At 43.9% G+C, this 115,343-nt stretch carries 91 protein-coding genes, 2 pseudogenes and 1 other annotated feature (2 of these 94 running past the window's edge); of the genes and pseudogenes, 86 read left to right on the forward strand and 7 right to left on the reverse strand.

Annotation, left to right across the window (positions count from 1 at the left end):
- From H9647_RS05495 to H9647_RS05570, 16 genes are all read left to right on the forward strand, one after another.
- Positions 1 to 1,822, forward strand: partial view of an ABC transporter permease gene (locus H9647_RS05495; RefSeq protein WP_191798768.1) — the 3' portion only. 593 nt of this gene lie to the left of the window's left edge; the window shows 1,822 of its 2,415 coding nt (coding positions 594-2,415); the start codon falls outside the window, past its left edge; its stop codon occupies positions 1,820 to 1,822.
- A 53-nt stretch (positions 1,823 to 1,875) separates the two neighbouring features.
- Positions 1,876 to 5,316: a glycoside hydrolase family 2 TIM barrel-domain containing protein gene (locus H9647_RS05500; RefSeq protein ID WP_191798769.1), complete on the forward strand. Its 3,441-nt coding sequence runs from the start codon at positions 1,876 to 1,878 to the stop codon at positions 5,314 to 5,316.
- A 135-nt stretch (positions 5,317 to 5,451) separates the two neighbouring features.
- Complete coding sequence (gene sigK, locus H9647_RS05505; RefSeq protein ID WP_191798770.1) at positions 5,452 to 6,153, forward strand: RNA polymerase sporulation sigma factor SigK; 702 nt, start codon at positions 5,452 to 5,454, stop codon at positions 6,151 to 6,153.
- Positions 6,154 to 6,467: 314 nt separating this feature from the next.
- Positions 6,468 to 9,281: a beta-galactosidase gene (locus tag H9647_RS05510; protein ID WP_191798771.1), complete on the forward strand. Its 2,814-nt coding sequence runs from the start codon at positions 6,468 to 6,470 to the stop codon at positions 9,279 to 9,281.
- Positions 9,282 to 9,341: 60 nt separating this feature from the next.
- Positions 9,342 to 10,367 carry a LacI family DNA-binding transcriptional regulator gene (locus tag H9647_RS05515; RefSeq protein ID WP_191798772.1) on the forward strand — a complete coding sequence of 342 codons (1,026 nt, stop codon included), beginning with the start codon at positions 9,342 to 9,344 and terminating at the stop codon, positions 10,365 to 10,367.
- Positions 10,368 to 10,725: 358 nt separating this feature from the next.
- The gene (locus tag H9647_RS05520) at positions 10,726 to 12,117 is read left to right on the forward strand and encodes an ABC transporter substrate-binding protein (protein ID WP_191798773.1); all 1,392 of its coding nucleotides are present in this window, start codon (positions 10,726 to 10,728) and stop codon (positions 12,115 to 12,117) included.
- Between the two features lie 109 nt (positions 12,118 to 12,226).
- Complete coding sequence (locus H9647_RS05525) at positions 12,227 to 15,151, forward strand: extracellular solute-binding protein (RefSeq protein ID WP_318245268.1); 2,925 nt, start codon at positions 12,227 to 12,229, stop codon at positions 15,149 to 15,151.
- A 39-nt stretch (positions 15,152 to 15,190) separates the two neighbouring features.
- On the forward strand, positions 15,191 to 16,129 hold the full coding sequence (locus H9647_RS05530; protein WP_191799427.1) for a carbohydrate ABC transporter permease: 939 nt from the start codon (positions 15,191 to 15,193) through the stop codon (positions 16,127 to 16,129).
- A 4-nt stretch (positions 16,130 to 16,133) separates the two neighbouring features.
- Positions 16,134 to 16,997, forward strand: coding sequence for a carbohydrate ABC transporter permease (locus tag H9647_RS05535; RefSeq protein WP_191798774.1), 864 nt, complete (start codon positions 16,134 to 16,136; stop codon positions 16,995 to 16,997).
- A 25-nt stretch (positions 16,998 to 17,022) separates the two neighbouring features.
- Positions 17,023 to 18,456 (forward strand): gluconolactonase, encoded by a 1,434-nt coding sequence (locus H9647_RS05540; RefSeq protein WP_191798775.1) that lies wholly within the window; start codon positions 17,023 to 17,025, stop codon positions 18,454 to 18,456.
- Entirely contained in the window at positions 18,443 to 19,066 is a 624-nt protein-coding gene (locus H9647_RS05545) for a Yip1 family protein (RefSeq protein WP_191798776.1), read from the forward strand. Before H9647_RS05540 ends, H9647_RS05545 begins: the two co-directional genes overlap by 14 nt.
- A 16-nt stretch (positions 19,067 to 19,082) precedes the next feature.
- On the forward strand, positions 19,083 to 21,665 hold the full coding sequence (locus H9647_RS05550; protein WP_191798777.1) for a DUF5696 domain-containing protein: 2,583 nt from the start codon (positions 19,083 to 19,085) through the stop codon (positions 21,663 to 21,665).
- Complete coding sequence (locus tag H9647_RS05555) at positions 21,662 to 22,561, forward strand: carbohydrate ABC transporter permease (protein WP_191798778.1); 900 nt, start codon at positions 21,662 to 21,664, stop codon at positions 22,559 to 22,561. Before H9647_RS05550 ends, H9647_RS05555 begins: the two co-directional genes overlap by 4 nt.
- A gap of 20 nt (positions 22,562 to 22,581) precedes the next feature.
- On the forward strand, positions 22,582 to 23,598 hold the full coding sequence (locus tag H9647_RS05560; RefSeq protein ID WP_191798779.1) for a carbohydrate ABC transporter permease: 1,017 nt from the start codon (positions 22,582 to 22,584) through the stop codon (positions 23,596 to 23,598).
- A gap of 9 nt (positions 23,599 to 23,607) precedes the next feature.
- Entirely contained in the window at positions 23,608 to 26,565 is a 2,958-nt protein-coding gene (locus H9647_RS25675) for a glycoside hydrolase (RefSeq protein WP_225229109.1), read from the forward strand.
- 275 nt (positions 26,566 to 26,840) lie between these two features.
- Positions 26,841 to 27,551, forward strand: a complete 711-nt coding sequence (locus H9647_RS05570) for a metal-dependent hydrolase (protein ID WP_191798780.1) — start codon at positions 26,841 to 26,843, stop codon at positions 27,549 to 27,551.
- A 104-nt stretch (positions 27,552 to 27,655) separates the two neighbouring features.
- Here the strand turns inward: H9647_RS05570 and H9647_RS05575 are convergent, their stop codons facing one another.
- On the reverse strand, positions 27,656 to 28,729 hold the full coding sequence (locus H9647_RS05575; protein WP_191798781.1) for a M42 family metallopeptidase: 1,074 nt from the start codon (positions 28,727 to 28,729) through the stop codon (positions 27,656 to 27,658).
- A 483-nt stretch (positions 28,730 to 29,212) separates the two neighbouring features.
- Between H9647_RS05575 and spoVAC the strand changes: the two genes are divergently transcribed.
- From spoVAC to leuS, 19 genes are all read left to right on the forward strand, one after another.
- Entirely contained in the window at positions 29,213 to 29,728 is a 516-nt protein-coding gene (spoVAC, locus tag H9647_RS05580) for a stage V sporulation protein AC (protein WP_374705830.1), read from the forward strand.
- Positions 29,725 to 30,747, forward strand: coding sequence for a stage V sporulation protein AD (spoVAD, locus tag H9647_RS05585; protein WP_191798783.1), 1,023 nt, complete (start codon positions 29,725 to 29,727; stop codon positions 30,745 to 30,747). The genes spoVAC and spoVAD overlap by 4 nt, the downstream gene beginning before the upstream one ends.
- Before the next feature lies 1 nt (position 30,748).
- Positions 30,749 to 31,099: a stage V sporulation protein AE gene (spoVAE, locus tag H9647_RS05590; protein ID WP_191798784.1), complete on the forward strand. Its 351-nt coding sequence runs from the start codon at positions 30,749 to 30,751 to the stop codon at positions 31,097 to 31,099.
- A gap of 293 nt (positions 31,100 to 31,392) precedes the next feature.
- Complete coding sequence (locus tag H9647_RS05595) at positions 31,393 to 32,349, forward strand: AAA family ATPase (RefSeq protein ID WP_191798785.1); 957 nt, start codon at positions 31,393 to 31,395, stop codon at positions 32,347 to 32,349.
- A 6-nt stretch (positions 32,350 to 32,355) separates the two neighbouring features.
- A complete protein-coding gene (locus tag H9647_RS05600; RefSeq protein ID WP_225229110.1) occupies positions 32,356 to 33,603 on the forward strand; it encodes a DUF58 domain-containing protein in 1,248 nt (415 codons plus the stop codon).
- Positions 33,600 to 35,819, forward strand: a complete 2,220-nt coding sequence (locus H9647_RS05605; RefSeq protein WP_191798786.1) for a DUF4129 domain-containing transglutaminase family protein — start codon at positions 33,600 to 33,602, stop codon at positions 35,817 to 35,819. Before H9647_RS05600 ends, H9647_RS05605 begins: the two co-directional genes overlap by 4 nt.
- Positions 35,820 to 35,900: 81 nt before the next feature.
- Positions 35,901 to 36,428, forward strand: a complete 528-nt coding sequence (locus H9647_RS05610; RefSeq protein WP_191799429.1) for a YqeG family HAD IIIA-type phosphatase — start codon at positions 35,901 to 35,903, stop codon at positions 36,426 to 36,428.
- Positions 36,425 to 37,549: a ribosome biogenesis GTPase YqeH gene (gene yqeH / locus H9647_RS05615; RefSeq protein ID WP_191798787.1), complete on the forward strand. Its 1,125-nt coding sequence runs from the start codon at positions 36,425 to 36,427 to the stop codon at positions 37,547 to 37,549. The genes H9647_RS05610 and yqeH overlap by 4 nt, the downstream gene beginning before the upstream one ends.
- Positions 37,550 to 37,595: 46 nt before the next feature.
- Entirely contained in the window at positions 37,596 to 38,456 is an 861-nt protein-coding gene (gene aroE, locus H9647_RS05620; protein WP_191798788.1) for a shikimate dehydrogenase, read from the forward strand.
- 100 nt (positions 38,457 to 38,556) lie between these two features.
- Positions 38,557 to 38,853: a ribosome assembly RNA-binding protein YhbY gene (gene yhbY / locus H9647_RS05625; RefSeq protein ID WP_191798789.1), complete on the forward strand. Its 297-nt coding sequence runs from the start codon at positions 38,557 to 38,559 to the stop codon at positions 38,851 to 38,853.
- Between the two features lie 39 nt (positions 38,854 to 38,892).
- The gene (locus H9647_RS05630; protein ID WP_191798790.1) at positions 38,893 to 39,486 is read left to right on the forward strand and encodes a nicotinate-nucleotide adenylyltransferase; all 594 of its coding nucleotides are present in this window, start codon (positions 38,893 to 38,895) and stop codon (positions 39,484 to 39,486) included.
- Positions 39,467 to 40,072 carry a bis(5'-nucleosyl)-tetraphosphatase (symmetrical) YqeK gene (gene yqeK, locus H9647_RS05635; RefSeq protein WP_191798791.1) on the forward strand — a complete coding sequence of 202 codons (606 nt, stop codon included), beginning with the start codon at positions 39,467 to 39,469 and terminating at the stop codon, positions 40,070 to 40,072. Before H9647_RS05630 ends, yqeK begins: the two co-directional genes overlap by 20 nt.
- A gap of 3 nt (positions 40,073 to 40,075) precedes the next feature.
- On the forward strand, positions 40,076 to 40,423 hold the full coding sequence (gene rsfS, locus H9647_RS05640) for a ribosome silencing factor (protein ID WP_191798792.1): 348 nt from the start codon (positions 40,076 to 40,078) through the stop codon (positions 40,421 to 40,423).
- Entirely contained in the window at positions 40,420 to 41,316 is an 897-nt protein-coding gene (locus H9647_RS05645; RefSeq protein ID WP_191798793.1) for a CvfB family protein, read from the forward strand. Before rsfS ends, H9647_RS05645 begins: the two co-directional genes overlap by 4 nt.
- A gap of 177 nt (positions 41,317 to 41,493) precedes the next feature.
- Entirely contained in the window at positions 41,494 to 41,628 is a 135-nt protein-coding gene (locus H9647_RS25950; protein ID WP_263621310.1) for a hypothetical protein, read from the forward strand.
- Positions 41,629 to 41,683: 55 nt separating this feature from the next.
- Positions 41,684 to 41,815, forward strand: a complete 132-nt coding sequence (locus H9647_RS25955; RefSeq protein ID WP_263621311.1) for a hypothetical protein — start codon at positions 41,684 to 41,686, stop codon at positions 41,813 to 41,815.
- A 94-nt stretch (positions 41,816 to 41,909) separates the two neighbouring features.
- On the forward strand, positions 41,910 to 42,683 hold the full coding sequence (locus H9647_RS05650) for a class I SAM-dependent DNA methyltransferase (RefSeq protein WP_191798794.1): 774 nt from the start codon (positions 41,910 to 41,912) through the stop codon (positions 42,681 to 42,683).
- Positions 42,684 to 42,827: 144 nt separating this feature from the next.
- Entirely contained in the window at positions 42,828 to 44,522 is a 1,695-nt protein-coding gene (locus H9647_RS05655) for a M3 family oligoendopeptidase (RefSeq protein ID WP_191798795.1), read from the forward strand.
- A 132-nt stretch (positions 44,523 to 44,654) separates the two neighbouring features.
- Positions 44,655 to 44,892, forward strand: a binding site (T-box leader).
- Between the two features lie 118 nt (positions 44,893 to 45,010).
- Positions 45,011 to 47,449, forward strand: coding sequence for a leucine--tRNA ligase (leuS, locus tag H9647_RS05660; protein WP_191798796.1), 2,439 nt, complete (start codon positions 45,011 to 45,013; stop codon positions 47,447 to 47,449).
- Here the strand turns inward: leuS and comER are convergent.
- Positions 47,430 to 48,293 (reverse strand): annotated as a pseudogene (gene comER, locus H9647_RS05665) (late competence protein ComER); the annotation flags it as partial. The gene leuS and the pseudogene comER overlap by 20 nt on opposite strands.
- A 117-nt stretch (positions 48,294 to 48,410) precedes the next feature.
- Between comER and H9647_RS05670 the strand changes: the two are divergent.
- From H9647_RS05670 to H9647_RS05680, 3 genes are all read left to right on the forward strand, one after another.
- The gene (locus H9647_RS05670; protein ID WP_318245269.1) at positions 48,411 to 48,956 is read left to right on the forward strand and encodes a ComEA family DNA-binding protein; all 546 of its coding nucleotides are present in this window, start codon (positions 48,411 to 48,413) and stop codon (positions 48,954 to 48,956) included.
- Positions 48,957 to 49,033: 77 nt separating this feature from the next.
- Positions 49,034 to 49,552: a deoxycytidylate deaminase gene (locus H9647_RS05675; RefSeq protein ID WP_191798798.1), complete on the forward strand. Its 519-nt coding sequence runs from the start codon at positions 49,034 to 49,036 to the stop codon at positions 49,550 to 49,552.
- A gap of 122 nt (positions 49,553 to 49,674) precedes the next feature.
- Positions 49,675 to 52,497, forward strand: a complete 2,823-nt coding sequence (locus H9647_RS05680; protein ID WP_191798799.1) for a ComEC/Rec2 family competence protein — start codon at positions 49,675 to 49,677, stop codon at positions 52,495 to 52,497.
- Between the two features lie 104 nt (positions 52,498 to 52,601).
- On the opposite strand, the gene H9647_RS05685 is transcribed toward H9647_RS05680, so the two are convergent.
- Together H9647_RS05685 and H9647_RS05690 are read right to left on the reverse strand one after the other, a co-directional pair.
- Complete coding sequence (locus H9647_RS05685) at positions 52,602 to 53,051, reverse strand: hypothetical protein (RefSeq protein ID WP_191798800.1); 450 nt, start codon at positions 53,049 to 53,051, stop codon at positions 52,602 to 52,604.
- A gap of 248 nt (positions 53,052 to 53,299) precedes the next feature.
- On the reverse strand, positions 53,300 to 54,211 hold the full coding sequence (locus H9647_RS05690; protein WP_191798801.1) for an SDR family oxidoreductase: 912 nt from the start codon (positions 54,209 to 54,211) through the stop codon (positions 53,300 to 53,302).
- 117 nt (positions 54,212 to 54,328) lie between these two features.
- Here H9647_RS05690 and H9647_RS05695 point away from each other — a divergent pair, with 117 nt between their 5' ends.
- Positions 54,329 to 55,330: a helix-turn-helix transcriptional regulator gene (locus H9647_RS05695; RefSeq protein WP_191798802.1), complete on the forward strand. Its 1,002-nt coding sequence runs from the start codon at positions 54,329 to 54,331 to the stop codon at positions 55,328 to 55,330.
- A gap of 62 nt (positions 55,331 to 55,392) precedes the next feature.
- On the opposite strand, the pseudogene H9647_RS26290 reads toward H9647_RS05695, so the two are convergent.
- A pseudogene (locus H9647_RS26290) lies at positions 55,393 to 55,490 on the reverse strand (IS3 family transposase); the annotation flags it as partial.
- Positions 55,491 to 56,001: 511 nt separating this feature from the next.
- On the opposite strand from H9647_RS26290, the gene H9647_RS05700 reads away from it, so the two are divergent.
- The 13 genes from H9647_RS05700 to holA all read left to right on the forward strand — a co-directional run bounded on the left by H9647_RS05700 (position 56,002) and on the right by holA (position 73,597).
- Positions 56,002 to 56,346, forward strand: a complete 345-nt coding sequence (locus H9647_RS05700) for a DoxX family protein (RefSeq protein WP_191798803.1) — start codon at positions 56,002 to 56,004, stop codon at positions 56,344 to 56,346.
- Between the two features lie 414 nt (positions 56,347 to 56,760).
- The gene (locus H9647_RS05705; RefSeq protein ID WP_191798804.1) at positions 56,761 to 58,119 is read left to right on the forward strand and encodes an amidohydrolase family protein; all 1,359 of its coding nucleotides are present in this window, start codon (positions 56,761 to 56,763) and stop codon (positions 58,117 to 58,119) included.
- A gap of 460 nt (positions 58,120 to 58,579) precedes the next feature.
- On the forward strand, positions 58,580 to 59,176 hold the full coding sequence (locus H9647_RS05710; RefSeq protein ID WP_191798805.1) for a TetR/AcrR family transcriptional regulator: 597 nt from the start codon (positions 58,580 to 58,582) through the stop codon (positions 59,174 to 59,176).
- Between the two features lie 726 nt (positions 59,177 to 59,902).
- Entirely contained in the window at positions 59,903 to 60,814 is a 912-nt protein-coding gene (locus H9647_RS05715) for an AraC family transcriptional regulator (RefSeq protein WP_191798806.1), read from the forward strand.
- Positions 60,815 to 60,915: 101 nt separating this feature from the next.
- Positions 60,916 to 62,859: a polysaccharide lyase family protein gene (locus H9647_RS05720; RefSeq protein ID WP_191798807.1), complete on the forward strand. Its 1,944-nt coding sequence runs from the start codon at positions 60,916 to 60,918 to the stop codon at positions 62,857 to 62,859.
- 36 nt (positions 62,860 to 62,895) lie between these two features.
- Positions 62,896 to 64,503, forward strand: a complete 1,608-nt coding sequence (locus tag H9647_RS05725) for an extracellular solute-binding protein (protein ID WP_191798808.1) — start codon at positions 62,896 to 62,898, stop codon at positions 64,501 to 64,503.
- Between the two features lie 128 nt (positions 64,504 to 64,631).
- Entirely contained in the window at positions 64,632 to 65,543 is a 912-nt protein-coding gene (locus H9647_RS05730) for an ABC transporter permease (RefSeq protein WP_225229157.1), read from the forward strand.
- A gap of 15 nt (positions 65,544 to 65,558) precedes the next feature.
- On the forward strand, positions 65,559 to 66,416 hold the full coding sequence (locus H9647_RS05735) for a carbohydrate ABC transporter permease (RefSeq protein WP_191798810.1): 858 nt from the start codon (positions 65,559 to 65,561) through the stop codon (positions 66,414 to 66,416).
- A 49-nt stretch (positions 66,417 to 66,465) separates the two neighbouring features.
- Positions 66,466 to 69,057, forward strand: coding sequence for an exo-rhamnogalacturonan lyase family protein (locus H9647_RS05740; protein ID WP_225229111.1), 2,592 nt, complete (start codon positions 66,466 to 66,468; stop codon positions 69,055 to 69,057).
- Between the two features lie 40 nt (positions 69,058 to 69,097).
- Positions 69,098 to 69,802: a DUF1961 family protein gene (locus H9647_RS05745; protein WP_191798811.1), complete on the forward strand. Its 705-nt coding sequence runs from the start codon at positions 69,098 to 69,100 to the stop codon at positions 69,800 to 69,802.
- A 562-nt stretch (positions 69,803 to 70,364) separates the two neighbouring features.
- Complete coding sequence (locus tag H9647_RS05750) at positions 70,365 to 70,910, forward strand: RNA polymerase sigma factor (protein ID WP_191798812.1); 546 nt, start codon at positions 70,365 to 70,367, stop codon at positions 70,908 to 70,910.
- Positions 70,911 to 72,269, forward strand: a complete 1,359-nt coding sequence (locus H9647_RS05755) for a zf-HC2 domain-containing protein (protein WP_191798813.1) — start codon at positions 70,911 to 70,913, stop codon at positions 72,267 to 72,269. It abuts the gene before it with no gap.
- Between the two features lie 305 nt (positions 72,270 to 72,574).
- On the forward strand, positions 72,575 to 73,597 hold the full coding sequence (gene holA, locus H9647_RS05760) for a DNA polymerase III subunit delta (protein ID WP_191798814.1): 1,023 nt from the start codon (positions 72,575 to 72,577) through the stop codon (positions 73,595 to 73,597).
- 240 nt (positions 73,598 to 73,837) lie between these two features.
- Here holA and rpsT read toward each other — a convergent pair whose 3' ends face one another.
- Positions 73,838 to 74,107, reverse strand: a complete 270-nt coding sequence (rpsT, locus tag H9647_RS05765) for a 30S ribosomal protein S20 (RefSeq protein WP_160034046.1) — start codon at positions 74,105 to 74,107, stop codon at positions 73,838 to 73,840.
- A gap of 198 nt (positions 74,108 to 74,305) precedes the next feature.
- Between rpsT and gpr the strand changes: the two genes are divergently transcribed.
- From gpr to H9647_RS05855, 18 genes are all read left to right on the forward strand, one after another.
- Positions 74,306 to 75,307, forward strand: coding sequence for a GPR endopeptidase (gpr, locus tag H9647_RS05770; RefSeq protein ID WP_191798815.1), 1,002 nt, complete (start codon positions 74,306 to 74,308; stop codon positions 75,305 to 75,307).
- A 209-nt stretch (positions 75,308 to 75,516) separates the two neighbouring features.
- Positions 75,517 to 76,803 (forward strand): stage II sporulation protein P, encoded by a 1,287-nt coding sequence (spoIIP, locus tag H9647_RS05775; protein ID WP_191798816.1) that lies wholly within the window; start codon positions 75,517 to 75,519, stop codon positions 76,801 to 76,803.
- Between the two features lie 29 nt (positions 76,804 to 76,832).
- A complete protein-coding gene (locus H9647_RS05780) occupies positions 76,833 to 77,192 on the forward strand; it encodes a hypothetical protein (protein WP_191798817.1) in 360 nt (119 codons plus the stop codon).
- Positions 77,193 to 77,316: 124 nt separating this feature from the next.
- Positions 77,317 to 79,131, forward strand: coding sequence for a translation elongation factor 4 (gene lepA / locus H9647_RS05785; RefSeq protein WP_191798818.1), 1,815 nt, complete (start codon positions 77,317 to 77,319; stop codon positions 79,129 to 79,131).
- A gap of 266 nt (positions 79,132 to 79,397) precedes the next feature.
- Positions 79,398 to 80,579, forward strand: coding sequence for a radical SAM family heme chaperone HemW (gene hemW, locus H9647_RS05790; protein WP_191798819.1), 1,182 nt, complete (start codon positions 79,398 to 79,400; stop codon positions 80,577 to 80,579).
- Positions 80,580 to 80,655: 76 nt separating this feature from the next.
- Positions 80,656 to 81,120: an N-acetyltransferase gene (locus H9647_RS05795; RefSeq protein WP_191798820.1), complete on the forward strand. Its 465-nt coding sequence runs from the start codon at positions 80,656 to 80,658 to the stop codon at positions 81,118 to 81,120.
- Positions 81,121 to 81,308: 188 nt separating this feature from the next.
- Positions 81,309 to 81,470 (forward strand): hypothetical protein, encoded by a 162-nt coding sequence (locus H9647_RS05800; protein WP_191798821.1) that lies wholly within the window; start codon positions 81,309 to 81,311, stop codon positions 81,468 to 81,470.
- A 133-nt stretch (positions 81,471 to 81,603) separates the two neighbouring features.
- Positions 81,604 to 82,635, forward strand: a complete 1,032-nt coding sequence (gene hrcA, locus H9647_RS05805) for a heat-inducible transcriptional repressor HrcA (RefSeq protein ID WP_191798822.1) — start codon at positions 81,604 to 81,606, stop codon at positions 82,633 to 82,635.
- 196 nt (positions 82,636 to 82,831) lie between these two features.
- Entirely contained in the window at positions 82,832 to 83,428 is a 597-nt protein-coding gene (gene grpE, locus H9647_RS05810) for a nucleotide exchange factor GrpE (protein ID WP_191798823.1), read from the forward strand.
- Positions 83,429 to 83,784: 356 nt separating this feature from the next.
- Complete coding sequence (gene dnaK / locus H9647_RS05815; protein ID WP_191798824.1) at positions 83,785 to 85,632, forward strand: molecular chaperone DnaK; 1,848 nt, start codon at positions 83,785 to 83,787, stop codon at positions 85,630 to 85,632.
- A 149-nt stretch (positions 85,633 to 85,781) separates the two neighbouring features.
- Positions 85,782 to 86,906, forward strand: a complete 1,125-nt coding sequence (gene dnaJ / locus H9647_RS05820; RefSeq protein ID WP_191798825.1) for a molecular chaperone DnaJ — start codon at positions 85,782 to 85,784, stop codon at positions 86,904 to 86,906.
- A 138-nt stretch (positions 86,907 to 87,044) separates the two neighbouring features.
- Positions 87,045 to 87,407: a hypothetical protein gene (locus tag H9647_RS05825; RefSeq protein WP_191798826.1), complete on the forward strand. Its 363-nt coding sequence runs from the start codon at positions 87,045 to 87,047 to the stop codon at positions 87,405 to 87,407.
- Between the two features lie 31 nt (positions 87,408 to 87,438).
- On the forward strand, positions 87,439 to 87,636 hold the full coding sequence (locus tag H9647_RS05830; RefSeq protein WP_191798827.1) for a YfhD family protein: 198 nt from the start codon (positions 87,439 to 87,441) through the stop codon (positions 87,634 to 87,636).
- A 165-nt stretch (positions 87,637 to 87,801) separates the two neighbouring features.
- On the forward strand, positions 87,802 to 88,764 hold the full coding sequence (gene prmA / locus H9647_RS05835) for a 50S ribosomal protein L11 methyltransferase (RefSeq protein ID WP_191798828.1): 963 nt from the start codon (positions 87,802 to 87,804) through the stop codon (positions 88,762 to 88,764).
- Positions 88,765 to 88,767: 3 nt separating this feature from the next.
- Positions 88,768 to 89,445: a site-2 protease family protein gene (locus H9647_RS05840; RefSeq protein WP_191798829.1), complete on the forward strand. Its 678-nt coding sequence runs from the start codon at positions 88,768 to 88,770 to the stop codon at positions 89,443 to 89,445.
- A gap of 178 nt (positions 89,446 to 89,623) precedes the next feature.
- On the forward strand, positions 89,624 to 90,394 hold the full coding sequence (locus tag H9647_RS05845) for a 16S rRNA (uracil(1498)-N(3))-methyltransferase (RefSeq protein ID WP_191798830.1): 771 nt from the start codon (positions 89,624 to 89,626) through the stop codon (positions 90,392 to 90,394).
- A gap of 2 nt (positions 90,395 to 90,396) precedes the next feature.
- Positions 90,397 to 91,740: a tRNA (N(6)-L-threonylcarbamoyladenosine(37)-C(2))-methylthiotransferase MtaB gene (gene mtaB, locus H9647_RS05850; RefSeq protein ID WP_191798831.1), complete on the forward strand. Its 1,344-nt coding sequence runs from the start codon at positions 90,397 to 90,399 to the stop codon at positions 91,738 to 91,740.
- A gap of 94 nt (positions 91,741 to 91,834) precedes the next feature.
- The gene (locus H9647_RS05855) at positions 91,835 to 92,272 is read left to right on the forward strand and encodes an NUDIX hydrolase (protein ID WP_191799432.1); all 438 of its coding nucleotides are present in this window, start codon (positions 91,835 to 91,837) and stop codon (positions 92,270 to 92,272) included.
- A 53-nt stretch (positions 92,273 to 92,325) separates the two neighbouring features.
- On the opposite strand, the gene H9647_RS05860 is transcribed toward H9647_RS05855, so the two are convergent.
- On the reverse strand, positions 92,326 to 93,291 hold the full coding sequence (locus H9647_RS05860) for a Na/Pi cotransporter family protein (RefSeq protein ID WP_191798832.1): 966 nt from the start codon (positions 93,289 to 93,291) through the stop codon (positions 92,326 to 92,328).
- A 130-nt stretch (positions 93,292 to 93,421) separates the two neighbouring features.
- Between H9647_RS05860 and H9647_RS05865 the strand changes: the two genes are divergently transcribed.
- The 16 genes from H9647_RS05865 to H9647_RS05940 all read left to right on the forward strand — a co-directional run.
- Positions 93,422 to 94,786, forward strand: coding sequence for a class I SAM-dependent rRNA methyltransferase (locus tag H9647_RS05865; protein WP_191798833.1), 1,365 nt, complete (start codon positions 93,422 to 93,424; stop codon positions 94,784 to 94,786).
- A 289-nt stretch (positions 94,787 to 95,075) separates the two neighbouring features.
- Entirely contained in the window at positions 95,076 to 98,588 is a 3,513-nt protein-coding gene (gene addB / locus H9647_RS05870; protein WP_191798834.1) for a helicase-exonuclease AddAB subunit AddB, read from the forward strand.
- Entirely contained in the window at positions 98,585 to 102,697 is a 4,113-nt protein-coding gene (gene addA / locus H9647_RS05875) for a helicase-exonuclease AddAB subunit AddA (protein ID WP_191798835.1), read from the forward strand. The genes addB and addA overlap by 4 nt, the downstream gene beginning before the upstream one ends.
- A gap of 31 nt (positions 102,698 to 102,728) precedes the next feature.
- A complete protein-coding gene (locus H9647_RS05880; protein WP_191798836.1) occupies positions 102,729 to 103,913 on the forward strand; it encodes an exonuclease SbcCD subunit D in 1,185 nt (394 codons plus the stop codon).
- Entirely contained in the window at positions 103,910 to 107,341 is a 3,432-nt protein-coding gene (locus H9647_RS05885; protein ID WP_191798837.1) for an AAA family ATPase, read from the forward strand. The genes H9647_RS05880 and H9647_RS05885 overlap by 4 nt, the downstream gene beginning before the upstream one ends.
- 148 nt (positions 107,342 to 107,489) lie before the next feature.
- Positions 107,490 to 107,894, forward strand: coding sequence for a hypothetical protein (locus H9647_RS05890; protein WP_191798838.1), 405 nt, complete (start codon positions 107,490 to 107,492; stop codon positions 107,892 to 107,894).
- A 137-nt stretch (positions 107,895 to 108,031) separates the two neighbouring features.
- Entirely contained in the window at positions 108,032 to 108,391 is a 360-nt protein-coding gene (locus H9647_RS05895) for a histidine triad nucleotide-binding protein (RefSeq protein ID WP_191798839.1), read from the forward strand.
- Positions 108,392 to 108,535: 144 nt separating this feature from the next.
- Positions 108,536 to 108,709, forward strand: a complete 174-nt coding sequence (gene rpsU / locus H9647_RS05900; RefSeq protein WP_005547957.1) for a 30S ribosomal protein S21 — start codon at positions 108,536 to 108,538, stop codon at positions 108,707 to 108,709.
- 15 nt (positions 108,710 to 108,724) lie between these two features.
- On the forward strand, positions 108,725 to 109,168 hold the full coding sequence (locus tag H9647_RS05905) for a GatB/YqeY domain-containing protein (RefSeq protein ID WP_160034110.1): 444 nt from the start codon (positions 108,725 to 108,727) through the stop codon (positions 109,166 to 109,168).
- A 126-nt stretch (positions 109,169 to 109,294) separates the two neighbouring features.
- A complete protein-coding gene (locus H9647_RS05910) occupies positions 109,295 to 110,671 on the forward strand; it encodes an NfeD family protein (protein ID WP_191798840.1) in 1,377 nt (458 codons plus the stop codon).
- A gap of 57 nt (positions 110,672 to 110,728) precedes the next feature.
- Positions 110,729 to 111,739, forward strand: coding sequence for a flotillin-like protein FloA (gene floA, locus H9647_RS05915; protein ID WP_160034114.1), 1,011 nt, complete (start codon positions 110,729 to 110,731; stop codon positions 111,737 to 111,739).
- Positions 111,740 to 111,752: 13 nt separating this feature from the next.
- Positions 111,753 to 112,274, forward strand: coding sequence for a hypothetical protein (locus H9647_RS05920; RefSeq protein ID WP_191798841.1), 522 nt, complete (start codon positions 111,753 to 111,755; stop codon positions 112,272 to 112,274).
- Between the two features lie 127 nt (positions 112,275 to 112,401).
- Positions 112,402 to 112,695 (forward strand): sporulation protein YqfC, encoded by a 294-nt coding sequence (gene yqfC / locus H9647_RS05925; protein ID WP_191798842.1) that lies wholly within the window; start codon positions 112,402 to 112,404, stop codon positions 112,693 to 112,695.
- Positions 112,692 to 113,897 carry a sporulation protein YqfD gene (gene yqfD, locus H9647_RS05930; RefSeq protein WP_191798843.1) on the forward strand — a complete coding sequence of 402 codons (1,206 nt, stop codon included), beginning with the start codon at positions 112,692 to 112,694 and terminating at the stop codon, positions 113,895 to 113,897. The genes yqfC and yqfD overlap by 4 nt, the downstream gene beginning before the upstream one ends.
- 6 nt (positions 113,898 to 113,903) lie before the next feature.
- On the forward strand, positions 113,904 to 114,875 hold the full coding sequence (locus tag H9647_RS05935) for a PhoH family protein (RefSeq protein WP_191798844.1): 972 nt from the start codon (positions 113,904 to 113,906) through the stop codon (positions 114,873 to 114,875).
- Positions 114,876 to 114,890: 15 nt separating this feature from the next.
- Positions 114,891 to 115,343: the beginning of an HD family phosphohydrolase gene (locus tag H9647_RS05940; RefSeq protein WP_191798845.1), read on the forward strand. It continues 1,776 nt past the right edge of the window; the window shows 453 of its 2,229 coding nt (coding positions 1-453); the start codon lies at positions 114,891 to 114,893; its stop codon lies off the right edge, out of view.

Genomic DNA, 115,343 nt, shown 5'->3' on the forward strand with positions numbered 1-115,343 from the left:
TGAGGATTATGTACAGCAGACTCAAGGTATGCAGGGCACAGAACAATATATGATGGGACTTCGATATGATGATTATGATCAGAGTTCGGGGTACTGGGAGCGGTTTGAACAGGAGTTGGGTACTCCCTATTTGGAGACTAAGATCAGTTATGAGCAGATGTCTTCTTTTTATTTAATCATGAATAAAGCAATTGGATTTATTATGATTTTTCTAGGCGTTGTAATGACAATGGTCGCATTATTTACGATAGGTTACACCATTTCAGATGATGTGTTATCGAATTATAGAACGATTGGTGTGATAAAAGCATTAGGTTTATCTTCAGGTAAAATGGTTGGTATTTATCTAATGCAATATGCTTTTATTTCGGTAATGTCGATTATTCCAGGCTTATTAGCCAGCCAGTGGGTATCGAGGGTGATCATAGAAAGCTCATTATCATCGTTAAAACTAGCGGATTCACAAGAGAAGATCGGAGCCTATTTAATTCCTGTCGTTGCAGGTAGCTTCGTATGTGTGTTAATCATGCTCTTCGTTTTTCTATATGCTAGTAAAGCACGTCATATTCAGCCGATGCAGGCGATTCGGTACGGAATGTCAGAGATAGACTATAGCAAGAAGATGAAGCCATTTATGGGGAAAGAAACAGGACTCTTCTCATTTGGTAAGGCACCGCTTTTGGTTGTACTGGGATTAAAAAACATACGAAAAAACAAGAAGGCTTCTATGCTCATGACGCTTCTAGCTACGATTATGACGGCTGTTCTTGTTCTGGGATTTGTTCTCCTATACAGCATTAGTAACATTAAGCAGACATCGGCATCTTGGGGGTATGATTCCTCAGATATTTCTTTACGAGTTGTAAATTCTTCTACCTTCTCCCTTGAGTCATTTAATCAAATGTGGTCTTCTGACCCAAGGATCAAAAATATAACATGGCAAGGGTACGTGAATGGTGTCGTATCTTCAGAAAAGCATGGGGGTTCTCATGATGAAGATCGGAAGTCTATGAACTTTAGTATTTCGGCACTGGGTGGAAATTATGATGAAGTAGGATATACCACGCTTAAAGGAAGAAATCCGCAAGTGAAGAATGAGATTGCTATCGGTATCCGCGTTGCAGAGGAGTTAGGCAAAGATGTAGGGGATGTCATCGAGGTTTATATCGAAGGAACCAAACAATCCTTCCTCGTCAGCGGTATTTTTCAATCGATTGCAAACCAGTCCGTATCCGCAAGAATTATGGCAGATGCCCTGCACGATCAATTTGGCGATTATATTGTTGCATTTGTAAATATCAACCAGGAACAAGATGCGGATGAAATTGTTAGTGAAATAAATGGAAGGTATGAAAATTCGTTGTTAGCAGCGACGATGCAGTCGTTATTAGATGCCACATTCAAACAAGCGGTAGCCTCTTTGCTCCTTCCAATGAGCATGATGGGGTTGTTGTTCACCGGAGTAACGATTATCATCATATACAGTATCAGTCGAATGACCATTCGAAAAGAAAGCAAAACCTACGGCATTTATAAATCGATCGGATTATCTTCACAGGATCTTCGATTATCGATTTCGATAGGGCTGATTGTTCTTTCTGCTGTGGGAGTCATCATCGGTATTCTACTGGGGGTTTATTTACTTCCGAGCTTGCTTGGAACGATTCTATCAGATTATGGGATTGCGGAGCTTCCTTTGATTTTGCACTGGGGAGGGATTCTTTCTTTTGCGGCTGTTACATTCATTGCTGTAGGAATAGGTTCGTGGGCTTCCTCAAGAGTGATCGCTGCCACATCTCCACGAATTCTTGTGATTGATTAGTTCGGCGTTAATCGAGAACACATTATAGGGTGGAAGAAAGGGAGATATGCACAGTGAATCATAAAAAATTGTTTAACGATGGCTGGGAGTTTTGTAAGAGTGATTTAGAAACAACGGCTAGAACAGAACTTGATTTTGGGCCGGTAGATATCCCTCATGACTGGCTGATTTATAACACATTAGATTTATATGAAAATAGTATTGGTTGGTATCGTAAGCGCTTTACCATCTCGAAGAAAGAGAAACACACGTTAATCTGCTTTGATGGTGTTTATATGGACTCTACTATTTATGTGAATGATACGTATGTTGGAGAATGGAAATATGGCTACTCCTCCTTTGAATTTGAGATTACAGACGCGCTCATTGAAGGGGAGAATGAGATTCTCGTGAAAGTCGTACATCAAAGTCCTAACAGCCGTTGGTATTCGGGAGCGGGCATTTATCGCAATGTATGGCTTAAGACAAGAGAAAGCAGTTATATCGAGACAAATGGAGTGTATATACACACAAATCAAGAAGGGCATAAATGGAGTATTGAAATTGACACTGATCTACATAGCGCTGGGGAAACTCAGCTATTACATACATTGCTGTACAAAGACCAAATGATTACGAATGGTGTAGAGATAATTTCCGGAAAAGATCAAGCGGTTTCAAAGGTAAGTCAAGTTCTCTATACCGAGAATCCTTTGCTATGGAGCACAGATGAGCCACATTTGTATCAGCTGAGAACAGAACTATTATGTCTCTTGCCTGACGATATAGCGGAAAAGGAATGGAAGGTCGTTGAAAGCATCACTCAGAACATCGGATTTCGAACTCTAGTCATGGACCCTCAGCAAGGGTTGAAGTTAAATGGCAAGAAGATGAAGCTGAATGGGGTATGCGAGCACCATGACTTGGGCGCATTAGGGGCAGCATTTAATGTAACGGCCCTACGAAGACGGTTTGAAATTTTGAAGGATATGGGCGTTAATGCCATTCGGACAGCGCACAATATGCCTGCAGTAGAGTTTATGGATTTAGCCGATGAGATGGGGATGCTGATTGTCTCGGAAGGTTTTGATATGTGGGAAAGACCGAAGACAAGCTATGATTATGCACGTTTTTTCAAGGAATGGGCTCCAATTGATGTGAAAAGCTGGGTAACGCGGGACCGCAATCGTCCGAGTCTGCTCATGTGGAGTATCGGAAATGAAATTTATGATACGCATGCAGATGAGCGAGGGCAAGAAGTAACAAAGATGCTCATGGAAGAAGTCCAACTACATGATTACAAAGGAAATGCCAAAGTGACGATTGGCTCGAACTATATGCCATGGGAAAATGCACAGAAATGCGCAGATATCGTGAAGCTAGCCGGCTATAATTATGCGGAAAAATATTATCACAAGCATCACGAAGAGCATCCTGACTGGATCATTTACGGTAGTGAGACCGCATCGGTTGTTCAAAGCCGTGGGATTTATCACTTCCCGTTCGAACAATCCATTCTTGATGATGATGATGAACAGTGCTCGGCACTCGGGAACAGCACGACGAGCTGGGGAGCAAAGTCAGCAGAAGCATGCATTATCGCAGAAAGAGATGCGCCGTTCTCGCTGGGGCAGTTTATTTGGACAGGGTTTGATTATATCGGTGAGCCGACACCGTATCATACAAAAAACTCATATTTCGGACAGATCGATACGGCTAATTTCAAGAAAGACGCTTATTATATCTATCAAGCTGCATGGACGGATTATAAGAAGAAGCCGATGGTTCATATTTTCCCCTATTGGGATTTTAACCCGGGTCAAATCATTGATGTTCGTGTCTGCTCAAATGCACCGAAGATTGAACTTCAGCTCAACGGGGAAACGGTAGGAACTTATGAAATCGATCATGAGCACGGAGATCAGCTGGTAGGCTGGTGGAAAATCCCTTATGAAGTAGGAGAACTCAAAGCAATTGCATATGATGAGTTAGATCAAGTGATTGCTGTTGATGTGAGAAAATCCTTTGGTAATGCAAGCAAAATCGGTTTGAAGTCGGATCAGAATGCGGTTATAGCCAGTGGAACGGATGTGGCCTTTGTCGAGATTTCGATGGAAGATGAGCATGGTAATCCGGTAGAAAATGCGAGCAACCGCGTACAAGTGCAGGTTACAGGAGCCGGACGTCTGTTAGGCTTAGACAATGGTGACAGTACAGATTACGATCCATACAAGGGCACAAGCCGAAGATTGTTCAGCGGTAAACTTATGGCGATCATTGGGACAACTTTAGAGCCAGGTGCGATCCAAGTTGAGGTTTCTTCAAGAGGGTTAGAAAGTCAGAAGCTGGAGATTACATCTCTACCTATAGATGAAAGCGTATTAGAAGGGATTTCGGCAAGTATGCAAAACAAAGAGCTGCAGCCTAATCTAGGAAATATGGATGAAATCCCTCTTCGCAAAATCGAACTGCTGAGTCCTTCCGGACAACAGTTTGATGAATCCATAAAAGAGATGACGGTAAAAGCTAATCTATTCCCTGCGGACACTTCGTATCCAGATGTGATATGGAGTGTGGTAAATGATGCAGGAATTGAGTCCAACCTAGCCCAAATCGAATCCTTTGGCCAAGAAGCGAAGATTAGGGCACTCGGGGATGGAAGCTTTCGAGTACGCTGCATGAGTAAGAATGGCTCGGAGAAGACCAGAATGATATCCCAGTTGGAATTCACTGCAACAGGTTTGGGTACGGCTTTTAAAGATCCGTACAGCTTTATCTTTGGAGGTTTATACGATGAAGTAAAAGGGGAAGTTGGCAATGGAAATGAACGAGGGGTAGCGACAAGCCGTGATGGGGAAACACAAGTCTGCTATCGCAATATCGATTTCGGTGCCTATGGATCGGATCTGATTACGATTCCTATCTTCGCTCTAGATGATGAACCTTATGAACTGCAGATTTGGGAAGGTATGCCGGAGGAAGAAGGCAGTGAACTGCTGGCCGATGTAGTGTATCAGAAAAAGTCCCAGTGGAATGTCTATCAAGCGGAAACGTATCAATTATCCAAAAGACTCCGCGAGGTCACGTCCCTTTGCTTTGTTTTGCAGAAGAAGGTGCATATCAAAGGCTTCTCGTTTGAGAAGAAGAATCGGGCCTTTGAGATGAATATGGCGACGGATTGTGATCGTATTTACGGGGATACATTTACCTTGTCTGAACAAGGAGTGGAAGGGATCGGAAACAATGTCTCCCTTACGTTCGAACAGATGGATTTCGCAGCAGAAGGAGCTTCAAAGCTTGTCATTTATGGAAGATCGCAGATAGATAAGAATACCATTCATGTTCGCTTTGAGAATGGTGAAGATTCAAACAATCAACTTATCGAATTTACCGAGTCCGAAGGATATGTGGAACGTGTATTTGAGCTAGAGAGAGTCACTGGGCTGCAGAAAGTTACCTTTATCTTCTTGCCTGGAAGCAATTTTGATTTTGGCTGGTTCCGATTCGTACAATAAGGGTTGTTGGGATGAAATTTAGATTTTTCGGTAGCTAGCTATTTCCGCCGTACAGGCACGAATAGGTGTATGCCTACATACAATGATTAGACGACAAACCAAGAACTGTCCCGAAAATTGTAGGAGGTGTCACCCGTGCCTGGATTATTTACGGCGATTGCACTATTTATTAAAGAACTTTCTTTACTGGTGTCTTATGTTAAAAATAATGCATTTCCTCAGCCTTTGTCTGAGAAAGACGAAGCGAAGCATTTAAAGCAAATGGCGGAAGGCGATGCCCGCTCGCGTAATTTGCTTATTGAACATAATTTACGGCTGGTTGCACATATTGTGAAGAAATTTGATAATACCGGTGAAGATCAAGAAGACCTGATTTCCATTGGAACGATCGGTCTGATCAAAGCAATTGAGAGTTTCCAGCAAGGAAAAGGGACGAAACTGGCGACATTTGCTGCACGTTGTATAGAGAATGAGATACTGATGCATCTCCGCTCCTTGAAGAAGACAAGAAAAGACGTTTCTCTTCATGATCCGATAGGAACTGACAAGGAAGGCAACGAAATTACTCTTATAGATATCCTCGGTACCGAAGCGGATGAGGTTATGGAGAAGGTTCAGCTTAAGATAGAGAAGAGCAAAATCTATCAAAACCTTGATATACTCGATGATCGGGAGAAAGAAGTGGTAGTGGGCAGGTTTGGTCTTGTAACCGGCGGAGAAGAGCGGACACAGCGAGAGATTGCGAAGGAATTGGGCATTTCGCGTTCCTATGTTTCTCGTATCGAGAAAAGGGCACTGATGAAACTGTATCATGAGTTTTATAAGGCGAAGCAATAATAGTGAAATAACTTTAGTAAAGTGGAATATAGCTTAGACGTCCTATATAGGGCGTCTATTTTATTTTTATTATCAATCAGTTGATGAATAAGGCAACAAAGAAAAGTGACGAGGACGTAGTAAATCTAAGGAGAGAGGATAGATGTTGACAACATTTACCAAATTCTTCTATAATTTAATCACTATAATGAAACCCCTTTCATAAATGATTGTTTTAAAATGATTACGTTTATCGCTGCGTACGATCCTTAGAAAATTCCATGCATTCGATCAGCGATTCGACTATTGCGTTCAGAGAGGAAGGTAAGGAATTTATGACTAATAGGTTAGAGGACTCTGGATTACAAACATTATCAAGCAATCAACCGCAGCAACAAATACAGCTTCATTACGATGCTAAGAGTTTTATCATTGGGGGCAAGAGAGTATTCCTGAACATTGCTTCAATTCATTATTTTCGGATGCCGAGGCAAGAATGGCGGGAAGTGCTGGTTAAGGCGAAGCTTGCAGGAATGAATTGCGTCGATACTTATTTTGCATGGAATGTACACGAACAGGAAGAAGGGAAGTGGGACTTTAGCGGCGATAACGATTGTGGGGCTTTTCTTGATTTATGCTCTGAGCTTGGATTGTGGGTTATTGCGCGTCCGGGTCCGTTTATATGTGCGGAATGGGATTTCGGTGGTTTTCCATACTGGCTGAAGACAAAAGAAAACATTCAGTTCAGAACAGACAATGAAGCGTATCTCCGTTACGTTTATCTTTACTTGGATCAGATTGTTCCTGTTATTCGTTCTCGTCAATTGACGAAAGGCGGTTCCGTTATTCTCGTACAGGTAGAGAATGAATATGGATATCTGGCTGAAGACGCGCCCGGCATAACTTACATGAACGGTCTTCGTGATGCTTTGCTGGAGCGGGGAATTGAAGTACCTTTGATCACCTGTGAGGGAGGCGCGGAAGGAACGATTGAAGGGGCGAACTTTTGGTCAGGTGCGGACGGACATTATGAGAAGTTAACACGTAAGCAGCCAGATGTTCCGAAGCTGGTAACTGAATTTTGGACGGGGTGGTTTGAGCATTGGGGAGCGCCAGCGGCTACGCAGAAAACGCCCGATTTATACGAAAAGCGAATCATGGAGGCGATTCGTGCAGGTTTTGACGGAATCAGTCATTATATGTTTTTCGGCGGCACCAATTTCGGGGGATACGGAGGGCGTACGGTAGGAAGCAGCGATATTTTTATGGTGACCTCCTATGATTATGATGCTCCTTTATCAGAATACGGACGCATTACAGACAAATATAGAACGGCCAAAAAGATGTCTTTGTTCACGCAGGCACTGGGTGAAATCTTACTAGAATCGGAGCCATTAGATAACGGCGAGGCACGTTGTGAGGAAGGCATCAAACTCCAAGGTAGGCAATGGAATGGGCAAAAGCTTTGGTTTGCCGAGAGTATCAAGCAGGAGAAGGGAATGTTTTCGGTAACGCTAGAAAACAACCGAACACTTCAGGTGTCGATCAAACCGGGACAAATCGTTCCGATACTTGACCGGATTGAAATTTGTCCAGGTCTAAAGCTCACAAGCAGCGGGTTCGTGATCGGAAACGACCGGATTGGTGAAATCCAAACTGTGATCTTAGCGGGAGAAGACGGAGGACGTACACATATCGTATTCGAAGCAGATCAGGACCTTCATTACGATAACGTAGGAAATATCCCATATGAAAGTAGTAAGGATGGCCGAACACTACATTTGGACGTATTTCATTTCCAGACACCTCAGCGAATTCGGCTGATGGCGGGCGGGCAGCTAGTTGAAGTCTTCATGTTAAATCGTTTTATGTCCGATAGAGCCTGGAGGATCCAAGGGGACGAAATTCGCTGGGCAATCGGCTGGACGGACATCGACTTTGAGGCTGGTGGCAACATTATCGGAGTAATCGGCGGATCCGATTGCGAACCGTTCCTTTTAGGGGATTGGGGGCGTGAAAAAGAGGATGTACAGGATCGTGCGGACAGAATAACAAGCAACTCCGGTAATGCGATCAAACCACTAGTACCGCCAAGCTTGTCGGAATGGAAACAGAAAACCGTAAATCTTCTTTCGCTTACATCAGGGGAGCTTACGGAACGTCCTCGTGGATTTGCAGAGCTGGATCTTGAATTTGGTTATCTCATATATAGCAATGATGTGGAGTGTGATCAGGATCAAGAAAGCACTCTTATTTTCTCAGCCATACAGGACTCTGCACGTTTGTTTGTTAACGGACAAGAACAAGCGATGATTCGCCAGGTCGGCGCGGCATCGGCTGCTGTCCGACTGTCCAAAGGCCACAACAAGCTGCAACTGCTTGTACAGCATATGGGTAGTCTCAATTTTTCCCCATTCTTGGGGGAAGAGAAGGGGATATTCGGTCCCGTTTATATGGACGGCTCGGCCGTTGAACTTCGAAGAGATTGGTATAGTGGCGAAGAGGTTGTCCATCTGGATGAGGTACATACCCGAACATTTACTTCTGCGTTAACACGAACGTTCGAGCTGATGGCGAATGACCAAGCGATACTGGTAGGTGCGTTAAACAGCGGACTTCGAATTAACGGCAAGGATGTTCTTATGGAAGATTATCAAAACTGGTTTGCCTATCACGCTGTCGACATTTCTGCCTATCTCATCAGCGGCACTAATACGATTGAAATGCCAGTATCCAAAACACCTGTGAATCGGTTGGAGTTGCTAACGTATAACAGGTCACGGGAGTTAACAAATTGGTCGTCAGTCTTAATGGAAGACGCAGTGGAGTTTGAGGAAGATTCAGGCACCAGTAAAATGGGTCCTACCTGGAATCGCAGCACATTCGATCTTCCAGCAATTCCAGAGGATTTGAATCCTAAGCTGAAGCTTCGTATGACCGGAATGAGCAAAGGTTATATACTTCTGAACGGCAAAAACCTTGGACGCTATTGGCAAATCGGGCCTCAGGAGGATTACAAAGTTCCAATGGCGTGGCTGAAACAGACGGGCAATGAGTTAATCTTGTTTGATGAAGAGGGCAGACGGCCAGATTCAGTACGTTTCTTATATGATGTGCAATCGAATCAAAGCTGGAAAACATTAATTTAATTGTAATTTAGAGAGGATTTATAATAGGCTAATCGTGAAATCAGGAAGGAAGCGTTAGGCTTGAGACAGGTCACCATATATGATATTGCAAAAGAAGCAAATGTATCGGTTTCAACTGTATCCCGGGTATTAAACGATACCGCGCCAGTAAAGAGATCTACTCGTGCCAAGATTGAAGAAGTCATTCAAAAACACAATTTTCAGCCTAATGCGATGGCTAGAAGCCTGCTTACAAATGAAACGGGAATTATCGGTGTAATCGTTCCGGATCTTACCAATCCCTTTTTCCCTGAAGTATTCGCCGGAGCGGAAGAAGAGGCGCAGCAGTCGGGACATACATTCTTGCTTAGTAATACAATCGGCGATTATGCTAAGGAATCGCAATATCTTAGTATTCTGCGAGAGAAGCGTGTGGACGGTATTATATTTTTGGGAGGAAGGATCAATTTAAAACACTGCGAAGAGCATCTAGTACAGGAGCTCGTGCAGTGTGCAAGCGTCATTCCGACTGTATTAGTCAATGGAGCTTTACGCAAAACCGACTTGGTTAGGGTAGTCACGGACGAGTCAGCAGGGACTGCTCTTGCAGTCCGGCACTTGACCCTACTTGGACATAGAGAAATCGGCTTTATCGGAGGAGAAAGTCATATGACGACAACTTCCATCAAGTTACGGGCATTCCGAAAGACGATGAAAGATGAGGGACTCGATGTTCGGGAGGAATGGTTACTACCCGACAGTTTTTCGATTGATTCGGGTAAGCGACAAATGCTGAAGCTCTTGGCGATGGAGGAGAGACCGACTGCCGTATTCTGTGTCAACGATTATACGGCGATTGGAGCAATTAAGGCAGCAACAGAGGCGGGTTTGTCGATTCCAGATGACATGTCTATTGTTGGGTTTGATGATATTCCGTTGGCGCATCATTTTATTCCGGAGCTAACTACTGTTTCCCAGCAGGCACATGAGCTGGGCAGAACGGCAGTTAAAGTGCTAAAAGCGATGATGAACAATGAAAAAGTGAAGAAGCTTACCTCGCTCGAGCCGCAGCTTATTATTCGGCAAAGCTCGGGACTTCGGAGTTGATAAGTCTTCTACAGCACTCTCATAAAAGTGAAATTCTTTTTATAAGAGCAGCATCCGAAATGTTGGGTTGCTGCTTTTTAGCGTGCTGAAATATTCCCATACTTGAATAATTATTATTCTGGTGAACGGACTAAAATGTTGAAATGTAATTTGAGGAGTGTTAGAAAAAAAGAAACAAATTGTAATATTGACCAAATAATGGAATAAGGATATAATGAAATGGGTTTCATGAAAACCCTTACATAATCTAATTTACGCGAAAGATGCACTGTTTTTGGGGGGAGGATAGAAGCAATTTTTTAACCGAACCGTCTTGTTTGCATTCGTTTAATCATCCATTAAGGGGAGTGGGTTTAACGTGAAACAGTTGAAACCGATGTTGATTGTTTTTTTATTAGCTGTGTTGATGATTATGACTGCATGCAGCGGCAACAACGGGGGAGATACACCGGAAGTTCAGACTCCGGAACCCGAGGCTCCAGTCGTAACGCAGGCTCCAACCGAAGAGCCTGAACCGGCTGCCCCAGATTTGGGAGGCAGAGAGATTCGCATTTCGCATTGGTGGGATGCAACACCAGCAGGAGATTCGGAAGCGGATGAACTGGCCCGGGAAAGAATTAAAAAGGTAGAAGAGAAATACAACGTCAAAATTAAATACCTAAACACGGAATATTGGTCGACTTCTGAGAAGCTGTCGTCTTCTGTTATGGCTAACGATCCATTTGCAGAAATCGTTCGTCTGCCTGACGGATTCATCTGGGGACTGATGAACGGCGGATTCTTAATGCCATTGGAAGATTACCTGAAAGATACGCGCGTTGCTCAAGACGTAATTGATTCAATGCGTTTTGGCGGCGAGCATGTATACGGACTTGAAAGCTGGTATAACCCGAATGACTCGGGCATGTTCTACAATAAACGCATCTTCAAGGAAGCTGGTTTAGAAGATCCTCAACAATTGATGGATAAGGATAACTGGAACTGGACGACAATGCTGGATGCTGCGAAGAAACTGACTGTAGACAATAATGGTGATGGTAAAGTGGACCAACATGGTCTGGCTGGAGCACATTATGTTATCTCAGAATTGTTGATCGCAAGTAACGGCGGACGTATCTTCGATGAAGCCACCAAGAAAGTAGTATTTGACTCTCCGCAAGCCATAGAAGCTCTTAACTTCGAATACGATCTGTACAACACTCACAAAGTTATTAAAGAAAATGAAGGAAATGACTGGGAAGATCCAGCAAAATATTTCGCGGAAGGCAAGATTGCGATGTATCCAGGCGGAATATGGGAAATCGAAGGACGTCTGACAGATAAAATGCAAGATGAATGGGGTTATGTCTACTTCCCTAAATCACCTAGCTCATCATCCTATTCAGATCCGATCGGACAAACCGCTTCTTATGTCATTCCTAAAGGCGTTAAGGATGCAGAAGTTATCGTGAAAATTTGGGAGGAACTGCAGGATTTTGATAATTGGGAATCCAACCGCCAACTTTCGCTTGAAAATGTGCTCCCGGACGAAACCTCGATCGCTAATGCGATGAATGAAGATGGCAAGGTACAGCGAGTATTTGGCGGACGCTTCGGCGGCCTAGGTGTTAAAGATCAACTCGACTCCGTGACAGGCAAGTTTGTTAAAGGTGAAATTACGCCATCAACGGGTGTCGCTCAAGTGATTGGACCCGCACAAGCGGCTGCTGACAAAGTGCTGAGCGGCGAGATTGAAGATAAGAAAGAGTAGATTCAAAAAGACTTATATGTAAAAAAGCAGCCTGTCCGGTTTTCTGGCTATGAAGATCGGCGGGCTGACAAAATAAAGATTCCGCTAGTTTGCAAAAGGGGGATATTAGGTGAAAATCGCCTTTTCCAGAATGACCGTCTCATGGCTGATTCTCATCACTATGCTGATCTCGATATTGGTTTTCCCTATACCTCAGTCTAGCGCGTCTAGTACTGGAACCGCAGCAAATACAGAAGCCGATTCACTCATCGACCAGAACTCTTTGACAGCTACTTTGGATAACAGCTACGACCAATATTTGGAGCAGTACAAAAATGAAGACCGGCCGAGTGGCGAGATTGTGATCCAAGGAGCGGACTATACAAACGCTAATGAAATGAAACCTGAAATCGTAAACGAATTAGGTGGACTAGCGGGTGATTTCGTCAAGACGGGGGAAAGTGGCTCCATTAGCTGGGAACTTGATGTACCGAAATCGGGCTTATATCATATCGCCGTTCGTTATTTTCCGATAGAAGGAAAAAGCTCGGCAATCGAAAGGGAATTGTTGATTGACGGAGTACTTCCATTCTCCAGTGCTAAAAACCTTACTTTTCACCGGGTATGGAAAAACGAGAGCGAGCAAATCGCACAAGATAACAGGAACAATGAGCTGCGCCCTCGGCAAGTCGAATCACCGATATGGCAAGAATCGCTGCTTAGAGATACAGAAGGATATTACGAAGAACCATATATGTTCCATTTCTCGGCAGGTAAACATACGTTGACATTCGTCTCTTCCAGAGAACCGGTGGCACTCGATTACATCAAATTGTTCCAATATGATATGCCTGCTGCTTACGAAGAGGTGAAGGCGGGCTATGACTCTAAAGGTTATAAAGAGACAAGCGGTCATTTGATTAAAGTTCAGGGTGAGAGTGCTTCTTACAAATCTTCTCCGACTTTATATCCCATTCCCGATCGTTCCAGTCCGTCTACAGAACCTTACGACGTGTCGAAGATCAGAATGAATACGATCGGAGGAAATAATTGGAGATTACCAGGCCAATGGATATCCTGGGAAATTGAAGCACCGGAGGATGGATTATACCGAATTGCTCTTAAGAGCAGACAAGAATTGCTTCGGGGAATTTACTCTACACGCTCACTATGGATTGATGGAGAAATCCCGTTTAAGGAAATGATGCAAATTCCGTTTCATTACGACTCGGATTGGCAGATGAATGTACTCGGCAACGAGGAAGAGCCCTATTTATTCTATTTGACTAAGGGGAAGCATGAGCTGAAATTTGAGGTCAGTTTAGGTGCAGTTGCACCTTTGATTCGCCAAGTAGAAGCAAGTGTCCTCGAAATTAATGCGATGTATCGAAAAATCTTGATGATTACCGGTAATGTTCCAGATCCTCACCGAGATTATCAATTAAATAAGCAAATTCCCGACATGGTTGAAGTGTTTAAGAAACAAAGCGACATTTTATATGGTGTGTCGGAAGAGTTAGTACGTCTAACGGGTGAAAAGAGCGATAAAACCGCTGTCCTGAACAAAACAGCTTATCAGCTTGCAGATTTGGCGGCAAAACCAGAATCCGTTCAGAAGAGGCTTAATCAATTCAAAATCAATGTAGGCAGCGTCGGTGCTTGGCTTCTCGAGGTTAGAGAACAGCCGCTTGAAATCGATTACTTAATTCTTGCATCATCTGACGAAAAGCTGCCTAAAGCAAATTCTTCTTTTGGTAAAAAGATGGTACACGAGGTATCGTCCTTTTTCACTTCCTTTTTTGAAGATTACAATACGATCGGAAACACGGCCGAAGATGAAGAGTCCATAACGGTATGGATCGGAACCGGGCGTGATCAGGCACAAGTGCTGAAAGCAATGATTGATGATACGTTTACACCGCTTAGCGGAATTAGTGTGAATCTGAAGTTGGTCAATCAGGATGTACTTCTTCGTGCATCGCTCGCGGGGGAAGGCCCCGACGTGGGTATGCAGGTCGGAAACGATGTGCCGGTCAATTTTGGTATGCGGAATGCAGCGGAGGATTTAACGAAATTCCCAGACTACGAGACGGTTATAAAACAGTTCAGAGAAAGTGCAACAGTTCCTTATCAATTTGAGGGTGAAGTATTTGGTTTGCCTGAGCAGCAAATCTTTAATATGCTCTTTTACCGAAAAGATATTTTGGAGGAGCTGAATTTGGACCCACCGCAAACGTGGGAGGATGTATACGCGCTGATCCCAGTTCTGCAGAAAAACCATATGGATTTTGCTCTTCCACTTGCTCAATCGACAGGTGTACCCGTGCTTGAGGCAAACCGTGCTTTTGCAATGATGCTGTATCAGATGGACGGATCCTTTTACCTCAACAACGGTGCCAAAAGCGGTCTAGATACGGAGATTGGACTCAGCGCCTTCAAGAAATGGACCGACTTCTATACGAGTTACAAGCTACCCTTGATTTTTGATTTTCCAATGCGGTTTCGTACTGGTGAAATGCCGATTGGGATTCAGGATTACACCTTTTACAACTATTTGACCGTGTCCGCGCCTGAAATTAAAGGGCTATGGGAATTCATTCCGGTTCCGGGTTTAAAGCAGGCCGATGGAACAATTCGGCGTGATGTCGCTAGCAGTGGAACATCTACCATTATGCTCAAGGGAGCGAAGAACAAGGAAGCGGCATGGGAGTTCATGAAATGGTGGGTAAGCAAGGACGCTCAGGTACGATACGGTAGAGAAATGGAAGGACTGATGGGCGCCGCAGCACGTTATCCAACAGCCAATATTGAAGCACTTAAGGAACTGCCATGGCCGGCTCGTGATTATAAGAATCTGGAAGAGCAATGGCAATGGGTAAAGGGTGTACCAGAAGTGCCGGGCGGTTACTTCACAGGAAGGCATCTGGACAATGCGCTTCGTGAAGTGATTAACAATGGTACAAACACGGCCGATGCCCTTTATGACTATGTACAGGAAATCGACTATGAAATCATGGAAAAACGTAACGAGTTCAAGTTGGATGGTCAGGACTAGGGAGGGTCTCTTTTGCCAAAAACGAAAATAGCTGCCGAGATGATGATGCAGCCGAATGGTCGCCCTGTCCGGTTGCAAGGGAAGTGGAAGTTATTCGTCAAGGACATAAAACGGGATCGGCATGCGTACGTCCTGCTAGCTCCTTATGTTTTGTTGTTCATGTTGTTTACCGTGCTTCCGGTCGTTATATCTATCTTTTTCAGTTTTACGAGTTTTAATATGCTGGAGTCTCCGAGCTGGGTGGGCTGGGAGAACTATTCCAAGCTGTTATGGAACGATGATGTATTCCTGATTGGGCTTAAAAATACGATGATCTTTGCCGTTATTACGGGACCGGTCAGCTATATTGCCTGTTTCGTCTTTGCCTGGCTTATTAATGAACTTAAACCGAAGGTTAGGGCATTTATGACGCTCGTTTTTTTCGCACCGTCGATATCAGGAAACGTATTTTTTATATGGCAAATTATTTTTTCAGGTGATTCGTACGGCATTATGAATGGATTGCTGATGAAGATTGGGGTGATCTACGAGCCGATTTTATGGCTTCAAGATACGAAATACATGCTCGCGATCATTATTATCGTTCAATTATGGCTGAGTCTCGGAACCAGCTTTCTGGCATTTATTGCTGGTTTGCAGACGGTTGATCGGACGCTGTACGAGGCGGGGGCGGTAGATGGAATCAAAAACCGCTGGCAAGAGGTTTGGTTTATTACACTACCTTCGATGCGGCCTCAATTGATGTTTGGTGCCGTAATCCAGATTACAGCTTCCCTTGCCGTAGCAGACGTCGCAATGGCTTTAGCAGGTTTTCCAAGCGTGCAGTATGGAGCTCATACGGTCGTTACCCACTTGGTCGATTATGGCACGATTCGTTTTGAAATGGGTTATGCGTCCGCCATTGCTACCGTACTGTTTGTACTGATGCTAGGCTCGAATCTGATTATTCAAAAGTTGCTGAAGAGGGTGGGGGAATAGCTAGATGAAACTCTCTCTACGTCTTGAAAAAAAGTTGAACCGCTCCTGGCAAGTAGATCTCTTGCTATTCCTTTTACTTGGTTTGTTTGGTGCTTTTATGGCGTTACCGTTGATCTATGTCATTAATAATGCATTTAAACCGCTAGATGAGTTGTTCGTATTCCCGCCTACGCTGTTTGTGAGAAATGCGACACTCGATAACTTTCTGGATTTGTTTCAAGTGATGAAAAGCTCTTGGGTCCCATTTTCAAGATATATTTTCAATACGTTCTTTATAACGGCGGTAGGGACTGCAGGACATATTCTGCTCGCTTCGGCGGCAGCTTACCCGCTGGCTAAGATCAAATTCCGTGGTCATAAAGTATTGTTTACGCTTATTGTTCTTTCGTTGATGTTTTCTCCGCATGTAACGGCTATTCCAAACTATATGATCATGTCTGTCTTGGGATGGATTGATTCATATCAGGCTGTTATTGTTCCGGCGTTCGCATATCCACTTGGCTTGTATTTGATGAAGCAGTTTATGGAGCAAATACCTGATGCACTGCTCGAAGCTGCCAAGATTGACGGAGCTAGTGAATACCGTATTTTCTGGCGGATTGTCATGCCGCTCGTTAAGCCAGCTTGGTTGACACTACTCATTCTGATGATGCAAATACTGTGGGGAACAGATGGAGGCAGTTTTATTTACAGCGAGCAGCTTAAGACGATGCACTATGCGATGGGGCAAATCGTTCAAGGCGGTATTGCCCGCGCAGGGGTGGGAGCCGCAGTTGCAGTAATTATAATGACGGTGCCGATCGTAACGTTTATTTTGTCACAAAGCAATGTGATTCACACGATGGCTTCGTCCGGAATGAAGGACTAAAGCGATGGGGGCGTATAGCTTGATAATGAAGCGATCGATTTTGATCCTAGCGGCAGCGATGATTATATTCGGACTAAGTCCGAAGCCGGCTCAAGCATCGCCGTACGAGGGATATACTTATTCGTATTGGGAAGATGACGTTAAGTCGCCGATTGCTTATCTTCCTTCCAGGATGATAACGGGCCAGGAGTTAGGGATTGGACCATTCACGACGCCGAGTGATATGTTTGCGGCGCCTGACGGTAAACTGTACGTTCTGGATTCCGGTAACGGGCGAATTGTAGTGCTTAACAGGGAGTGGAAGGTGATCGACCAAATCCAAGGTTTCGATAATAATGGCAAACAGGACAGCTTTAATAAACCGGAAGGCATTTTCGTTACCGCAGCAGGCCGTGTTTTTGTAGCGGATACCGAAAATAGGCGCGTAGTCGTATTAGACGAAAATGGAAAGTTTATCAGAGAAATTGGTGCTCCGAAGTCGGAGGTGCTCAGTGACAATTTCGAATACTTCCCACGCAAAGTTATTGTCGATAAAGCCGGCCGTATCTACGTCGTTGCGAGAGGCGTCTTTGACGGCATTATTGAGTTTGATAACGAAGGCGGCTTTACCGGTTTTATAGGTACCAATAAAGTGCAATTCGATCCTGTCGATTTGTTCTGGAAAACAGTATCCACCAAAGAACAACGAGAAAAGATGATCCGCTTTGTCCCGATTGAATTTAATAATACGGATTTAGATGCAGACGGATTTATTTATACGACTACGGCGGATAAGCAAACTGCAGTTCCTGTCAAAAGGCTGAACCCGTCGGGCATCGATGTGCTTCGTATAAACGGGGAACTAGGCCCGATAGGTGATCTTAGTAGAGAAAGATCGGCTTTCATCGACATTGATGTTAGCGGTAATGGTGTGTACCGGACGCTTGATTCAACTCGGGGACGCGTTTTTACTTACAACGAGGACGGTAATTTGTTGTACGTAGTCGGTCAACTTGGAAATCAACTCGGCACATTCAAAACACCGATTGCAATTGAAAGTTTCGATAATCGTATCTTCGTTTTGGATCAAGATCTAGGAATGATTACGGAATTTACCGTGACCAAATTCGGAAGCCTGGTTAATGAAGCGAATGGATTATACAGCATAGGGAAGCACGATGATGCCGCGAAGCTATGGGAACAGGTGCTCAAGCTTGACGCAAATTTTGAAATGGCTTATGTCGGAATCGGCAAGTCGATGCTGCGTCAAGGAGAATACAAGGAAGCTATGAAATATCTGAAGCTGGGAAATGACAGGGAATATTATTCTAAAGCATTAACGAAGTTTCGCAGGGAATATATGCGGGAATATTTTGGGATCTACATGACGATGGTGATCATACTCATAGGGGCCGCAATAGCCGTGCGCCGAGTTCTGAAGGTAAGAAAAGGGGGCATGAAACAGAATGCAGTTTCTTAAGGACGCTAAATACACGCTGCACGTTGCTTTTCATCCCTTTGATGGGTTTTGGGATCTGAAATACGAGAATAAAGGGAAGCTCAGAATCGCGCTTACGATCTTGTTATGCGTGACGGTTATGATGATACTGAAACGTCAATATGCCGGCTATGTAGTCAACTTTAATTACCCGCTTGATCTGAACAGCATAGACGAGTTGAAATACATTGTCCTTCCATTCTTGCTCTGGTGCGTCGCGAATTGGTCGCTCACGACACTGATGGACGGGGAAGGAAAGTTTAAAGAAATTGTCATCGCCACAGGCTACGCGATGATCCCTTTAATTCTTATCTATCTGCCTAATTTATTGCTTAGCAATGTCATTTCACTGCGGGAGTCTCCGTTCTATTATTTACTGGAATCAGTGGCTATGCTTTGGTTTATGTGGTTATTGTTTATCGGAACAATGACGGTTCATCAATATACGGTTATCAAAACGATCATGACGATGTTCTTAACGGTCGTGGTTATGGGTGTCATCATCTTTTTAGGGCTTCTTTTCTTCAGTCTCATTCAACAATTTGTTGGGTTTGTTTATACGATCTATCAGGAACTTTCATTGCGATCATGAGAAAGGGGGCCAGGCGGTGAAGCGAAGACTTGCGATTATCTTGACTACAGTCATTATCGGCTGTTTGCTAATATCCCAAGGCACCAATTTCGCGAAACCTATATCGGGGACGGAATCTGAATTAAAGACAGAGACAGTGTCCGAATCTGCGCAGGCCGATGAACAGACTGTCGTGGGTACGGCTACGAGTGTCGACTCCGGTAAAGCGGCGAGTATAGCTAGCGGTATGGAAATGGCGGCAGAGAATGAATTTTTGATTTTGTACGTCAACACGTTAACGACGGAAATCGCTGTTCAAGATAAGCGCAGCGGAGCAATTTGGTATTCCAATCCTCAAGATCGCGAGGACGATTCAATCGCAACTGGATATAACAAGGCAAAGCTGAACGTACAGATCGAAATATCTTATTTGGACAATGCAGGAAACTCATTAAAGTATGACAACTATACACATAGTGTTCAGAATGAACAATTTGTCTTAGAGAAGGTAAAAGGCGGCTTGAACATCGATTATACGCTGGGAGAAGCTAAAAGCGATATCGACGCGATCCCTAAATATATTAGCGAGGAAAGATTTCAAACTCTCATTATAGATAAACTTGAAGATGCGGGAGAAAAGAGAGAAGTTGAAAAACGTTTTAAACATAATGAGGAAGAGAAGAGATACGAAAGAAGGGACTCCTCACTCAAGGGCGTCGGATTAAAAAAGGTGACGGATGCTTTCGAAAAGGCCGGATATAACGAGGAACAGAAAGCGATCGATAACGCTGCGTTTGGCGTGACGGCTGCTGACAACCTCACTGTTAAGATTCCCCTCCATTATCGGCTTGATGGAGAGGACTTGAAGGTCACAATCGAGTCGGGCGGTATCGAATATCCGGAATCGCTGAAAATTCAAACCCTATCCCTTTTACCATTCTTTGGTGCGAGTGGACTGGAGGATGAAGGTTATACACTCGTTCCGGATGGTTCTGGTTCACTGATCCGCTTCAACAATGAAAAAACGTATGCTGCCCCGTTCCGTAAAGAGTTATATGGAACCGATTCAGCGATTAGTCAGCAGATCCGTATACAGAATGATAAAGCTGCGCGATTGCCTGTATTCGGGATGAAATATGTAGACAGGGCAATCGTCGGTATCATTGAAGAGGGAGATGCAGTCGCTTCAGTCGAGGCTGACATAAGTGGAAGGCTGAACGTCTATAACACGGTGTCCCCTAGCTTTACGCTGCGCAAACTTGAGGAGGTCACACTGACGAATGGGTGGCGTTCTAGTACAGTGAAGAAGTTTCAAACAGAGCCTTTCCAAGGTGATATTAGCGTCCGCTACGGCTTTCTTGGCGCGGAGGAAGCCAGTTACTCTGGTATGGCCGCGCACTATCGGGATTATTTAATCAAGCAAGCAGGTTTAACTAGGCTGACAGGTGAAGAAAGTATTCCGTTTTATGCTGAGTTTATTGGTGGTATACCTAAAAAGAAATTTTTTATAGGCATTCCCTACAACGCCTATGAGCCGCTTACGACTTTTAATCAGGCCGAATCCGTATTAGGTCAAATGCTGGAATCGGGAATAGACAACATCAAGCTTCGTTATACAGGTTGGTTCAACGGCGGTATCAACCACGATCTTGCGAAATCTATTTCTGTCGACAAGAAGCTTGGAGGAAGCAAAGGGTTGAAAAAGCTGAAAACTTATGCAGATGCGAATGGTATCTCGCTGTTCCCCGACGCATCATTTCTTGAAGCGGCTCCGCAATCGGAAGGTTTCAAAAACTCGCAGGCTTCCCGGTTTATTACAGGCAAGCTGGCGAAAGTTTTTCCGTACAGTTATGCAGATTTCAAAGAAAAAGACGACCTCGAACCTGGTTATGTACTCAGTCCGAAGTCACTACCTGAATTGGTAAGCGGATTCATAGACGATTACGAGAAGCTTCAGCTCACCGGATTGTCGCTGAGTGATCTTGGTAATAAGCTGAATTCCGACTTTAACCGTTCCCACGTTATTGATCGTGAAGAATCAAAAAGCATAGTGGACGAACAGTTGAAGCGAATAAGCAGCTCCATCGAGGAAATATTGCTTGAGGGCGGGAATGCCTACGCGGCTCCTTATGCGGAGCATATCGTAGAAGCGCCGATGACAAGCAGCAACTTTATCATTACCGATGGAACCGTTCCTTTCTTTCAACTCGTGTTTCACGGATATGTAAATTATGCGGGAACCGCCTGGAATATGGCGGAGGATCAAGATTCTACGTACAACTTCTTGAAGGCGCTCGAAACGGGCTCAGCTATGAATTACACGTGGTTTGTTGCTGATTCGTCGGTGATAAAAATGACGGATTTTGATCATTTGTATTCAGCCGATTACCGCCTATGGATCGAGGAAGCAGCACAAAGGTATCGCGAACTTAACAATGTACTCCATGATGTACAATCCGAAACGATTACCGATCATCGAGAGCTTGCCCAAGGTGTGTTTCAAACTACGTTTGAAAAAGGAAAAACGATCATCGTCAATTATAACGATATGGAATCGAACGTGAACGGAATTATAGTGGGGGCAAAGGATTATTGGGTTGGAGGTGAAACGCAGCGATGAGGTTCAGGAAGCTTTCGCTTGAACAAAAAAACAGATATTACGGACTTTATTTCATACTTCCGTGGTTTGCAGGCTTCTTGTTCCTGTTTATGATTCCGCTGCTGTCCTCATTCCGGTACAGTTTAAGCAATCTGCAGGTTACGGATGAGGGATTTAGCCTGAAGTTTATCGGCTTGTCCAACTATCGAGAGGCTCTGCTTTCACATGAATCTTATGTCAGGGTATTGACGGAATCTGTGATGAATATTGCGATTAATACACCGCTTGTTATTATATTCAGTTTATTTTTTGCGGTTCTTCTCAATCAGAAGTTTAGAGGACGGGTGATTGCTCGGGCAATCTTCTTCCTTCCCGTTATACTCGCATCCGGAATTATTGCCAGCATCGAAAACGGTGATTTGATGCAGTCGGTCGTTCGAAGTGCGAACGATACGACCGGAGGCGGTTTATCTTTTATGAAAAATCTGGAGCTCACTATCATGCTCGTTGAATCAGGGATCAATGTTACTTTGGTAGAGTATTTGACAGGGGCTGTCAGCCGGATTTATGAGATTGTAAGTCAATCAGGTGTCCAAATTTTAATTTTTCTAGCTGGGCTTCAGTCAATCTCTCCCTCCTTATACGAGGCCGCCAAGATTGAAGGATCTACTGGTTACGAGGCTTTTTGGAAAATTACATTCCCCATGATCAGCCCATTGATTCTGACGAATCTGGTATACACGATAATCAATAGCTTTATCAGTGATGATACAAGCCGATTAGTAGTGGATACAGCATTCAAAAGCTTCGATTTTGGTCTCAGTGCTGCCATGGCATGGATGTATTTTGCCGTCATTGCACTTGTACTGTGGGTCACGACTTTGATCGTGTCGCGAAAGGTATTTTACCAAGATTAGCGGTTTGAAGGAGGGATTACATGAAGATGGAAAGCGTAGTGCAAAAGCGGCAGACGAAAGAAGAGCGAATACAACGTATAACATCCCCTGACTATTGGATTGAATTCACAAAGAGATGGTTATGGATCTTCGTCCGATTTGTACTCATTTTTGGTATCTCGTTTGTCATCATCTATCCGATTTTATTGAAGTTATCGATTTCGTTTAAGAGTATGGACGATTTATACGATCCCACCGTCATTTGGGTGCCTAAGCAGTTTACGCTTGAGAACTTCAAGCTGGTATTCGAAGCGATGAATTATCCGCGTGTTTTGCTCAATACGTTTTTTCTCTCTTCCGCAGTTATGTTGCTGCAGACGATATCTTGCGTGCTGGCTGGTTACGGTTTTGCGAGAGTGAAGTTCAAGGGAAGCGGTCTTTTATTTGGGGCTGTTATTTTCACAATTTTAGTGCCATCCCATACGATTATGATCCCGCTCTATCTAAACTTCAAAAATTTTGATCTGTTTGGAGTAATTGAGCTGATTAGCGGCAAACCCGCTAACTTAATCAACTCCTACTGGCCATTTATCATTTCTGCAGTTCTCGGCATGGGCGTGAAGACGGGCTTATACGTCTATATTTTCCGCCAGTTTTTCAAAGGGATTCCACGGGAGATTGAAGAAGCCGCATACGTCGACGGAGCGGGCTACTTTAAAACTTTTAGTAGAGTTATTTTACCCAATGCAGTCCCTGCGATGGTAACAGTCATGTTGTTCTCGTTCGTATGGCAATGGAACGATTCCTTCTTTACAAACATGTATTTGAATGAACCAAAGGTCATGTCGTCGATGATGTCATCTTCCGGATATGCAATTGCAACGTACCTTAGCGGAGGGGAACAGGCAGCAACGGCATCCTACGTTCAGGATCCGTTTTTCATGTCGATGATGATGAATACCAGCGTCTTGATGGCTATATTCCCCCTTATTATTTTATATCTGTTCGTGCAAAGGCACTTTGTAGAAAGTGTGGAACGTTCAGGATTAGTAGGTTAGGAGATGCGGATGAAAAAGAAAACGATAGTCATCACACTTGTCGCTGTTTCTTCAGTACTCGGTTTGTATTTCGGAATTACATCAGGTGGGTCCGGCAGTTCTCATAATTCAAATAAGGTGAAAGAGGCGGAGGAGCCCATACAGCAGCCGGTGCCTTTGGACGCCTATGTATCGATTGATGGATCGGAACGATATCAAACGATTGATAATTTCGGTGCTTCCGACGCGTGGTCCATGGATCCTATAGGGAAACATTGGACAGATGAAAATAAAAATCGCGTAGCGGATTTACTTTTTTCAAGAGAGAAAGGGATCGGGTTATCGGCCTGGCGTTTTAATATTGGCGCAGGGTCGGCAGAAACGGACCAGACGATTATTCCTGATCCGTGGCGGCGGGCTGAGGCATTCAAGATGTCAGAGGATGACGATTACGATTGGAGCAAACAGCAGGGGCAGCAGTGGTTTTTGCAGGCTGCCAAGGCGCGCGGGGTAGATACCCTGATCGCGTTCGTGAACAGTCCTCCGGTATGGATGACAAAGAATGGTCACGCCCAGCCTGATATGTCTGTTGGCTCCACGAATTTGAAAGAAGGCTACGAGGATAAGTTTGCAACATACTTAATTGATGTTTTAGCCCATTTTAGACAGGAAGGTCTCGACTTTACATATATAAGTCCCATTAACGAGCCGACCTGGGATTGGAATCAGGCACATCAGGAAGGGAATCGTTATAACAATGATGATCTAAAACGCGTTATTCTCGAATTGTATCGGCAGATAAAGGAAAGCGGATTAGATGTGCAAATCAGCGCACAAGACGGTGTGGAAATCACCTCGTTATTAGATGATGAATATTATCAAAGGTTTGCAGGTGGGGAGCAATATACGGGCGGGGCCAACAGTCTTGGAACAGGCAAATACCGCGAATACATTAAGGATTTACTCGGCGACCCTGATCTTAAGGAAGCGATTGGCAATAAGATTGCTTCGCATTCCTATTGGTCTGATTACAGTAAGCCAGGTGACGATCGGTTGGGTGAACTTAGAGAGTTACTGGTTGCTAATATGAAAAAGTATGATGCCGATGCAAAATATTGGGTCACGGAATATTGTATACTCGGGGATTACGGTCCCGGCCGTGACCTTGGCATGGCTCCCGCTTTGCATGTGGCCCGAACCATTCACTTTGATTTAACTGAGGCGAATGCAGCCGCATGGCAGTGGTGGACGGCGGTTTCCAAGGTGGATTACAAAGATGGGCTGATCTATACCGATTTTAAAGAGGCGGGCGACGAGCAAAATATTTTAACTTCTAAAATCATGTGGACTCTTGGTAATTACAGCAAATTTATACGCCCAGGGGCAGATCGTATCTCGCTTTCGGGCCTGGATGAGAATTCCCGTAGCGGTTTACTGGGTTCGGCATACGTTCATGCCGGTGAACAGACGGTTACTGCCGTGTTTGTTAATGATAGCGAAGAGGATAAGCGTATTCGCATTTCTCTGGAAGGCGTGGACAAGAACCACTCGATCGCGAAGATGGAATCCTACATTACGTCGGATAGCCATGATCTTGCTCGGGGAGAGGATGTTCCTATGCTAGAAGATCATTCTTTTGAAGCAACGATTCCTGCGAAGTCTGTTGTTACCCTGACGGGCGGAGGGGCAGAGGGTACAGTCGAAGCAATTGATGACATGGAAAGTGAAGTGACGACGAAAATGAATGCTGAGAATGGAAATAGCGGAAGTGATGAAGAAGCGGTTCAATGGGCTAAAGAAGCGCTCCAAGTATACAATATTGATAACGTAAAGGGTCACTTGAATTTGCCTGTCATAGGAGACAATGGAACGAAGATCATTTGGGAATCGGGTAATTCTAAAGTGATTACAGAGTCGGGAGAAGTGATGCGCCCTAGGAATGGGAACGGAGATGTATCCGTAGCACTCACAGCAACGATCTCCAAAAATGGAGTCACTGCAGTGAAAGTGTTTAACGCGGTAGTAATAGCGCAACCTGTCCAAGAAGATTACGCCGGTTATCTCTTCTCTTACTTTACGGGAGAAGGAACACCAGAAGGAGAGCAAGTTTATTTTGCACTTAGTGAAGGAAACGACCCGCTGCACTGGAAAGAGTTGAATGGCGGGAAGCCGGTACTTCTATCTACAATGGGTGAAAAAGGAGTAAGGGATCCTTTTATGATCCGCTCTCCTGAAGGTGACAGATTCTATATGATAGCTACCGATTTAAAAATAAACGGTGACTGGAACTGGGACCGAGCCCAAAGACAGGGGAGCCGCTCCATTGTGGTATGGGAATCAAGCGATCTTGTGAAGTGGTCGGAGCCAAGAATGGTAGAGATTTCACCCGAAGAAGCGGGTAACACCTGGGCACCTGAGGTTTTTTACGATGAGACTACAGGTGAATATATTGTATTTTGGGCTTCCAAATTGTTTGCCGATGAAACCCATACCGGGGATGCTCATCAAAAAATCATGTACAGCAAAACCCGAGATTTTCATGTCTTTACGGAAGCACAGGAATATATAGATTTCGGATATTCCATTATCGATACGACAATGATTTCTCATAGAGGGAAGATCTATAGATTTACAAAAGATGAAAGAGATAACCAGTCTTTATCCCCTTACGGTAAAATGATTTTTCAGGAGTCATTGGATTCCGTATTCGATCCTGATTATCAAATGATTAAAGAAGGTGTCGGCAGCATTAAAGGAGTCGAAGGACCAACTGTTTTCAAATCCAATACGGAAGAAAAATGGTACCTGTTCGTCGACGAATTTGGTGGCAGAGGGTATGTGCCGCTTGAAACGACGGATCTGGACTCTGGAGTATGGAACATTTCTCCGAAGTACGATTTACCCAATAGTCCTCGCCATGGGACGGTTATACCGATAACCAAAACCGAGTACGATGCTATTAACGCTAAATATTTGCTTAACCGTTAGAGTTTCAATAAATTAGAATGTAATATAAAATACTCTCTTGGATTTATTTTGGATGACATATCCAGAATAATTTCAATGGGAGTTTTTTGTCGAGGGAGGAAATCCAATAAATGGCATAGGAAAGAAAGTTTAAGGAGGAGCATATACGGTTAAATTTGGGTATACCTATACGAACGTACGTGCTATAATGGTCAAGATATTTCAGATGGAATGCAGCTTTCTAAGCGCCAGACACCTCAGAATTATACATCTTACAGAAGGGAAGTATTATTACCATGATGGGTAGAACCCATATTATTGTTGGAACAGGGATATCCTTATCCCTTTTAGAGCTGGGTGGCATACCAATCACGGTTCCTGCAGTGGCTATTGCTCTCGTAAGCTCCATATTGCCGGATATTGATGAACCAAACTCACTACTTGTGACACGTGTAATTCCCAATTGGCTGCTTAGAATTGTTCAGATTGCGCTGATTATTCTGGCCCTGGCTGTTGGTATATATGGGATGGCTCATTCACCGTGGAACTGGATCCTTGCTGCCCTCATTGCGACGGTTTCTTTTATGCCTTCCAGGTCGCTAAGGCAGTGGATTATGTTCTTTATTGGACTTGGGCTCATCGTATATGGTCACTCATTCCATCCATGGAATCTGCTTGTTGGCAGTCTTTTGATCTTGGCCACCCTTGTTCCTCATAGGGGACTGACCCATACCTTGTATGCAATTGCCGTGTGGACGTTCTTACTATACGGGACAACTAAGTCATATGGAGATGCAGTATGGATTGCTGGAGGATTGTCGTATTCCCTTCACCTCTTGGCTGACAGTTTAACAAGCCGGGGGATTCGCCCACTTCCACCGTTCAAGTGGAAGATTAAATTCAAACTGATGAGTACGGGTTCGAAGCAAGGCGCTTGGGTAGAAATTTTCTTTATCGGAGTTACGTTTATTATTGCCTGGCTATCCTTTTCACCCTTATTTCTATAAGTATCTTTCCTTGGGAAGGATTTTATCCATAAAAAAGGTGCCCCTTTAAGCATTGTGCTTAAAAGGACACCTTTTTTGTTTTATCTTAGGCCTATACAGACAGATTAGGAATTTTCAATAATCGTGTTCATCGTCGTACGATCAAGTCCACGAACGAGCTTGATGATCAGCTCTTTCGCTGCATCATAATCATCGGTGTGAATAATTGAAGAGGATGTATGAATATATCTTGCACAGATTCCAATCACCGTAGATGGAACGCCGATTCCGCTCAAATGAACTTGCCCTGCATCGGTGCCGCCTGGAGAAATAAAGTATTGGTATTTAATTTTATTCGTTTCCGCAGTATCCTGCACATACTCAACCATACCGCGATGGGTAAGCATACCCGGATCGAGAATCCGTAGAAGCGCACCTTTGCCGATGTGACCAAATTGACTCTTATCTCCCGTCATATCGTTTGCTGCACTGCAATCGAGCGCAAAGAAGATATCCGGCTGAATAAGATTGGCTGCTGTACGTGCTCCGCGTAGCCCCAGTTCTTCCTGAACCGTTGCACCAGAATACAAAATATTGGGAAGTTTTTCTTTATGCAAGGCTTCCAGCAGTTCTATGGAGAGGCCGACACCGTAACGATTATCCCACGCTTTTGCCATGATTTTTTTCTCGTTTTTAAGTGGCGTGAACTCACAGATCGGCACGATTTGCATACCCGGTTTAATTCCCCAGGATTCTGCTTCCGCGCGGTTATCTGCACCGATATCTAAATACATGGTACTCAGCTCAACAGGTTTGCTGCGCTGTGCTTCAGACAATAAATGAGTAGGAGTAGAGCCGACAACGCCTGTAATCGGTCCATTCGGTGTAATGATTTGCAGTCGCTGTGATAACACAGCCTGGCTCCACCATCCGCCGATGGGACGGAAAGTAACCATACCTGTCTCCGTAACACCCGAGGTCATAAATCCTACTTCATCAAAATGTCCAGCGACCATCACTTTCGGTCCTTCTTCATTGCCGCGTAATACACCAAATAAGCTGCCAAGACGGTCTTGAACGAACTCATTTGTATACTCCGACATTAAGCTTTTCGCATAGGCACGAAGTTCTCTTTCAAAACCAGGTGCTGAAGGGAACTCGGTTAGCGTTTTAAACAGTTCTTTTGTTTTCTGTTCCATCATCATCTCTCCTGTCATTTATTAATTATGTACCAATGTTCAATTCCTCTATTATGAACTTGGAAATCCTGATTGTCCATGTTGTAATCTCTCCCTGTCCTGGGTCCTTAGGACGATAATTCATAACTTAGATTGGGTGTTGCTCACAAGACAACTGCCTAGTGCATAGACTAATAATGAATGCAAAAGTTCCTCGAAAGACTGCCAAATTGATGAAGGGAGCGGACGAGATATGGATCCTCACGTTAGAAAAGGATTAATTATGCTCGGCGTTTTAATTATTTTAACTATTTTTGTTCTTTTCTATAAATGAAACATAAATTCACGGGAGAGCAGCGATATAACAATAGATGAATCCCCCCCCCTTTATTATCCATCCAGAAGGATGATTTACCAAACATAAGATTGGTGAGTGTAACCCATAATGAACATATCTCAGGCACGACGAAAGTGTGAGAGAAATTACTTAGGGTTATGAGGGGGGTGTCAGCTATTTCGGATCAAAAGAAATCTCCGGAAACAAGCGCGAAATCTTCTTCGCTATCAATCGATACGAAGGAATACAAAAAGATTGCATCAAAGCATGAGCCTTCAAGGCCTGTTTTAAAAAACTGTATTCGCGCATTTCTTGTTGGGGGGACCATTTGTCTGATTGGACAATGTATCCAGCAGGCTTTTATGACCGGATTTGATATGACGCAGAAGGATGCTGCTAGCCCTACGGTTGCAGTTCTTATTTTGACATCTGTCATTCTGACTTGTTTTGGAGTATACGATAAATTGGCGCAATTTGCAGGTGCAGGTTCTGCTGTACCGGTTACCGGTTTTGCCAATTCCATGTGTTCCGCTGCACTTGAACATCGGTCCGAGGGACTTGTTTTAGGTGTGGGTGCAAACATGTTTAAGCTGGCCGGATCGGTTATCGTCTTCGGTGTGGTCGCTGCCTTTATTATCGGAGTTATTTACGCTTGTCTCGGATTTGGGGGTTACCATCTATGAAACGAGTTGGAAAGCAGAGCTGGGAATTTGAGAACAAACCGAGAATTATTGGAGCCTCTAGTGTTGTAGGGCCAGAAGAAGGCGAAGGTCCTTTAAAAGACTACTTCGATTATGTTTACGATAATTTGGAGCTTGGTGAAAAGACATGGGAGAAAGCCGAAAGAAGGCTTTTTGAACATGCAGCGCAAATGGCTATTGCAAATGCCGGCATATCGAAAAATGATCTGCAGTTTTTTGTTGGCGGCGACTTAATGAACCAGATTATAAGCAGCTCCTTCTCGGCGAGGCAGTTAGGGGTTCCATATTTAGGATTATTCGGGGCATGTTCCACATCGATGGAGAGTTTAGCTCTTGCAGCGCTTATTGTAGATTCTGGCGGGGGGGACAAGGTCCTTGCTGGTACATCCAGTCATAACTGCACAGTGGAAAAACAGTTTCGTTATCCAACAGAGTATGGTGCTCAGAAACCGCCAACAGCGCAAAATACAGTGACTGGCTCTGGGTGTGCCGTTGTCAGTAGTACAGGCAAAGGCCCAATTGTCACGCGTGCGACAATCGGACGAGTTATGGACCTCGGAATCAAGGACCCTTTTAACATGGGAGCAGCTATGGCACCTGCAGCCGCAGATACAATTATTGCTCATTTTCGTGATACAGGACTTGAACCAGGCTACTATGATCTCGTGGTTACCGGTGACCTCGCATCGGTGGGACTACCCATTGCTAAGGATTTGCTCGAAAAAGAAGGAATTCCAATGGAGCAAACGGTCTTTAATGATTGCGGGTTAATGATTTATGACCTCAAGAAACAAACGTATGTCTTTGCCGGCGGTAGTGGATGCGGGTGTTCAGCAACGGTAACTTATGGACATCTTCTAAAGAGAATGGAGCAAGGGGAGCTAAACAAAATATTGGTCGTAGCAACAGGTGCTTTATTATCCCCTTTATCATATCAACAAGGCGAGACCATTCCTTGTATTGCACATGCGGTCGCGATTGAGAAAGAGGGGGCTAACTAAAATGCAGTTTCTATGGGCTTTTCTAGTCGGCGGAGCGATTTGTGTTATCGGACAATTGATGTTTGATGTACTTAAACTAACACCAGCACATACGATGAGTACACTCGTTGTTGCTGGTGCGGTCGCTGACGCTTTAGGTATATATGACCCGCTTGTAAAATTTGCAGGTGCAGGCGCATCCGTACCGATCACAAGTTTTGGGAACTCTCTTGTTCATGGCGCGCTGATCGAGCTTGAAAAAGATGGCTGGTTGGGCGTAATAACAGGAGTGTTCAGCGTAACAAGCGCCGGTATTTCGTCAGCGATTATCTTTTCTTTCCTCGCAGCCTTGTTTGTCAGACCGAAAGGGTAATATGTATCGAGCATTAATAAAAAAGAAATCTTATGAGAAATTATGAGGTTTCTTTTTTATTATGATTTTATAATAGGAAAGGTAACTCTATCTTTCTTTCATTTAATAGATTTGTAGCTTGATTGCACTACCCGATGTAAGTTACACTATCCACACTTCCCTATTTTTGTATGAAATGAACAATAAGGATTCATTCTTTCATCATAAAATCCTAGTTACAAATTGTACTTTCCGCACTTATTTCATGTACAATATAAGGAAAAACCACTGCCTATTAGGAGGTAATACAATAAATGCCTGTGACTAAGGAATCAGTACATACTATATCCAGAGTCAAATCGAATCTCGAATCTACTATATTAGGCAAATCATTTGAAATTAAGTTGCTTCTGACGGCTTTGCTGGCCGGAGGGCATGTGCTTATAGAAGACGTTCCTGGAACAGGAAAAACACAAATGATTAAGGCACTCGCTCGTTCGATGAAGGGAGAGTACCGCCGAATTCAGTGTAATCCAGATATCTTGCCTAGTGACATTACAGGAGTCTCCGTATTTCATCCTCGAGATGAACGCTTCTACTTTAGACCTGGTCCTGTGATGACGAATATTCTTCTTGCCGATGAAATTAACCGGGCGACAACTAAATCTCAGTCTGCTTTGCTTGAAGTAATGGAAGAGTGCAGTGTAACTGTAGATGGGGATACGTATGATCTTCCTAAACCGTTTATGCTTTGTGCCACGCAGAACCCGATTGATTTTGAAGGTACATATACGCTTCCAGAAGCACAGCTGGATCGTTTTATGCTGAAGTTTAGTCTCGGTTATCCGGACGCAGAGACGGAGAAGTATCTATTAAAACAACATCAGCAGGGACAACCGGCAGACAAACTTACTCCGGTTACTACAATGGAAGAAATCGCATCCATTCAAGATGAAATTCGCAGTGTGTACATGGAAGAAGCGGTTACCGATTATTTACTTGGTATCGTCCGCAGTACAAGGGAACATCCGGCAGCGCTGCTCGGTGCGAGTCCGCGTGCTGCGATCTCATTTATGAACGCTGTGAAAAGCTACGCTTTTTTGCATGAAAGAGATTACGTCATTCCTGATGATGTGAAGGTTCTAGCTCCTTATGTGATCTCGCACCGGATCGTACTGAAACCAGAAGCTAGACTTGATAATGTCAGTCAGGAAACAGTTCTTGCACAGGTGCTTCGAAACGAAAAAGTTCCTGTCTCGATGGAGCGCTGATATTAGATGCTGAAACTGGCGCGGTTTAGGCCGTGGCAATTTATGAGATCCAGACTATGGGTGGTGCTGCTAGTATGGATCACATGTCTGCTTTACGTTTTGTTTCAGGGCGGCAAAACATCGATTATGCTTTTTGGTATGGTCAGTTTACTTAGTATATATTTAGTGATTGGTAAGTTTAACGGGGTTGGTCGAACGAGGGGAGAACGAAAGTTAACTGCGGGAAATGAACATGCGGAGCTGCTTCACGCAGGCGATCAAGTTCAGGTACGGTTGGATTTACAGATTCCGGGCATACTTCCATTGCCATATGTTGTAATTAGAGAAGTATTAAAGCGGCATAATGGAGAATCCTGGTCATTTGAAGAAAGTCTGATTCCAAATATGCGAGGAAACGGTACGCTTGTTTTTCAAACTCCGCCGCTCGAACGCGGGAAATATCATTTCACAGATACAGAATGCGTGAGTGAAGATATTTTCGGCCTGATTGAGCATAAAGGGAAATTCCAAGCCCAAGGTTCATTCAGGGTACTTCCGAGAACGGTTTTTATCCCTTACTGGCAGCTGTATGATCGGAATTCCAAGTTATCTGGTCCGCAGACGGCAATGATGAAGTCTCGCCGAGAGACAACACAAATTAATGGCGTTCGTGATTATGTGTATGGTGACCGGTTATCACGGATTCACTGGAATGCTACAGCTAAAACAGGGCAATGGAAATCAAAGGAATTTGAACACGAGTCTGTGCCGAAAACGATGATTATTTTAGATTCTAGAGCACTTGGCTATAAAAATTCAGAGCAATATGAACTTGCTGTCTCTACTGCAGCCTCACTTCTGGAGTACGGAAGCCGGGAGCGAATGGGCATGGGACTATGTACCCTTAGCGAGAAAACAACTTGTTTTCAGCCGACCGATAGCTTGAATGATCGCTATAGAATGATGCATCATCTAGTTGATCTGGATTCGAGCGGAACCGGAAATTTACTCTCGGGCGTGCAGGAGTCCATTCGTTTCTTTCCGCAAGGTGCATTTTTTGTTCTGATTTCAGCAGAGCATAATTCAGAGGTCCTCGAAACATTGCGTTTTGCAGGTTCCCGAGGCATGACGGCTTGCCACATTCAAATTATCAGCGAATCCGAACCAAAGTTAAACAACGAATGGATCTCAATGCTTCGTACTCGAGGAATGAAAGGGTACAGGGTGTCTGATTTGCAAGAGCTGCCCTCAGTTCTAGGAGGAGGGAATGCATGAGAATCTTTTCAAGCAGGCAAAAACGTTCCTGGTATGACGCATTCGCATTATTATGGATTGTCATCATGGGATTGCAATGGGTCTCTTACACAGAGCCTGTCTGGTTTCAGCAAACGACTGCACTTGTCGCCGTAACATTAATCAGTGTAGCGATCTGTGAGATGGTTATCCCATTTCGTACAAGTATTCGAATGTTTTTTAAATTAATCCTTATCGGATTTATTTTATATTATGTATTATCTTATTACGGTATTTTTATACCAAATGGCACCTTATCTGAGAACCTTACCGCCTTTATTGCTAGCCTGAATCCTTATGTCTGGTTTGCAATTTGTACGTGGGTGATGATGGAGTGTATAATCCGGCTGATAACGGATGCTAGAAAAGTGCTGATGTTTCTTGGTTTGAACATTGTTGCCCTAGGGATTCTAGATTCTTTCACACCTGCTGTCCTATGGAAAGAGGTAGCTTGGACTGTATTTGCAGGTATGGCTTGGCTTGTGTGTCTGCATCTTCGGTCATTCCAGGTGAAATATCCTTTAGGTTGGAAGAGATTACGTCGTAATCCTTTTAAAATTGTTGCCAACGTTATTGTTATCTTCTCACTGATTATCGTTGCCGGTGTAAATATGCCGATTGTACCTCCTATCTTGACGGATCCTTACACGGCATGGGTTAAGTATAGAGGAGATATTATACCAACGAATTTTTCCTCAACTGGGGAGAATGGAAATTTTACTAATTCTGAATCTGGATATAGCAGGGAAGATAATCAGCTCGGCGGCGGGTTTAATTATGATTATTCCCCTGTTATGTCGATAAATACAACAGATCGGAGTTACTGGCGTGGTGAGACACGGGACGAGTATTCAGGTACAGGTTGGCAGGAACCTTCTTCTTCACGTCGGTCCTTTGATGATGCAGATCTGAGAAGTGAACTTAATAACGACGGCGCTGCGACTCGGGGAAATACGAAGGAAGTAACCCAATCGGTCACAATGCTTAATGATAAGGTGTATCCTGTTCTTTTCGGCGCGTATGCGATTAATGAAGTGGTCTCGGTTGATGGAGAGAGCGAAGCGAATACGCTATTATGGAAAAGTGAACAAGCTGAGCTTCACTGGGATGGAAGTCGGGACACACCTTTTCCTAAAACCTATACGATCCAGTCCGAAGTGCCGCTAATTCCAGTAGATACGATTAAAGCTAAAACATACGAAGAACTGTATGGAACAGATGAGGTTAATTCTGATTACTTACAGATTCCTAATCGTTTTCCTGAGCGAGTTACTGAGTTAGCAAAAGAAATTACAGCAACATCAGAATATCCGTATGAAAAAGTCAGTTTACTGCAAAACTATCTAACAACCAATTTCAGTTACACAAACAATCCCGATCTATCGTTAAAACAGAGCAATGACTTTGTAGATAGTTTTCTGTTTGAAATAAAAGAAGGATACTGTGATTATTTCTCGACTTCACTTGTCATGATGGCACGCTCATTAGATATTCCGGCAAGATGGGTAAAAGGCTATGCTCCTGGTCAGGCTGACTTTGCTGAGGATGCAGCGTTCTCACAGATCAACGGTGAGATGTCTTCCATGTCATACGTAGTTACAAACGCAGATGCTCACTCTTGGGCTGAAGTGTATTTTGGAGAGGAATATGGCTGGGTTCCGGTGGAAGCTACTCCGGGCTTTAATATGCCGCTCCTTACCAGTGCAGAAGATGCAGATCCAGAGGAAACACCTGAGGAAGAAGAAGAGGTTCAGCCAGAAGAAACACCAGAACCGATAACAGATGAAAAGGATGCTGCTTTTACCGTAAGTCCGATTATTGGATGGACAGCTGTATCTGTATTAATCCTATGGGCAGGATATATTATATGGCGCAATCGATATATGCTGCATTTCTATGTTCTCAGATTAAGATTAGGTAAGCCGCTAACACCGGATCAAAAAGTCGTCGTAGAAACAGAGCGGTGGATTCGTATGGTTCGGCGTAAAGGTTTGCGCCGAGAGCAGCACGAAACGCTTCGAGAATCAATTGCAAGATGGGAACAAGAAGTTCCTGTAGTCGCAGCTGAGCTCTCTGAACTGCTAAGACAATTTGAAATGGCAAGGTATAGCCCGGATCATGTGCAGGAGAATGCTTGGCAAGAGGTACAAGACATAGCAGGACAAATGAAGAAAAGGCTGAAATCGGCACGGGTGTAAGCTTTCCCCGTGTCCGTTTTGCCTTTTTACTAACTGTACAGATTATGTTATAGTTTGTCGTATGAAATTGAGGTGAACATGTTGTTTAAAAGGCTAATACCAAAACTCCAGGTGGAAACCGTGTTTGATATTGATTTGGAAGCACTATATGAACGTGGATATCGCGGAATTATTACAGATCTTGATAACACACTTGTGGGAGCCAAGGCACCTGAAGCAACCCCGGAACTCATCGCTTGGTTTGAGAAGGTGAGAGATGCTGGGTTTAAACTGGTCATTGTTTCCAACAACAAGTTGACTCGGGTGTCTACATTTGCTACTCCCTTAAAGATTGAGTATGTACATGAGGCACGTAAACCCTCGAACACCCCGTTTCGCAAAGCGATGAAAATGATGGAATTAACAGAAGAGCAAACGATTGTAGTCGGAGATCAGATGCTTACGGATGTGTTTGGAGGAAACAGACTAGGACTTTATACGGTTCTGGTGCTGCCTATTGCAATTGCAGACGAAGGGATTATGACGAAGTTTAACAGACGGATCGAACGTATTGCGTTATCCCGTCTACGCAGGAAAGGCCTATGGCTTGAGGAGGAAAAGAAAAAATGAATCATATGCATGACGGCACAAAAGGAAGATGTAGCGGATGCGGTATTCTACTGCAGACAGAACAACCTGAGCTGCCGGGATATACACCCACTAAAGCGCTGGATCGCGATCCTGTTATTTGCCAGCGTTGTTTTCGTATTAAAAATTATAGCGAGGCATCTTCCGTTACGGTGGATCAGGATGAATTCTTGGCTCTGCTCAGTAAAATCGGAGATAAAGATGCACTCGTTATTCATATTGTCGATTTGTTCGATTTCGAAGGCAGTATGATTTCTGCACTGCAGCGTTTTGTCGGAAACAATCCGGTATTGCTTGCGGTAAACAAAACGGACTTGCTTCCTAAAGTAACGAATTGGAATAAAGTTCGCAACTGGGTTCAGATGCAAGCAAAAGCACAAGGGCTCAGAACCGTAGATATTGTGTTGTGCAGTGCTAAACAAAACCAAGGTTTCGATAGACTCCTTGAATCCGTTAACGAACATCGTGGAGATCGTGATGTATATGTCGTTGGTGCGACGAATGTTGGAAAATCAACACTCATTAACCGATTGATTCGCGATTACAGTGATCTAGACCAGGAACTTACAACTTCAAGATATCCAGGGACTACGCTGGATATGGTCCATATTCCTCTTGATGATGGAGCATCTATCATTGATACGCCAGGTATCGTGTATCCATGGCGTTATAGCGAGATTGTATCGCGCAAAGACTTATCTGCAATTATGCCGGATAAGCCGCTTAAACCAGCTGTCTATCAGCTGAACAGCGGACAAACTCTGTTCTTTGGCGGACTGGCACGATTTGATTTTATCGAAGGAGAGCGTCAGTCTTTCACTTGTTATATCAACAACGCAATTAAGATCCACCGGACCAAACTGGAGCGTGCAGATGAACTTTATAAAGATCATGCAGGCGAGCTATTGTCCCCTCCATCTCGCGAGGATATGGAAGATATTCCAGAATGGACACGTCATGATTTCCGCATTAAAAAAGGAAGTCGAAATGATGTCTTCATATCCGGTCTTGGCTGGATTAAAGTGAATGGACAGGAAGGAGCTCTCGTTGCAGTACATGCACCGCGCGGAGTTCGTGTTATGGTTCGTCCTTCCTTAATTTAATTTGATTGGCTCTATCTGAACATGGGAGTTCATAGGGGGAGACAGGATGTCAAACAAAGTACAAGGACTTAAGCCTAGTGGGTATACACTCCTTGGGGTGATGGGTGACCCGATTGCACACAGTAAGTCTCCGGCTATGCATCAAGCAGCACTTTATGAAACAGGTTTGCATGGGGATTATGTCCCCTTGCATGTGAAACCGGAGGGCCTTGATGCAGCTGTTAAAGGAATAAAGTCAATGGGATTTCGCGGCGTAAACGTGACGATTCCCCATAAAGTAGAGATCATGTCTTATATGGATGAGCTGGATGACAGTGCGAAGCTTACAGGCGCGGTCAATACCGTGATTCATGAAGAGGGCAGGTTGATCGGATATAACACAGATGGAGCTGGTTATGTCAGATCACTCAAAGAAGAAGCCGTCTCTTCACTGGAGGGGAAACATATTGTCGTGATTGGTGCTGGCGGTGCTGCCCGGGGAATTGTGTATGCACTGCTTCTGGAAAACCCGGGTTCGATCATCATCCTTAATCGAACCATTGAACGTGCCGAGATGATGGCTACCGATTTCAAAGCGATGGGCCATGTCCAAGGACTACCTATATCGGAGGCACATCAAGCACTTTTACATGCAGATATTGTAATTAATACCACTTCGGTAGGGATGCATCCTAACCTGCATGAAACTCCTATCGATCCAGACGCTTTGCCAGAAGGGATTGTAGTAAGCGATCTTATATACAATCCGCTGGAGACAAAGCTGCTTTCCATAGCAAAAGAAAAGAAATGTATCATTCACGGTGGACTTGGTATGTTTGTATACCAAGGGGCAATTGCTTTTGAACATTGGTTTGGTATTCCTGCACCTGTTCACGCCATGAGAAAAGCAGTACTAGAAAGTTTTTAATTATGATAGTCTGTATTCCTCATATTCTGTCATACGAATGGACAAACATAAGAGGAATGCAGATTCCAACAGAAAATGCATATTATAAGGGGTTAATACAATGTTAACGGGTAAACAAAAAAGATTTTTACGTTCACAGGCACATCACTTGGATCCTGTCTTCCAAATTGGTAAAGGCGGTACAAATGAACACCTGTTCCGTCATATTGAAGAAGCAATTGAAAAACGCGAACTCATGAAAATTTCCATCTTGAGCAATAACCTGGATGATAAAAAAGAAGTAGCAGCTGAACTGGCAGAGCGTACAGGTAGCGAACTTGTTCAAATTCTTGGAAATACAATTACTCTATATAAAGAGTCTCGCGATAACAAGCAGATTGAATTGCCACGAAAATAAACAAAGTATTGATTATGTGATGTAAAAGGAGTAGGCCGTATGAAGGTAGGTATCATGGGCGGTACGTTCGACCCTATTCATATGGGGCATTTGCTTGCAGCAGAGACGGTAAAGGATGCTTATAAGCTTGATGAGGTGTGGTTTATGCCTTCTCATATTCCACCGCATAAACAAGCAGCAGGCGCATCAGGCGAGCAAAGGCTGGATATGACCAGACTTGCGACGGAGGGTTATCAAGATTATTCAACGCTTGATATTGAAGTCGTTCGCGGAGGTGTATCCTACACCATCGATACGATCCAGCTCCTGCATAAAGAATATCCGAATACTGATTTTTATTTTATTATTGGTGCGGATATGGTGAATTATTTGCCGAAATGGGAGCGGATTGAAGAACTTGTCCAGCAGATTACCTTTATCGGTGTAGGTCGACCTGGATTTGATCTGCATTTGGATGATCTTCCGGAATTTTTGCAAAGCCGTGTGCTTCTTGCAGAGATGCCACTGGTTGAAATTTCTTCAACTGCGATCAGAAGACGCCTAGCAGGCGGCAAATCGGTGCGGTTCATGGTACCTGACTCGGTCCTTACGTATATTACAAGGAGCGGATTATATGAGTCTGAATCGAGATGAATTAATAAAAGCCGTCTCCGAGCAGATGCCTCCTCAGCGCTGGAAACATACAGAAGGTGTCATGCAAACAGCGGTAGTGCTTGCTGAACGATTCGGAGCAGATCCGGTCAAAGCGGATCTTGCTGCTATTTTGCATGATGTAGCGAAGTACTGGCCTGTCAAAGAGATGGAAAAGATCATTCGGGAGAATAACTTGAATCAAGATCTTCTTCTTCATGATAAACAGTTGTGGCATTCAGAAGTAGGTGCATTTGTAGCGGAACATGACTATAAAGTGACAGATCCTGAAGTTCTGAGCGCAATTAAATGGCATACTTCCGGACGTGTAGGAATGAGTCTTCTAGATAAAGTAGTGTGTCTTGCGGATTATATGGAGCCGGGACGAGATTTTCCTGGAGTGGACCGGATACGGGAACTTGCAGAGCATAGCCTCGAAGAGGCTCTTTTGGCCGGATTCGATGGTACAATTACACATCTTGTTTCTCAGAGAAAAGTCATCTATCCTTTAACCATTTTTACTCGTAATGATTTAATCGAGCAAATCAAGCTAATGGGTAAATCCAATACATTCAAAATCGGAGGTTGATTCATGAGTATTTCATCCAAAGAATTACTTCAGATTGCAGTAGAGGCAGCAGATGATAAAAAAGCGATGAACATTGTAGCCCTTGATCTTCAAGGGGTTTCTCTTGTTGCTGATTATTTTGTTATTTGTCACGGGAATTCAGATACACAGGTACAAGCCATCGCTACAGAAATCCGTAAACGGGTGCAAGAATCGGGAGTCCAGATAAAAGGACTTGAAGGAATGAATTCTGCACGCTGGGTATTGATGGATCTTGGCGATGTGGTGGTACACGTGTTCCACCGCGATGAGCGGGAATATTATAATATTGAAAGACTTTGGTCAGATGCCAAAGTGGTGAATAAAGTATGAGTTTAGTAGCAGGAACGGTAGTTACACTCCCGGTATCCCGGGAAGTATCCCCGTATGGATATTTTTTATCAACAGGCAGTGAAGATGTATTGCTGCACTATTCAGAGCTGACGCGAGATATTAAAGTCGGAGAAGAAGTGGAAGTTTTTCTATTTTTCGATACCGATGATCGTCCAGCAGCAACAATGAAAAAACCTTACCTCACCTTGGGAGAAATGGCGAAGCTGGTAGTAGCTGACGTACATCCAAGACTGGGTTGTTTTCTTGAAATGGGACTTGGACGCCAGCTGTTGTTGCCGATTCGCGAGCTTCCCGAAATGAGGGAACTTCATCCGCAAGTTGGAGATGAGGTCTTTGTCATTATGGAGCATGACCGGCAAGGACGCCTGCGCGCAAAACTTGCAGGGGAAAGAGAACTTGATCCTTTGACGTTCCATGCACCGACGACCTGGATGAATGAATGGGTAGAAGCAACGGTGTATAAACCGCTACAGATGGGTACTTTTGTGCTTGTAGACGGCGGGGTATTAGGTTTTGGTGCAATTGGGATGATTCACTCTTCCGAGCGAACTCGTATGCTGAGACTTGGAGAGAAAGTAAGCGTTCGTGTAACCCTTGTTCGTGAGGATGGAAGAGTTAACCTTTCTATGACTCAACGTAAGGAAATCGGACGTAATGAAGACGCTGACCGTATCCTTGAATTTATTAAGGAACGACCAAACGGGGCAATGCCTTATTCTGACCAAACACCGCCGGATATTATAAAAAGCAAATTCGGAATCAGTAAGTCTGCTTTCAAGCGTGCCATGGGCAAGCTTATGAAAGATGGCCTCGTGACTCAGGATGAAAACTGGACGTATCTTGTTAAAAAAGAAGAAGCGTCTGAAGAATAACAAAGCAACCTTATGTTGTAATGGAGTGAACGAGCCCTTTAAGGGCTCTTTGCTTTTCATGAAAGGATGTTTAATCTTTCATGATTCGAGAGAAGCGAAGCGTAGTGTCCAATCATGATAGGTTTTGTCTTTAAAGAAGTTCATGATTGGAGAGAAGCGAAGCGTAGCGTCTAAATCATGATAGGTTTTGTCTTTAAAGAAGTACATGATTGGAGAGAAGCGAAGCATAGTGTCCAAATCATGCTGTTTATTTCTTTGACTCACAAGTTCCTGCCAGTAAAGCTGCAGGAACTCACCCAGTTGCCCCTCTAAACTTAGGGGCAACCATATTTTTGAAAGCAAAGTGGAAGTAAAGTAGGAGGCGGAAGTGGATGGAATGGTTCTATCGAAGCGAAGCGGGCGCCTTTGTTATCGGATTTCTACCTTGGCTGGTTTTATACAATCTGGAAATCCGAAAACAACAGCGCTCGTAAGAACCATCCATCCACTGGAGCCATAAAGCAGGAATCGCGCGAACAGCAGAATCCTGCCCACACTTTCACTTTATTTTCAACCTTATTGTTAACATCAAGTTTTCTCAGGAGGTGTTCCCTATGTCCTATCGCAAATTTGCTTACGTATATGATGAACTGATGGAAGACATGCCTTACCCCGAATGGATTCGATTTGCTAGAATTGCTTGGGAGAAGCATGGAATACCTGTAAGTGTTGTTGAACTCGGCTGTGGTACCGGTTCTCTGACGATTCCTTTAGTTAAATCAGGATTTGAAGTAACGGGAATTGATCTTTCCGCTGATATGCTGTCCGTAGCACGGCAAAAGCTTGAAGAAACTCCGCAAGGTAATCGTTTCTTTCGTGAAGGAACGATCCGCTGGATTCACCAGGATATGCGTTACTGGGAACTGCCGGAACCCGTTGATACCGTAATTTCTTTCTGTGACAGTATTAATTATTTGCTAAAAGAAGAGGATATTATCCGCACGTTCCGCCAAACGTATCAAGGACTCAAGCCAGGTGGCACGTTCCTGTTTGATGTACATCATCCGAGCACTTTTATTCGTTATGAGGAAGAGCAGCCTTTTGTGTTAGATGAAAAATCGATTTCATATATCTGGACTTGTGATTTAGATCGTTCCAGTTATGAAATTGAACACCATTTAAGCATTTTTACGCGGGCAGAGGGAAGCGGACCCGATGTATATCACCGTTTTGAAGAAGTTCATAATCAGAGAGCATATGATCCGGAATGGATGAAACGACAACTGTTTGAAGCAGGTTTCCATGATGTGAATATTTATGGGGATTTTGAATGGGAACCAGCGAATGAGAATACATCACGTTTATTTTTTGTAGCCGTTAAAAAGTAGATTACAAAGCATCTTTTCTTGATTCCAAGAGAAAGGTGCTTTTTTTTGACCATAATTCAATTATATGGGAACTATACATAGAACCGAGAAACCATTTGGGATATAATGGATAGAAAATGTAGATAAAAGGCAGGTGTTCAGTAAATGAGATTTAGTGAATATGCTTATGAACGGCCGGATGTGGCGCGATTTGAAGAGACGTTTAATGGGCTGCTCGCCACGTTCCGCGAAGCAAAAAATGCAGATGAACAGGATGTAGCCATGGCGGCGATTAACAAACTCCGCGGGGCTTTATCCACACAGGAAACACTGGTGTCGATTCGTCATTCCGTAGATACTAACGATGAATTTTATAAGGCAGAGCAGGATTTTTTCGATGAAACATCGCCTGTTTTCCAGAAGTATACGACTGAATTTTACGAGGCGCTTGTTAGTTCCCCTTTTAGAGCCGAGTTGGAGAAGAAATACGGTGAACAGTTATTTCAGATCGCAGAACTTACGATCAAAACATTCAGTCCGGACATTATCAGTGACTTGCAACAAGAGAATAAACTGACTACCGAATACTCGAAGCTGATTGCTTCGGCTAAGATTTTTTTTGAAGGGGAAGAACGTACCTTATCGCAGCTTGCTCCTTTCATGCGGTCTACAGATCGAAACATGCGTAAACGTGCGGAAGAAGCACGAACTGCTTTTTTGAGTGAACATGAAGAGCAGCTCGACCGGATTTACGATGAACTGGTGAAGGTAAGAACCAAGATGGCGAAGAAACTCGGATTTCCGAGCTTTGTTGAGATGGGTTATGCCCGAATGAATCGAACGGACTATAATGCTGATATGGTGGCGAACTTTCGTAAACAAGTACTAGAGGAAATTGTTCCGATAGCTACGAAACTGAAAGAGCGTCAACGCCAGCGTGTCGGGGTTGATGAGCTTTACTATTACGATGAGAATATCGTATTCCCATCAGGGAATGCAGCGCCCAAGGGAGATCCGGAATGGATCGTACAAAATGGCAAAAAAATGTACGACGAACTAGCCCCGGAAATGAGCGAGTTTTTCAATTACATGCTGGATCACGAGCTGATGGATCTAGTAAGTAAGAAAGGGAAAGAAAGCGGCGGTTACTGTACCTTTATTTATGATTACAAGTCGCCTTTTATTTTCTCCAATTTCAATGGGACTTCGGATGATATTGATGTCCTTACGCACGAGGCTGGTCACGCTTTTCAGGTGTACCAAAGCCGAAATTATGAAGTGCCTGAATATTTATGTCCTACATATGAAGCGGCTGAAATTCATTCCATGAGTATGGAGTTCTTTACCTGGCCGTGGATGAATCTATTTTTTGAAAATGAAGTGGAAAAGTATAAATTTGATCATTTGTCGAGTGCTCTTCTATTTATTCCTTATGGTGTTTCAGTGGATGAGTTCCAACATTATGTTTATAGTAATCCAGAAGCAACTCCGGCTCAGCGAGAACAGGCTTGGCGTGAGATTGAGCGTAGATATCTGCCGCATCGTAATTACGAGAGCAATCACTATTTCGATCAAGGCGGATTCTGGCAAAAACAAGCTCACATTTACAAATCTCCATTCTATTATATCGATTACACATTGGCTCAAATCTGTGCGTTCCAGTTCTGGAAGCAGTCCAGAGAGGATTATCAAGCAGCTTGGACAAACTATTTGCACTTGTGCAAATTAGGAGGAAGTTTATCCTTTACTAAACTGGTGGAAGAGGCAGGTCTTATTTCTCCGTTTAAAGACGGGTGTGTAACTTCTGTAATTACGAGTATTGAAGAATATCTTAATTCTATAGATGACAAAGTTCTATAAAATAAGAGAATCAGCAGATTCCTTTTACAAGTGATTATTTTCTGCTTAATAACAAAAGGGATGACAGGGGTTTACAGCGTTATTTGACTTTATCTGTTACTGTCTTGTATAATGATTGCGATTAAACTTAAAATGTTTTCGATGAAGAGGAATAGTAATAGAACCTATGCATAACAGAGAGCCAGCGGGTGGTGCAAGCTGGTTGCCATGGTTATATGAACTCGCCTTGGAGATATGAGGTCAGGCTATATTTATAGGGTAAGCCTCATCGGTTCACCACCGTTACAGGGTGCTTAAGGGAGTGGACAGCGAAGCACGTATGTCCGCTAACTAGGGTGGTACCACGGGAATCTAACCTCTCGTCCCTAGCGATGACACGCTATGGGATGCGGAGGTTTTTTTGTTGGTCCGTGATACGTTTTGGCATGGTATGACATGCTCAAGGCGTAATCCGGTTCTAACGTTTTATATGACGAGGAGGATGGACAGTGAGTCAGAAAGAACAGCCGAAGCACGGCTATCAACCGCAATCCATTGAGCCGAAATGGCAACAATATTGGGATGCTAACAAAACATTTAAAACAGGGGAAGAGGCAGACAAACCGAAGTTTTATGCCCTTGATATGTTCCCTTATCCTTCAGGAGCAGGTCTCCATGTAGGACATCCAGAAGGATATACAGCGACTGATATCGTATCACGCTACAAAAGAATGCGCGGGTATAACGTTCTTCATCCGATGGGTTGGGATGCTTTTGGACTTCCGGCAGAACAGCATGCGATTGATACAGGAGAACATCCTCGTGATATAACGGTGAAGAATGTAAATAACTTCCGCCGTCAGATTAAATCACTTGGATTTTCATATGACTGGGATCGTGAGATCAGCACGACAGATCCTGACTACTATAAGTGGACACAGTGGATCTTTATCCAGCTGTACAAACGTGGTCTTGCATATGTATCTGAAGTTCCGGTGAACTGGTGTGAAGAGCTTGGAACGGTTCTTGCAAACGAAGAAGTAATTGATGGGAAAAGTGAGCGTGGAGGCTTCCCTGTCGTACGTAAACCAATGCGTCAATGGGTACTGAAAATCACCGAATACGCAGACCGTCTCCTTGATGATCTGGATGAACTGGACTGGGCAGAGAGCATTAAAGATATGCAGCGTAACTGGATCGGACGCTCCAAAGGTGCGGAAGTGACTTTTGAGCTGGAAGGACATGAAGAACAGCTGAAAGTATTTACGACACGCCCAGACACTTTGTTCGGTGCAACTTATGCAGTTCTTGCTCCTGAACACGAACTGGTGGAGAAGATCACGAAACCGGAGCAACAGGCAGCGGTGAAAGCATATCAAGATCAAGCGGCACGTAAGACTGACCTTGAGCGTACGGATCTTGCGAAAGAAAAAACAGGTGTATTCACTGGTGCGTATGCGATTAATCCGATCAGTGGTGCAAAAGTGCCGGTATGGATTGCGGATTATGTTCTTGCTGGTTACGGAACAGGTGCGATTATGGCAGTGCCTGCTCATGATTCACGTGACTGGGAATTTGCAAAACAATTTGGACTTGAAATCATCGAAGTGGTATCGGGTGGAGATGTGGAAAAAGAAGCCTACACTGGTGATGGCCCACACGTAAATTCCGGTATGCTGGATGGACTTGAGAATGAAGAAGCCATTGCTAAAGCAATCGCATGGCTTGAAGAGAATGGTAAAGGCGAAGGAAAAGTAACGTATAGACTTCGTGACTGGCTCTTTAGCCGTCAGCGTTATTGGGGTGAGCCTATTCCAATTCTGCATCTGGAAGACGGTACGATGAAAACTGTACCTGAAAGTGAACTTCCGCTTGTGCTTCCAGAGATGGATGAGATCAAGCCGTCTGGTACGGGAGAATCTCCGCTTGCTAATGCAACGGACTGGGTGAACACAATCGATCCAGAAACAGGAATGAAGGCGCGCCGTGAGACCAATACCATGCCACAATGGGCTGGAAGCTGTTGGTACTACCTGCGCTTTATTGATCCGCACAATGATAAAGAACTTGTATCCAAAGAGAAACAACGTGAATGGCTGCCAGTTGATCTGTATATTGGCGGGGCAGAACATGCGGTACTTCACTTGCTCTATGCACGTTTCTGGCATAAAGTTCTGTATGATCTAGGTATCGTTGATACCAAAGAACCATTCCATAAACTCGTAAACCAAGGAATGATTCTTGGAACCAATAATGAGAAAATGAGTAAGTCCCGCGGCAACGTAATTAATCCAGATGAGATTGTGGAGAAATACGGTGCAGATACACTGCGGATTTACGAAATGTTTATGGGGCCGCTTGAGGCAACCAAACCTTGGAACGAGAATGGCGTAGAAGGAGCTTATCGTTTCCTAGCACGTGTGTGGCGTTTGTTTATTAATGAAGATGGTACGCTTAATGAGAAAATTGGCGATGGCGGAGATGACGAATTCAAACGCACATGGCACAAAACAATTAAGAAAGTTACCGATGATCTCGAGCATTTGCGCTTTAACACAGCGATCAGTCAGCTGATGATCTTCATCAATGATGCTTACAAAGCAGACCGTCTGCCGCGCGAAGCAATGGAGAACTTTGTACAACTGCTTGCTCCTCTTGCTCCGCATATCGCAGAAGAGTTGTGGTCGCGTCTTGGTCACGAAGATAGCATCAGCTATGTATCCTGGCCGCAGTATGATGAGTCACTTACCGTTGATGCAGAAGTAGAAATTGTAATTCAAATTAACGGTAAAATCGTACAGCGCGCAAGCGTTGCAGCTGATCTTGATGCAAAAGGTCTTGAAGCGTTCAGCTTAGAGATTCCTGCGATCAAGGAAGCACTAGAAGGCAAAACCATCCGTAAGGTGATTGCAGTACCAGGCAAACTGGTTAATATTGTTGCCGGTTAATCTCACCTGCACCAAATTCAGCATCTAGCGCTTCTAGGTCTTTTTCGTACTTCGCGTGCGTGACCTGGATGAGCTGATCAAATACACCCGCGAGGCTTGAATCAAGCAGGTTCAAGGCTTTGGCGGTTATACCGCCGGGTACGGCAACACGTTCTTGGAGCTGTGACGGAGTCACAGCTCCTTCTGCTAGTAATTTACCTGTACCAAGCAGCATTTCACTCGCAAGACGAGTAGCTTCATCTGAAGTGATTCCCGTCTTGCGTACTGCTGCGTCAATCCATTGTTCCAGAAAAAAGGCAACAAAGGCAGGTCCGCAGCTGCTAAAATCAGAACTAATTCGAGTATAGGTTTCTTCTACGCGAATCGGTCTGCTGATGTAGCTGAATAGCATTTCAACCCGTTTTTTGTCTTCATCATTCATTCGATTTCCATGAATACATAAGGAAGCACCGCTGCCGGTTAAGTGAGTAATACTCGGAATGATTTTCGTGATTTTACATGGCAAAACGGATTCCAAGTGTCTAATTTGAACAGGACTCGTAATCGAGATAATGATCTGATCAGGAGTAACGACAGGTTTAATATATTCGATGACTTCTTTAAATTCATGCGGTTTGATACAAAGAAATACAATGTTGCTTCTTTCGACGGTTTCACGATTTGTTTCTGCTGGATAAAGACCTGGATGCAGAGAAGCTAGGCTTACGACTTTTCCACGGGTTCGATTACTTGCAGTAATTTGATACGCGTCAAGTGCTCCGGAAGCAAGGAAGGCGTTAATGAGTAAACTTCCCATGCTGCCGGTTCCTATAAATCCGACCTTCAACATCTTGAGGTTCCCCCTTTCTTGCTTTACGGTACTGGCGCGGGTACGTTCTTCTTAATGTATGCATCAAGACTTGGACGACATGACGATAAGTTTTACGTGAGTATGATAATCGTTTGGGAGGTTTTGAATACGGTGAAGAAAGCGACAGTGCTGTTAACGATTGGGGCTTTTCTTGGGAGTGGTTTGATCTTGTTCGGAGGAAAGAGTGATCCAGCTCCTGTGGAATGGACTGCTATTAATGATAGGGCAGCTATATCTGTGAGTGAACCGGCAATAGAGACGCAGCAAGAGGAGAGCCCAGCGGATTCGGGCAAGGATACTTTACCGGAAATACTTCCGGTAGTTCCTACAGTAGAGAAAGAAAAGGCAGTATCTGCTGAAGTCGCTGCGAAACCTGCCGCAGAGGAAACAGTAGTGCCTGCGGAAACTGCTCCTATAGAAGAGCAAGCTGCTCAGAGTACTCAATCTGCAGCAAATACAGATGGCAAAATAGCCGTGAATACAGCTTCACTTGAAGAGCTAATGGATTTACCTGGTATTGGAGAGAAGAAAGCACAAGCGATTATCGATTATCGTACAGAACACGGCCCCTTTATCAAACCGAGTGATCTGACAAAGGTTAAGGGGATAGGGATGAAGATGCTTGAGAAAATGTCACCCTATGTTTTGATAAATTAGATTGTTATTTTAGTGAGACCTTCTGAATGTTTACATTGCAATCATTTAAACTTATAGGTAAGGAGAAGTGGAGAAGGATGAATACGGGGGTAAGAAAAGACTGGGATACGTACTTCATGGATATTGCTTATATGGTATCTACTCGTTCCCGGTGTTCGCGCAGACATGTAGGTGCAGTTCTCGTTCAGGGTAAGAAGTTGCTTGGAACCGCATATAATGGAGCGCCTATGGGTGTGCCGGACTGTCTAGAAGCAGGATGTATGATTTCGGAAGAGTACGAATTAATCATTAAAGATGGCAAGGAAGAAATGATCAAGAAACAGCGCTGTGTGCGCACGATTCATGCAGAGCAAAATTTGCTGCTGTTTACTGATCGTGCGGACCGGGAAGGTTCCAGTGTTTATGTAACAGATGAACCTTGCTGGACTTGCGCCAATATGCTTGCGAACAGCGGAATCGTCGAGATTGTATACCACCGGCCCTATCCGAAAGATACATCTAAAGTGCGTCAAATGATGGAGCAAAAAGGGATTACCTTCCGTTCACTTAACACGTATGAACCTCCAAAAGAGACAATGATGACCGTTTCTGATTAGAAATTGTACAATCAACAATAGAATATAAGGATCGAAAATAATAAGGAAGAACCTTATGAAGAACAGTGTCAAAGCTGGCTCTTTATAGGGTTCTTCCTTTCTTTTTGGGGAGGAAAAGGACTTTGAAAGGGAGGCCGCTTGCCTTATTTTGTGTATGCTGGATTATGGGGAGTTCGGCAGCTTATCTCTATAATGGATGGTCCCTGATATGGATACTCCTCGGAGTCTTATTGCTGCTTGGTATGTTCCTCTATTTACAACGAATACAAGGAGTATATTCGCTAGTTTTACTGCTGGCTGTTCTTGTGTCTTCTTGTTATATGGAGTGGACAGAAATACGTAACGTGAGCAAACTGCCGATGGCGCTTAACGTGATACCTGCTGAAATAGTCGGGATGTCAGTAGAGGTGGAGGGGACGATTGCCTCTAAGGTCAAAGTTGACGGAGACCGGGCACAATTTGTACTTTCACTTCAGGGTGTCCGCCCGCTAGGCTCAGGTGATGAGGAAGTGGAAGATACATTCTCTGAAATTAATGAGAAGGTGCAAGTTCAGATTAAGCTGCTGGAAGAAGGAGAACAAGAGACAGCAGAAGGATGGAAACGAGGGGATCAGATCCAATTTACAGGTACCTTGGAAATTCCCGGGACGGCGAGAAATTTTGGGAGTTTTGACTATGGACAGTATCTACAGCGTCTTCATATTCACTGGTTGCTCAAAGGAAAAGGTGCGGAAGGGATTGCTCATCAGCCTCTTGAAACGTGGTTTAGTAAATATATCGTACTCCGACTGAGTGACTCAGCGCGAAAAGAACTTGGAAGCCAAATGGAATTCATGTTTGAAGAACCTCATGCGGGATACATGAAAGGTCTTGTTATCGGTATTGGTGATGAGATTGATCCAGATACGTACGGGGATTTTTCTAAACTCGGGCTTACCCATATTCTCGCTATATCTGGAATGCATGTAGCAATTTACGTTTCGGGACTACTGCTATTATTATCTGTGCTTCGGCTCAGTAAGGAGACGGCACTTGTTGTGACTTTTCTGCTGATCCCATTCTATGTGTTGTTGTCGGGTTCATCTCCCTCTGTAGTGAGAGCAGGTATAATGTCCATGATGGGGCTGTACATGACGAGGCAGGGTCTGATGAAAGATGGACTCAATATTCTTTGTCTCACTGCTCTTCTCATGTTGTGGATGGATCCGTATATGCTGGTAAATGTCAGTTTTCAGCTATCATTTTTAGTGACAGCGGGTCTCATGATTTTTGTTCCGTTACTTCAGCCTCACTTTCATTCTTGGCCCAAGTGGCTGTCGGGAACGGCTGTCATTACCATTGCGGCTCAGTTGTTATCTTTTCCGATGACGGTGTTTTATTTCAATCAGTTTTCCCTTTTATCATTTGGCGCCAATTTCCTGCTTGTCAGCTTTATTAGTTTTCTTATTCTTCCGCTCGGCGCACTTGTGCTGTTGCTTGTTTACATATGGGAACCTGCAGTGAAACCGATCGTATGGGTCGTCTCTTGGCTGAATCAACGGACTTTTGATTTTGTAACCTGGCTAAATACCTTTGATCAGTTTGTACTTATTTGGGCTAAACCTCACTTTATAATCGTCCTGAGTTATTATTTATTGCTATATTACCTATTACGACTGCTCAAGGAATGGAAAATAAGCAAACAGCCGCTCCCTTTGAGTTCAGAGGATACGGTTCCACTCACGCCACTGTTACAATCGGTACAGCCAGGTGAAAAGAGGATGAGTCACACTTTTTCTTTTGCCAATGGATTTGTCCCTGTGCTGAATAACGAGAAAAAACATGGATTACTTAGCGGTGGCACCCGTCTGCAACAGGTATTTCAAGCCGTACAGATTTCATCCGCTTGGCCGGAACTGGATAGTCTATTTTCAGTCCAAGGCGCAGGATACTATGCACGGGAACCTTTTACTTTTTTAAAGAGAATTATGGTGATTATCTTATTTATTGTTTTGTTAGCAGGTCTATCAATTAGTTATCAAGGCCCCTATCGCAAAGGGGAAGGAACGGTTGCATTCATTGATGTAGGTCAAGGGGATAGTATGTTAATTACTACTCCTACAGGCAAGCATATTCTCGTAGATGGTGGAGGCACCATTCAGTTTGGACAGCAGGCTAGCTGGAAACAGCGAAGAGATCCATATGAAGTAGGCAAATCACTACTCGTGCCACTGCTTAAAAAGCGAGGAGTTCACAAACTCGATGCGGTCATTCTAAGCCATGCGGATCAGGATCATGCCGGAGGACTGCAAGCCGTATTTGAAAATATACCCGTGTCCAAATTCATAAGTAATGGGACGATAACGGAGAAACCTTTTTATCAAGAACTCATACAAACGGTATTGGAACAAAAAGTGACGATGTATGAAGTTTCTGATGGTATGGAATATCGTCCTGATGCTGAGACCACTCTTTCTTTTATCGCTCCTGAGGAGAATGTTCTTCATACATCGCCTGACGATACGGGAGAAATATCCGCACTGCCTGTTCTCGAAGAGCAAAACCATGTGTCTGTTGTATTTTTGATGGAGATGGAGGAGGTGTCTTTTCTGTTTACAGGCGATGTAGACAGCGCTGCAGAGCTTGATATTTTGGATAGAATAAAAAACTCAGCTGATAAAAACCAATCTAATAACGGTAAAATGGTTCCGATCGATGTACTAAAAGTTGCTCATCATGGGAGCAAATCTTCAACGACGGAAGAATGGCTGAACTACTTTCAGCCTCGTCTTTCCGTTATTTCGGCAGGAGTAAATAATACGTATGGTCATCCTCACCCGATTGTCACAGAGAGGTTGCAAGACCACGGAAGTGAAATTTTTAGGACGGATACGATGGGAGAGATCCAAATTCGGGTTCGGGATGGAGAGATCCAGACGAGGAGGATTTTAGGCAGTGAGAAATAGGCAAAGACAAGAGTGGATCAGCGACCAAAAGCAATAAAGAGAAGAGGTAAGGGTTGAAAGAGTTATTGAATGTTCTGAGTTAAAACGAAAATTCACTCTTGGCTTTACTTTCTTCTTGTAGTGGGGAAAATTCTATTACATATCAACTGGAAGGCTAAGAACACAAGTGAACCTACAGTGATGTAAATAGTTTGAGCAGTGAAAGTATCGAAATTCAGAATGAATGCCGAAAAAATAACCCCGCCTATTAAGCCTAAAAGACAATATTCGAAAGTTAAAAGTAAGATAAAATACTTGTTATTTCTTCTTCTGTACATGAGCAATCCGTCCACCAATATAGAGAGTGGCATGATTAAAAAAAGGAAAATAGCAAGGTTAATGAGTAGTGTTATCGTAAATGTGTAACCAAAAGAATAATAGTGTACATCTGCCAATCTTTCATCCACAGGCACATACCGATAAAGTCCTGTAACAATAGTTAATAAAATGGCAGTGAATATAGCCCCAACAATCTTTCCGCTTGGTCTATTAGCTCTTAGGTTATTTGTCGTCATGGATGCTGACCTCCGTTTTCAATATCAAATGAATGAAGAGTCTTACTTTATTTTAGCAAAAACAGGAAGTAAGACAAATAATATTTGGATATTATAGCAGTAATTTGGACTCAGGTTTAGGATGGAGAGATCCAGACGAGGAGGATTTTAGGCAGTGAGAAATAGAACGAGTATTCAAAAGCCCCAGCACGAGGTCATTCTTCGGCCGGGGTTCCTTCTTTCTTAGTATGAATAGATTTACATTAAAATTAACGATATCCTTCAGCGTTTGCTGGTTTTCCCGCTTCTTGTACTTCTTGTAGATAGCGGAAGCAGTCTGGCTGTGATCCATCTATATCTGTAAAATGATATCTCTTTGCCAGCTCTCCGCTAGAACAGGAGCTGCCGTTTAGTTCATGTTTCTTCTCATCCATGGCTACCGCTGCAACCGTTCTTCCAATATAACGCGGAGATTCAGAGATGATAAAGTGCGGGTCTTTTTTCGTGCCATCTCTCCAGTTCTCCTCGGTGACACCAAATACTTCAAGCATGATTTCTGAACGCATCCAGCCTGGTGTAATAGCAAGAGCTGTACATTCATGAGGTGCGAGTTCGTGAGCAAGCGATTTTGCCATTCGAATGGCAGATTGCTTTGTCAGATCATAAAATAGAGACAGTCGATAGCGATCCGCATTATAATCATCCGTCCCATCGGTGATTTCTACCACAAGCCCGCCCTTATTTTGAATAAGCAATTTCAAGGCATAGTGGCTCGTAATTAAGTGTGTTTCTACTCCAAGACGAAGCATGCGTAAGCCTTTATCCAGAGAGTGCTGCCACACCGGTGTATCCCACTCCATCAAGTATTCTCCGCCCCATATATCGTTTACCAGGATATCGAGTTTTCCCTGTTCTTTTTCTATTTTCTCTATTAAAGATGCTACTTGTTCGGGGACTAAATGATCCACTTGCACCGGGATACCGATCCCCCCAAGTTCAGTTACTAATTCCGCAGTCTCTTCAATCGTTTCCGGACGACCATATTCTGAAATTTGCTTTCTGGTTGTTCGACCTGTTATATATACGGTTGCGCCAGCCGCACCTAGTTCCATGGCAATTCCTCGACCTGCTCCGCGGGTTCCACCTGCAACGAGTGCAACTTTTCCCTCTAATGGTTTCATATAGCTTCAGCTCCTATTCGGTATTGAGTATAGTATACTCATGAATGTAGACATCTATTGTCATATTAAGAAGAGAAGAGATCATTTCTTTTATATAAAAAGTAAGGGTGATATACTTTGCGGGCAGATCGATTGATTCGAATTCTTTTGTTATTACAGAGCCAAGAGAGATTGACTACGAAGGAATTGGCTCAACAATTGGAAGTGACAGAACGGACAATACATCGGGATATGGAAGCTTTAAGTGTGGCAGGGATTCCTGTTGTAGCTAGGCGAGGAAAGTATGGAGGCTGGCAGCTGATGGAGAATTATCGAACTCGTCTTACGGGATTGAAAAAAGAAGAAATCATGTCTCTATTTCTATCTCCTTCTCAGCAGCTTCTAAAGGATCTCGGCTATTTACAAGACTGGACAGAAGCCAGGGAAAAACTTATCGCCAGCATTCCAAAGAATCTTCACAGTGAGGTGAAAGATGTTACGAATCGGCTGCATATTGATTCTACTGCCTGGCGTCCCTCTATTGAAGTGATTCAAGTGTTTGAGTTACTGCATCAAGCGGTATGGGATCAACATAAAATAAAGATCGAATATGAACGGGCTGATGGAACATTGGTTACACGCATTGTGGAACCTTTGGGTCTAGTAGCCAAAGGGAATACGTGGTATGTAGTTGCCGCTTCCGAAGGAGAAATAAGAAACTATAGAGCATCCAGGGTTATTTCTGCTGAAAAGCTAGACGAGCCGTTTGAAAGACCAGATGGTTTTCAGTTAGCTAGTTACTGGCAAGAATCAAAACAGCAATTCATTCGTAGTTTGCCGAGTTATGAGGCTCAAGTGGAAGTTTCTCCTGATATTCTAGCAAGACTCAAGTTTACAGGACGGTTTGTAAAAATAGCAGATCTGAAGAAACAAGAGGGATCATGGATTTCGGTTAAGCTAAACTTCGATACCGAAGAGGAAGCAAAGTCATTTATTTTAGGATTTGGTAATCAGATTCGAGTTATACAGCCTCTCCAGCTAAAAGAACAAGTAATTCAGATGGCAAGATCTATTATTGATTTTTATAATCATGACGGTGTTCATCCTGAAGAGTCAAAGCCTGGCCATGATGAGTCCTAATTTCCCAAAACTGAACTGAATTTTATAAAGTAGACTGTTTTATAAAAAGGATGTGCCGCTTTTTAAGCAGCGGCAATGAGATGACTCGGTATGCTGCCGGAGTCATCTTTTTTAATGTCCATTGCTCTCTTGTGTTGCTATAGTAATCCATGTAATCATCATTCGTCTTAGTTCTACTACATTGATTGCTTCTGTGTAAATTTCTGTCGGTCCTGTCACGATTGTAACATGTGCAGTGGCGGGTACGGCGAGGGATTTTTTTGAGGGGGATTATGGAGAGGATTTACACCGTCTTCAAATGCAAGGACTGTTCCAATTTGATGTTTCAACACGAATACCTACTTCTTTTAAACAGAGTACAAGTCATCCAACAATCAAAAGACTAACTTGTAAAAATGTGCTATCTTCGATATATTTAAATACAAAACGGTTCGTATCGAAATTACTTTATTAAGGAGATGTCTAAATGAAACCAATAAACAATGAAGAATTTTATCACAAATGTTTGGCAGAAAGAAGACTTAAGGCACAAAAAATCTGGAAGACTGGAATTGAAAAAGGGGTAGCAATTTAGTATAAAGAGTCACTCGATGAAAATTTCATAATCAAGTAATTAACCAAGTTATTGAGGGGATTTTAATTAGAATCAATTAAGAATGGGGAATAAATAAATGAATATTTTATCGGTAATCTTACAAATAATTTTAGGGATTATGTTTGCCTTTCTAGGGTTATCAGCCCTCATTGGTGCAGATAAGGCAAAGGAAAACTTTCAACATCTCAAATTACCAAATTGGTTTCGATTTGTAACTGGATTCGTTCAGCTTATTGGGGCAATTTGTATGATAGTTGGTATTTGGGCTCATAAACTCGCACTATTCGGTGGTATATGGTTAACAATAACATTGATAGTAGGTGGATTATTACATCTTAGGATTAAAGAGCCCCTTTCTTCTGCCATTCCTGCCTTTGCCATAGCTATACTCTCATTTATCATCTTTTTATTGAGATTGTAATTCTTAATCGTTAGGTTATTAAGCAAACCAGTCATCATTGCGCGGGATGATGACTGGTTTTTTTATGCTGTGAAGAATGCAGGACGTGAAAAATTAATTAATGGCAGGTATTATATTTTTCTCGAAGATCCTTTGGGGTAAATTACCAAATAAAAGAACAAATGTTTTGTGATTTAAAATATTATCTAATATAATCAAATTACAAAACGAAACGTTTCGTTTTGTAGTAGTTTGACTAATCTTTATCCATTAATTAGGGGTTGCTTTTATATAAGCAGAAAAAAGTTACCGTACTAAAGGAGGCGAATGAATATAAACTAATTCCAAGCAATTTGTATTTCTAACTTTTAACATTTATAGCGGACAGTTATTATTACCCGTTTTTAAAATACAGAATTAAAAGGAGATAAGACTATGAATAAAAAAGTTTTGATTAAAAATGGATGTGTTTTAACTCTTGATAAAAAATTAGGGAACTTTAAGCAAGCGGATATATTGATTGAAGGTAGTAAAATTATTGCCATTCAACCAGAAATCAATCTATCGGATTGTGAGATTATTGATGCCTCTAATATGATTATTATGCCGGGATTGATTGATACTCATCGTCATACTTGGGAGTCATTAGTTCGTAATGTAGGATCTGATTGGTCTCTTGAAACTTATTTAGGAAACATGTACTTTGGAAATATAGGAAGTAAGCTGCGTCCAGAAGATGCTTATATTGCAAATCTAATCGGGACTCTTGAGGCAATTGATGCTGGTGTTACAACCATTGTAGATTATTCATTAATTGAATCCCCTAATCATGCTGATGAATTGATTAGAGGCTTACAAGACTCAGGGATCAGAGGTGTCTTTGCTTACGGTGTCCCAGGGAGTGGTGGGTTTTGGGATCATAATAGCTTAGATAAGCATCCAGAAGACGCTAGACGTGTGAAAAAACAATATTTTTCTTCTAATAATCAATTGATTACAATGGGATTAGCCATTCGGGGTCCGGAATTCAGCGCATGGGAAACAACTGAGCATGATATTCAAATGGCTCGTGAATTGGATTGTATAGCAAGTATGCATATTGGTATTGGAATATGGGGCAAAGATGCCAAATTCATTGAAAAATTAAGCCAAGCTGGATTGTTAGGACCAGATCTCAATTTTGTCCATGCCAATTACCTCAGTGAAAACGAGTATAAACTAGTAGCCGAATCTGGAGCATCTATCTCTGCTACACCGGAAATTGAGATGATGATGGGCCATGGAGATCCTGCTACTACACAATTCATTAAGAATGGAGGAAGACCAGCTTTAGGAGTGGATGTTGTTACGTCTACTGGTGGAGATATGTTTGCTCAGATCAAATTCGCATTGCAAGCTACACGTGCTAAAATGAATCTGGAAATGCATTCAAAAGGAAAGATGCCCGGTAAACTTGGATTATCTGCACTAGATGTTTTGGAGTTTGCAACAATCGATGGCGCTCGTGCTTTAGGGTTAGAAAATAAAACGGGCACGTTGACACCTGGCAAGGAAGCAGATTTGATTATGATTCGCACTACTGACTTAAATATGTTCCCTATAAATGACCCAATAGGAGCCGTTGTATCTGCTAATACTAGTAATGTAGATTCCGTCTTTATTGGGGGCAAACCTGTGAAACGGAATGGGAAAATGTTGAATATTGACTTGGAGGACCTACGTAAACGAGCAAATAGTTCCCGAGACTATATTTTTTCTCAGAACGGTGTACCAACAGGAGCATGGCCACTCTAAGAAATCGAATCTTTTTATTAGAATTATCTATTTATGAAAAAGAGATGGATTTAAATAATTAAGGTGTTTATCTTCTACTCTATGTTCAAGGGAAACATTTAAAATTTAGCGAAGGCTTAATTATTTTTTACTATGATTCATTAATTTTTTTGAATTGAACTGACCCCAAGTAATGGAAACCATAAACATTCCCTTACTTGGGGTTTTTCTATGTCTATCTAGTTAAAACCCGTTTATAATCAATTCAGGTATAGTGGGGAAAGAGTAAATAATACAATCAAATTAAAAATAAAAGTGCACCTTTCCGGTACGCATCACAATAGCTGTATATCTTGAATTTGGAAGAGCTTGAGGAAACAGAGGTTGTAAAAATATATGGTAAAAAGCGAAACTGAATAGACTATGTATTATTTACATGATTTCAACTTCAGGAAATTTAAAACATGTTAGGAGTTTAAAAATGGAACCAAATAATGAAAAAAAACGTTTTGTTGGGCGACCTAGAAGTGAGTCCTCTAAATTAGCTATATTAAATTCAGTAAAGGACCTATTAGAAACGAAAGGTTTTACAAATCTAACTATTGAGGGAATTGCTAAAGAGGCAGGAGTTAGTAAAGCAACGATCTATCGATGGTGGAAAAATAAAGAGATGATTTTATTAAGTTTGTTTTTAGAAGTCTCACAATCAAAATTTGAGTTTGATCCAGATCAATCAGTAGTAGAGAATCTGCGCCAACAAATGCAAGAACTTTCGCATATTCTTGATAGTACTATAGGAAGAGCTTTATTATTAATTATCATAGAAAATGAAAGTATTTCTAAAGAATTTCATTTACACTTTTTGCACCCCAGAAGATTGGAAGCAAAAAGGATTCTGAGTGTTGGCATTGAAAAGGGATTATTACAGCCAAATATTAATATGGATATAGTCTTAGATTTATTATTTGGACCCATATATTTTAAACTGATGGTTTACAAGGAAAGCATAGATACAAATTTCATTAATGAATTGATAGACCAAGCTATGAAAGGAATAATTATTCATTCTTCCAATTAATTATAAAGTATATAGGAATTATCATACATCCAACTAGTAAGTGGCTCTAGAGCAAGAACTATTTCATTTGAGCCCTATAGGTTACTCAAATAGGTATATCTATGGGGTTCGGATTTCCAGGATTTTCTGCCTTACACCGGGTTTTGGAACAGTCCGTGGGTAGGGCTCAAACATTTTCAACATTTTTCCTCGCGAGATAACTTCATGCAGCTTTTCCGCAACACACTTAGAGGTATATGGCCTCATACGTGAGGACAGTAACGAACATTAAATAACTACTGACACTGTTTAGATAAGTGAATGTCATCTAATATTTGCTGTCTCAGAAAAATCAGATCATACCAATCACAATACAGAAATTCACATGTGAACTTCTTGGCTAATACGTGTGGTAACACACGTTTTTTTGCTTTTTTATAATACCGAAACAAATCTTTCTCCTTGAGAGACTTCCACTAAGCTTTATATATTCAATTAAAACTTAGTTTATTTCTTGGAATTTATCACTTTAACTCACAAATTTTATTTCCTGATTTAATTGACAGTCTACAATTGATTTTACGCTCGTAACTACCAAAAGAACTTGATTTAAGGAAATGGCACAATAGACCGGAAATCAGGCAGAATTGAACATGTTCATTCTGGAAAAATTAGTATATATTAAATCCATACCAAGTCGATGAGTTTAATTAGTATTATAAGTAACCAATATAGGAGGCAGGCAGAATGGAAATCAAAACTTTCAATGGCAGCGCGAAGAACGGAGCGGGCATTGGGGTGCATCCCTCCTCTCATGGACCAGATAATACGATCGACGAACACTGTCATGAATATGTGGAAATGGTGTATGTCGTACAAGGGGAAGGCAAGCATCGCATAGATGGGACCCAATATGATATTCGATCGGGTGATTTCTATGTTATCCACTCTGGTGAGAGTCATGTATACATCATGAGCGAAGGAGCTAGCATCGATATCATTAACTGCATTTTCCTAAAAGACCGGATCGAAGAGCTGTTTCGCAAACAGCATCCCGACCCTTCACTAGCCAATCTATCTTACTTGGCTCCTTTCTTCAAATCGTCTGCCAATTTTCCGCGCGCCATGAATCTAACTGCCGAGCAGTCATCGGTCATTTTCAAGGTGTTGGAAGATATGGTTCTGGAAGCGAAGCTTCGGGAACCTGGCTCCGATACCATTCTGTTTAGTAAGCTGACAGAACTGCTCATTAAGCTTTCGCGTATCCACCGTGTATGGACAGGTGAAACCTCGGAGCAGGAAGAGGTTGCAAGCACATCAGGGCATTGGTTGCTGGCCAAGCGAATTAAAGGATACTTGGAACTGCATTACTGCAGTAAGGTGACACTTACAACCCTATCACACAGGTTCAATCTAAGTTCTCGCCACATCCACCGGGTCTTAAAACTGGAGATGGGCAAGAGCGTAACAGAACTGCTTCATGCCATTCGTATAGAAAGGGCCAAGCAGATGCTGAAAGAAACGGATTTAAGTATAGAGGATATTGCAACAGCCGTCGGCTTCAAGGACAGTTCTTTCTTCTCGCGATTATTCAACCGAATGCTCGGTCAAACTCCGGGCGGATATCGCAAGCAGGTTAAAACGAGAAAAATATCATAGAAGAGACAACAGTCCCATACAGATTCGGACCGGATCGCCGGACGCTGATTGGGAGTGAGGCTTTTTTATATCAAACAAAAGATGACTTGGAGGGAGTTTATATGAACAAAAAGAAGGTTTGGCAAAAGGCGTTGCGATCCGGAACTGTGCTCGCACTCGTAGTATTACTCTGGAGTACTCCGCTATTTCCGGCATTCGCCGAATCCCTGACAGGGAATGAACAGGACACCAAGAAGCATTCCAACAAACACGAGGCATCACCGACGGTAACGGATAATGGGGAGACTCTTACGCTGGACAATGGCATCGTTAACGTAATCATTCATAAAAGCAGCGGTGTTGTTCAGTCTTTGACACATAAGGGAGGTCCAAACCTTCTTGGTAATGGCGGCAGCGGTTATTATATTTTAAATTATGCAGTGAACGGAGTGAACAAAAAGTTCGGTCCGACTACTGAACTGCAGTACGAGCTGACTGCATCGGATAAGGATCATATCGATGTGGGGCTAACGTTATCTGATCCAGCGGTACTGCCTTTTGATTGGGAACTTCACTTTGTTCTATCCAAAGGTGAGTCAGGACTTTATTTCTATACGGTAGTTGGGTATCCCGAGGATGTACCGGGCGGCGTATCGATTGGGCAAGGTAGATATGCCTTTCGGGCAGACCCCCATATTTTCACGCAATATGCGGTAGACGATGAGCGTCAAGGACTGCTCCCTACCCCGGAAGAGATGGTTGCTGGCGAGGAGGTTATGGACGCTACGGTTAAGCTTCCAAATGGCGAGGTGTACACCAAATATAACCATATCCAGTATGTCGGAGATCTTAATGTTAGCGGTCTTTACGGCGATCAAACAGGCTTGTCTATTATTAGGCCGAGCAATGATTTTGTAGATGGCGGACCTACTATTCAGCGTAATTCGTTGCATCAGACCGAAACGACTCCTATTCTGCTTTGGCATGAGCACGAATCTCATTATGGCCGTTCTAACGTAATTCCTTATGCAGGATGGCAAAAAATATATGGCCCTTCTTTTTTATACGTTAACGAAGGGGACGGATTGAGCGGCTTATGGAAAGATGCCAAAAAGAAAGCAGCCATCGAATCTAAAAAATGGCCTTACGCTTGGCTAGATAATCCGCTGTATGATGCGAAGAGCCGCGGCGAAGTAACCGGTAAGTTAAAAGTCAATGGAAAGGCTGCCGCAAATTCATGGGTCATTTTAGCGGATCCCTCACCTGACTTTCAGGACCAGAACCTGAATTACAATTACTATGTCCGCACGGATAAGCAAGGCAAGTTCACGCTTTCGGATGTGCGGGCAGGCAGTTATACGCTGTATTCCTTTGTTAATGGTTATTTCGGAGAATACCGGTTAGACGGAGTGACGGTAGCAAAGAACAAGACGACAAAGCTGTCTACGCTGGAATGGAATCCGGAAACACATGGCAAGCAGCTGTGGCAGATCGGCACGCCAGACCGTTCATCGGGCGAATTCCGTAACGGTGCTGACTACCATCAGTGGGGATCTTGGCTGAACTATCCTCTTCAATTTCCTGACGGCGTTAATTTTGTAATCGGAGAAAGCGACGAGCAGACAGACTGGAATTATGCGCATCCTGTTAATGCTACACCGGGTGAACCAGCTCAGTTAAAGACAGCGTTTGATCCCTCACCGGCTGTATGGAAGATTCGATTCAACGAGCAGCAGTCCTACGAAGGTACGGCAGTTTTAACTTTTGGAATTGCAGGCTCTCGCAACGGTTCACTGAACGCGAAGCTGAACGGTACGGAGATTGTTAATCTGGATCCCCTGCCGGGACCGAAAAGTGATTCCTCTATGCCCCGAAGTGCAGTTCATGGTTTTTATCGTGAATTCAAAATCACCTTTGATGCTTCATTATTGCAAGAAGGGGAGAATGTCATCACCCTGCAGCATGCACGAAATGTTTATGACGAGCAGGGCAACCGGACAGGAGATATTTATACAAGTATTTTGTATGATGCCATTCGTCTAGAAGTTGATGAACATAACGAATAAATTCCCCAATGAGGACAAGAGAGGATTGGATAAACGATGAACCAAAGACTCACTAATCAACATAAATGGCTTTCTGTAATAAAGCTTTCCTTAGCGGCTTTTCTACTGTTCCTTACCGCTGCTTGTGGTAACTCGAACCAAGTGCTCAAAACGGAGACGAATACGTCCACACAAGCAGAAGGAAAGACCGGCGAAGCGGCAGAGGATACATCTCCGCTGGAAGTCAGCATCATGTCTATTACGCCAAATACGCCGCCAGCCGCGGATGACAATGTCATTAAACTTGCGATCGAGAAAGCGACGAATTCCAAGCTTACGATCCAGTGGGTATCGAACAATGCTTATGCTGATAAGCTGAACATTACACTAGCCTCTGGTAAGCTTCCTGAACTTACGATGATTAACAATCCATTTTCTAGTACCTTCAGGTCATTGGCAAGGCAAGGCGCTCTATGGGATATTGCCCCATATATAAAGGACTATCCAAACCTTAGTAACGGTATCCCAGAAGGGGCGTGGGAACTCACCAAGATGGAAGATGGAGGTAACTACGGCATACCGCGTCCGCGTCCCGAAACCGGCGATTCCTTCTTCATTATCCGCAAAGATTGGCTCGACAAGGTAGGGCTGCCGCTACCGACGACGACGGAAGAACTCTATGAGGTAATGAAAGCTTTCGTAGAACAAGATCCAGATGGCAATGGACAAAAGGACACAGTCGCACTTGCTGCGTACATTAATGCAAGTGATGTTGGATATGCAGGCAATATCAGTCCTGTGCTTGGAACAGTGGAATATTCTTTCACAGGAGTAAACGGGCATTGGAAGTGGGAAGGAAACGAGATGCAGTATACGGCTTTTCTGCCAGAGGTACGTGAGTCACTCGAATATTTAGCGAAGGCATATCAAGAAAAGCTGCTTCCTGAGGATTTGTTATCGCTGAAACTGAATGATACACGTGACTTGTTCCGCAGCGGTAAAGCTGGCATCGTGGTTGATAAAGCGGGTACGGTTCATCAATACGCTGATCAGCTGAAAGAAGTGGATCCAGACTTCCAAATATCCGACTTTTATCCATTAACATCTATTAACGGATATAATCCGAAAGGCTCTGGTTTCAATGGCATTTTATCCATTCCCAAAACGGTACCCGAAGCGAAAATGAAGCGCATTTTAAAGCTTGTTGATACTTGGATGAATCCAGAAGTATTTGATATCCAAAAACACGGCATCGAGGGAGTCCATTATCAGTTGGTGGATGGCAAGAAGGTCGTAGACAAGGAAAAGCTGAAAAAGGACAATGGCGGCGATTTTAACCAGATCGTCAATGTTATTGAAGGAGATTGGGATACGGCTGCTCCAACCGCAGATGAAAAGAAAGCCAATGAACTTTTCAAAAAGGTGGAGCAGGATCGAGTAGCAACAAGTGTGGGAGATATTGCTATTGGGCTGTATTCCCCGACAGGTGATTTGCTTCTGCCTGAGCTGGACAAGAAAATTCAGGACTTGAAAAGCAAAATTATTCTCGGCAAGGAACCGATTTCCGCATGGGATGATTTTGTAGAGGAGACAAGTACAGACCCAGAAGTCATTAAAATGATAGAGGAAATGACGGAGGCTTATAAGACGCGCTTGGGCAAATAGCCCAAGTTTTCTTATGAGTCAGGAGGGGGATGGAGATGAAGCCGATACATACGCGCAGTCTTGCTTATAGAAAACAGAACTCGCAGAAGGAGCGCGCAGCAGGAGAACGCAAACAAAAGTTTTCCTTGATGAAGTGGACTAAGCTTTCAGGCAGGTTTAGGCGCAGCCGTTCGCTATATTTGCTCGCTCTTCCAGGAATATTATTTTTCTTTGTATTTAAGATCATGCCGATGTGGGGTGTTCTGATTTCCTTCCAGGATTTTTCTCCTTACGCGGGGTTTTGGAACAGTCCGTGGGTAGGGCTCAAACATTTTGAACATTTTTTCTCGCGAGATGACTTCATGCAGCTGTTCCGCAACACGCTTGCCATCAATATGCTCAGTCTTGTCTTCTTCTTTCCATTGCCGATACTGCTGTCACTGATGCTAAATGAGCTGCGCAGTATCGCGTACAAACGAGTGATACAGACAGTCATATACCTGCCGCACTTCTTGTCTTGGGTTATTATTGCTGCACTTACTTTCTTGTTGCTTGGAAAAGGGGATGGGCTGATCAACGAATTGCTTGTTCTTACAGGCAGGCCGCGAATCGATTTTCTAACTGATCCAGATCTGTTCTGGATCAACATTACACTGCAATCCATATGGAAGGAAGCGGGTTGGGGAACGATTGTGTTTCTCGCGGCAATGGCTAGTGTGAACCCTGCAATCTATGAAGCAGCAAATATCGACGGCGCAGGCCGTTTTCGGAAAATGTGGCATGTAACGCTGCCGGGCATTCGCGGTGTCATTGTTATTTTGTTCATTTTACGTCTTGGAGACATGATGGATGTAGGCTTCGAGCAAATCTTCCTTATGTATAACGGAGCTGTAGCGGAAGTGGCTGAGGTGTTCGATACGTACGTATATCGTACAGGAATCCAGCAGGGCCAGTTTAGCTACAGTACAGCAGCTGGGTTGTTCAAATCGGTTGTTGGCGTAATCCTCGTCGTTGCCGCGAACCGAATTGCAAAGAAATTTGGCGAAGAAGGTGTATTTTAGGAAAGGAGTGCCTAGATGGGGGATCGTCTATTTCGTATCACAAACGGTGTATTGTTGGGATTGGTTGGTCTGCTTATGTTGTTGCCGTTTTATTATGTAGCTGTTGTATCGGTTACCGATCCGGCTGAGTATGTGCAGCAGAAGCTTATCTTGTTTCCGACCGACTGGTCTTTCGATGCTTATCATTATTTGATTTCTACGCCAGCCTTTGCTCGTTCCATTGGAAATAGCATATTTTTAGCCGCGGTCGGTACGGTACTCGCCCTGATTGTATCCTCTTCTCTCGCTTATGCCCTGTCGAAGAAACATTTCGTAGGAAGAAAGCCAATTATGCTAGTTATTTTATTGACTATATTATTTAGCCCAGGCATTATCCCGCAGTATATGCTCATTCGCGAGCTCAATCTAATAGACAGTTTGTGGGCACTTATTATCCCGGCGCTTGCTAATGGATGGAATGTGCTGTTGATGAAAAACTTTTTTGACAGCATCCCGGACGAACTTGCGGAATCTTCTTTCATCGACGGCTGCGGAGATATCCGCACCTGGCTGTACATTATTATTCCGTTGTCGTTGCCAGCGCTGGCGGCGTTCGGGTTATTTTATGCGGTTGGATTCTGGAATCAATATTTTCTAGCACTCATATATTTGAATGATTCGGCAAAATGGCCGATCCAGGTGCTGCTGCAAAGTATGCTGCTGAGCGGGAACTATACGGATCTTGGCAGTACTAGCGGTTATGTGCAGCCTCCTCCGAGCCAGATGCTTAAGATGGCTTCGGTTATGATTGCCAGCATTCCTATTATTATCGTTTATCCGTTTTTGCAGAAGCACTTTGCCAAAGGGGCTATGGTAGGCTCTGTAAAAGGATAGTTGAACTAGAATAGTGAATTAAATAGAGAGAGAAAGGAGGCGAGCATGATTGAATTTACAAAAACCCGTTAGTCTTCGTTGGCTGAAGGAGCCGGCGAAGATGCCGGTCGGCGTGACATGGGGAATTCCATGGAGGGAAGGCGAGCTTACCCGGGAAGAGCCAATATCGCTCCGGGATAGCAAAGGGATCGAGGTGCCGGTGCAAAGCTGGGCAACGGCCTATTGGCCGGATCGCAGCGTCAAATGGACTGCACATGCAGCTGTAGTGGGAACCGGCTGTGACACGGAAGGTAGCAGCAGCTATACGATTGCCAAGGGCGAGACTACTGAATCAGCTCATAAGATTACCGTGGAAGAGACGGATACTTCCTTCGTCATTGATACGGGGATCATCAAATGCGAGGTTGCTAGACAAGGTTCCACTCTGATTCAGTCCATTATCCGCAGCGGGATTGAACTGTGCAGTCATGGGGAGCTAGTCTGCATCAAGGAATTGATATCATCGGAAGCCGCAGGCGTGAGGGTTGTTCGTGAAGAGAAGTTTCATAGCATTATCAGTAAAACCGTCGTGGAACAGGATGGTCCCATCCGGGCTGTCGTCAAACTAGATGGCAAGCATCGCAGCACGTCAGGAGATCTTGAATGGCTGCCCTTTACCATTCGTCTTTATTTCTATGCTGGGCAGGAAACGATTCGTATCGTCCATACATTGCTCTATGATGGAGATCCCAATGAAGACTACATCAAAGGAGTCGGTATTGCTTTTTCCGTTCCGATGAGAGGACCGTTATATAACCGCCATGTCCGGTTTGCGGGCGACAGCGGTTATTTCAGCGAATCACCTAAGACGCTGCATACAAGGCGTACCCAAGGGAAATATCGTGAGCTGTTTGAAAAACAAACGAAGGGTGAAAATGTGTATTTTCATCCTGAAGAGGATGCTTATTTTATAGGCTTACTGCATGACTCTGCTACATGGGATGATTTTAAGCTCGTGCAAGACAGTGCCGAACATTATAGGATCTCGAAGCGGACAAAAGAGGAGTGTTGCTGGCTAAAGGCAGTAGACGGGCGGCATTCCGGTGGACTCGGCTTTATTGGGAGTGAAGGCGGTGGAATTGTAGCAGGCCTGCGGAATTTTTGGCAAAAGTGCCCGGCAGGACTGGAACTTACTCATACGTCACGGGATCAGGCTTCTTTTACCGTTTGGTTTTGGTCACCAGATGCACCTGCTATGGATCTGCGTCATTATGATACGGAAACACATGTTGAATCTTCCTATGAAGGAGCTGAAGAGCTAAGAGCAACTCCTTATGGGATTGGTAATACGAGTGAGTTGATGTTGTGGTGCGTTTCCAAAACACCCGGGACAGAACTGCTGGAAAAGATGACAGCTGAACTTCAATCTCCTTCGCTGCTTGTATGTGAGCCTGCCTATTTGCATGAAGTGCGTGCTTTCGGTATATGGAGTCTTCCTGATCGAAGCTCCCCTTCAAAAGCTTATTTGGAGGATCAACTGGATGGTGTTGCGGCATTCTATCAGCGGGAAGTTCAGCAACGGGGCTGGTATGGCTTTTGGGATTATGGGGATTTCATGCACAGCTACGATCCTGTCCGCCATGTATGGAATTACGATCTGGGAGGTTGTGCCTGGCAGAATACGGAGCTTGTGCCGAATATGTGGTTGTGGGTTCTCTTTCTACGTTCCGGAAGAGAAGATCTGTTTCGTCTCGCCGAAGCGATGACTAGGCATACAAGCGAGGTCGATGTTTATCATTTTGGAGAGTATGCAGGTCTTGGTTCTCGTCATAACGTGGTCCACTGGGGATGTGGCTGCAAGGAAGCACGCATTGGGATGGCGGGACTCCACCGGTATTACTATTATTTGACGGCTGATGAACGGATTGGTGATATCATGGACGAAGTTAAGGATTCAGATTATACAACGGTCCATCTCGACCCAATGCGTGCTTATTTTCCGAAGGACGAGCATCCAACACATATCCGGGTGGGCCCGGATTGGGCAGCATTCAGTTCCAACTGGATGACGAGATGGGAGCGTTATGAGGATACCGCTTATCGAGACAAAATCCTTACTGGCATTGATAGCATCAAAGCAGCAAGGTACGGTCTGATCTCTGGACCTACTTATGGATACGATCCGAACACGGCCCGTTTAACACCGATGGGCGACGACAATTGGGGTCGCCATTTGATGATTTGTATGGGAGCACCGCAGGTATGGTTCGAATTGGCTGACTTGCTGAAAGATCCGATGTGGGAACAAATGATGGCTGAATTCGGCGTCTACTACAACATGTCACAGGAACAGAAAGATACCATCACCTTTGGTGAGGTTAGTACGAATCGTTTTGCACATCCCGTACTTAGCATTGCGATGGCTGCTTTTGGCGCGTACTACAAGCAGGACAGGTCCACCGCTGAGCATGCATGGTCCATTTTGCTGGACAACTCCTATACTCGTGTTCAATTGCAGGAGGAAGCAGTGCAGGTTGTGCATGTTGGGCCGCTTGAAGAAATCGATTGGATTAACACGAACGAAGCCGCTCAGTGGTCACTCAACACGATAATTAGTCTAGCCCTTATAGCGGAGCATTTACCGGAGATACCCCGAACCTGAAAAGGAAGATCATACAGTGCTTAAGGAGTGAGGGAATAAGATGAGCGTATTAATTCCAAAGGAATGGAGCCTCATTTATGAGAATCGCCTGGCATCCCCTGAAGAAGTGAAATCATTTCGGATGGAAGGTGAAGGAGCTGTTACCTTTCCAATGAAACGAATGAGACTGGAGAGCGTAAGGGACCACAAAGAAGGGCAAAAGGCGAACCTGGTATTCTGGTGTGAGAAAGAGTTTCCGGCCGATGTAGCAGTGGCTTGGGATTTTTGGCCGATTCGGGAGCCGGGACTTGCCATTTTGTTTTTCTCTGCTTCGGGCGAAGGAGACAAAGATCTATTTGATCCTTCCCTTCCTGTACGAACTGGCGAATACGATCAGTACCATCATGGTGCAATGAACGCTTTGCATGTTAGTTATTTTCGTAGAATGTGGCAGGAGGAACGTAGATTTCATACGTGCAATTTGCGTAAAAGCTATGGATTCCACCTCGTTGCACAAGGTGCCGACCCTATTCCTTCCGTGCTTGACAGTGATGGGCCGTACCGGATGCTTGTGGTTAAACAGGGTTCCAAGATCACATTTGCTGTTAATGATCTGCCAATATTTACGTGGGAGGACGACGGCGTTACTTACGGTCCATTACTAGGAGGCGGCAAAATCGGATTTCGGCAGATGGCACCATTTATAGCGGAGTATAGCAATTTGGAGGTATATGGCCTCCTACGTGAGGGCAGTAACGAACATTAAATTCACTGCTTACACTATTGATTCAAGTGAATATCATCTACTTTTCATAGATTTAAGCCTCGGAGAAGTTCTGTTTCTCAGGAGGCTTTTTTTATTTTGTAAAAAATATTTGTTTCCTCTACAAATTAAGCGGCATTATGCCGATATAAAAAAGTGGAGATTTTTCTCTTTAATTTCAATTTTATGAATTCGATCCTAGTCTCGGCTGCATAGGAATGGTCAGACAATGAAATAAGAAAATACTTACACGCGGACCCACTTTTACATTGGTTTCTCTTTCTCTGTAAAAGAAGTCGGCTTTTTTGTGTCTTAAGTGAATAAACTAGTATTTAGCTTTATATACCTTTTAAAACCATTAGTACAAATAGTTAACTGGGAATTTTAATGACGAAGACCTATATATTTGATATCCTATAGGAAGCTTTTACTTCAATTACCTTATTTTTGGTTAAAATTACATATGATCCTTAGCATGATAATAAAACGTATAAATTTGGCATAATGTTGCAACAATTTTATATTGTGGCACGTCAGTAAAGATACAAGGAGAGGGGGATCCTTTGTGGTAGAGCAGGGACTCATCAGAGCCGCTCAATCAGGCGATCGCGACGCTTTAATTACCCTATTGAGAGATATAGAACAGCACGTCTACAAAACTGCTTATTATATTTTAAATAATGAACAAGATGCACTAGACGCTGCACAAGAAGCACTTATCAGAATATATACCAAGATCAACTCGTACGAAGAAAAAGCACAGTTTAAAACGTGGGTACAGCGTATAGTAACAAATATTTGTATAGATAAATTCAGAAGAACAAAGCCTACGGTTTCGATTGATGAACATGAGATGATATTTGAGGGTCGTCAAGATGTAGAACATGAAGTGATGCTTACTTACGTTTCACAAGATGTACAAGAGGCGATCAGCCAACTTCCAGAGCATCATCGCACGGTTATTGTACTCAGGTATTTGCAAGAACTCTCTTACAACGAAATTGCAGATTGTTTGGATCTGCCACTGAATACGGTAAAATCTTATTTATTTAGGGCTAGACAGCAATTGCAAAATCTATTACAGGAGTATCAGAAAGGTGGTGTAACGTAGATGAGATGCCAAGAGGTGGTAGAGCGTATGCACCGATATATTGATCATGATCTGAATGATAAAGAGAAAGAAGAGTTATTAGCACATATAAAAACATGCGAAAGCTGCTCTGAAAAGTTTCAAATTCTTCAAAAACTATCTCACGATCTCGAAAAATTGCCGGATGTATCTCCTCCGTTCAGCTTGGTAGATCGAATTATGCCACAGCTTGATGAGATAGATCGAGGTCGTAAGGAGCAAGGCAGCACCATTCAAGAAATGAAAAAAGAGGATAATATGATACCTCTGTCTGTGCATACAGGAAATGCTTCAAGAAGTTTTAGGAAGACCCGATTGGGACGAATACTTATGGGTACAGCAGCGGCAGCTGTAGTTCTTGGTGTTGCTGTATATCAACATCAGCCGCAAGAATTAAATCAGGCGGAGATTGATAAGAATTACAGCTTAAATGAGCTCGGACCGAGCACAGTAACGGGAAGTGGCGGGGGAGTTCAGGAAGAAGAAAATATGATCTCTCCTCAACCTGTTGATGAGAAGCCGGGACTAGAGCAACCTAATGCTGAGATGACTCCTGAAGCGAATTCGCAAGCAAATCCGAATGTGGACGCAGCGCAGCCGGCACCCGCTAGTGAGCCAGTAAATCAGGATGGATCCAGGTCAATCACTTCTGATCCTGATAAATCCAAGTCTGTTTCTCCTGAACCCGCTGCGCCAATAGAGGCTCCATCATCTGATAAGGGAACAGTACCGAATTCTTCATTAGATAAAAATAATGATAAATCTGCACCTTCACCAAACAATTCGGTTTCTCCAGGTACTTCTAACAAGAAAGATGAGAGTCCAAAAACGGACAGCAAAGGAAATAACCCTAAACAAGATCCTGCTTCACAAAAAACTCCAACAGAAACAGATAAGGTACTGGTTCCTGATACAAGTGTTACCAGCACAGAGAGTGAAGAGCCGCTCAGCAGTGATGATACTTCAAGCATAAGTATGCTCTCGCTGGATGAAAATTTCCCGAGTCTAGCTACTTCGGTCTCGCCGAAATGGCTTTCCCCCGATGGACTTTACTTGGTAGGTTATAAAGACAGCAAATTGAGTGTGTATCGTCTGGACGGGACAAAGAAAGACCAAAGAACACTTTTGCAAGAGATTGAGATTCAATCTACTTTCGTAAAAGGTAGCTGGTCAGATGATAGTTTGACCTATCATTATGAAGTAGAACTGGACGGAAAAACGACGAAACATAGTTATGCCGTTACGAAGGAAGATCAAAAAACAGACGAAAAGATAGAAGACAAGAGCACCACCAATCCTTCTTCGCAAACTGAAACACAATCCACCGACAACAAGAGGTAGCTTCTGAATAATAATCTAATACGAATAGACAATAGCAAAAATGATAATCATCATGAAAATAGAGTCATCATTCAGGCACCATAAACACCTGATATGAATATGTATAAGGTAACTCCTTATACGGAGTTTTTAAGAAAGGCGTCGTATGACCGCGGGCCGAATGGTATCTAGAGCCATTTTTCGGACCTTCGTTTATATAGATGCGTAGACATGGGGACCTGGTTCTGCTTGAAATTAGCAGAACAGGTCCCTTTGTTGTTTCTTGGATTTCTGATAGGATAGAAGGGATGGAGGTGTGTACGTGAATGGACGTAAAGACGGCCGTTAAAGCGATTCGAAAGGGAGAGCCGGCTAGCGTATACTTGTTGTACGGAACTGAAAAATACAGTATTAAACAGTTTACCGATGTACTTAAGGAACAGCTTATAGAAGAAGAGCATCGTGATTTTGCGATGGCTTCATATGATACGGCAGAAACCCCGATTGAACAAATCATTGAAGAAGCAGAGACGGTTCCCTTTCTTGTTCCCCGCAAGTTAATCTTTGTTCGGGATCAGAATTTATTTACGGCGGGAAAAGATACGAAAATAGAGCACAAGATGGAGACATTAATTACCTATCTTGATAATCCTGTCGATTACAGCATTCTTGTTTTCCTGGTACAGGGAGAGAAGCTGGACGAACGTAAAAAAATCGTGAAAACGACGAAAAGTAAAGCGACCGTGCTCTCTTTTGGACCGATGCATGGAGAAGAACTGACGAGTTGGCTAGTGAAGCAAGCAGCCAGCCGTAAGGTAACGATGGGACAGGAAGCAGCGGAGACTCTCATTCAGCGTGCAGGTACAAGCCTGCAGACATTGTCAGCCGAAGTGGACAAACTTTGTTTGTATGCGGGTGAGGGAGGAACTTTGTCTAAGTTAAATGTAGAGGATCTGGTCGCTCGAAATACGGAACAAAATATTTTTGCCATGGTCGAAGATATTGCGAATCTTAGATTAGGAAAGGCTCTGGACATCTTCTATGAACTCCTGAAGCAAAAAGAAGAACCCATCAAAATTGCCGCCCTGATTTCAAGACAATTCCGGATTATTTTGCAAGTGAAAGAGCTGGGGGCACAAAGCTATTCACAACAGCAAATTGCAAGTCAACTTGGGCTGCATCCCTATGCGGTGAAAATAGCAGGCGAACAGTCAAAGAAATTCCCGGCAGACCGGCTTCGCCTCATTTTGAAGTCCCTTGCTGATCTTGATTATCAGATGAAAACGGGAGCTATTGATAAAGTGCTTGGCTTGGAGTTATTTTTACTGAGACTTGGAAGCAATTCGTAAGTCGACTGAATAGTATCTATTCAACCCCTACTTTTTTCAGCTTGAAAAAATACTAGACAGATAGAAACAGCGTCTCTTCGGCGCTGTTTTTTAGTTGATTATGCCAGGTTCGGACAGCTTTAAGGGGAGAGAAAGAATAAATATTTCTCGATGATGGAGGATATACTATTAAAACAACTAAAAAAACCTGATCAGCAGAGCTGTTCAGGTTTTTTGCCTAGTCGTTATGGAAAGCGCTGCTTACGCGTTTGTAAGAGCGTTCAATTTTTTGGCCAAGCGGGATTTCTTACGAGCTGCAGCATTTTTATGAACAAGACCTTTAGTTACAGCTTTGTCCAGGCTTCTGGAAGCAGCTTGAATCGCAGCTTTAGCTGTTTCAACTTCGTTAGTAGCCAGAGCTTGGTCAGCAGCTTTAACGGAAGTGCGAAGAGCAGACTTCTGGGAAGCGTTCAAAGCACGACGTTTATCATTTGTTTTCACGCGTTTTACAGCGGATTTGATGTTTGGCATTACATTCACCTCCTGTTAAGGCAATACTTATGAAATACAAACCTTTCACAACTTAAAATATTCTAGCACGAGACCCCTTAAAAAGCAAGGATAACATAAGACAAGTCTACAAAACAAAATTGGAAAAACATTTGAATAATTAAAGGCCGTTGTCACAAACTACAAGATATCTGTATTTTGAGGGAGGATCATAACCAAATGACACTGGATTTGCAAAAATATGGAGTACGTACTGATTTAGCAGTTGAAGCTAGAGAACTGGCTCAAATGCATGATCGTTCCCCCATTCCGGGCGTAGAGGAAGAAGTAGAGCAGTTTGGAGATATCAAAGTTACCAGACTAGATGTACTGAATGAAGAAGGTTCGAATCGAATCGGACGTATCGTTGGACACTACGTCACACTGGAAGTTCCCAAACTTCGTAATGGAGATACGACACTTCAGGAAAAAGTAACGGCTACTTTCACAAAAGAAATGGAAGATTTTATTGCGAAAATTGGAATATCAAAATCAGCTAAGGTGCTGATTGTTGGGTTAGGTAACTGGAATGTTACCCCGGATTCACTGGGTCCGCTGGTTGTTGAAAATACGATGGTTACTCGTCAATATTTCGAACTCATGCCAGACCAGGTTTCCCCAGGGTACCGAAATGTAAGTGCGATTGCTCCGGGGGTGCTTGGCCTGACCGGGATCGAGACAAGCGAGACGGTGCAAGGAATCGTGGAACGAACGAGACCCGATCTGATCATCGCGATTGACTCTCTTGCTTCCCGATCGCTTGAACGTATCAATACGACGATTCAGGTGGCGGACATTGGCATACATCCCGGATCTGGAATTGGTAACAAACGAAAAGGAATCACAAAGGAAATTTTGGGTGTCCCATGTATAGCCATTGGTGTACCAACGGTTTGTTACGCTTCGACTATCGTGAATACGACGTTCGAGCTAATGAAGGCTCATTTTGCCAAAGAAACAAACTCCGGTAGTCAAATTCTTGGTGTACTTAATGATATAAGTGAACAGGAGCGACTGGGTCTAGTAAAAGAGGTGCTTGAGCCGCTTGGACATGATCTGATTGTCACACCAAAAGAGATCGATGATTTTATTGAAGATATCGCGAATATTATTGCAAGCGGACTAAATGCGGCACTTCATGAAGCCGTAGATCTTAGTAACGTAGCTTCTTATACACACTAACAAATGATGGCAAGAAGACCGAATCAGAAGACCGAATCTATCGGTCTTCTTTTTTGTTTCTATTATTTTTAGTTCTACTTGTTTCCTCCGGTTCATAGTTTTGAAGTATGAGAGATTTGCAAGAACGATGGGTTGAATCTCATACGCTCATAACGAAAAGCATAGACGTTACTTTCGGCTGAAGTGCTTACGGAGGTGGACAAGTTCAAGTGAATAAAATACAAACATGGAATGTGGCAAAATGGAGAGCTGGCGTTCTTAAGATGTTAGCAACAGGGAAAGCACTCATGCTACTTATAATGGTTTCCGCTTTATTTTTTGTCGTGTTGGGTCTTGGGGGGATGGCGGAGAGAAAACTGAGTACCTCTTCCATATCGTCTATGAAAGGTTTTGCAGGCTCGATATCAAGCGGGATTTTCATGGATATGCTCGGAATGGAACTACCTCATCTTGCTCAGGGCAAGCAGCAATCCGAAATAACGGGGGAGCAAATCACTTCTTTTGTGTTTGAAATGCTAACAGGTGTAGATCCACTGAATCCAAAAAGCCTTATTGCAAGTCAGGTTCCAGGTATGGGGACTAACGAACCGGTACTGCTGCGTATTGGATCAGGCAACGAGAAGGCAGAGGCTCCGCAAGACTATCAACCTGATCCTGGGTACGTTGCTGAGTCAAGCGGGGAAACACCAGGCCAAGCAGAACCTGATCCTGAACCTAATCCTGATCCAGGTGAGTCACCGGCTCCTAGTAACACCAATCCTGGCACAGAAGTACCAGGTAAGGTTACGGAAAATCAGAGCCCTGCCGAAGCAAAAAAGAAAACGGTTCTCATCTATCATACTCACCCGCATGAAGCTTATAATCCACTGCTGGGAACGAAGAGCAACAACCCTTCCTCCCCGAAAGCAAGTGCAAATGTGTTCCTGCCAGGAAGTTATCTTGCGAAAGCTCTGGAGTCACAAGGGATTGGTGTTGTCCATGAGACAGAAGATTATGTAACTACAAAAAAAGATTATAACTGGAATTATTCTTATAAATATTCAAGAGAAACAGTTAAATCAGCAATGGCCGCGAACGATGATCTTACGTATCTCATCGATATTCACCGGGATTCTTCTCGGCACGATAAATCAACAGCAACGATCAACGGAAAGAGCTATGCCAAAGTCTTTTTCATCATCGGTCATGATAATCCCAATTGGGAAAAAAACGAAGCTTATGCAGCGAAAATTCATAAAAAAATGGAAAAATTGTACCCAGGCCTTTCAAGAGGGGTATGGGGTAAGAATGGCGGAGGAGGAAACAACGGTGAATATAACCAGTCCTTGTCCGAGAACAGTATTTTGATTGAGATTGGCGGTATTGATAATACCGATGCAGAGCTTAAACGTACATCAGAAGCGCTAGCAGACATTATCGCAGAAGTATATATGGAAGATCAGAAGATTGATAAAGCAAGCACGGATCAGAATCCGAGCAGTTCAAATAAGGGCTAGACCACGAATTCATGGACGGAGGAAAGAGAATGACCTCTTTTGCAAAAAGATTATTCATGTTTATGGTACTTATCATATTTGGAATACTGCTTGGAATGCAGATCGCAGGATCAGGTCTTGGTACCCTGGATAAGCGAGGGACAGAATTGCCGTCAGCCGGGGATTTAACAAGGCCAGCAATGCAGCAGGAAACTGTATTATTAGAGGAAGAACCGGTAATAGTACAGACTAGACCACAGATCATTACCCCGAGAGAGGTACTCGTGACCGAGCCGGGAAAAGAACCAGCAGTCGATCGATTTGCCGAGAAGACGGCCGGACTCTTGCAGCAAGCTTCCCAAAGCGGGATTCGCTGGGTGGTTTCGCTATTTAACGGTGTAACGGATTAGATAATCGTGGAAAAAACAGGAGATTTTCCTGATAAGAACAACTTTGGCTCTCCTCTTATTGAAGGCTGTACCGCTTACTGCTATAATGAGATGATTGACATTAGGCTGTTTGTGGGGGTAAGGCATGACAGACATTCAAGCAAGACAACGAAAAATTAGAAACTTTAGTATTATTGCACATATAGACCATGGTAAATCTACTTTGGCTGACCGTATTCTGGAGTACACGGGTGCACTTACTTCGCGTGAAATGCAGGAGCAGGTACTTGACCAGATGGATCTGGAACGGGAACGCGGAATTACCATTAAACTGCAAGCAGTGCGACTTACTTACAAAGCGGATGACGGTGAAGAATATCTTCTTAACCTGATTGATACACCAGGACACGTCGATTTTACGTATGAGGTATCGAGAAGTCTTGCTGCTTGTGAAGGAGCATTACTTGTTGTGGATGCGGCTCAGGGCATTGAAGCTCAGACGCTGGCAAATGTGTATTTGGCACTTGATAATAACCTTGAGATCCTTCCGGTTATTAACAAGATTGATCTTCCAAGTGCAGACCCTGAGAGGGTTAAACAGGAGATTGAAGAAGTAATTGGTTTGGACACAAGTGAAGCGGTCCTCGCTTCTGCGAAAGCAGGAATTGGGATCAAGGAGATTCTCGAGCAAGTTGTTAAGGGAGTTCCCGCACCTACTGGTGATACAGACAAACCACTGAAGGCACTTATTTTCGACTCGCACTATGATCCTTATAAAGGGGTTATCGTATATATTCGCGTCGTGGACGGGAAGATTAAAGCGGGTTCGAAGATCAAGATGATGGCAACGAATAAGACTTTTGAAGTCATTGAAGTTGGTTCATTTATGCCGCGTATGACAATTGTGGACGAGCTGAACGTTGGAGATGTAGGTTTTGTTGTAGCAGGAATTAAGCATGTTGGGGATACGCGTGTCGGGGATACGATTACGGACGCGAAGAACCCTGCACCAGAACCATTGCCAGGATATCGTAAAATCAATCCGATGGTATACTGCGGTCTCTACCCAATTGAGACATCGGACTATAATGATCTACGTGAAGCATTAGAGAAGCTGCAACTTAATGATGCATCCCTCAGCTTTGAACCGGAAACATCCAGCGCACTTGGATTTGGTTTCCGTTGTGGATTTTTGGGACTGCTTCATATGGATGTTATTCAGGAGCGGATTGAACGAGAATTCAACATTCCACTCATTACGACAGCACCAAGCGTTATTTACCGTATTAAGCTGACGAATGGTGAAGTGATCGAGATTGATAACCCATCCAATTATCCGGAAATTGGACGAATTGATCATGTCGAGGAACCATATGTAAAGGCAGATATTATTGTACCGAATGATTATGTAGGTACGGTTATGGAACTTTGTCAGAACAAACGTGGGGAATACGTCAACATGGAGTATCTCGATGCAAACCGTGTAACGATTACGTATGAGATTCCGCTTGCGGAAATTGTATATGATTTCTTTGATCAGTTGAAATCAAGCACAAAGGGATATGCGTCCTACGATTACGAAGTTTGCGGGTATCGCGTGTCGAACCTAGTGAAGATGGATATTTTGCTGAACGGAGAGCAAGTTGATGCTCTGTCCTTTATCGTTCACCGTGAACGTGCATATCAACGCGGCCGGATCATTTGTGAGAAGCTGCGCGGACTTATTCCACGTCAAATGTTTGAGGTGCCAATTCAGGCTTCCGTAGGTACGAAAGTAGTAGCGCGGGAGACGATTAAGGCGATGCGTAAAAACGTGCTGTCAAAATGTTACGGCGGTGACATCTCACGTAAACGGAAACTGCTTGAGAAGCAAAAAGAAGGTAAAAAGCGGATGAAGCAGGTTGGTAATGTTGAGGTTCCGCAGGAAGCGTTTATGGCAGTCTTAAAAATTGATGATTAATCATCAAATTTTTTAAGACGACATTTTTCAAACTACAATCAACCATTTGGTGCATCACGAAAAGTGTGCATGAATGGTTGATTGAACGATTGATTCATTTAGTGCACCACGAAGAGTGTGCATAAAAGATGAATGAATATTTAAGAATTTAGTTCTCTTTTCATGTTAAGCATTCGAAAAGGAAAGCCATTCTGGCTTTCCTTTTTTCTATAATAACGATACAATGATTCCTTACACGATGTATAAATATAAGGGGGTATACCCGCATGACTCATGAGAAGCTAGCTGGGCAACAATCCGCACCTCAAGCGGTGTATATTCATATTCCTTTTTGCACCAATAAATGTTTCTACTGTGACTTCAACTCGTATGTTCTGAAAGATCAGCCGGTTATGAAATATTTAGAAGCGCTCGAGCGGGAGATGGAATATACAGTAACACAAACGCCTCCGGGTGAGATTAAAACGATTTTTGTCGGGGGAGGTACACCTACTGTACTAAAACCGGATGAAATGGCTTATTTTTTGAAAACGGTTCGTACTTATTTTCCTAACTGGTCAGAAGACATTGAATTCTCAATGGAAGCAAATCCAGGTACGACGGATCTAGAGAAAATGGCGGTAATGAAAGAAGGCGGAGTAAACCGGGTTAGTTTTGGAGTACAAGCTTTCCAAAATGAACTGTTAACAGGGATTGGCCGCATTCATAATATAGATGATGTATATCGTAGTCTTGAAAATGCACGAAAAACCGGTCTGACTAACCTTTCTATCGATTTAATGTTTGGTTTGCCGAATCAGACGGTGGAGATGCTTTCTGACAGCATTACACGGGCGCTTGAACTTGATCTTCCGCATTATTCAATCTATGGACTTAAAGTAGAAGAGAATACACTCTTCCACACCATGTTCCAAAAGAATCAGCTGCCGCTGCCAAGTGAAGATAATGAACTTCAAATGTATCTATTGTTAATGGAACGCATGAAGGAAGCGGGATACAATCAATATGAGATTAGTAACTTTGCTAAGCCAGGCAAAGAAAGCCGTCATAATATCACGTATTGGAGAAATGAAGATTATTATGGTCTAGGAGCAGGAGCTCATGGATACGTTCATAGACAACGCCATATGAATGTTCGTGGGGTTAATCCTTACAATGAAGCGACCGAAAAAGGACTGCCGCGCCTTGAAACCTTCACTATCACTAAAGAAGAAGCAATGGAAGATTTCTTGATGGTAGGCCTTCGTATGCTAGAGGGTGTCTCAAGTACACGGTTTGAACAGCAATTTAATGTGAAGATGGAAGACATATTTGCCAAACCACTGCATAAAATGTTGCATGCAGGGCTCTTGGAAGCTGAAGGTGACATGTATCGCTTAAGTAGCCAGGGAGTCCTGTACGGGAATGAAGTGTTTGCGGAATTCATAGGTGCGATAACCGTTAAATAATATCTTGAACTTCTATGCGTCATGATGTATATTTATACAAATATTGATGGCATCATACATAGGAGGAGAGAAAATCATGACTGCGGTATGCAGAAAAGCGTCGCCCCAAGATGTTGATTCGTTATTCCTGATGATTAAAGGCTATGCAGAGAGAGGAATTATGCTTCCCCGCTCGCGAGATGTGCTCGAGAGGCAGATTGATCTTTTTGTTGTGGCCGAAGTCGATGGTAACGTCGTTGGATGCGGCTCTTTATGCCAATTGGGGAATGATCTGGTGGAAGTCAGATCGCTTGGAATCTCAGAGGGTCACAAAGGCCAAGGGATTGGTTCCTTGCTGTTAGACAAACTCGTAGAGGAAGCCAGAGAACTTCAAATACCGAAAATCATGGCTCTTACGTATGAGGTATCTTTTTTCGAAAAGAATGGTTTCGCTATTGTAAGTAAAGAGATTTTCCCGGAAAAAGTATGGACGGATTGTGTTCACTGCAGTAAGCAAAGTTGCTGTGACGAAATTGCCGTATTAAAAATATTAAGTGAATAGAAGCAGATCAATTAGCTGCGGAGGATAAAGAAGAGTTTTTATTCTGATCTCCTTCGCGGCTATTATGCATCCAAAGCCTACATTTGGTTTAAGTATGAATTGTGATAAATGTAACAGACGCCTCATGAACGGCTGATATAGTAGGAGGGTATGTTTACTATTACCGTCTGAAAAGGAGATAACGCTCTATGCAGATGCTTGCATATATTGGTCTGATCGGCAGTGCTATTTTTTTCTTTTTCATCTTATTATCAATGATCCTAGAAAAGTGGAATAAAAAATGGCTTACACTTGGTCTGCTTGTGTTTATCACTATTTTTGCAATCAGTGCTGGAATAGGTGTGAGTTAGGATATCTTAAAAGACCAAACCGACTTGACAACGTTCAGGTCTGTTTGGTATTTTTGTATTACTGATTAGCACTCGCTAGAGTTGAGTGCTAACGATGAAGAATACCACATTTAATTTAGGGAGGGGCACACGTATGTTAACCGAGCGACAACGACTGATACTTAATGCTATTGTTGACGATTATATCCGTTCGGCGGAACCCGTGGGATCCCGTAGCATTTCAAAAAGGGGCGATGTTGGATTTAGTCCGGCAACAATCCGTAACGAAATGTCTGACCTGGAGGAAATGGGATTTTTGGAACAGCCGCATACATCTGCCGGCCGCATTCCTTCACATAAAGGATATCGTTATTATGTTGACCATTTGGTTCCCTGGAATGAAACGGAGCCCTCTGAGCTTCAACAGCTCAAATCTTTTTTCGCTGAAAAATTAAATGCGATGGAACAAGTGATACAGCACGCTTCGACCATCCTATCCCATATGACCAGTTATACTTCGATCCTGCTCGGTCCAGAGGTGTTTCATACCTCGCTTCGTCATTTCCAGCTGTTACCGTTGGGTGAGAATTTAGCAGTGGCGATTATCGTAACCAGCACAGGCCAAGTGGAGAATAAGACAGTAAGTCTTCCTCCTGGCATTCCATTATCGGAAATGGAGCGGGTAGTGAATTTGCTGAACAGCAAACTGGTGGGAGTACCTTTATATAAATTGAAAGCTAGACTTCACACCGAGATTGCAAAAGAGATGGAGAAACACATCTCCCATTATGAAGGGTTTATGCACTTGCTTGACTCGGCACTCGATGGAGAATCTGAACATCGTCTTTATCTTAGCGGCACAACGAACATGCTCAATCAGCCGGAGTTTAGAGATGTGGAGAAAGTAAAAGATATCTTTGATCTTCTGGAAGAGACTCCGACCATGCTGAAGATGATGACACCTAAGATGGGCACGACAGGTGTACAGGTTCGAATTGGTACCGAGAATAAGCACGAGGCTTTTTCAAACTGCAGTCTGATTACAGCTACTTATTCTGTAGAAGGTGAGGCACTTGGAACCATTGGAATCTTGGGCCCAACTCGTATGGAATATGCGAAAGTGATCAGTATTCTTAATGTGTTATCTAAAGATCTGACTGCCGTGTTAACGCATCGTTTTAAATAATTGTGATGAGAAATAGCCAATTGGTAATTCTAAATCTTGTCTTCTTTTAAATATAGGTTGTGTTTAGAATAGACAAGATTCGATTAATAATGAAATCTATGGACTAACGCAGGTCTGTATCGCTCTAATGTGGAATGAATAGAGGACCGCGTTATCAGAGTAGTGGACTTATTCCTATTTTAAGGAGGTGAACATCTTGAAAGATGAACAAACATTTGTAGACAATGAAGAAAACACTCCGCAAGAAAACGTAGTGAATGAAGCTGATCAAGCTGCAGAGGAACAAAACCCGGTGAATGATTCTGCTGAATCAGCACAGGAGGGAACTGAAGCAGAGGTACTTGATCCTGAAGCTGCTAAATTCAAAGCACTTGCTGAAGAGAACGAGAAACGTTACTTACGTACACAAGCTGATTTCGATAACTTCCGTCGCCGTACTCAAAAGGAGAAGGAAGACCTAGCGAAGTATGCTACGACGAAGCTGATCACTGAACTTGTACCTGTCATTGATAACTTTGAACGTGCGATGAGCACTGCTGATTCTAATACAGATACGGACTCCTTTATTAAAGGAGTAAACATGATCTTCCGACAGCTGGAGGGTGTCCTCGGAGCGGAGGGTCTTACTGTTATGAACACGGTGGGTCAGCCGTTTAATCCGGAATTCCACCAAGCGATCATGCAGGTTGAAAGTGATGAGTATGAAGAAGGATTCGTAGTGGAAGAAGTACAAAAAGGCTACATGATTAAAGATAAAGTACTTCGCCCTGCGATGGTTAAAGTAAGTATGTAAAATCAATTATCCTTGCCATTCGAAAGAATGGCGAAATAATTGATTGACAAAAAACTTGTATGAACATTTCGGTGCCAGTCGAAAAGACTGCATGAAATGTTTATACTCTGTGTTTGAATGTTTTTAATCTTTTTAATGTTGTGTTCTAAATGTTCTAAATGTTTTTAATCTTTAATGTTTTAACATTTTGAATGTCTTACATGTATTACTTAAATGTTATAAACGTGTTCAACGTTTTAAATATTTATATAGATTTCCAATAAATAATTCGGGGTAAGTCACTGAATTTCTACGAATGATATACATTGAATAAAAGGGCCTAAAAAGCCTGCACATACAGAAGGAGGATATTATCCATGTCTAAAGTTATTGGTATTGACCTTGGAACCACAAACTCTTGCGTAGCGGTTATGGAAGGCGGCGAAGCTGTAGTCATCCCTAACCCAGAAGGCGGACGTACTACCCCTTCCGTAGTAGGTTTTAAAAAAGATGGTGAACGTGTTGTAGGTGAAACTGCAAAACGTCAAGCAATCACAAACCCTGATCGTACGATCAGCTCTATCAAACGTCATATGGGTACGAGCCATAAAGAAACAATTGATGGAAAAGATTACTCCGCACAAGAAATTTCAGCAATGATCTTGCAAAAACTGAAATCTGATGCAGAGGCTTATCTTGGCCAACCGGTAACCCAAGCGGTTATCACAGTTCCAGCTTACTTTAATGACGGTCAACGTCAAGCAACAAAAGATGCTGGTAAAATTGCAGGTCTTGAAGTTCTTCGTATTGTCAACGAGCCAACAGCTGCAGCACTTGCTTACGGTCTTGAAAAATCCGAAGATCAAACGATCCTTGTATATGACCTTGGCGGTGGTACGTTTGACGTATCCATCCTTGAACTTGGTGATGGATTCTTCGAAGTAAAAGCAACCAGCGGCGACAACAGCCTTGGCGGTGACGATTTTGACCAAGTGATCATTGATTACATGGTAAGTGAATTCAAAAAAGATCAAGGTATTGATCTGAGCAAAGATAAAGCAGCTGTACAACGTCTGAAAGACGCAGCGGAAAAAGCGAAAAAAGAGTTGTCCGGCGTACTGACAACAACAATTTCCCTTCCGTTTATTACCGTAGCAGACGGCGTGCCACAACACTTGGAAATGAACTTGACTCGTGCGAAATTCGAAGAAATTTCTGCGAACCTGGTAGAGCGTACACTCGGCCCAACTCGTCAAGCTCTGAGTGATGCAGGTATGACAGCTAACGATATCGACAAAATTGTACTTGTTGGTGGATCGACTCGTATCCCAGCAGTACAAGAAGCAATTAAGAGACTGACTGGTAAAGATCCTCATAAAGGGGTTAACCCAGATGAAGTAGTTGCTCTTGGTGCAGCAGTACAAGCCGGCGTACTTACTGGTGACGTAAAAGACGTCGTTCTTCTTGACGTAACTCCATTGTCCCTGGGTATCGAAACTGCAGGCGGTGTATTTACGAAGATGATCGAACGTAACACAACGATCCCAACTAGTAAATCCCAAGTGTTCTCTACTTACGCGGATAACCAACCAAGCGTTGAAATCCACGTACTTCAAGGGGAACGCGAAATGGCAGCGGGTAACAAAACACTCGGACGCTTTACGCTTGGAGATATTCCTCCAGCACCACGCGGTGTACCTCAAATCGAAGTTACTTTTGACATCGATGCGAACGGTATTGTTAACGTATCTGCTACAGACAAAGGTACAAATAAAACACAAAAAATCACAATCACATCTTCCAGCGGTTTGACAGATGCAGAAGTTGAACAAATGATGAAAGACGCTGAACTTCATGCAGAAGAAGATAAAAAACGCAGAGAACTTGTTGAAGTGAAAAATACGGCTGACCAATTAATCTACTCTGTAGATAAAACAATCAAAGACCTCGGCGAAAAAGCAGATGCAGGCGAAGTAGAGAAAGCAAATGCAGCGAAAGAAAAACTGCAAAAAACGCTTGAGTCCGATAACGCTGAAGAAATCAAAGCAGCTACAGAGGAACTTACTGAAATCGTTCAGCAACTTTCTGTAAAACTGTATGAGCAAGCTCAGCAAGCAGCTGAAGCACAAGGTGCAGGTGCAGGCGCAGGCGCCGAGCAAAATGCAGGCGGACGCGATAATGTCGTTGATGCTGACTATGAAGTTGTAGATGAGGATAAAAAATAAATAATCGTTTGTAAAAACGATCATATGCCTTACAAGTGACAAGCATGGGAAGGTCAAAGCCGGAGTAATTTCGTGCTTTGATTCTTCCTTTTGTCACGTATATACGTTATGTTTATAGTTATGTTTGTAAAAGGTATGGGGGTGGAAGAGTGGCTGATAAGCGTGACTACTATGAGGTACTAGGCGTTAGTAAAAACGCTGGTGAAGATGAAATTAAAAAAGCATACCGTAAGCTGGCCCGTCAATATCACCCGGATGTGAACAAGGCAGCCGATGCGGAAACGAAATTTAAGGAAGTAAAAGAAGCTTATGACGTTCTTAGTGACGGACAGAAGCGTGCAACATACGATCAATATGGTCATGTCGATCCGAATCAAGGGATGGGCGGCTTTGGCGGAGCTCAAGATTTTGGTGGTTTCGGCGACATTTTCGATATGTTCTTTGGCGGCGGAGGCGGCGGACGTAGAGATCCAAATGCACCGCAGCGAGGCAATGATCTTCAGTACACGATGACTATTGAGTTCAAGGAAGCGATATTCGGTAAAGAATCCGATATTACGATCCCACGGACAGAGAGCTGCGATACATGTCATGGTTCCGGCGCAAAACCTGGAACGAAACCAGAAACTTGTTCCGTATGTCATGGCAGCGGTCAAGAAGAGGTTGTTCAGAATACTCCATTTGGACGCATGGTCAATCGCCGTGCTTGCTCCAACTGCGGAGGTTCTGGGAAAACAATTAAGGAAAAATGTACGACTTGCCAAGGAAGCGGTAAAGTTCGTAAACAACGCAAGATTCACGTTAAAATTCCAGCAGGTGTGGATGATGGTGCACAGCTGCGTATGAGCGGTGAAGGTGAAGGCGGATTACGCGGAGGTCCTGCGGGCGATCTATATATCGTAATTCGTGTGAAATCACATGACTTCTTCGAAAGAGAAGGAAATGATATCTACTGTGAAATTCCACTGACGTTTGCGCAAGCAGCACTTGGTGATGAGATTGAAATTCCGACCTTGCGAGAAAAAGTGAAACTGAAAATCCCGGCAGGAACGCAGACCGGAACTTATTTCCGACTTAAAGGAAAAGGTGTTCCACATCTTCGCGGAAGCGGCCAAGGAGATCAGCATGTAAAAGTTGTCGTTGTTACTCCAAGCAAACTAAGCGAAGAACAAAAAGATTTGCTTCGTGAATTTGCTGCGCTGAACGGAGAACAAACGCATGAGAATGAGCAATCTTTCTTTGATCGTGTAAAACGTGCGTTTCGTGGAGACTAATAGGCAGACAAAAGACTGTTCATCTTAAGAATGAGCAGTCTTTTTTGCGTATAAAAAAACAGGTTATGCGGTATTCTAATCTTGAACTTTACAAGATCATTGGATTCCTTATGAGATGAAAAAAGGCGGTGTACTGACGTGACAGAAAAAAATATTCTCGCTTACTTCAATACCCCTGAACAAGCTCAGAACGTTGCTGCAAAGCTTCAAGGCTTAAAAGTGGAACACATGTCAATCGATCGTTTCAGCAGATATGCGGGTGGAGGCAGCAATGATCCGATTTTGACAAGTACCATGAGCAGTTTGGCTTCTGTGACCCAGGATGGCACGTTTACAAAAGATGCAGGAGTTCTTGCTGCTGCCGACGTTACAGCGAGCGGAATGAGTGATGGAGGCGGAGGCGGTCCTACAGGAAAAGATATTCTGTTAACTGTGGTTGTTGACGAATCTTCCCATCATGAGGCACTTGCCATTATCGAGCAGTCCGGTGGCTTTATTTAATACAACAATTCACTATAAGGAGGAAGATAGAATGTCACATAATAAACGGATTGATAAAGTGATGACAAAAACAGAAAAAATAAAAGAACTACAATCCTCGAAGGTTGAAGATGTGGAATTCAGCAGTATAGAAGCGGATATGGAAGATATTGAAGCTTTGAACCGCAGTGCGGCAGCGGACCGTCGTCAAACGAAAGATTTACATGATTTTAGATTTAAACAGGAATAGAAGAAGCGCAAGCGCCGGCCAAAGCCGGTGCTTTTTTATGTGCTGCTATAATTTGATAAGCACCTGGACATAACTGTGAACGTTATGAACATAGAGTCTTTGTGCTCTTTGCAGGATATATAGTACAATGGGAAAGATGAAGATAGGGGAGGAAATAATAAACTTATGATATGGAATGAAATAACAATACATACTACGGAAGAAGCAGTGGAGATGATCTCCAATTTTCTGCACGAAGCGGGTGCAGGCGGTGTATCCATTGAAGAATCAGGGACACTGAACAAAAAGAGATCAACGGAGTATGGAGAACTGTATGATCAACCGTTGAACGATATTCCTGAAGGGGAAGCTGAGATTAAAGGATATTTTGCAGATACAGTGGATATGACGGAAGTAACGAACACAATTCGTCCTCGCATCGAAGAACTGCGGGAGTTTGGGATTGATGCTGGAAAGGCAGATATCTCGGTACAGCAAGTAGATGAAGACAGCTGGGCGAATGCGTGGAAACAATTTTTCAAACCACTGAAAGTATCCGATCGTTTAGTTATTAAGCCTACGTGGGAGGAATACGTACCTGCAAGCCCTGATGAGAAAATTATCGAGATTGACCCAGGAATGGCTTTTGGAACAGGATCACATCCAACGACTTCTCTGTGTCTGCGTGCGCTTGAGCAATATCTCCAAGGCGGAGAAGAGATTATTGACGTAGGAACGGGATCTGGGATTCTGGCAATTGGTGCGGTTAAACTCGGAGCAAAACATGTGCTAGCGCTTGATCTCGATCCGGTTGCCGTGCAAAGTGCCGAAGAAAACACCCGCCTAAACGGATTAGAACGTGACATTACAGTCTATGAAAGTGACCTGCTGTCCATACTGGACAAACAGGATAATGAACTTGGAGTAAGTATGCCTGTTGATGTGGTCGTTGCTAACATTCTGGCTGAAGTAATCTTGCTCTTTGTCGGAGATGTGTATCAGGGCTTGAAACCAGGCGGTTTATACATCGCTTCTGGTATCTGGAAAAACAAAGAAGAAATTGTAGAGAAAGCACTGAAAGAAGCCGGTTTCGACATCATAGATATTCATCGTGAAGATGATTGGCTTGCTTTTGTGTCGAGGAAATAAAGAATGGACTTTCTTAATCAGTTTTTCTTCTATGACCTGGATCGTCTTCCTTTCTTTATTCTGACGATTATTATTGCATTTACGGTCCATGAGTTTTCTCATGCGTATTTTGCAAATAAATTCGGAGATCCAACAGCAAGATTACTCGGACGTATGACGCTCAATCCAGCAGTTCATTTCGATCTTTTTGGACTGCTATTGCTCGTTATTGCCGGATTTGGATGGGCACGTCCCATCCCGGTAAATCGGGATAACTTTGAGAAACGCCGCATGATGAGTGTGGTTGTGTCAGCGGCTGGACCTCTGAGCAACTTGCTTCTAGCTGTTCTCGGTACGATTACTTATGCACTCCTTGTTCAGTTTGGAGTTATGGAATCCATTGAGAATCAAAGAATTGTTTTTGCACTTTCTACTTTTTTCTCCATTTTTAATGTAACGAACTTTTTCTTGTTTTTCTTTAACTTAATTCCGCTTCCTCCGCTTGACGGATACCGAATTGTTGAGGAACTTGTGTCTCCTTCTGCGCGAATGAGTCTGCACAAATTGGAACAATGGTCTATGTTGATTTTCCTGATTCTCGTCATTACCCCGCTAAACCGTTACACCATTACTCCGCTATATGAGTTGTCAATGAGTTGGTATGTGGGGATTGCACATATGATCATGACGATTTTTGCTTGATTTTAGAAATGAAGCGGTAGCAAGATGGAAGAGCAAACAGCTCGGAAGTCACTGCTGCCAGTCTTTTAAGTCTAGTCAGAAGGCATGAAAAGTTGTAACATGTAATGTGGTCATTTTCATGACAGGCACTGTAATTTAATCTAAACCATTGATATGAAAAGATAGGTGATCATAGTCCATGCAGCGTTATTTTATTGAACCAAATCAGCTAGAAGAACATAAAGCAACCATTACTGGCGACGATGCAAGACATATTACGAAGGTGATGCGCGGCAAGACGGGGGATAAGCTGATCGTAAGCGACGGAGTTTCCCGGGAAGCGCTGGCTGAAATTTCGGAGATCGAAGCTTCACATGTAACGGTGTCTATAATAGAGTGGCTGCCTATGGACCATGAACCTAAAGTTTCGGTAACCATCGCCCAAAGCTTGCCTAAAGGGGACAAGATGGAACTTGTTATCCAGAAATGCACTGAAATTGGAGCTGCCGTATTTATTCCTTTCGTCTCGGAGCGAACCATCGTGCAGTATGATGCCAAGAAAGAAGGCAAACGTCTGGAACGTTGGCGGAAGATTGCCAAAGAAGCAGCCGAGCAAAGCCATCGCAACAAAGTTCCGGAAATTACGGAATCAAAGTCATGGAAAGAACTTTTGGCTTCTTTTGAAGACTATGATCTCGTATGTTATTGTTATGAAAAAGAACAAGGATTGCAGCTGCGCGATGTGGTGAAGCCGTTTGCTGACAAACTGAAAGCAGATCCAAGTATAGATCCCCGTGTTCTTGTGATCGTGGGTCCAGAAGGTGGGTTTACTACAGGGGAGTCAGAAGCAGCGGAAGCAGCGGGAGCAAATTCAGTTGGACTAGGTAAACGAATTTTGCGTGCAGAAACGGCCGGGATGCTGGCTTTAACATGTATCTTATATGAAACTGAGGAAATGGGAGGAATGTAATTATGCCATCCGTGGCGTTTTACACCTTGGGTTGTAAAGTTAACTTTTATGATACTGAAGCCATTTGGCAACAATTTAAAGATGCAGGATACGAGCAAGTAGATTTTGATTCTCAGACAGCCGATGTCTATCTGATTAACACTTGTACGGTTACGAACACAGGCGACAAAAAGAGTCGGCAGATTATTCGCCGTGCTGTTCGCCGTAATCCTAATGCTATTATTGCAGTAACAGGTTGCTATGCACAAACTTCACCAGCTGAGATTATGGATATTCCCGGAGTAGACCTTGTTGTAGGTAACCAGGACCGGGATAAAATCATCCCGTACGTCAACCAAATCAAGCAAACTCGTGAGCCGGTTAATGCGGTACGGAATATTATGAAGACACGTGTGTTTGAAGAAATGGACGTACCTGATTTTGCAGACCGTACCCGGGCGTTTTTGAAAATTCAAGATGGATGCAACAATTTCTGTACGTTCTGCATTATCCCATGGGCAAGAGGGCTATCTCGCAGCCGTGATTCTCAGAGTATTATTACGCAGGCTCATCAGCTCGTAGAAGCCGGATACAAAGAGATTGTATTAACCGGTATTCATACAGGCGGTTATGGCGATGATTTGGACAATTATGACTTGTCGAGCCTGCTATGGGATTTAGACCGTGTAGATGGTCTAGAACGTATTCGGATCAGTTCCATTGAGGCTAGCCAAATTGACGATCGTATGCTCGATGTACTAAACCGCTCATCCAAAATGTGTCGCCATTTTCATATTCCGCTCCAAGCGGGGGATGATAACGTCCTGAAACGGATGCGCCGTAAGTATACGACAGAACAGTTCTATAATAAAATGCTACGTATTCGTGAAGCAATGCCGGATGTAGGAATTACTACGGATGTGATCGTAGGATTCCCTGGGGAAACAGATGAGATGTACAGAAATGGATACGAACTCATGAAAGCTATCAATTTCTCGGAAATGCATGTGTTCCCTTATTCCAAACGGACAGGTACTCCGGCAGCGCGCATGGAAGATCAAGTAGATGAAGAAGTGAAGAATGCACGCGTCCAGGAACTTTTGCAGTTATCTGACTCCATGAAGCTGGCTTACGCTCAGAAATTTGTGGGCGATGTGCTGGAAGTCATTCCGGAAGGAAACGCAAAAGAAGGCAGAGTCAGCGGCAGACTGCATGGATATAGCGATAACTACATCCAAATGGAGTTTGACGGTTCCGAAGAATTAGTAGGTCAGCTGTGCCGTGTCAAAATGACGAAGGCTGGTGTGGACGCAAGCGAAGGACAACTTGTACGTGTGATGGAAAACCAAGCTAAGATTATAATATAAAAAAGATGGCAAGGATTTCACTGCTAAGGAAGAGGAATCACCTCGATCCCTAGGTTGTTGAAATCCTTGTTTGTCCAAAGAGAGGAGAATCGACATTATGGCGGCAAAAGAAATTTCAGCGGGTGGAGTCGTATACCGAAATTCAGAAGAAGGTCTTGAAATCCAATTGATCGTAGACAGATATGCAAAAATTTCTCTTGCAAAAGGTAAAATGGAGCCAGGAGAAACGATTGAAGAAACCGCACTGCGTGAAATTCAGGAAGAAACAGGAATGATCGGCAAAATCATTGAACCCGTCGATGTCATTAAGTATACGTATGAACATTCTTCACTTGGAACCGTAGATAAAGAAGTTCACTATTATCTCGTAGAAGCATTAAGTGGAGATTTGCAGCCACAGGTTGAAGAAATTAAAGGTGTAGCATGGTATAAACCGCTGGAAGCTTGGGAAAAGCAAAAGCAAAATGGCTATGATAACAATGATAAAATTTTGAAGCAGGCATTGCAAAAGCTTGGTATTGAAGTAAAGTAGACTGTATATTTTAATGCGAAGTGATTTCCATGCAAAAGTAATTCCAGGTGCGTTTATCTTTGCTCTAAACGATCCCATATTTTAAGATAACAGAGCGGTAGGGCGAGCAGGGAACATACGATATTAAAAATGGTTTGGGCATGTGCAATCTGTGCACCGGGTTCACTGGTGAAATAAGCAGCTGCTTCATAAAGCCAGTGAATCAGCGGAATAAACAGCAACGCTCCTGACACATTCAATAGGACGTGTGACCAAGCGACAAAATGACCGGCTCTGCTTCCTCCGGCTGCGGCCATGACTGCTGTAACACAGGTTCCGACATTGGAACCGAGTACAATCGCGATTCCCACTTCCGGCGGAAGTACACCAGAGCTGGCAAGTCCAATGGCCATGCCGATCACTGCCGCACTGCTGTGTACAATGGCGGTAAGACATGCCCCCGCGATCACGCCCCACCAAACGCTGTGACTCGCTTGGTGAATAAACCAAGGGAAAAGCCCTCCTTGTTCCAAGGCGGGGCCTACTTTTTGCATGATGAATATACCTAGCATAACAAGAGAAAAACCTGCCCCTGCAAGAAGCACGTACTGGATGTTCCATATCGAAGCAGAAACGCGGCTACCCGCCTTTGTTTCTCCTAGCATGACGGTTATAGCCCATGCTCCTAAAAAGAAAAGCAACATCGGTAAAGCGTACTTTCCAATCTGGAGACTTAGCAGTTCTGTGGTAATACAGGTACCAATATTACTGCCAAGAATAATGCTAAGTGTTCTTGCATAACTAAGGAGTCTTGCGTTAACTAAACCAATGGTCAGCACCGTGACGGCTGTACTGCTTTGAAGCACAGCCGTAATGCCTGTACTGAACAGCATACCCTTAAGGGGAGTGGAAGTAGCCCGTTCCAAAGAAGTGGCAAGAGAACGTCCGCCTGCCTTGTGGAGGGAGGCTTCCATTAGTTTCATACCTGCGAAGAACAGGATAAGACCATAAATGAGTGGAAACACAACAGATCTAATCATAGGGGGTTATGCACCTTCTCTCGCACGACTTGTCTCTTTTTCCATCTTATGTGCAAAAAGGGACGACCATGACAAGCAGGGGACATCCCATGAGATCTAGTTTTGATTGATAAAAGGAGTTGTACGTATTTTGGCATCTGTAGTCCTTACGAAAAGCCGTAAGAAACGTATTGAACAGGGACATCCCTGGATATTTAAAAATGAAATAGAGTCGGTAGAAGGCGAGCCTCAGCCAGGCGAACTGGTGGAAGTGAAGAATCATCAGGGCCGTTATCTTGCTACCGGTTATTATAATCCGGCTTCACAAATCACAGTGAGGGTAGTGTCTTATGAACCCATTACAGCGATGGACAAAGCCTTTTTTGTAAGTAGATTTGAGCAGGCATTACAGCACCGGGAACGTTTTGTAACAGGTGGCGATGCATATCGCTTGATTTATGGCGAAGCTGATTTTGTACCAGGTCTCACGGTTGATCGGTTTGGAGATGTACTTGTTGTGCAGCTGCTGACGCTCGCTATGGATCAGTGCCGTGACGTAATCGTAGAAGCTTTGGTGGAAGTAGTGAAGCCAAAAGGGATTTACGAGCGCAGCGATGTGGGTGTTAGAGAGCTGGAAGGTTTGGAGCAAGTTAAAGGGCTGCTCTACGGGGAATGTCCTCGGCATGTAACTGTAACCGAGAATGGACTGCTTATCAAAGTCGACATCGAGCAAGGACAGAAGACAGGTTATTTCTTTGATCAACGCGAAAATAGAGCTGCCATTCAGCCGCTGATGAAGGGCTGGGGTCATCGAAGCGGAATTGCCTTGCAAGAAGTAGAAAAAGATGGGGAACTAACGAAGGTACCTGTTAATAAAAGTGGAAAAGAAGTCACCTTCCCTTATTGGGACGGAGCTACGGTTCTCGAGTGTTTCTCACATACAGGCAGCTTTACGCTGAATGCTTGTAAATATGGAGCGAAACAAGTGACTTGTCTTGATATATCGGAGCATGCAATTGAAAGTGCACGTGAGAATGTGAAGCTGAATGGCTTTGAAGACCGTGTTGAATTCGTTGTGGACGATGCGTTCCAGTATTTGAGAAATCAAGTAAAAGGGCTTGAAGAACGTGCGGAACGTGCGAAAGCCGATAAAAAAGTCGACACTTCCAAAGCAATGACCGCAGGAGGCGGACGAACTTTTGATGTTGTTATTCTCGATCCTCCAGCTTTTGCGAAAACACGGGGCGCAGTAAAAGGAGCTGTTCGTGGCTACAAGGATATTAACCTGCATGGGATGAAGCTTGTTAACGAAGGCGGATATCTAGTCACCGCAAGTTGTTCTTATCATATGCGTCCTGATCTGTTTCTTGAAACCATTCAAGATGCAGCTGCAGATGCGGGTAAAATTTTGCGTCTGCTCGAATGGCGCGCAGCAGGTAAAGATCATCCACAAATTTTAGGCGTAGAAGAAGGTCATTATCTGAAATTTGCCATCTTTGAAGTGCGTTCAAAATAATAAATAAGAATCTGCCGCAAGAGGTTAGATTAGAAAAAAGCATCTGTTTACTCTTCATTTTAAGAGTAGCAGGTGCTTTTTTGTATGGAGCCTGCTTCATTGGCTTCTATTACCAAACGCATGTTCCTATTCGCAGAGGTATGGTATACTGAAGGACAGAATGTTAAGAGAGCATATCGAGAGATATTCTCCTGTTTTCATAGATATTTTCATAGATATTTATAGATAGTTCAATGATCAACAATTGATATTTTATACTTAAAAAATGAGAGAAAGCGAGGGGTGACCATTGCCTCTTCATATCCTTATAGGCCGTGCAGGTACTGGAAAAAGCAGTTCGATCATCAAGGAGATCACGGAAGAACTTCGTCAGAATCCTGGAGGGAAACCAATCATTTTGATTGTTCCAGAACAAGCCTCCTTTCAGACGGAGACAACGCTGATTCGCTCTGGGGAGATAAAAGGTTCAGTCCGGGCTCAGGTACTCGATTTTCGAAGACTTAGTTACCGAGTCATGCAGGAAACGAGCGGTTCAGCACTGATTCCCGTTGGTTCAGAAGGTAAAAAAATGTTGCTGTACAAAATTGTACAACGTCGCAAAGATGAGCTGAAAATTTTCTCCGCATCAGGTGGTCAGATGGGGTTTGTAGGGCATTTGAACAATCTGTTTGCCGAACTGAAACGCTATGGAGAACCGGAACGGGCCATCAAAGAAGAGCTTGAAAATGCAGAACAGCTTCCGGGAGCAGGAACAATTTTACGTCATAAAATGCATGATATTGCTGCCATCTATCGTGATTTTGAAGCAGAAGTATCTCGTTTTCATATGGACGAAGAGGATACGCTCGTGAGACTTGCTGGTCAGCTTCCTGAGTCGGATTATGTGAAAGAGGCAGATATATGGATTGATGGGTTTCGCAGTTTTACTCCGCAGGAACTTGCGGTGATTCGGCAGCTTATTATTCATGCTAGATCCGTAACCATTGCCTTAACACTGGACCGTCCTTATGGGGAAGGGGAACAACCGCAAGAGTTAAATTTGTTCTATCAGTCGGCTTCTGCTTATATCAAGCTGAATGGGATAGCATCTGAGCTTGGTGAATCCACTCATACGACGGTACTTGCACCGGAGAAATCTCCACGTTTTGCTTCTTCTGCACTGGCTCATCTGGAGTCTGGATTTGAGAAGCGAAGAGTGATGCCAGCAGGCAAGGATGACGGCGGAATTGAGATTCGCAGTGCTGTGAGCAGCCGAGTTGAAGTGGAAGGTATGCTAAGAGAGATAGGGCGACTTGTACGTGAAGAGAACGTCCGTTACCGGGATATCGCAGTCCTCGTTAGAAATATAGAAGCGTATGAAAATATAATATCCCCTCTCTTCCAAGATTACGATATCCCTTATTTTCTCGATAAGCGCAGAGATGAACTTCATCATCCACTAGCAGAATTCCTGAGATCAGCAATGGACATTGTGCGGCATCGCTGGCGGTATGAGGATGTATTCCGCGCGGTCAAGACCGATCTGCTTCTTCCTTTGGATGGCTCAGTCAGTCGTTATCATATGGACATACTCGAGAATTATGTGCTTGCGAGCGGGATCTCGGGATATCGATGGACGGATGGGAAACCGTGGAGAGCAGCCCCAAGTTTATCTTTGGAAGAAGAAGAAGGGGCAGAGGCTCAGCGTGAAGAGGCAAGCCGTGAAACGGTTCAGATGCTTGAGAGGTGCCGAGAGGTGATCACTTCTCCGCTGTTTGCTTTTGAGAAAAGAGTCAAAAAAGCAAAAACAGCAAAAGAGTTCTGTTCGGCTTTATTTTTGCTTTTGGATGATGCGGAAATTGCAAATAAGCTTGATGCACGAAGTCATGAGGCGCTCAAGACAGGTAAGCCGGAAAAAGCACGTGAACACCGCGGGATGTGGGGAGCGGTGCTTGAACTTTTGGATCAAGTCGTAGAAATGATGGGCGACGAAAAAATGGATGCAGAACTTTTTGCAGGCATTTTGGAAACAGGCTTGTCAGAGCTGAAACTCGGTTTAGTTCCGCCTGCTTTGGATCAAGTTCTCGTTGGTTCTATGGACAGATCCCGCACAGGAAACGTCAGTCATATTTTCATCCTTGGAGCAATCGATGGTGTGCTTCCGCAAATACAAACGGAGGATGGAGTCCTTACGGAAACCGAACGGGCAGCCCTTACCGAATATGGAATGCAGCTTGGCCCGGATTTAAACCGGAAAATGCAGGATGAACGTTTTCTAATTTACAGTGCTTTTACTCAGCCAAGCCATAAATTATGGATAAGTTATCCTCAAAGTGATGAGGACGGTAAGGCGCTTCATCCTTCTGAAATGATACGTTATTTGAAACGTATGTTTCCGGAGCTAAAAGAGAAGACATTGCTGGACGAACCGGCATCAAGTGATCCATGGGAAGAACATGAGCAATATATAACACATCCAGATAAGACAATGGCTCATCTGATCAGCCAGCTTCGAGAATGGCGCAGGGGCCAGGCAATCCCAGCTGTTTGGTGGGATGTATATAATTGGTGCCTACATCAGCCGGACAAGCAGATACGACTTGAACGAATGCTTGGATCTGTTTTTTATGAGAACCGGACGAGATCTCTGACCAAGGCTACCAGCAGAAAGCTATATGGTAACAAGCTGAAGACCAGTGTTTCTCGTATGGAACGCTTTGCAATGTGTCCATTTTCTCACTTTGCTTCACATGGACTGAAGCTGAAAGAGCGTCAGGTCTATCGCCTGAAAGCACCTGATATCGGACAGTTGTTCCATGCGGCGCTGAGCAAGATGGCAAGCCGGCTTAAAGAGCAAAATCGGAATTGGGGCGCACTGACCAAAGAGGAATGTGTACAGGAGGCAGAAGCAACAGTAGATGTACTTGCACCTCAGTTGCAAGGCGAGATTTTACTGAGTTCAGCTCGGTATGGATACATCTTTCGGAAGCTGAAAAACATTGTCAGCCGTGCTTCGATTATTTTAGGGGAGCAGTCGAAACGCGGAAACTTTGAGCCGCTGGCACTCGAACTCGATTTTGGACCAGATAAATCGCTGCCTCCGCTTACATTTGAATTGGCAAATGGGGTTGTCATGGAGATTGTGGGGCGGATTGACCGTGTGGATGTAGCAGAAGGAGAACACGGAGATATTCTACTTCGAGTGATTGATTATAAATCCAGTCAAACGGATCTAAAACTCCATGAAGTATTCTACGGATTATCGCTCCAGATGCTTACGTATCTTGATGTGCTGTTAACTTATGCCGAAGAGTGGATCGGAACGGAAGCTCATCCTGCAGGAGTACTTTATTTCCATGTGCATAACCCTCTTTTGACTTCAGCCAATGCGATGGCACAAGAGCAGGCAGAACAAGAGCTTTTGAAACGATTCAAAATGAAAGGGCTGCTGCTTGCCGACCGTGATGTGGTGGCGAAGATGGACAACACGCTGGATAAAGGATACTCATCTATTTTACCTGTGGCCGTTAAGGCGGATGGAGGATTCTACAGCAGTGCTTCCGTAGCAACCGAAGAGCAGTGGGGCATGCTGCGGGGCTCTGTACGAAATACAATTCAAGAAATCGGATCAAGAATTACCGAAGGTGAGGTTGGGATTGAACCTTTTCGAATGCAGCAGGAAACAGCATGTACATTTTGTCCATTCAAATCCGTGTGTCAGTTTGACGAGGGTCTGCCTGGGAACGAATATCATCTGATTCGGAAGCCTGCTAAACAGCAGGCATGGGATCTATTTCAGCATGAAGGGGGAGAAGAAGAATGAGAAGTATACCTAAACCGGAAGGAAGCTTTTGGAGTGATGATCAGTGGAAAGCTATCTCTTCTTCCGGAGAGGACATGCTGGTGGCTGCAGCTGCCGGCTCAGGGAAAACGGCAGTGCTTGTCGAGCGTATCATTCGTAAGATATCAAATGAGGATGCGGGATTTAGTGTAGACCGTCTGCTCGTAGCTACGTTTACCAAGGCAGCAGCTTCCGAGATGCGTGAGAGGATCCGGGAGGCACTGGAAACAGCACTTGAAGAACAGCCGGAGAACGAACATCTGCGCCGTCAGCTCAGTCTTCTCGGCCGAGCTTCGATCACAACCCTTCATTCATTCTGTATGGAGATTATTCGCAGATATTATCAACAGATTCCGCTGGACCCAGGGTTTCGTATTCTAAATGAATATGAAGCAGAGCTTATGCGTCAAGAACTACTGATGGATCTGTTTGAACAAAAATACAATGAAGAAGGCGAAGGAAGTACCTTCCGCCGGCTCGTGGATTGGTTCAGCGGTGAGCGCAGTGATGATGCAATGTACCGGCTTGTGCAGAAGTTGTACGATTTCTCGCGGAGTCATTCATGGCCATCTTATTGGCTTGAAGAAATGGCAGCTTCTTTCCGTGTGAATTCAGTGGAGGAGCTGGGTCAGTCCACTTGGGTGAAAAGCATTATGCGTGACGCGGAACTCGCTCTGGGCGGCGCGGTCCTTTTACTTGAGCAGGCACTGCGTATCGCCAAAGAACCGGAGGGTCCTGCAGCTTACGCAGAGACGTTCAATAGTGATCTTGAAATGGTGCACGAACTGCTTTCTAGGGTGAAAAATGGTACTTGGGATGAACTATACGATGTTTTTCATCAATCTGAGTTCGGTAAGCTGAAGGCGGTCCGTAAGGGACAGGCTGATCCTGGTCTTCAAGAGAGAGCAAAAGAGCGGAGAGAAGCCGCCAAAAAGACCGTTATGGAACTGAAAACGGCTTTATTTGGTCGTACACCGGAACAGTTCTTTGATGAAATGAATAAAGCAGCACCTCTTATGGAGGAGCTGGCTTCTGTCGTGAATCAATTTGCTAGTGTATTTACGGAGGAGAAGAAAGCAAGAGGTGTGGTCGATTTCAGTGATTTAGAGCATTATGCGCTCCAAATTTTAAGAGGTGCTGACTCTACGCCAGAACAGACGATTCCATCAGATGCAGCACTAGAGTATCAGCAACAATTTGATGAAGTGTTACTTGATGAATATCAAGATACAAATACAGTTCAGGAAGATATCGTTAGCTTGATCTCACGCAAAGAACCCGGAAACCGGTTCATGGTGGGGGATGTCAAACAGAGTATTTATCGTTTCCGTCTAGCCGAACCAGGACTCTTCCTGGATAAGTATCGCCGTTATGATACGGAGGGCGAAGGTGATGGTCTCCGGATTGATCTGGCACGGAATTTCCGCAGCCGGCTTGAAGTTGTAAGTGCCGTAAATATGCTATTCAGACAGATCATGAATGTAGGCGTGGCTGAAATTGAATATGATGATGCAGCCGCTTTATCATTAGGAGCCTCTTTTCCTGATTTACCAGAGGACGGACGATACACACCCGAACTTATCATGATTGACCGGGCCGGTTCGGAAGCACCGGAACAGCCTGAGAATGCGGGGGAAGATGGAGCTGCGAGTGAAGTTATAGAACAACTTGAGATGGAGACAGCAGAGCTCGAGGCAAGGGTCATTGCTGCCCGCATTCATGAGATGGTTGGCAATACCGGAAATCTGCTTCCTGTCTATGATAAGAACACGAAAGAGATGAGACCTGCAAGATATGGCGATATCGTCATTCTGCTGCGCTCTGCACAGCTGTGGACTCCGCTTATTATGGAACAACTGAAGCGGGAAGGTATCCCGGTGATCGGAGATCAAAACAAAGGGTTTTTCCAGGCCACTGAAATTGAAATTATGCTTTCCTTACTGCAAGTCGTGGATAATCCTCAGCAGGATATACCGCTCGCGTCTGTACTTCGTTCTCCGATTGTAGGTCTAGATGAAGAGGAACTCGCTGTCATTCGGCTTGCAGGTAAACGGCTTTCTTTTTATGACGCCATGCAGAACACCATAGCAAATTTGGAGAAAGAAATAGGTGAGTTTAACAGCAGCGGGCATATATCCAGTAATAAAGCTGATGATATAGAGCAATTAGAGGCACAGATGGCTCTTGAACTCGGGATGAAGGAAGCTAGCGCAGCACTTGAAGTGGTAGAAACTCTGGGCGATCCAAGGAACGATGTTCATATAGAAGAGAGTAAGTCCGATTCTTTACAGTTCAAAACAAATCTGCTTCGCAAATTAACTGCATTTTCTGATTTTCTAGAAGAGTGGAGACATGAGGCGAGAAGCGGTAGTTTGAGCGAATTAATCTGGCGTATATACCGGGATACCGGTTACTTGGATTGGGTCAGCGGTCTGCCGGGCGGAGTGCAGCGCAGCCGTAATTTGAAAGCTCTCTACGATCGTGCAAAACAATATGAGAATTCCACAGCGAATCGTGGATTATTCCGTTTTCTTACTTTTATTTCAAGACTCAAGGACAACGGAGGAGACTTGGGCGCGGTGGGTATAGCAGCGGATACAGAAGGATCGGTCCGCATTATGACTATTCACCGGAGTAAGGGACTAGAATTCCCCATCGTCTTTGTCGCGGGCATGTCCAAAATGTTTAATCAACAAGATTTGAATGCACCATTTATGATGCATAAAGAGCTTGGATTTGGTCCAAGGTTTGTGGATGAAGAGAATAGAGTCAGCTATCCTACGCTCGCAAGTCTTGCCATCCGTAGACGTGCTCATGCGGAGTTATTAGCTGAAGAAATGCGTGTGCTCTACGTTGCATTGACACGTCCTAAGGAAAAAATGATTCTTATTGGCACGGTAAAAGATGCTGTTCAAAAAGCGATGAACTGGTCTCAGATTAAAAATCATCAGGCGCTTCTGCTTCCAGAAACACTGCTGGCTTCAGGACGCAGTTATATGGATTGGATCGGCCCCGCTCTGTTCAGGCATCCAGATGCTTGGCATCTGCGTGCGCTTGCAGGAATTGGAGATGAAGAAATCGGCAGAGATTTAGGGCAGCCGGATTTGTTTGTACAAGATGATTCGAGATGGCGTATTTCCGTATTGTCTGCAGAATCCGTATCTTCTTACCTAGATGCTTCTATGAACGAAGCGGCGGATGAAATAAATGAAGATCGGCAGCAGGTCACGCGTGCGCTTTTGAATCTATCACCTGTTGAGACGGTCATTTCTGAAGAATCCGAAAGTAATAAAATGAAGATTGATGAGGTGCTTAGCTGGACCTATCCATATACGGCTAGTGCACATACAGCAGCAAGCACATCCGTGACTGAAATGAAGGCGCTCCTTGCGATGCAGGAGCATCCGCCGCTTGGTTTAGTAGAAGAAAAGGTTCTTCATGAGGAACAGGGAAAACTGGCTGTAAATGAAGAGTTTACTTTACATTTGCGCAGACCGAAGTTTATGGAAGAATCCAGGTTAACGGGGGCGGAGCGCGGAACGGTATATCATACCCTAATGCAGCATGTACCCGCTGAAGGATTAACAGTCAGCACGGCTCAGGCAGTCATTGCTAGTTTGGTAGAGCGTCATATCTTGCTTCCTTATCAGGCAGAAGCGATTGATCCGGTTCAGATTGTACGTTTTTTCGAAAGTGAACCGGGTATGGCTTTGGTAGAAGCAGAGAAGACGGGCTGGGTGAGAAGAGAAATGCCGTTTAGCTACGGGCTTCCTGCAGATGAGACTTTGCTTGATTTCCATCATAATTCGTCTACAGAAAAAGAGAATCGGATGGACTCGAGTATCCTCGGCGGAGAGACAGTACTCATTCAAGGGATTGTAGACTGTCTATTTGAAGTGGGCGGCAAACGAATTTTGCTAGATTACAAAACCGATAGAGTACTTGAGCATCGGGGCGGAATCGACACTCTTGCAAAGGGCTATGAGTTTCAGCTTGATCTTTATGCAAGAGCTTTACGAGACATTTTAGGTTATGAGATAGATGAAAAATGGCTTTATTTTTTTGATGCAGATACGGCAGTAAAGCTCTAGGAAAATGAGGGCACAAAGGAGTAATTAACAAATGCGAATATTGCACACGGGAGATTGGCATTTCGGAAAAACACTGGAAGGGCGCAGTCGGTTGAAAGAGCAGGAACAATTTGTAGACGAGCTGGTTCGACTTGCAGATGAGGAAAAAGCAGACGCTATACTCATGGCAGGGGATGTATATGATTCGGTCAATCCTCCAGCTGCTGCTGAGCAGCTCTTCTATGATGCTGTTGCTAGACTGACCTCTGGAGGCAGACCGCTCGTCGTTATTGCAGGAAACCATGATCAGCCTGAACGGGTGGCTTCGGTATCCCCACTCGTAAATGGACGGGGAATTACACTGGTCGGATTACCCACTTCCGATATTATTACGATTCATGCCCAAAGAACCGGAGAAATCGCTAAAATTGCAGCCCTTCCTTATCCCTCCGAATCCAGGCTTAATGAATTGTTCACGGAGGATGGAGAAGAGCAGGGAATGCGGCTTGCCTATAGTGAACGAGTGGGGCAGCTCATGAGACATTTAGGGAACAGTTTTCAGCCGGATACAGTAAACCTGTCTATGGGTCATATTTATGTGCTTGGGGGACTTGAGAGTGACTCAGAAAGACCGATTCAAGTCGGCGGCGCTTATACAGTGGATCCTTCTGCCTTGTCTATTGGAGCGCAATATACGGCGCTTGGACATCTTCACAGGCCCCAACATGTGAAAGGCGAGGGGATGATTCGTTATAGCGGATCTCCTTTATCCTATAGCTTTTCAGAAGCAGGTCAGACGAAATCAGTAGTGATGGTTGATGTAGCACCTGGACAGCCGGCTATAGCTAATGAAGTGTATCTAAGCAGCGGCAGACCTTTAGTACGCTGGAAAGCCCGCGGGGGTCTCGCCGAAGTATACCGCTGGCTTGAGGAAGAACGGGACAAGACAGCTTACATTGATCTGGAGATATCCCTGGAAGAAGCGATGTCGATTGCTGAGATTCAGAAACTTCGTAAAAGCAGGGAAGGAATTATTCATATCCGGCCGGTTTATCCAGAAACGATCACTTCCGAGATGAATGAAGTAAGGTCTGAACTTCCGGTACATGAAGTTTTTCGAAGATTCTATCAACGGCAGACAGGCGGGGCGGTTCCGGATGACCAGCTGGTGAAGTTGTTTTTGGAGCTAGTTAATGAAGATGACGGCCATGCAGGGGAAGGGAGTGACTCTGAATGAGACCGATCAAACTTAAATTGTCTGGACTTCAAAGTTATCGGGAAGTACAAGAAATTGATTTCAGGACGCTGACGGAAACGGGTCTGTTTGGAATTTTCGGACCAACCGGCAGCGGAAAATCAACCATTCTTGATGCGATTACGCTTGCGATGTACGGTAAAGTGGAAAGAGCTGTGAATGGTACGCAGGGAATTATGAATCAGGCGGAGGATACATTGTTTGTATCTTTCACTTTCGAACTCCAGTCCGAACAAGGAGTGCAGACTTATCGCGTTGAACGCCGCTTTAAGCGGACCGGAGATGTCTCTGTCAGTAACTCGGTAAGCCGTTTTATTGCAGTAACGGAAGAAGGAGAGCAAGTACTTGCTGATAAACTTGCCGAGGTAAATCGTGCGGTTGAGGATATGATTGGCCTGAAAATGGATGATTTCACAAGGGCAGTCGTCTTGCCGCAAGGGAAGTTTGCCGAATTTCTATCTCTAAAAGGCACAGAACGCAGACAGATGTTGCAGCGTCTATTTCATCTAGAGAAATATGGGGATCAGCTGGCAATTAAGCTCAGCCGCAAAGTAAAAGAGAATGATAGTACCTTAAAAGCTTTGGAAGCAGAGCAGCAGGGACTGGGTCTGGCAAGTAAAGAAGCTTTAAAAGAAGCTGAGCTTCAGCTTAAGCAAGCCGAGAAGGAAGCGAAGCAGATACGTGAACTACTTGATCAGGTGGCAGTTCTAGCTGAAGGAATGGCGAAGACGAGAGAGCTGATTGTGGAGCGTACCAAGTTTAGCGGACAGCTGGAAGAGATGTTACAACAGCAGGATGAAGTCAGCCAATTAGAACAGCAGATGGAACGATCTGCTCGTGCAAGTTCTTTGATTCCCATGCTTGAGGAACAGAATAGAGCAAAAGAAGAACTGACAAGAAGACGTCTAGCTGCTGAATCTGCCGAAGTACAGCTCGCACAGAGAGAGAAGATATCTCGTGAGTGTGCTCTGCTTGAACAAGAAAAGGAACAGATTCTAGCAGAAGAAGAACCTAAGCTGCTTGTGCGTCTTGAACAACTGGAACAAGCGCGGGAACTGGAGAAAGAGACGGATCGGCTTGTAAGTGAGGTGCAAAAGCTTGCTAAAGAGTGTGAGGCAGAAGCAAAACAGTATCAGAGCACACATGAGCTTTTGCTCAAAGAACAAGATCTTCATGTGAGGGCGACCAATCGACGGAAAGACCTGCAGGAGCAGCTGTCTGGCTGTGAAGTGAAGTCTGGGGAAAGACGTGTGCTGCTGGATGCCGTTCAGCGGAAGCATCGGCTGGATACCGCACTGGACAAGCTGAAAGAATTTCAGCTCACGGAACAGAAAATACAGGCAGAGTCTGAGCAAGCAAATCAGCAGCGTCACTCAGCCGAGAAGGAAGCTTCCGAACTGCTTGCTGCGCAGCAACAGCTAGGAAATAAACTGAAAACGGCCGAAGCAGAGCTTGTTCGGATGGACATCCATGCACAAGATGCGATCGCCTCCATGAATCAGGAAGAGGAACGCCTTCGTGCCCTACTGAAGGAAGAAGAACTGCAGCGATTATCTGCACGACTTGCTGCAGAACTTAGCGACGGGAAGTCATGTCCGGTATGCGGTTCGGTGCATCACCCGAATCCGCAAGGGCATGCTCACTCGCCAAGTACAGCAAGTGAGGAAGATCTTGCACAGCTCACCAGCCTGCGCGCCGAGCTTGCTGAGCTGCGGCTTGGCTTCCGCCAGCAGCTGCATGAGCTGCGCGCTGATCTTGCGCAGCACGGCCAAAGTGCCGAGCCGCAGGCAGCGGCACTCTCGCAGGCGGAAGCCGCGCCTGCGAAGAGCACAGGCTTTGCCGCTTCGCCTGGCGTGCCTGCTGAGGACCGGGTGCGCGCTTACGCGGAAGCCACCCGGTCCCTCGAAGAGGCGGCAGGGCACCTCGCCGCCTCCATAGCCCCGCTACGCGAGGATGCTGCGCACCTTACCGCGCGTGCAGCGGAAGTGCGGCAGCGCCAAATGCTGGCTGCCGCGAACTTTGACGCGTGCGCTAAACAGCACGCGGAAGCCAAGGCGCGCGTTCATGCGCACCAGGCTGAGGTGGCGGCGCTGCGCGCAAGCTGGGCCGAGGAGCTGCCCGGCATAACACCGGAGGAGGCGACAGCAAAATACGAGTCGCTCCAAGAACGAGATACACTTGCCGAAGATTTGAAGGAAAGACTCCAGAAGAGCGTTATTTTCCTAGAAGAAAAAGCAAGTGTGATTGCAGATATGCAGCAACAGTTGTCGCTCATTGATAAGCGCCGTACCCAGCTGGATACAGAACACGCTGGCAAACAGGAACTGCTACAAGAGAAATGGAACCGACTTCGTTCCTGGGTAGGAGAAGAACGGGCAGAAGATTTGCTAAAAGCAGTAACACAGTTACTGAGTCAGATTCGGGAAGAGACAAGAGCAGCAAAACTGGCTATGAAAGAGGCTGAAGAGAAGAAGCAGAACGCTTTACAGCAAGTCGGTTTAGCTAAACAATCGCTTGAATCTGCGAAAGATCAGCTTACTACGATCACTTCACGTTATGAAGCGGAGCGGACGAAGTCTCCTTTTGATTCCGATGACGATGTGCGAAATGCGTACATGGAACCGGAGGCTGTTGCCAAAGCAGAATATAGGGTAACAGAATATCGCAACAAACAAAAAGAAGTGGAACTCCGTCTAAGAGATTTGGATGAGAAGCTTCAGGGAGTAATCATTACAGAGGAAGAGTGGGAGAATACAAGTCAGCAGCTGCGAACGCTGAAAGCACAAGATGAAGAGGCGATGCGGATAAAAGCAAGAGCGGAGCGAGATCTGGAAGACATATCGCGCCGTCATGAACGCTGGATGGAACTAGATGAAAAACGCAGTGAACTCGCTTTGTATGCTGAACAGTTATCCAAGCTACAATCCGTATTCCGAGGTAATACGTTTGTCGAATATATTGCGGAAGAACAATTAATGCAGGTAAGCAGAACCGCATCTTCTCGTCTTCGTTACTTAACGAAACAGCGTTATGCGCTGGAGGTGGATTCCGGCGGCGGTTTTGTCATTGTGGATGATGCAAACGGTGGTGTGAAAAGACCGGTATCTACCTTGTCCGGCGGTGAGACGTTCCTGACTTCCTTGTCACTTGCACTTGCATTGTCAGCACAAATCCAGCTGCGTGGTCAATATCCTCTTCAGTTCTTCTTCCTTGATGAAGGGTTCGGAACCCTTGACCCAGAACTGCTTGATACGGTGATCACTTCACTCGAAAAACTCCATAATGATCAGCTTGCAGTCGGTGTGATTAGTCATGTACCTGAACTTAGAGCACGACTTGCCAGAAAACTGGTGGTCGTACCGGCTGAAGATGCAGGCGGAGGTTCAAAAGTCATGATGGAACAATTATAAATTAGTTTATCCTTATTTTCTTGATCACACACTTTCACTTCGAAATTCCTTCAAAGGCGAGAAGAAAAAATCTTCTTAACTCTGTGGCACTTATTCTTGCAGTGAATAACATAGGGTATCAGCCCAGAAGCCGAGGAGGAACAAGGAAATGGAAAAAACAGAAGTGAAAAAAATGTGTCATGATCATATGCATCGCTATGTATGTGTATGGATGGAAGATGGTTCTATGCATGATGGTATTATTGAAAATATGGATGAAGAATATCTAAGTCTCGCCATCCCCGTAGGAAGTGAGTATATGAATGAGATGTTTGCTCCAATGCAAACTTCTATGTATGCCCATCAAGGTGTATCTTGTGGATGTCTTCCTTCACCATGCGGGGATACACGCGCTTTTCTGCCTATGGGGGGATTTGGCGGGCATGGAGGATACGGTGGGCATGGAGGTTATCCGTATCATGGCGGCGGATATTATCCAGGCAGACGAAGATTTAGACGTTTGTTACTACCACTTATTGGTATAACAGCGTTAACTCTATTGCCTTTATTATAAATACATTCGTAGAGACGCCTCTTTTCTTTTTGAAAAGGGGCGTTTTTTTGTTCCTCTTCAACTGGCGAATGGTTTTATAATCCGTTATGATAAAATCATTGTACATACTTTGATTTAATAAAAAAGGAGGAATGAAAATGGATTGTTTATTTTGCAAAATTGTAGAGGGTAGCATTCCTTCTAATAAGGTACTCGAGAATGAACATGTGGTTGTATTTCATGATATACAGCCGGCTGCTCCGGTGCATGTTTTGGTTATTCCGAAGAAGCATATTGCTTCCATGAATGAAGTTGCGGGAGAAGATTTTGGTCTCATTGCTGAGATCCATAAGGCTGCACAGGAAGCTGCTAATCAGCTTGGAATTGCAGAATCTGGGTACCGATTGATTAATAATTGCGGGAAAGATGGAGAACAAACCGTCCATCATCTTCACTACCATGTGCTAGGCGGAGCGCGCCTTGGCGCACTCACTGGAATTTCCAATTCACACAGTTAATTTCGTAGATAAAGCGCATAAAATCCTTGTTTTTAAACGATATTGGTATATAGGTTGACACGCTAACGAATTTTCACCTATAATTAAGTTTGATGAACCGTGTTATATGCTCTTGGACGGTCTGGTCGGAGGGAGGGAAAACTGGTGTCTGAAACTAAAGTTCGTAAAAACGAGACTATTGATGCTGCACTTCGTCGCTTTAAACGCTCCATCGCTAAAGATGGTGTTTTGGCTGAGGTGAAGAAACGTAAGCATTATGAAAAGCCAAGCGTAAAGCGTAAGAAAAAGTCCGAGGCTGCTCGTAAGAGAAAGTTTTAGGAGGATTATAACAACATGAATCTTAGCGAACGATTGAACGAAGATATGAAGCAAGCGATGAAGAGTAAGGACAAGTTCAAACTCTCCACCATTCGATTGGTTCGTTCGACGATTAAGAATCTTGAGATAGATTTGAAAAGACCTTTGGATGACAACGAAGTGCTTGATATCCTCAGTCGTGAAATCAAACAGCGCAAAGATGCCCTCCAAGAATTTGATAAAGCGGGTCGCACAGAACTTGCGGAGAATGCCAAGGCGGAAATTGATATAATCAGTCAGTACCTTCCCGCACAGCTTAGCGAAGAAGAAATTAAAGTCATTGTACAGCAGACCATCCAGGAAACCGGTGCTTCTTCGAAAGCCGAGATGGGGAAAGTCATGTCAGCCCTGATGCCGAAAGTAAAAGGCAAAGCGGATGGCAAGCTGGTGAGCCAAGCAGTTCAACAATTTCTGCAATAACATAACCGTAAACACTCCCTGATTCAGGGAGTGTTTTTCTTTTTTGAAACGTAAATTGATTACATACGTAATATACATTATGTGGTGGGTATTATAGGATGATATAGAAGGGAGGTATAACAATTAATGAATAAAATCAAAAATTGGAAGTTTCCGGTTATTATTTTAATCGCTTTCTTTGTTACTCTCGTCTCTGCTTTTGTTCAACCACAGGGGGTTCAGGCTGCTGTGAAAGATGGTGCAGTATATGTCATTCCTGTGGATCAACCAATTGAACGCGGGCTTCAAAAATTCATGGAACGTGGGTTCAAGGAAGCGGAAGAAATGCAAGCAGGCCTGATTATTCTCCAGATCAATACGCCTGGCGGACTTGTCGCAACGACAAAAGAAATTGGAGATATGATTCAGGCAAGCAAAATTCCTACAGTAGCTTATATTAACGGAGATGCCGCTTCAGCAGGTAGTTATATTGCTTTGGTCTCTGATTATATTGCGATGTCTCCAGCGAGTACGATTGGTGCAGCAGCTCTGGTAGATGGGAGAAATAATTATATTGATGATCCCAAGCTAGTAGCTACATGGAAGTCAAACATGCAGGCGGCAGCTGAAAAGAATGATCGTAAAAAAGAGATCGCAGGCGGAATGACGGATCTTAATATGGTTGTTGAAATGCCTGAAATCAATAAGACTAAAGAAAAAGGTCAGGTTATCTCTCTGACAGCGAAGGAAGCGCTTGAAGTTGGTTACGCTGACAAAATTGTCACATCACCTGCTGAAGTAGCTACATGGCTGAATTATTCAACGGATAATATCTATACGATGGAACAGACGGCATTTGAGAAGCTTTCGAGTTTCCTCACTCATCCTGTTGTATCAACGATTCTGTTATTCATTGGGATCGCTGGAATATTGATTGAGCTATTTGTTCCTGGATTTGGAGTGCCAGGTATTGTTGGTTTCTTGAGCTTTGTCCTTTATTTCGGTGGAAGTTATGTGGCGGGTATTGGCGGATCGGAAACGTGGTTCCTGTTTATCATCGGGATTGCACTCCTTGTCTCTGAACTATTTGTTCCGAGCTTTGGTATTCTGGGTGTGCTAGGTTCTGCGAGTCTTATTACAGGGGTCGTAAGAGCCGCATACGATACAAGTACAGCTCTTGTCTCCTTGGGAATTGCAACGGCCGCTGCGATTGCTCTTGTGATCATTGTCTCCATCGTGTTCAAGGAGAAAGGGATATGGAATCGTTTTATCCTGAGTGATAACATGACTGCTGACAGAGGATATTCTTCGGTTAGAACAAGAGAAGACCTGATTGGAATGGAAGGTGTCAGTGCGACTCCACTTCGTCCATCGGGTACGGCTGTCATTGGGACAGAGCGTGTAGATGTGATTACAGAAGGTGATTATATTCTTGCAAACGAACCTATTTATGTCTACAAGGTGGAAGGTTCGCGTGTTGTGGTGAAGAAACAAAGTGAAAGAGAATTTAACGGCGTTAAATAACTGTTAAATAATGATGATCTAGTTTTAAAAAAACAATTTGTTGGAGGAATTTATTACATGGTATTTGAATCAGGTTGGGTAGCTATTTTGTTAATTGCCGTTGTTGCGGTCATCATATTAAGTGTGTTCTTTAGCTTTTTCCCTGTAATGCTCTGGATTTCGGCGCTTGCGTCCGGTGTTAAATTAAGCATTATTACCCTTGTAGCTATGAGACTACGTCGAGTTGTTCCTAGTCGGATTGTAAATCCGCTCATTAAAGCTACAAAAGCAGGACTTGGTCTTAACATTAACCAACTGGAAAGTCACTATCTTGCAGGAGGTAACGTAGACCGAGTGGTTAACTCCCTGATTGCTGCACAGCGTGCGAACATTCCACTTGAATTTGAACGTGCTGCAGCGATTGACCTTGCAGGTCGTGATGTGCTTCAGGCTGTTCAAATGAGTGTTAATCCGCGAGTAATTGAGACTCCAGTCGTCTCTGCGGTAGCAAAAGACGGGATTGAAGTAAAAGTTAAAGCACGTGTAACGGTTCGTGCTAATATTGATCGCCTCGTCGGTGGTGCGGGTGAAGAAACGATTATTGCCCGTGTAGGGGAAGGGATTGTAAGTACGAACGGTGCTTCTAACTCCCATAAAGATGTTCTAGAGCATCCGGACCGAATTTCGCGTACCGTACTTGAGAAAGGTCTAGATGCAGGTACTGCATTTGAGATTCTCTCTATCGATATTGCCGATGTTAGTGTTGGTAAAAATATCGGGGCTGATCTGCAGACGGAACAGGCTGAAGCAGACAAACGAATTGCTCAGGCAAAAGCAGAAGAACGACGCGCGATGGCGGTTGCTCAAGAGCAAGAGATGAAGGCACGTGTTATTGAGATGAGAGCTCGCGTTGTAGAAGCAGAATCTGATGTGCCGCTCGCGATGGCAGAAGCTTTCCGAAACGGACAACTTGGAATCATGGATTATATGAATTATCGCAATATCGAGGCAGATACAGAGATGCGTGGTGCCATTGCGAAGCCGGAAGAAAGCAAGAAAAACCAGGATGATCATAACCAAAACAGATAAGGTGGTGAAATAGATGAACCTTCTGGAATGGTTAGGCAGTAATATTTACTTCGTATTTGTCATTGGCTTTGCGCTCATTTCGTTTTTGAATAAAGCGAATAAATCGAGAGGGAATGGCACATCGGGAAGACCGCCTTCTAGAGAGTCTACACTTCCTGAAGGTCCTATGGAATCTCCTGAGGAAGAGTATCGCAATCCTTATGATACTCCTGCTACCCTCTCTCAGTCTCCATACTCCGCTAACGCTGCAGATAATTCTCCAGATGAAGAATTATCTCAGCATGATGTAATGGAGCAACAACGTAGAACATTTGAAGTAGAGAGACTACGATTAGAAAGAATAAAAGATGAGTCTGAAAAAGCGGCAAGAGTCGCACGGCGTGCGGCAGCTTCTAGGGCACAATCTTCTCAAAAGCCGGATGAACAGGAAAAGTTATTTGCTGACCCATCCGATATTCGCAAAGGGATTATTTGGGCAGAAGTATTAGGACCGCCGCGGGCAAAACGTCCTTATCATTCTCGCAATAAGTATTAATATTTGATTAACTAATGAGCCGCCTTTTCTCTTAATGGAGAAAGGCGGCTTTTTGTCATGGAATCCCTCATAAAGCAACGATTTCCTGCATATGGTTTAGAGTACAGGAAGGGGGAAGACCAGCTCAATGACCCGGATCAGTCGCAATTTGCGCAAATGGACCAGCGAAGTACTCGATTTGCCGCAGGATGTTCTTTTTGACATGCCGAGGCTAACCCTGATCGGAAGTAAGCAATTATACATAGAGAACCACCGCGGTGTTGTACATTTCTCCGAAGATAAACTTGTGCTCGACCTGTCTGTGGGACGACTCGAGGTAAGTGGTGCAGAGCTTGTCATTCGGAATATTATGCCTGAAGAAGTAGCGGTAGAAGGCCATATTAAAAATATTCAGTATATCGGAACGGAGGATGTCAAGTGAAAACACCGAGCTTGGCCAATATTAGGGGAACTGTTCATATTGTACTTCTCGGGGGCGACATCGAAGCCATGATTAATGAAATGGCGAAGCATGGTCTGAATGTATGGGAGATTAAAGCAATAGGTAATCGCAGTGCCAGTATGAATATTCTGGTGAACGATTTCTTTGAGCTTCGCCCGCTTTTGAAACGGACAGGCTGCCGAGTGCGTGTAAAACAGCGTATTGGGCTCCCTTTTTTCACGGCAAGACTACTAAAACGGAAATTGTTTGTAACGGGCGCCATTTTATTCTTCGTCTTACTGTTTTCCATGTCTGCACTAATATGGGACGTAGAAGTAGAAGGGAATATAAAAATACCAGAAGAAGAAATTCTGGAAGTAGCTCGTAAAGAAGGGTTATATCCTTTTCAATTATCATTTCGGCTTCCGGAACAGGACGAGCTGGCCAAGGACATGGTGAAGCAGCTCCCTGCAGCTTCATGGATCGGTGTACTCCGGGAAGGAACCAAAGTTACGATCCAGGTCGTTGAAGCGGATGAACCAGAGAAGAAACCACTAATGAGTCCAAGACATCTGATCAGCAAGACGGATGCTGTGATCACTGAAATTTATGCAGAACAAGGCAGACCCGTAGTTCAGAAAGATATGCGGGTTAAGAAGGGCGCTGTACTTATATCAGGTATTCTTGGGGACGAAGAGAACACACAGAATGTCGTAGCCAAAGGGGAAGTAAAGGGGCTTGTTTGGCATGAATATAATATTGAAGTACCTTTGTTGCAAAAGCAGATCACTTATACAGGAGAGTCCAAAGAACGCCGCTTCCTTGTGCTCGGAAATCGAGCGGTCCAGTTCTGGGGCTATGGAGATACTCCATACAGCAAATTTGAGACAATTACCGAAGTGGACCCGCTGAAATGGCGCTCTTTTAAACTTTCAGTGGGCTGGATGACTGAAATTGACCGTGAAACGTTGTATAAAGAGCAGTCTCTTGGTGAAGAGTTTGTGAAAGAGCAAGGCCTTCAAGCAGCCAGAAATGATATTTTAGCGAAAAACGGTAAAGGTACTAAGATTATCAGCGAAAAAATTTTGCATGAGAAGAAAGAGAATGGTAAAGTTTATATGAAAGTGCTTTTCGAAGTAGAAGAAAGTATCGCGGTGGAATTACCGCTCGTTTATAACCAAGTTGAAGATCAAGGAGAATGAGGTTATTTGACAGAACATAATCGCAGCATACGCATCTCTCTTCAGAACGCAGGTGAAGGACAATCTCTATTTGGACCGCAGGACACTTTTCTTAAACTCATGGAGTCCGAAATTCCAGTGACGATTGATTCACGTGAAGCCGAAATCACCATTCGGGGCGACGGAAATGAAGTTGAGAAAATGGAACAGCTATTTGAAGTATTATTGCAATTAATTCGTAATGGATACATTCTTTCCGAAAGAGATATCCAGTACGCAACCGAACTTGCCAAAGATTTCAGAGCCGATCAGCTGCTTGACTTATTTAAAGGCGAAATTACAACTACCTTTCGTGGTAAACCGATTCGTGTGAAGACGATTGGGCAGAAGCATTATGTTACGACCATCAAGAAACGGGATATCGTCTTTGGAATTGGACCTGCGGGTACAGGGAAAACCTATCTTGCTGTTGTTCTCGCTGTAGCTGCGTTAAAAGAAGGCTCTGTGAAGAGAATTGTATTAACCCGGCCTGCAGTCGAAGCAGGAGAGAACCTCGGGTTTCTGCCAGGTGATCTTCAGGAAAAGGTCGATCCTTATCTGCGTCCGCTATATGATGCGCTATATGATGTAATGGGTCCTGATCAAACGGCTAAAGCACTTGAACGCGGCCTGATAGAAATTGCACCACTGGCGTATATGCGTGGCCGTACATTGGATGATTCTTTTATTATTTTGGATGAAGCGCAGAATACCACACCGGAACAGATGAAAATGTTTTTGACCCGTTTGGGTTTTGGTTCCAAAATGGTAATCACCGGTGATGTAACGCAAATCGACTTGCCTAGAGGAAAGAAATCAGGACTGATAGAAGCGAAATCGATTCTTTCCAGTGTAGAAGAGATTGGATTTGTTTACTTTGCTGAAACTGACGTGGTAAGGCACACCCTTGTGCAGAAAATCATCACCGCTTACGACCGAGCCGCAGAAAATCAAGAATAGAAAGGGATTGTTCAGGTGACCCCTAAGGAATTGTCTAAAGACAAGTCTTTTCAGAATAAGAAAATGGGATGGAAGAATAGCAGGGGAGCCCGCTATCTTCTGTTTTTGTTTATGCTCATTCTGTTCTATGTTAGTTTGTCTCCGAGCCTGTTGCCTGAGCGTTATGATATTCAGCAGGGAACACGTAGTGAAAAAGAAATTAAGGCGCCGATGCAGATTCAAGATAACCAAGCACGCGCGCTGGCACAGGAACAGGCGGCTGAAAGTGTTCAGCCGATCTATCAATATGTCTCCTTACGTAATGAAAGTTTAATTACATCCATACTTGACCGTATTGACCGTTTAAATCAGGACGATATCTCAAGTGACGACAAGATTGAAATTTATAAACAAGAAATTCCGCAGCGACTAAGGGACTCCGTAACGAATTTTATTAACAATAATCGAAGTTCCGGTATTTATTCCGAG

It is taken from the genome of Paenibacillus gallinarum (genome assembly GCF_014836635.1).
GTDB classification, from domain to species: domain Bacteria; phylum Bacillota; class Bacilli; order Paenibacillales; family Paenibacillaceae; genus Paenibacillus; species Paenibacillus gallinarum.

Bases quoted from the DNA above. Each gene is read 5' to 3' on its own strand.
- H9647_RS05510 (WP_191798771.1), top strand. From the start codon at position 6,468: ATGACTAATAGGTTAGAGGACTCTGGATTACAAACATTATCAAGCAAT.
- H9647_RS05530 (WP_191799427.1), top strand. From the start codon at position 15,191: ATGATGATGCAGCCGAATGGTCGCCCTGTCCGGTTGCAAGGGAAGTGG.
- H9647_RS05535 (WP_191798774.1), top strand. From the start codon at position 16,134: ATGAAACTCTCTCTACGTCTTGAAAAAAAGTTGAACCGCTCCTGGCAA.
- H9647_RS05540 (WP_191798775.1), top strand. From the start codon at position 17,023: ATGAAGCGATCGATTTTGATCCTAGCGGCAGCGATGATTATATTCGGA.
- H9647_RS05545 (WP_191798776.1), top strand. From the start codon at position 18,443: ATGCAGTTTCTTAAGGACGCTAAATACACGCTGCACGTTGCTTTTCAT.
- H9647_RS05555 (WP_191798778.1), top strand. From the start codon at position 21,662: ATGAGGTTCAGGAAGCTTTCGCTTGAACAAAAAAACAGATATTACGGA.
- H9647_RS05560 (WP_191798779.1), top strand. From the start codon at position 22,582: ATGAAGATGGAAAGCGTAGTGCAAAAGCGGCAGACGAAAGAAGAGCGA.
- H9647_RS25675 (WP_225229109.1), top strand. From the start codon at position 23,608: ATGAAAAAGAAAACGATAGTCATCACACTTGTCGCTGTTTCTTCAGTA.
- H9647_RS05570 (WP_191798780.1), top strand. From the start codon at position 26,841: ATGATGGGTAGAACCCATATTATTGTTGGAACAGGGATATCCTTATCC.
- H9647_RS05575 (WP_191798781.1), bottom strand. From the start codon at position 28,729: ATGGAACAGAAAACAAAAGAACTGTTTAAAACGCTAACCGAGTTCCCT.
- spoVAD (WP_191798783.1), top strand. From the start codon at position 29,725: ATGAAACGAGTTGGAAAGCAGAGCTGGGAATTTGAGAACAAACCGAGA.
- spoVAE (WP_191798784.1), top strand. From the start codon at position 30,749: ATGCAGTTTCTATGGGCTTTTCTAGTCGGCGGAGCGATTTGTGTTATC.
- H9647_RS05595 (WP_191798785.1), top strand. From the start codon at position 31,393: ATGCCTGTGACTAAGGAATCAGTACATACTATATCCAGAGTCAAATCG.
- H9647_RS05600 (WP_225229110.1), top strand. From the start codon at position 32,356: ATGCTGAAACTGGCGCGGTTTAGGCCGTGGCAATTTATGAGATCCAGA.
- H9647_RS05605 (WP_191798786.1), top strand. From the start codon at position 33,600: ATGAGAATCTTTTCAAGCAGGCAAAAACGTTCCTGGTATGACGCATTC.
- yqeH (WP_191798787.1), top strand. From the start codon at position 36,425: ATGAATCATATGCATGACGGCACAAAAGGAAGATGTAGCGGATGCGGT.
- aroE (WP_191798788.1), top strand. From the start codon at position 37,596: ATGTCAAACAAAGTACAAGGACTTAAGCCTAGTGGGTATACACTCCTT.
- yhbY (WP_191798789.1), top strand. From the start codon at position 38,557: ATGTTAACGGGTAAACAAAAAAGATTTTTACGTTCACAGGCACATCAC.
- H9647_RS05630 (WP_191798790.1), top strand. From the start codon at position 38,893: ATGAAGGTAGGTATCATGGGCGGTACGTTCGACCCTATTCATATGGGG.
- yqeK (WP_191798791.1), top strand. From the start codon at position 39,467: ATGAGTCTGAATCGAGATGAATTAATAAAAGCCGTCTCCGAGCAGATG.
- rsfS (WP_191798792.1), top strand. From the start codon at position 40,076: ATGAGTATTTCATCCAAAGAATTACTTCAGATTGCAGTAGAGGCAGCA.
- H9647_RS05645 (WP_191798793.1), top strand. From the start codon at position 40,420: ATGAGTTTAGTAGCAGGAACGGTAGTTACACTCCCGGTATCCCGGGAA.
- H9647_RS25950 (WP_263621310.1), top strand. From the start codon at position 41,494: ATGATAGGTTTTGTCTTTAAAGAAGTACATGATTGGAGAGAAGCGAAG.
- H9647_RS05650 (WP_191798794.1), top strand. From the start codon at position 41,910: ATGTCCTATCGCAAATTTGCTTACGTATATGATGAACTGATGGAAGAC.
- H9647_RS05655 (WP_191798795.1), top strand. From the start codon at position 42,828: ATGAGATTTAGTGAATATGCTTATGAACGGCCGGATGTGGCGCGATTT.
- H9647_RS05675 (WP_191798798.1), top strand. From the start codon at position 49,034: ATGAATACGGGGGTAAGAAAAGACTGGGATACGTACTTCATGGATATT.
- H9647_RS05685 (WP_191798800.1), bottom strand. From the start codon at position 53,051: ATGACGACAAATAACCTAAGAGCTAATAGACCAAGCGGAAAGATTGTT.
- H9647_RS05690 (WP_191798801.1), bottom strand. From the start codon at position 54,211: ATGAAACCATTAGAGGGAAAAGTTGCACTCGTTGCAGGTGGAACCCGC.
- H9647_RS05700 (WP_191798803.1), top strand. From the start codon at position 56,002: ATGAATATTTTATCGGTAATCTTACAAATAATTTTAGGGATTATGTTT.
- H9647_RS05705 (WP_191798804.1), top strand. From the start codon at position 56,761: ATGAATAAAAAAGTTTTGATTAAAAATGGATGTGTTTTAACTCTTGAT.
- H9647_RS05710 (WP_191798805.1), top strand. From the start codon at position 58,580: ATGGAACCAAATAATGAAAAAAAACGTTTTGTTGGGCGACCTAGAAGT.
- H9647_RS05715 (WP_191798806.1), top strand. From the start codon at position 59,903: ATGGAAATCAAAACTTTCAATGGCAGCGCGAAGAACGGAGCGGGCATT.
- H9647_RS05720 (WP_191798807.1), top strand. From the start codon at position 60,916: ATGAACAAAAAGAAGGTTTGGCAAAAGGCGTTGCGATCCGGAACTGTG.
- H9647_RS05725 (WP_191798808.1), top strand. From the start codon at position 62,896: ATGAACCAAAGACTCACTAATCAACATAAATGGCTTTCTGTAATAAAG.
- H9647_RS05730 (WP_225229157.1), top strand. From the start codon at position 64,632: ATGAAGTGGACTAAGCTTTCAGGCAGGTTTAGGCGCAGCCGTTCGCTA.
- H9647_RS05735 (WP_191798810.1), top strand. From the start codon at position 65,559: ATGGGGGATCGTCTATTTCGTATCACAAACGGTGTATTGTTGGGATTG.
- H9647_RS05745 (WP_191798811.1), top strand. From the start codon at position 69,098: ATGAGCGTATTAATTCCAAAGGAATGGAGCCTCATTTATGAGAATCGC.
- H9647_RS05755 (WP_191798813.1), top strand. From the start codon at position 70,911: ATGAGATGCCAAGAGGTGGTAGAGCGTATGCACCGATATATTGATCAT.
- holA (WP_191798814.1), top strand. From the start codon at position 72,575: ATGGACGTAAAGACGGCCGTTAAAGCGATTCGAAAGGGAGAGCCGGCT.
- rpsT (WP_160034046.1), bottom strand. From the start codon at position 74,107: ATGCCAAACATCAAATCCGCTGTAAAACGCGTGAAAACAAATGATAAA.
- gpr (WP_191798815.1), top strand. From the start codon at position 74,306: ATGACACTGGATTTGCAAAAATATGGAGTACGTACTGATTTAGCAGTT.
- H9647_RS05780 (WP_191798817.1), top strand. From the start codon at position 76,833: ATGACCTCTTTTGCAAAAAGATTATTCATGTTTATGGTACTTATCATA.
- lepA (WP_191798818.1), top strand. From the start codon at position 77,317: ATGACAGACATTCAAGCAAGACAACGAAAAATTAGAAACTTTAGTATT.
- hemW (WP_191798819.1), top strand. From the start codon at position 79,398: ATGACTCATGAGAAGCTAGCTGGGCAACAATCCGCACCTCAAGCGGTG.
- H9647_RS05795 (WP_191798820.1), top strand. From the start codon at position 80,656: ATGACTGCGGTATGCAGAAAAGCGTCGCCCCAAGATGTTGATTCGTTA.
- H9647_RS05800 (WP_191798821.1), top strand. From the start codon at position 81,309: ATGCAGATGCTTGCATATATTGGTCTGATCGGCAGTGCTATTTTTTTC.
- hrcA (WP_191798822.1), top strand. From the start codon at position 81,604: ATGTTAACCGAGCGACAACGACTGATACTTAATGCTATTGTTGACGAT.
- dnaK (WP_191798824.1), top strand. From the start codon at position 83,785: ATGTCTAAAGTTATTGGTATTGACCTTGGAACCACAAACTCTTGCGTA.
- H9647_RS05830 (WP_191798827.1), top strand. From the start codon at position 87,439: ATGTCACATAATAAACGGATTGATAAAGTGATGACAAAAACAGAAAAA.
- prmA (WP_191798828.1), top strand. From the start codon at position 87,802: ATGATATGGAATGAAATAACAATACATACTACGGAAGAAGCAGTGGAG.
- H9647_RS05840 (WP_191798829.1), top strand. From the start codon at position 88,768: ATGGACTTTCTTAATCAGTTTTTCTTCTATGACCTGGATCGTCTTCCT.
- H9647_RS05845 (WP_191798830.1), top strand. From the start codon at position 89,624: ATGCAGCGTTATTTTATTGAACCAAATCAGCTAGAAGAACATAAAGCA.
- mtaB (WP_191798831.1), top strand. From the start codon at position 90,397: ATGCCATCCGTGGCGTTTTACACCTTGGGTTGTAAAGTTAACTTTTAT.
- H9647_RS05860 (WP_191798832.1), bottom strand. From the start codon at position 93,291: ATGATTAGATCTGTTGTGTTTCCACTCATTTATGGTCTTATCCTGTTC.
- addA (WP_191798835.1), top strand. From the start codon at position 98,585: ATGAGAAGTATACCTAAACCGGAAGGAAGCTTTTGGAGTGATGATCAG.
- H9647_RS05880 (WP_191798836.1), top strand. From the start codon at position 102,729: ATGCGAATATTGCACACGGGAGATTGGCATTTCGGAAAAACACTGGAA.
- H9647_RS05885 (WP_191798837.1), top strand. From the start codon at position 103,910: ATGAGACCGATCAAACTTAAATTGTCTGGACTTCAAAGTTATCGGGAA.
- H9647_RS05890 (WP_191798838.1), top strand. From the start codon at position 107,490: ATGGAAAAAACAGAAGTGAAAAAAATGTGTCATGATCATATGCATCGC.
- H9647_RS05895 (WP_191798839.1), top strand. From the start codon at position 108,032: ATGGATTGTTTATTTTGCAAAATTGTAGAGGGTAGCATTCCTTCTAAT.
- H9647_RS05905 (WP_160034110.1), top strand. From the start codon at position 108,725: ATGAATCTTAGCGAACGATTGAACGAAGATATGAAGCAAGCGATGAAG.
- H9647_RS05910 (WP_191798840.1), top strand. From the start codon at position 109,295: ATGAATAAAATCAAAAATTGGAAGTTTCCGGTTATTATTTTAATCGCT.
- floA (WP_160034114.1), top strand. From the start codon at position 110,729: ATGGTATTTGAATCAGGTTGGGTAGCTATTTTGTTAATTGCCGTTGTT.
- H9647_RS05920 (WP_191798841.1), top strand. From the start codon at position 111,753: ATGAACCTTCTGGAATGGTTAGGCAGTAATATTTACTTCGTATTTGTC.
- yqfC (WP_191798842.1), top strand. From the start codon at position 112,402: ATGACCCGGATCAGTCGCAATTTGCGCAAATGGACCAGCGAAGTACTC.